The organism is Actinophytocola sp. (assembly GCF_036378875.1).
In the GTDB taxonomy this organism is placed as follows: domain Bacteria; phylum Actinomycetota; class Actinomycetes; order Mycobacteriales; family Pseudonocardiaceae; genus Actinophytocola.
In genome coordinates this window covers 112,902-207,149 of sequence record NZ_DASUVO010000002.1, presented here as the reverse complement: position 1 = coordinate 207,149, position 94,248 = coordinate 112,902, and the positions used below count along the sequence as shown (strand labels likewise).

At 69.4% G+C, this 94,248-nt stretch carries 88 protein-coding genes (1 of these 88 cut by a window edge); 44 read left to right on the top strand and 44 right to left on the bottom strand.

Going from position 1 to position 94,248, the window contains the following annotated elements; translation table 11 throughout:
* Positions 1-271 precede the first annotated feature (271 nt).
* Entirely contained in the window at positions 272-403 is a 132-nt protein-coding gene (locus VF106_RS01065; protein WP_330837607.1) for a hypothetical protein, read from the bottom strand.
* Between the two features lie 259 nt (positions 404-662).
* On the opposite strand from VF106_RS01065, the gene VF106_RS01060 reads away from it, so the two are divergent.
* Positions 663-3,479 carry a helix-turn-helix transcriptional regulator gene (locus VF106_RS01060; protein ID WP_330837606.1) on the top strand — a complete coding sequence of 939 codons (2,817 nt, stop codon included), beginning with the start codon at positions 663-665 and terminating at the stop codon, positions 3,477-3,479.
* Here the strand turns inward: VF106_RS01060 and VF106_RS01055 are convergent.
* Positions 3,426-4,325, bottom strand: coding sequence for an SDR family NAD(P)-dependent oxidoreductase (locus VF106_RS01055; protein WP_330837605.1), 900 nt, complete (start codon positions 4,323-4,325; stop codon positions 3,426-3,428). The genes VF106_RS01060 and VF106_RS01055 overlap by 54 nt on opposite strands.
* A gap of 71 nt (positions 4,326-4,396) precedes the next feature.
* Here VF106_RS01055 and VF106_RS01050 point away from each other — a divergent pair, with 71 nt between their 5' ends.
* Complete coding sequence (locus tag VF106_RS01050) at positions 4,397-5,296, top strand: LysR family transcriptional regulator (protein ID WP_330837604.1); 900 nt, start codon at positions 4,397-4,399, stop codon at positions 5,294-5,296.
* Here VF106_RS01050 and VF106_RS01045 read toward each other — a convergent pair.
* Complete coding sequence (locus VF106_RS01045; RefSeq protein WP_330837603.1) at positions 5,279-5,938, bottom strand: HAD family hydrolase; 660 nt, start codon at positions 5,936-5,938, stop codon at positions 5,279-5,281. The two genes, VF106_RS01050 and VF106_RS01045, sit on opposite strands and share 18 nt — an antisense overlap.
* Positions 5,939-6,026: 88 nt before the next feature.
* On the opposite strand from VF106_RS01045, the gene VF106_RS01040 reads away from it, so the two are divergent.
* Both VF106_RS01040 and VF106_RS01035 read left to right on the top strand, forming a co-directional pair.
* A complete protein-coding gene (locus VF106_RS01040) occupies positions 6,027-6,614 on the top strand; it encodes a class I SAM-dependent methyltransferase (protein WP_330837602.1) in 588 nt (195 codons plus the stop codon).
* Positions 6,615-6,743: 129 nt separating this feature from the next.
* On the top strand, positions 6,744-9,800 hold the full coding sequence (locus tag VF106_RS01035; RefSeq protein ID WP_330837601.1) for a glycosyl hydrolase 115 family protein: 3,057 nt from the start codon (positions 6,744-6,746) through the stop codon (positions 9,798-9,800).
* A 58-nt stretch (positions 9,801-9,858) separates the two neighbouring features.
* On the opposite strand, the gene VF106_RS01030 is transcribed toward VF106_RS01035, so the two are convergent.
* A complete protein-coding gene (locus tag VF106_RS01030) occupies positions 9,859-10,107 on the bottom strand; it encodes a WhiB family transcriptional regulator (RefSeq protein WP_330837600.1) in 249 nt (82 codons plus the stop codon).
* A 298-nt stretch (positions 10,108-10,405) separates the two neighbouring features.
* A complete protein-coding gene (locus VF106_RS01025; protein ID WP_330837599.1) occupies positions 10,406-11,974 on the bottom strand; it encodes a glycoside hydrolase family 76 protein in 1,569 nt (522 codons plus the stop codon).
* Positions 11,975-12,181: 207 nt separating this feature from the next.
* Between VF106_RS01025 and VF106_RS01020 the strand changes: the two genes are divergently transcribed.
* The 3 genes from VF106_RS01020 to VF106_RS01010 all read left to right on the top strand — a co-directional run bounded on the left by VF106_RS01020 (position 12,182) and on the right by VF106_RS01010 (position 13,707).
* Complete coding sequence (locus tag VF106_RS01020) at positions 12,182-12,499, top strand: ArsR/SmtB family transcription factor (protein ID WP_330837598.1); 318 nt, start codon at positions 12,182-12,184, stop codon at positions 12,497-12,499.
* Positions 12,496-12,756: a hypothetical protein gene (locus VF106_RS01015; protein ID WP_330837597.1), complete on the top strand. Its 261-nt coding sequence runs from the start codon at positions 12,496-12,498 to the stop codon at positions 12,754-12,756. Before VF106_RS01020 ends, VF106_RS01015 begins: the two co-directional genes overlap by 4 nt.
* A 93-nt stretch (positions 12,757-12,849) precedes the next feature.
* Complete coding sequence (locus tag VF106_RS01010) at positions 12,850-13,707, top strand: NAD(P)-dependent alcohol dehydrogenase (protein WP_330837596.1); 858 nt, start codon at positions 12,850-12,852, stop codon at positions 13,705-13,707.
* A 762-nt stretch (positions 13,708-14,469) separates the two neighbouring features.
* On the opposite strand, the gene VF106_RS01005 is transcribed toward VF106_RS01010, so the two are convergent.
* Entirely contained in the window at positions 14,470-15,096 is a 627-nt protein-coding gene (locus tag VF106_RS01005; RefSeq protein ID WP_330837595.1) for an NAD(P)-dependent oxidoreductase, read from the bottom strand.
* A 79-nt stretch (positions 15,097-15,175) separates the two neighbouring features.
* Between VF106_RS01005 and VF106_RS01000 the strand changes: the two genes are divergently transcribed.
* Positions 15,176-15,757 carry a TetR/AcrR family transcriptional regulator gene (locus VF106_RS01000; RefSeq protein WP_330837594.1) on the top strand — a complete coding sequence of 194 codons (582 nt, stop codon included), beginning with the start codon at positions 15,176-15,178 and terminating at the stop codon, positions 15,755-15,757.
* On the opposite strand, the gene VF106_RS00995 is transcribed toward VF106_RS01000, so the two are convergent.
* The 5 genes from VF106_RS00995 to VF106_RS00975 all read right to left on the bottom strand — a co-directional run bounded on the left by VF106_RS00995 (position 15,747) and on the right by VF106_RS00975 (position 21,303).
* Entirely contained in the window at positions 15,747-16,391 is a 645-nt protein-coding gene (locus tag VF106_RS00995; RefSeq protein ID WP_330837593.1) for a response regulator transcription factor, read from the bottom strand. The two genes, VF106_RS01000 and VF106_RS00995, sit on opposite strands and share 11 nt — an antisense overlap.
* Positions 16,379-17,602: a sensor histidine kinase gene (locus VF106_RS00990; protein WP_330837592.1), complete on the bottom strand. Its 1,224-nt coding sequence runs from the start codon at positions 17,600-17,602 to the stop codon at positions 16,379-16,381. Before VF106_RS00990 ends, VF106_RS00995 begins: the two co-directional genes overlap by 13 nt.
* A gap of 4 nt (positions 17,603-17,606) precedes the next feature.
* A complete protein-coding gene (locus VF106_RS00985) occupies positions 17,607-20,087 on the bottom strand; it encodes an FtsX-like permease family protein (protein WP_330837591.1) in 2,481 nt (826 codons plus the stop codon).
* Entirely contained in the window at positions 20,084-20,830 is a 747-nt protein-coding gene (locus VF106_RS00980) for an ABC transporter ATP-binding protein (RefSeq protein WP_330837590.1), read from the bottom strand. The genes VF106_RS00985 and VF106_RS00980 overlap by 4 nt, the downstream gene beginning before the upstream one ends.
* A 71-nt stretch (positions 20,831-20,901) precedes the next feature.
* Positions 20,902-21,303, bottom strand: a complete 402-nt coding sequence (locus tag VF106_RS00975) for a BlaI/MecI/CopY family transcriptional regulator (RefSeq protein WP_330837589.1) — start codon at positions 21,301-21,303, stop codon at positions 20,902-20,904.
* 49 nt (positions 21,304-21,352) lie between these two features.
* Between VF106_RS00975 and VF106_RS00970 the strand changes: the two genes are divergently transcribed.
* Positions 21,353-22,261 (top strand): M48 family metalloprotease, encoded by a 909-nt coding sequence (locus tag VF106_RS00970; RefSeq protein WP_330837588.1) that lies wholly within the window; start codon positions 21,353-21,355, stop codon positions 22,259-22,261.
* Here the strand turns inward: VF106_RS00970 and VF106_RS00965 are convergent.
* Positions 22,258-23,172, bottom strand: coding sequence for a dienelactone hydrolase family protein (locus tag VF106_RS00965; protein WP_330837587.1), 915 nt, complete (start codon positions 23,170-23,172; stop codon positions 22,258-22,260). The genes VF106_RS00970 and VF106_RS00965 overlap by 4 nt on opposite strands.
* A gap of 196 nt (positions 23,173-23,368) precedes the next feature.
* On the opposite strand from VF106_RS00965, the gene VF106_RS00960 reads away from it, so the two are divergent.
* Positions 23,369-24,562, top strand: coding sequence for an amidohydrolase (locus VF106_RS00960; protein ID WP_330837586.1), 1,194 nt, complete (start codon positions 23,369-23,371; stop codon positions 24,560-24,562).
* A gap of 24 nt (positions 24,563-24,586) precedes the next feature.
* Positions 24,587-25,639: an ArsR/SmtB family transcription factor gene (locus VF106_RS00955; protein WP_330837585.1), complete on the top strand. Its 1,053-nt coding sequence runs from the start codon at positions 24,587-24,589 to the stop codon at positions 25,637-25,639.
* A 27-nt stretch (positions 25,640-25,666) separates the two neighbouring features.
* Here VF106_RS00955 and VF106_RS00950 read toward each other — a convergent pair whose 3' ends face one another.
* Positions 25,667-27,043 (bottom strand): glycoside hydrolase family 28 protein, encoded by a 1,377-nt coding sequence (locus VF106_RS00950; RefSeq protein ID WP_330837584.1) that lies wholly within the window; start codon positions 27,041-27,043, stop codon positions 25,667-25,669.
* 147 nt (positions 27,044-27,190) lie between these two features.
* Here VF106_RS00950 and VF106_RS00945 point away from each other — a divergent pair, with 147 nt between their 5' ends.
* The 3 genes from VF106_RS00945 to VF106_RS00935 all read left to right on the top strand — a co-directional run bounded on the left by VF106_RS00945 (position 27,191) and on the right by VF106_RS00935 (position 30,283).
* Entirely contained in the window at positions 27,191-27,769 is a 579-nt protein-coding gene (locus VF106_RS00945; protein ID WP_330837583.1) for a DUF305 domain-containing protein, read from the top strand.
* A gap of 149 nt (positions 27,770-27,918) precedes the next feature.
* Positions 27,919-29,313: an APC family permease gene (locus VF106_RS00940; protein WP_330837582.1), complete on the top strand. Its 1,395-nt coding sequence runs from the start codon at positions 27,919-27,921 to the stop codon at positions 29,311-29,313.
* Entirely contained in the window at positions 29,279-30,283 is a 1,005-nt protein-coding gene (locus VF106_RS00935; RefSeq protein WP_330837581.1) for an acetamidase/formamidase family protein, read from the top strand. The genes VF106_RS00940 and VF106_RS00935 overlap by 35 nt, the downstream gene beginning before the upstream one ends.
* Here the strand turns inward: VF106_RS00935 and VF106_RS00930 are convergent.
* The 4 genes from VF106_RS00930 to VF106_RS00915 are packed head-to-tail and all read right to left on the bottom strand — an operon-like array spanning position 30,251 to position 34,296.
* Positions 30,251-31,012 carry a glutamine amidotransferase gene (locus VF106_RS00930; protein ID WP_330837580.1) on the bottom strand — a complete coding sequence of 254 codons (762 nt, stop codon included), beginning with the start codon at positions 31,010-31,012 and terminating at the stop codon, positions 30,251-30,253. The two genes, VF106_RS00935 and VF106_RS00930, sit on opposite strands and share 33 nt — an antisense overlap.
* A 10-nt stretch (positions 31,013-31,022) precedes the next feature.
* The gene (locus VF106_RS00925) at positions 31,023-32,003 is read right to left on the bottom strand and encodes a PDR/VanB family oxidoreductase (protein WP_330837579.1); all 981 of its coding nucleotides are present in this window, start codon (positions 32,001-32,003) and stop codon (positions 31,023-31,025) included.
* 11 nt (positions 32,004-32,014) lie between these two features.
* Complete coding sequence (locus VF106_RS00920; RefSeq protein WP_330837578.1) at positions 32,015-32,992, bottom strand: diiron oxygenase; 978 nt, start codon at positions 32,990-32,992, stop codon at positions 32,015-32,017.
* Between the two features lie 35 nt (positions 32,993-33,027).
* Entirely contained in the window at positions 33,028-34,296 is a 1,269-nt protein-coding gene (locus tag VF106_RS00915) for a lactonase family protein (protein ID WP_330837577.1), read from the bottom strand.
* A 460-nt stretch (positions 34,297-34,756) separates the two neighbouring features.
* Here VF106_RS00915 and VF106_RS00910 point away from each other — a divergent pair, with 460 nt between their 5' ends.
* Both VF106_RS00910 and VF106_RS00905 read left to right on the top strand, forming a co-directional pair.
* Positions 34,757-35,338, top strand: coding sequence for a MarR family winged helix-turn-helix transcriptional regulator (locus VF106_RS00910; RefSeq protein WP_330837576.1), 582 nt, complete (start codon positions 34,757-34,759; stop codon positions 35,336-35,338).
* A gap of 71 nt (positions 35,339-35,409) precedes the next feature.
* The gene (locus tag VF106_RS00905) at positions 35,410-36,333 is read left to right on the top strand and encodes an RNA polymerase sigma-70 factor (RefSeq protein ID WP_330837575.1); all 924 of its coding nucleotides are present in this window, start codon (positions 35,410-35,412) and stop codon (positions 36,331-36,333) included.
* Positions 36,334-36,345: 12 nt separating this feature from the next.
* Here the strand turns inward: VF106_RS00905 and VF106_RS00900 are convergent, their stop codons facing one another.
* Both VF106_RS00900 and VF106_RS50775 read right to left on the bottom strand, forming a co-directional pair.
* The gene (locus VF106_RS00900) at positions 36,346-37,011 is read right to left on the bottom strand and encodes a response regulator (RefSeq protein WP_330837574.1); all 666 of its coding nucleotides are present in this window, start codon (positions 37,009-37,011) and stop codon (positions 36,346-36,348) included.
* Complete coding sequence (locus tag VF106_RS50775; protein ID WP_414638823.1) at positions 37,008-37,748, bottom strand: sensor histidine kinase; 741 nt, start codon at positions 37,746-37,748, stop codon at positions 37,008-37,010. Before VF106_RS50775 ends, VF106_RS00900 begins: the two co-directional genes overlap by 4 nt.
* Positions 37,749-38,346: 598 nt before the next feature.
* Here VF106_RS50775 and VF106_RS00890 point away from each other — a divergent pair.
* The 5 genes from VF106_RS00890 to VF106_RS00870 all read left to right on the top strand — a co-directional run bounded on the left by VF106_RS00890 (position 38,347) and on the right by VF106_RS00870 (position 43,522).
* Complete coding sequence (locus VF106_RS00890; protein ID WP_330837572.1) at positions 38,347-39,267, top strand: ABC transporter ATP-binding protein; 921 nt, start codon at positions 38,347-38,349, stop codon at positions 39,265-39,267.
* On the top strand, positions 39,267-40,124 hold the full coding sequence (locus tag VF106_RS00885; RefSeq protein WP_330837571.1) for an ABC transporter permease: 858 nt from the start codon (positions 39,267-39,269) through the stop codon (positions 40,122-40,124). The genes VF106_RS00890 and VF106_RS00885 overlap by 1 nt, the downstream gene beginning before the upstream one ends.
* 42 nt (positions 40,125-40,166) lie before the next feature.
* Positions 40,167-40,772 carry a TetR/AcrR family transcriptional regulator gene (locus tag VF106_RS00880; protein ID WP_330837570.1) on the top strand — a complete coding sequence of 202 codons (606 nt, stop codon included), beginning with the start codon at positions 40,167-40,169 and terminating at the stop codon, positions 40,770-40,772.
* Positions 40,762-42,273, top strand: a complete 1,512-nt coding sequence (locus tag VF106_RS00875; protein WP_330837569.1) for a carboxylesterase/lipase family protein — start codon at positions 40,762-40,764, stop codon at positions 42,271-42,273. Before VF106_RS00880 ends, VF106_RS00875 begins: the two co-directional genes overlap by 11 nt.
* Before the next feature lie 121 nt (positions 42,274-42,394).
* Positions 42,395-43,522, top strand: a complete 1,128-nt coding sequence (locus VF106_RS00870) for an RCC1 domain-containing protein (protein WP_330837568.1) — start codon at positions 42,395-42,397, stop codon at positions 43,520-43,522.
* A gap of 52 nt (positions 43,523-43,574) precedes the next feature.
* Here the strand turns inward: VF106_RS00870 and VF106_RS00865 are convergent, their stop codons facing one another.
* The 4 genes from VF106_RS00865 to VF106_RS00850 all read right to left on the bottom strand — a co-directional run bounded on the left by VF106_RS00865 (position 43,575) and on the right by VF106_RS00850 (position 48,631).
* The gene (locus VF106_RS00865; protein WP_330837567.1) at positions 43,575-44,231 is read right to left on the bottom strand and encodes a hypothetical protein; all 657 of its coding nucleotides are present in this window, start codon (positions 44,229-44,231) and stop codon (positions 43,575-43,577) included.
* 15 nt (positions 44,232-44,246) lie between these two features.
* The gene (locus VF106_RS00860) at positions 44,247-45,773 is read right to left on the bottom strand and encodes an ATP-binding cassette domain-containing protein (protein WP_330837566.1); all 1,527 of its coding nucleotides are present in this window, start codon (positions 45,771-45,773) and stop codon (positions 44,247-44,249) included.
* Complete coding sequence (lanKC, locus tag VF106_RS00855; protein WP_330837565.1) at positions 45,770-48,442, bottom strand: class III lanthionine synthetase LanKC; 2,673 nt, start codon at positions 48,440-48,442, stop codon at positions 45,770-45,772. The genes VF106_RS00860 and lanKC overlap by 4 nt, the downstream gene beginning before the upstream one ends.
* 87 nt (positions 48,443-48,529) lie before the next feature.
* Positions 48,530-48,631: a class III lanthipeptide gene (locus tag VF106_RS00850; RefSeq protein WP_330837564.1), complete on the bottom strand. Its 102-nt coding sequence runs from the start codon at positions 48,629-48,631 to the stop codon at positions 48,530-48,532.
* 188 nt (positions 48,632-48,819) lie between these two features.
* Here VF106_RS00850 and VF106_RS00845 point away from each other — a divergent pair, with 188 nt between their 5' ends.
* Entirely contained in the window at positions 48,820-49,986 is a 1,167-nt protein-coding gene (locus VF106_RS00845; RefSeq protein WP_330837563.1) for an asparagine synthase-related protein, read from the top strand.
* An 85-nt stretch (positions 49,987-50,071) separates the two neighbouring features.
* Positions 50,072-50,209: a lasso RiPP family leader peptide-containing protein gene (locus tag VF106_RS00840; RefSeq protein ID WP_330837562.1), complete on the top strand. Its 138-nt coding sequence runs from the start codon at positions 50,072-50,074 to the stop codon at positions 50,207-50,209.
* 153 nt (positions 50,210-50,362) lie between these two features.
* Here the strand turns inward: VF106_RS00840 and VF106_RS00835 are convergent, their stop codons facing one another.
* Positions 50,363-51,904, bottom strand: coding sequence for a PucR family transcriptional regulator (locus tag VF106_RS00835; RefSeq protein WP_330837561.1), 1,542 nt, complete (start codon positions 51,902-51,904; stop codon positions 50,363-50,365).
* Positions 51,905-51,966: 62 nt separating this feature from the next.
* Between VF106_RS00835 and VF106_RS00830 the strand changes: the two genes are divergently transcribed.
* The 6 genes from VF106_RS00830 to VF106_RS00805 all read left to right on the top strand — a co-directional run bounded on the left by VF106_RS00830 (position 51,967) and on the right by VF106_RS00805 (position 59,545).
* On the top strand, positions 51,967-53,070 hold the full coding sequence (locus tag VF106_RS00830; RefSeq protein ID WP_330837560.1) for an S-methyl thiohydantoin desulfurase family protein: 1,104 nt from the start codon (positions 51,967-51,969) through the stop codon (positions 53,068-53,070).
* Positions 53,063-54,553, top strand: coding sequence for a hydantoinase/oxoprolinase N-terminal domain-containing protein (locus tag VF106_RS00825; RefSeq protein ID WP_330837559.1), 1,491 nt, complete (start codon positions 53,063-53,065; stop codon positions 54,551-54,553). The genes VF106_RS00830 and VF106_RS00825 overlap by 8 nt, the downstream gene beginning before the upstream one ends.
* A gap of 339 nt (positions 54,554-54,892) precedes the next feature.
* Positions 54,893-56,212: a purine-cytosine permease family protein gene (locus tag VF106_RS00820; RefSeq protein WP_330837558.1), complete on the top strand. Its 1,320-nt coding sequence runs from the start codon at positions 54,893-54,895 to the stop codon at positions 56,210-56,212.
* On the top strand, positions 56,209-57,825 hold the full coding sequence (locus tag VF106_RS00815) for a hydantoinase/oxoprolinase N-terminal domain-containing protein (protein ID WP_330837557.1): 1,617 nt from the start codon (positions 56,209-56,211) through the stop codon (positions 57,823-57,825). Before VF106_RS00820 ends, VF106_RS00815 begins: the two co-directional genes overlap by 4 nt.
* A complete protein-coding gene (locus VF106_RS00810) occupies positions 57,818-58,876 on the top strand; it encodes an S-methyl thiohydantoin desulfurase family protein (RefSeq protein WP_330837556.1) in 1,059 nt (352 codons plus the stop codon). The genes VF106_RS00815 and VF106_RS00810 overlap by 8 nt, the downstream gene beginning before the upstream one ends.
* A gap of 9 nt (positions 58,877-58,885) precedes the next feature.
* Positions 58,886-59,545 (top strand): class I SAM-dependent methyltransferase family protein, encoded by a 660-nt coding sequence (locus VF106_RS00805; RefSeq protein ID WP_330837555.1) that lies wholly within the window; start codon positions 58,886-58,888, stop codon positions 59,543-59,545.
* Here the strand turns inward: VF106_RS00805 and VF106_RS00800 are convergent.
* The 3 genes from VF106_RS00800 to VF106_RS00790 are packed head-to-tail and all read right to left on the bottom strand — an operon-like array spanning position 59,526 to position 62,948.
* Entirely contained in the window at positions 59,526-61,097 is a 1,572-nt protein-coding gene (locus tag VF106_RS00800) for an amidase (RefSeq protein WP_330837554.1), read from the bottom strand. The two genes, VF106_RS00805 and VF106_RS00800, sit on opposite strands and share 20 nt — an antisense overlap.
* Positions 61,098-61,149: 52 nt before the next feature.
* Complete coding sequence (locus VF106_RS00795) at positions 61,150-61,815, bottom strand: GntR family transcriptional regulator (protein ID WP_330837553.1); 666 nt, start codon at positions 61,813-61,815, stop codon at positions 61,150-61,152.
* Between the two features lie 26 nt (positions 61,816-61,841).
* Complete coding sequence (locus tag VF106_RS00790) at positions 61,842-62,948, bottom strand: cation diffusion facilitator family transporter (protein WP_330837552.1); 1,107 nt, start codon at positions 62,946-62,948, stop codon at positions 61,842-61,844.
* Between the two features lie 179 nt (positions 62,949-63,127).
* Between VF106_RS00790 and VF106_RS00785 the strand changes: the two genes are divergently transcribed.
* Entirely contained in the window at positions 63,128-64,426 is a 1,299-nt protein-coding gene (locus tag VF106_RS00785) for a M14 family metallopeptidase (RefSeq protein ID WP_330837551.1), read from the top strand.
* Between the two features lie 49 nt (positions 64,427-64,475).
* Here VF106_RS00785 and VF106_RS00780 read toward each other — a convergent pair whose 3' ends face one another.
* Both VF106_RS00780 and VF106_RS00775 read right to left on the bottom strand, forming a co-directional pair.
* Positions 64,476-66,200: an alpha-L-fucosidase gene (locus tag VF106_RS00780; protein WP_330837550.1), complete on the bottom strand. Its 1,725-nt coding sequence runs from the start codon at positions 66,198-66,200 to the stop codon at positions 64,476-64,478.
* 75 nt (positions 66,201-66,275) lie between these two features.
* On the bottom strand, positions 66,276-66,737 hold the full coding sequence (locus VF106_RS00775; protein WP_330837549.1) for a hypothetical protein: 462 nt from the start codon (positions 66,735-66,737) through the stop codon (positions 66,276-66,278).
* A gap of 63 nt (positions 66,738-66,800) precedes the next feature.
* On the opposite strand from VF106_RS00775, the gene VF106_RS00770 reads away from it, so the two are divergent.
* Both VF106_RS00770 and VF106_RS00765 read left to right on the top strand, forming a co-directional pair.
* On the top strand, positions 66,801-67,718 hold the full coding sequence (locus VF106_RS00770; protein WP_330837548.1) for a DUF5829 family protein: 918 nt from the start codon (positions 66,801-66,803) through the stop codon (positions 67,716-67,718).
* A 56-nt stretch (positions 67,719-67,774) separates the two neighbouring features.
* Positions 67,775-68,383 (top strand): NUDIX hydrolase, encoded by a 609-nt coding sequence (locus VF106_RS00765; protein WP_330837547.1) that lies wholly within the window; start codon positions 67,775-67,777, stop codon positions 68,381-68,383.
* On the opposite strand, the gene VF106_RS00760 is transcribed toward VF106_RS00765, so the two are convergent.
* Genes VF106_RS00760 through cmtR form a run of 3 tightly spaced genes read right to left on the bottom strand, consistent with a single transcriptional unit; the run spans position 68,384 to position 69,975 of the window.
* Positions 68,384-69,004, bottom strand: coding sequence for a class I SAM-dependent methyltransferase (locus tag VF106_RS00760; protein ID WP_330837546.1), 621 nt, complete (start codon positions 69,002-69,004; stop codon positions 68,384-68,386).
* A 15-nt stretch (positions 69,005-69,019) separates the two neighbouring features.
* A complete protein-coding gene (locus tag VF106_RS00755) occupies positions 69,020-69,658 on the bottom strand; it encodes a cation efflux transmembrane domain-containing protein (protein ID WP_330837545.1) in 639 nt (212 codons plus the stop codon).
* Positions 69,655-69,975: a Cd(II)/Pb(II)-sensing metalloregulatory transcriptional regulator CmtR gene (gene cmtR / locus VF106_RS00750; RefSeq protein ID WP_330837544.1), complete on the bottom strand. Its 321-nt coding sequence runs from the start codon at positions 69,973-69,975 to the stop codon at positions 69,655-69,657. The genes VF106_RS00755 and cmtR overlap by 4 nt, the downstream gene beginning before the upstream one ends.
* A 114-nt stretch (positions 69,976-70,089) precedes the next feature.
* On the opposite strand from cmtR, the gene VF106_RS00745 reads away from it, so the two are divergent.
* A complete protein-coding gene (locus tag VF106_RS00745) occupies positions 70,090-70,653 on the top strand; it encodes a methyltransferase family protein (RefSeq protein ID WP_330837543.1) in 564 nt (187 codons plus the stop codon).
* Positions 70,650-71,495: an alpha/beta fold hydrolase gene (locus VF106_RS00740; RefSeq protein ID WP_330837542.1), complete on the top strand. Its 846-nt coding sequence runs from the start codon at positions 70,650-70,652 to the stop codon at positions 71,493-71,495. Before VF106_RS00745 ends, VF106_RS00740 begins: the two co-directional genes overlap by 4 nt.
* 167 nt (positions 71,496-71,662) lie before the next feature.
* Here the strand turns inward: VF106_RS00740 and VF106_RS00735 are convergent, their stop codons facing one another.
* Positions 71,663-72,319 carry a response regulator transcription factor gene (locus VF106_RS00735; protein WP_330837541.1) on the bottom strand — a complete coding sequence of 219 codons (657 nt, stop codon included), beginning with the start codon at positions 72,317-72,319 and terminating at the stop codon, positions 71,663-71,665.
* Between the two features lie 314 nt (positions 72,320-72,633).
* Between VF106_RS00735 and VF106_RS00730 the strand changes: the two genes are divergently transcribed.
* The 8 genes from VF106_RS00730 to VF106_RS00695 all read left to right on the top strand — a co-directional run bounded on the left by VF106_RS00730 (position 72,634) and on the right by VF106_RS00695 (position 80,294).
* Complete coding sequence (locus VF106_RS00730) at positions 72,634-73,413, top strand: CpaE/TadZ family protein (protein ID WP_330837540.1); 780 nt, start codon at positions 72,634-72,636, stop codon at positions 73,411-73,413.
* A gap of 44 nt (positions 73,414-73,457) precedes the next feature.
* Positions 73,458-73,811, top strand: coding sequence for a competence type IV pilus major pilin ComGC (locus VF106_RS00725; RefSeq protein WP_330837539.1), 354 nt, complete (start codon positions 73,458-73,460; stop codon positions 73,809-73,811).
* A 71-nt stretch (positions 73,812-73,882) separates the two neighbouring features.
* On the top strand, positions 73,883-74,971 hold the full coding sequence (locus tag VF106_RS00720) for a type IV pilus twitching motility protein PilT (protein WP_330837538.1): 1,089 nt from the start codon (positions 73,883-73,885) through the stop codon (positions 74,969-74,971).
* Positions 74,968-76,602, top strand: a complete 1,635-nt coding sequence (locus VF106_RS00715; RefSeq protein ID WP_330837537.1) for a GspE/PulE family protein — start codon at positions 74,968-74,970, stop codon at positions 76,600-76,602. Before VF106_RS00720 ends, VF106_RS00715 begins: the two co-directional genes overlap by 4 nt.
* 1 nt (position 76,603) lies before the next feature.
* Entirely contained in the window at positions 76,604-77,701 is a 1,098-nt protein-coding gene (locus VF106_RS00710) for a type II secretion system F family protein (RefSeq protein WP_330837536.1), read from the top strand.
* Positions 77,698-78,087, top strand: coding sequence for a type IV pilus modification PilV family protein (locus tag VF106_RS00705; RefSeq protein ID WP_330837535.1), 390 nt, complete (start codon positions 77,698-77,700; stop codon positions 78,085-78,087). The genes VF106_RS00710 and VF106_RS00705 overlap by 4 nt, the downstream gene beginning before the upstream one ends.
* 6 nt (positions 78,088-78,093) lie before the next feature.
* Positions 78,094-78,726 (top strand): prepilin-type N-terminal cleavage/methylation domain-containing protein, encoded by a 633-nt coding sequence (locus tag VF106_RS00700; protein WP_330837534.1) that lies wholly within the window; start codon positions 78,094-78,096, stop codon positions 78,724-78,726.
* Positions 78,723-80,294, top strand: a complete 1,572-nt coding sequence (locus VF106_RS00695; protein WP_330837533.1) for a hypothetical protein — start codon at positions 78,723-78,725, stop codon at positions 80,292-80,294. The genes VF106_RS00700 and VF106_RS00695 overlap by 4 nt, the downstream gene beginning before the upstream one ends.
* On the opposite strand, the gene VF106_RS00690 is transcribed toward VF106_RS00695, so the two are convergent.
* The 5 genes from VF106_RS00690 to VF106_RS00670 form a co-directional block, all read right to left on the bottom strand.
* A complete protein-coding gene (locus VF106_RS00690; protein ID WP_330837532.1) occupies positions 80,291-81,079 on the bottom strand; it encodes a prepilin peptidase in 789 nt (262 codons plus the stop codon). The genes VF106_RS00695 and VF106_RS00690 overlap by 4 nt on opposite strands.
* A 22-nt stretch (positions 81,080-81,101) precedes the next feature.
* On the bottom strand, positions 81,102-81,740 hold the full coding sequence (locus VF106_RS00685; RefSeq protein ID WP_330837531.1) for a choice-of-anchor J domain-containing protein: 639 nt from the start codon (positions 81,738-81,740) through the stop codon (positions 81,102-81,104).
* Between the two features lies 1 nt (position 81,741).
* On the bottom strand, positions 81,742-82,296 hold the full coding sequence (locus tag VF106_RS00680) for a signal peptidase I (RefSeq protein ID WP_330837530.1): 555 nt from the start codon (positions 82,294-82,296) through the stop codon (positions 81,742-81,744).
* A gap of 46 nt (positions 82,297-82,342) precedes the next feature.
* Complete coding sequence (locus VF106_RS00675; protein ID WP_330837529.1) at positions 82,343-83,497, bottom strand: Vgb family protein; 1,155 nt, start codon at positions 83,495-83,497, stop codon at positions 82,343-82,345.
* Positions 83,498-83,566: 69 nt separating this feature from the next.
* A complete protein-coding gene (locus VF106_RS00670) occupies positions 83,567-84,151 on the bottom strand; it encodes a hypothetical protein (protein WP_330837528.1) in 585 nt (194 codons plus the stop codon).
* Between the two features lie 392 nt (positions 84,152-84,543).
* Here VF106_RS00670 and VF106_RS00665 point away from each other — a divergent pair, with 392 nt between their 5' ends.
* A complete protein-coding gene (locus VF106_RS00665) occupies positions 84,544-85,365 on the top strand; it encodes a sigma-70 family RNA polymerase sigma factor (protein ID WP_330837527.1) in 822 nt (273 codons plus the stop codon).
* 62 nt (positions 85,366-85,427) lie between these two features.
* Here VF106_RS00665 and VF106_RS00660 read toward each other — a convergent pair whose 3' ends face one another.
* A complete protein-coding gene (locus tag VF106_RS00660) occupies positions 85,428-86,588 on the bottom strand; it encodes a beta-ketoacyl synthase N-terminal-like domain-containing protein (RefSeq protein WP_330837526.1) in 1,161 nt (386 codons plus the stop codon).
* A 42-nt stretch (positions 86,589-86,630) separates the two neighbouring features.
* Positions 86,631-87,164 carry a DUF6431 domain-containing protein gene (locus tag VF106_RS00655; protein WP_330837525.1) on the bottom strand — a complete coding sequence of 178 codons (534 nt, stop codon included), beginning with the start codon at positions 87,162-87,164 and terminating at the stop codon, positions 86,631-86,633.
* Positions 87,165-87,272: 108 nt separating this feature from the next.
* On the opposite strand from VF106_RS00655, the gene VF106_RS00650 reads away from it, so the two are divergent.
* Positions 87,273-90,029 (top strand): sensor domain-containing protein, encoded by a 2,757-nt coding sequence (locus tag VF106_RS00650; RefSeq protein WP_330837524.1) that lies wholly within the window; start codon positions 87,273-87,275, stop codon positions 90,027-90,029.
* Between the two features lie 143 nt (positions 90,030-90,172).
* On the opposite strand, the gene VF106_RS00645 is transcribed toward VF106_RS00650, so the two are convergent.
* From VF106_RS00645 to VF106_RS00630, 4 genes are all read right to left on the bottom strand, one after another.
* Positions 90,173-90,979: a hypothetical protein gene (locus tag VF106_RS00645; RefSeq protein ID WP_330837523.1), complete on the bottom strand. Its 807-nt coding sequence runs from the start codon at positions 90,977-90,979 to the stop codon at positions 90,173-90,175.
* Positions 90,980-91,001: 22 nt separating this feature from the next.
* The gene (locus tag VF106_RS00640) at positions 91,002-92,675 is read right to left on the bottom strand and encodes a pyridoxal-dependent decarboxylase (protein ID WP_330837522.1); all 1,674 of its coding nucleotides are present in this window, start codon (positions 92,673-92,675) and stop codon (positions 91,002-91,004) included.
* Positions 92,672-94,048, bottom strand: coding sequence for a M20/M25/M40 family metallo-hydrolase (locus VF106_RS00635; RefSeq protein WP_330837610.1), 1,377 nt, complete (start codon positions 94,046-94,048; stop codon positions 92,672-92,674). Before VF106_RS00635 ends, VF106_RS00640 begins: the two co-directional genes overlap by 4 nt.
* Positions 94,049-94,207: 159 nt before the next feature.
* Positions 94,208-94,248: the 3' end of an ANTAR domain-containing protein gene (locus tag VF106_RS00630; RefSeq protein ID WP_330837521.1), read on the bottom strand. It continues 814 nt past the right edge of the window; 41 of the gene's 855 nt are visible here — the last part of the coding sequence; its start codon lies off the right edge, out of view; its stop codon occupies positions 94,208-94,210.

The following is a 94,248-nucleotide window of genomic DNA, read 5'->3' as shown; positions in this document are numbered from 1 at the left end:
GCTATCCAGCTTGAATAACCAGATCGCACGCTTCGTGCTACGCATGCTGGACACAGACGCCCGGCGGAGAGAACAGATAGCAGTAGCCGACGAATGCCGCCTCGGCGGCCGATTGGTGAATCTCGGCTACGCATTGCAGGACCGAGCAGTCCACCGCGCCGCAGGACGCCACCGGGATGGTGGGCCCATCACGGAAACGCCCTGCGACGGAGGACTTGCGAGGACGCAACTGACGAAGAAGTGCTGACAATTGCACCCGTTCAGGCACTTGTCAGTTGTGGGTCATGTCCGGCACGATGCCATTGTGCGTCATGCCAGGAGGATCAGCGCTCGCGGTAGCACCTACCGCGAGGGTCATGACCACGGACGCCACCAGGGCGACCACTATCCGCGCGACTCTCATCTTGCCTCCTATTTCCTCTTCCACTGGTTTGGGACAAAAGAAGGGATCGCGCGGATAGGCATGCACTATCGTTGCGGAGGGTAGGGTTCGGGCCCAAACTATACAACTAAAGAAAGGATGACATACCTTTAGGAAATACAGCAAGTAACGGCTAATAACCGAGAGTTAACGAACGAGCAACAGAATGAGTACGAACTCGGTTGGCGTAACATGGTCGCCAACCGTTGTTCCCTGCCTCGGCAAGCAATACTGTCGAGGTATGCCGAGTGATGCTAATGCACTCGTCGGCCGTGACGTCGAGTTGTCCCGACTCGTCGGATGGCTCGACGAGCTGGCCTCAGGCACCGGCCACGCAGTGTTGATCGAAGGCGAACCCGGCATCGGCAAGTCGTCTCTCGCACGGGCCACTGTGGCCGCGGCGGAGCAACGGAACTTCGCCACCTACTGGGCCGAATGTGACGAGCTCGGCCGCGCGCTCCCACTGCAGCCCCTCCTCGAGGCCCTGGTGGTCAAGGAGTCGACGGAACCACGTCTAGACACCATCCAGCGCCTGCTCCGTGGCGAGCTTGCGAGCACCGTAGATCCGGCCATGGCGGCTGCTGAACAGATGCTTGCCCTCATGGCAGAGCTGTGCAGTGCGACGCCAACAGTGTTGATCGTCGACGACCTGCAGTGGGGAGACCTCTCGACCATCAGCGTGTGGGAATGGCTGGCTCGTTCGGTGGACCGATCAGCTCTGTTACTGGTCGGCATCGTGCGCCCGGTTCCCCAACGCGACGAGCTTCTCGCCATCCGGCGTGTGGTGGGCGCTCACGGAACCCTTCGGCTCGAAGGCCTGCCGGAACAAGCCGTCACCGAGCTCGTTGGTGCGATCTCCGAAGGCAACCCGGGCACGAACCTGATGCGCCTGGCCAGCGAAGCGGGCGGCAACCCGTTGTACCTGACCGAGTTGATGGACGCGCTACTGCGTGCTCAGCGGCTGACAGTGACTGACTCCGGCGCGGTCGACGTGATCACTGGTCCGGTACCAGACTCACTTGTCGCGGCGATCACCGACCGGCTGGACTTCCTACCTACAGACGTCCGCAAAGTGTTGCAGGCGGCGGCTCTACTCGGAGTCGAGTTCCTGGTTACCGACCTGGCGATCGTCCTACACCGCAGGGTCGCCGAGCTCGTGCCGGCAATTGACGAGGCTCGAACGGCCGGTGTGTTGAAGGATCTCGGCGAGAAACTGGCGTTTCGACACCCTCTCATCCGCGGTGCACTCTACGACGACATCGCCGCCCCGCTTCGACCGGCGTGGCACGGCGACGCGGCCAAGGCACTCGCCGAGGCGGGTGTGCCGACGCCTCGGGTCGCGCGCCAACTGCTACACGCGATCAGCGTGCCGAACGCAGACCCGCTTGACGAGTCACTCTTGAACTGGACCGTCGATGCGGCTCCATCACTGATCGCCCAGGCACCCAAGGACGCCATCGCATTGCTACGACAAGCATCCGGGCGATCCCCCGCGAGCACACCCCGTGGCGCAAAGCTCGTGTGCCGGTTGGCAGAGGCGCTGTACCGCGCGGGCGAATCCGATGAAGCTGTCGAAGTCGCCACGCGGGCCATGGCCGTGGTGGCCGATCCCGACCTCCTTGTCGATCTACATTGGACTGTATCGCAATGCCGGGCAATGCTGGGTCGGTCCGACGAGTCGCTGGAAGCATTGGAGCGTGCACACTCCTTGGCGGACATCTCCGCACAACAGCGGGCCCGCCTTCTCGTGCTCACCGCACGCGCGCATCGTGACCTCGGCGAGGTGTCGGTCGCCGGCAACGTAGCCGCCAAGGCACTGGCCACCGCCGAGGAAGCCGGGGACACCTGGGCACTGGGCTGGTCCCTGCATGTGCTGACCGTGGTATCGATCATGCGGGGCGATGTCGCAATGGCATTGCCCCTCTTTGATCGGGCACTGGACGTCGTCGGGGACGACCCCGCACTCACGGACCTGCGACTGCTGTTGCAGATCAACAAAGCTGTCGCCCTGGGCGATCTGGACCGGTACGACGAGGCGTTGGGGACCGCTACCAAGGTACGACAACTCGCCGATCGAACGGGCAGTCTCGTGCGGTTGGCGCAGGCGCAGACCGCGTTGGGAGAGCTGCTGTTCGAGGTTGGACGATGGGACGACGCACAGGCCGAGATCGAAACCCTCCCCGATGCCTTCAAGGATCCAGGGGCCACCTGTTGTGATCGCGGTATCGCGGCGGTGATCGCGTTTCATCGGGGTGACGCGGCTACCGCTCGGCGGCATCTTGGTTTGGCGGCGCCGAGTGCTGAGCAGATCGGGAACCGGGTCGTTTCGTCGTTGACGTTGGCTCGTAGTCTTGATCATGAGGTGGCTGACCAGCCCGTTGAGGCGCTCGCCGTGCTCACGGATCGGGTGGCCGGGGACGCGGAGGAGCTCGACGAGGTAGAGGATCTGCTGCCCGAAGCCGCTCGGCTCGCCGCTCATACCGGGAGTGCGTCGGCGGCCGCGGATGTCGCTGAGCAGGCCGCGATTCTCGCTCGGCGGTCGCAGGTGCCGCATCGGCTGGGGACCGCCGCTTACTGTCGTGGGTTGTTGGAGCGGGATCCCTTTCTGTTGCAGCACGCGGCGGACCGGTACCGGGACGCCGGCCGGCCCTTGTTGCGGGCCAAGGCACTCGAAGCCGCCGCCATCGGGTTTGCTACTCGGGGGGATCGGGACGCCGCACGGTCTGCTTTCACCCGTGCCGACGAGCTCTATGACCGGCTCGGCGCCAACTGGGACCTCGCTCACCTGCGGGCCCAGCTGCGCCAGCACGGTATTCGGCGCGGGCCGCGGGCCAAGCACCGGCAGGCTCAGGCCGGCTGGAACAGCCTCACGCCCACCGAGACGAAGATCGCCGGGATGGTTGCCGAAGGCATGTCCAACCGGCAGATCGCCGAACAGCTCGTGCTGTCACCGCGGACCGTCGGCACGCACGTGTCGCACATTCTCGCCAAGCTCGGTGTTCGGTCACGCATCGACATCGCGCGGGAGGCCGCCGAGAACGACCGGATCGCGAACTAGTTCGTCCTGGTAGCGCGGTGGTTTGCCGCTGTGCCACGGCAACACCTTGCCGAACTGGACCAACTCGCCGTACTTCGCCGGATCCAGCGGGTCCAGTATCAGGTCCACGACCGGGCGGGCCGACCGCGCCGGGGTCAGCGCCTGGCTGAAGTCGCTGAACCACGGCCGCGACGCCCGCGTGTCGACGAGGCCAGGGCACACGGCCGCGACGAGGGTGCCGTCAGGCACGTCGCGGTCCCGCCGGGTCGCCGCGACCGCACGCACGGCCGCCACCTGGGCGACCTTCGACGGCACGTTGATCCACCCCGGCCAGCCCTTCTCCCCCGCGATGCCGTCGTGGATGGCCGCCCGCCAACCCTCGACGACAGCCTCCACCTCGTCGAGGGTCGCGCCGTCGAACACCGGGTGCAGCCGGGGATCCAGGCGGCCGAGCGTGCCGAGCGCGCTCGCCACCACGATCAACCTGCCGCCCGGCGGCAACGTCGGACCGAAGGACCGGAGCACCGCGTGTGTGCCGCCGTTCGCCACCGCGATGAACTCGTCCGCCTGCTCGGACTGCGGACGGTCCGGCACGAGCGGACCGATGGCATTCGAGATCACGATGTCCGTCCGGCCCAAGGACGCGGCCAACTCCGCGACCGCGCCGGCATCGGTCACGTCCAGCACCCGGCCCTCGACCCGGCTGCGGGCACCGGTTCGGACCCGATCCGCCGCGGCCGCCACCCGCGCGGCGTCGCGGCCGGTCAGCAGGACCAGATCCGTCGGGTCCAGTCGTGTCGCGAGCTCCTCGACCAGTGCGTAGCCGATGCCCTGGTTGGCCCCGGTGACGATGGCGATCCGTGTCATGGGCACGACGCTATGCGCTTCGCTAACATGCGGCCAACGACAGTTCGGCAATCGTGGTATGCGTTATCGTCATGGATCTGTCGATCACTGTACTGCGGGTGTTCCGTGAGGTCGCCGAGCGCGGCACGCTCACCGCGGCGGCCACCGCACTGGGTTACACACAGTCGGCGGTGTCCCGCCAGATCGCTGCCCTCGAGCACGCGACCGACGCCATCCTGCTGGAACGTCGCCGCGACGGGGTGCGCCTCACCGCGGCCGGGCATGTCGTGCTGCGCCGTGCGGTCACCGTGCTCGCCGAGCTCGACGCCGCGACCCGTGAGCTGGCCGGACTGCCCGCCGAGGGCGGCACGGTGCGACTCGGCTGGTTCGCGAGCGCCGGCGCCGTGCTGGTGCCCCGGGCCATCGCCGCACTGCACCGCAAGCACCCGGCGATCACCGTCACGACACGCGAAGGCGGCACGCCTGCGCTGGTCCGCGCCTTGCGCGCCGGCACCCTGGACATGGCCGTGCTCGCGGCGGCCCCGCCGTTCCGGCCGTTCGACACCGAGTCTCCACCGCTGAGGGTGATGACCTTGACCGAGCGAAGCCTGTGCGTCGCCGTGCCCGCCACGCACCCGCTCGCCGTCGCGCCGTCGGTGTCGGTCGAGGACCTGCGGGGCCAGCGCTGGGTGGCGAGCCCCGCCGCGGGCGAGATGGGCGTCTGGCCGGGCCTCGACGAACGCCCTGTTATCGCTCACACCGCACGGGACTGGCTCGCCAAGCTGAACCTGGTCGCGGCGGGCGGCGGGATCACCACGGTGCCGACGCTGCTGGCCGCGTCCGTGCCGGCGGGGGTGAAGGTCAGGCCGGTCGCCGGCGAGCCGCGGCGCATGGTCCTCGCGCGACTCCCCGATCCCCTCGCCGGTCCCGCAGCACACCTGGCGGACGCCCTCCGCCAGGTGGCGGCGGACCTGTCAGAGGAGGTCGGCTAGCGCCTCTCGCAACGCCGACGGCCGTGCCTCGGTCGCCAGCGGCTCGACGATCGCGGTCGCTGAGCCGATCGCGGCGGCGCCACCGTCGTTCTCCGGGCTGTCGCCGATCATCAGCGCGTTCCCCGGCGCGACACCGATTCGCTGGCACGCCAACGTGAAGATCTTCGGATCCGGCTTGACCACGCCTTCCTCGAAGGACAGCACGAACTCGGTCACCAGTTCCTCGACGCCGTGGCGGCGGAATATGTCCCGGATGTCCCACGAGATGTTGCTCACGACCGCCACCGGCACGTCCGCCGCGCGCAGCTCGCGCAGCACGTCGACCGTGTCCGGATACGGTCGCCAGGCCTCTGGTGCGGTGAGGCCCGTGTACACGGCCTCGGTCTCGGCGTCCGTCAGCCCGATGTCGTTGGCGGCGAGCAGGGCGAGGTAGACCGTGCGGTTCACGTCGGGGTCGAGGTCCCGACGTTCCCACGCGTCGACGAGGTCGGGCGGCAGCTGCTCGACGGGCATGGTCGGCGCGGTCAGCAACGCGGTCAGCCGATCGCGCGCGCCGTCGTCCGCCACCTCGGACGGCCAGCCGGGACCGGGCTCGAAATGGAACAGGGTACCGGAGAAGTCGAACAGGACGCCGTGGATCATGCCCCCACCCTACGGAACCCGAGCGACCAGTTGCTGAACCGGCAACGAACTTTGCTATCCGTGGCTGGCGCGAGACATCGTGTCCGGCATGGACCAACAGTTCTGGGACGACCGGTACGGCACGAAGGACCGACTCTGGAGCGGCGCGCCGAACGGGGTGCTCGTCGTGGAGGCCGCCGACCTGCCGCCCGGTCAGGCACTCGATCTCGGATGCGGCGAGGGCGCCGACGCGCTGTGGCTCGCCGGGCGTGGCTGGCTCGTGACGGCCGTCGACATCTCGCAGGTCGCGCTCGAGCGCGCGGCAGCCATGGCGGGCGACGCCAAGGTGAGCTGGACGCAGGCCGACCTCACCACGTTCACGCCGCCGGCCGGCTCGTTCGACCTCGTGTCGGCGCTCTACTTCCCACTCCCCCGCACGGCGGACAAGGCGCTCGACCGCCTGCTGGCCGCGGTCGCGCCCGGCGGAACGCTGCTCGTCGGCAGCCACGACCTCGCGGACGTGCCCCCGCACGGCGAGTTCGACCCGCACGACTTCTACCAGCCTGACGAGATCGCCGAACGCCTCGACGACACGTGGACGGTGCTGGTCAAGGAGACCCGGCCGAGGGTGTCGGCGGCTCCCCCGGGTACCGAGCACGTCAACGACGTCGTTCTCAAGGCACGCAAGAAAGTCTAGGACCGAAAGTTTCAGGATTCGTTGCGGTGTGAGCACTCTGGATTACCGGCGACACTCTGGTTATCGTGGGCAGGTTACGGAAGTAGTCCGAAACTTTCGGCTCCGCCCTGCGATAGTACGGAGATCGACATGCGAAGGTCTGCCGCCCTGGTCGTGGTTCCCCTTCTTGCCGCCGCTCTCACCCCCGCCACTCCCGTGGTCGCCGCGGTCGGCACGGGAACCGACGAGTCCTATGTGGTCACCTCCGCCCGGCCGGGCGCCTTTCCCTTGGTAGCGGGCGGTCGAGCCGCCCCCATCGTGGTGAGTGAGGCCGACCGGCCGGGCGTCGTCCGGGTGGTGGGTGACCTCCGGGACGACATCGAGCGGGTGACCGGAGTGCGACCGACGGTGTCCCTGAACGACGTGCCACCCGGCGCCGAGCCGGTGCTCGTCGGCACGATCGGGGAGAGCCCGCTCATCGATGGCTTGGTACAGCGCGGAAAGCTTGACGTCACCGGCATCGCCGGCAAGTGGGAGACGTCGCTGCAGCAGGTGGTTCGGGATCCGCTGCCCGGTGTCCGACGCGCGCTGGTCATCGCCGGCAGCGACCAACGCGGCACGATCTACGGCGCCTACGACGTCTCCCGGCGCATCGGCGTGTCGCCCTGGTACTGGTGGGACGACGTGCCGGCCCGCCAGGCCGCCGAGCTCCACGTCCTCCCGGGCCGGCACACCCAGGGCACGCCGGCCGTGAAGTACCGCGGGTTCTTCATCAACGACGAGAACCCGGCGCTGGGCACCTGGGCGCCGGCCACCTTTGGGCAAGGGCTTGCCCCAGGCCATCCCGGGGGGTTCAACAGTCGCTTCTACGCCCGCGTGTTCGAGACCATGTTGCGACTCAAGGCGAACTACCTCTGGCCGGCGGTCTGGGGCAGGGCGTTCGCCGAGGACGACCCCGCCAACCACGCGACCGCGAGCCTCTACGGCGTGGTCATGGGCACCTCCCACGAGGCACCCATGATGCGCGGCATCGAGGAGTGGAACCGGCACGCGGTGCCCGCGGTCCGCGATTCGAACGGCAACATCGTGACCCCTGGCCACGATCCGTACGGCGGCACGGGTGAGTGGAGCTTCCGCCGCAACGCGGACGCCATCAAGGCGTACTGGACCGACGGCGTCGAGCGCATGGCGAACGAGGACTTCGAGGGTGTGGTCACGCTCGGCATGCGCGGGAACGGCGACGTCGGTCTGCCCGACGGAGACGGCATCGAGCTGATGCAGGAGATCCTCGCCAGCGAGCGGCAGATCCTCGCCGACGCGGACATGCTCGACGCGCCGCAGGTGTGGACGCTGTACAAGGAGGTGCAACGGTACTGGGACAAGGGTTTGCGCGCCCCCGATGACGTGACCGTCGTGTTCACGGATGACAACTGGGGCAACATGCGCAAGCAGCCCGACCTGACCCTGCCGCCTCGCGCGGGCGGGTACGGGATGTACTACCACTTCGACTACGTCGGCGGCGGCCGCAACTACAAGTGGGTCGACACCATCAACATCGCGAACACGTGGGAGCAGCTGAACACGACCTACAGTCACGGCGTCGACCGGTTGTGGGTGGTGAACGTCGGTGACATGAAGAACGAGGAGCTGCCGCTGCAGTTCTTCCTCGACTACGCGTGGAAGCCGATCCCGCTGAAGGACGTGGCGAAGTGGGAGAAGCGCTACGCGGCCGAGAACTTCCCCGCCCGGCACGCCGACGAGATCGCTGACATCCTGCACACGTACGGCTATCTGCAGTCACGTCGCAAGCCGGAGCTGCTCAACCGGCGGATCACCAGCGGCCCGGGGAACGTGGTCACGTATGACGACCAGATGACCCCGTTCTTCCTGGAGAACTACCGCGAGATGGACCGGGTGACCGCGGACTGGCAACGGCTCGCGGCGAGATCGGCGCGGATCGAGCAGCTGCTGCCGGAGTCCTATCAGGACGCGTACTTCCAGCTCGTCGGCTACGCGACCAAGGCGACGGCGAACCTGTACGAGTTGCGTCGCGCCGAGTTCACGAACATTCTGTACGCCCGGCAGGGACGGTCCGCGACCAACGACCTCGCGGACGAGACGGACGCGCGGTTCGCCGAGGACCAGTCACTGAACAACTACTACAACACCGGGCTCGCCGACGGTAAGTGGCGCAACTTCCAGCTCCAACCGAAGATCGGCTACGGCGACATCGCGCGGTACGGCCCGAACGCGCCGTGGCAGCAGCCGGAGCTCAACAATGTGGCGCTGCCTGACGAGGTCTTCCCCGCAGTGCAACGAATCCAGGTGCCGGAGGCGGCTGAGATGGGCGTCGCGGTCGATGGTTCGGACCAGTGGTGGCCGGCGGCACCCGCTCCGGCGGTGCTGCCGACGTTCAGCCGGTTCCAGAGTCAGCCGAAGCAGTACGTCGAGGTGTTCAACCGCGGCGCGACACCGTTCGGCTACCGGATCTCGCCCGCCGAGCCGTGGGTGTCGGTGTCACCGTCGCGCGGCACAGTCGACAAGCAGGTCCGCGCAGAGGTCACAGTGGACTGGAAACGCGCGCCGCGCGGCACCACGCGGGTGCCGATCACCATCACGGGCGCGGGGCGGACCGTGGTGGTCGAGGCCATTGTGGACAACTCCACGACCACGCCGAGGCGGGGTTACGTCGAGGCCAACGGCTACGTGTCGGTGCCCGCGGACGGCACGAGCCGCGTGGTCGGGAACTGGTTGCGCATCCCCGACATCGGACGCGACGGCGCCGGCATGCAGCCAACGCCGGTGACCGCGCCTCGTCGCGAGCCGGACGGTCCGCGGTTGGAGTACACAGTGAACCTGAACACCACCGGGCCGGTCACCGTGTGGGTCTACCTGTCGCCGAGGAACAACGTGCACAGCAGGGACGGCCTCACCTACGCGGTGTCACTGGACGGTCAGGCCCCGCAACGGGTGAACGTGACCACGGCGACCGGGGCGGACGACACCGCGATGAACAGGCAGTGGGAACGCAACACCTCGGACAACGTGAACCGCACGGCCACGACGCATGTCGTCGAGGCACCGGGTGAGCACGTGCTCAAGGTCTGGGCGGTCGATCCGACGGTGGTGGTGCAGAAGATCGTCATCGACACCGGCGGACTGGCGCCGAGCTACCTCGGGCCGCCCTCCAGCAAGCACGTGCGGTGACATGACGTGAGTGCCTCGTTCGGAACGGATCCGAACGAGGCACTCATGGCTTTCGGGGTCAGGCCACGCGCTGCCGGCGGACGAGCTCGCGTCGTTCGCGCTCGTTGGTCCCGCCGAAGATGCCGTGGTCCAGACCAGCGTCGACGGCGTAGTCGAGGCACTGCATGCGCACGGGACACCGCGAGCACACCGCCTTCGCCTCAGCCGCCTGCCGTGCGCCGGGACCGATGTCGGACACCGGAAAGAAGAGTTCGGGGTCCGCGTCCCGGCAGGCGGCGCGGTCTCGCCAATCGTCCACAGTGTTCATGTCAGCCGCCTCCCAACGCAGCGTTGAACCGGTTGTTCGTTCAGTCGTGCGTGACGCCGTCTTCGCAGGTCACGCGCGCGCCCTGGTCCGCTTCGGCATCTACCTCGTGCTGGCTCGCTCGACCTCACCCGCGAGCGGGCACCCGCGCACGCGCGAGTGCCTCTGCTAACGAAATGTGTCGTTTTGTATGCCTTTCGGCACCGAGCCCGTCCCCTGTCGGCATGATCTCTCACGCCGTCCCTTGGACAGCGTACGTGTTAACGGCGAGAAACGCTCGACTTATTCCATGTTCGTGAGATCACGTCACGTTCAGCAGGTCCAGGATGCTGTGCTGGCGCGCGGCGTCGGCCTGGTCGAAGGGCCCCGCCCAGCGCAAACCGTAGTGGTCGAGGGTGGTGCGGTTGGCGGCGTAGGCGGCGTCGGCCTGTCCGCGCAGGTAGGACGTGTAGGGCTGGTTGGGTAGCGCCGCGTTCAGCGAGCCGAGTCCCCGCACGTACGCGCCCTTGAACGACGGCCCGTCCGCGGCGCAGTTCGACGGCTCGCACGGCTCACGCAGGATCCCGCCAGGGTTGAGGCCGGCGTTGGTCGACGAGGCGTCCGCGAGTTGGCGGGCGCGGGTCAGGAGCGCGGCGTCCCCCGTGGCGCGATGCAACTCGACGAGCGCGTCCAGGATCACTCCCTGGTTGTAGCTCCACGCCGGCTGGCCGTTGTTGGCACACGTGCTCGTGTTGAGGCCGTCGTTCACCAGGTTGCCACTGTTGATCATGCCGGAACCGGAGTACCACGCCCAGCCGGCGCGGGCACGCCCCAGGTACACGCCGTCCCCCGCGACGCGGTTGTGCAGCGCGGCGTTGACCTGGATGTAGAGCGCGTTGGTGATGGCGTTCTTGTACGACCTGGCGACCGACCACCACACGCCACCACCGCAGACGCCGTCCCAGTGCTCGTGCATGTAGTCCGCACCGGCCTGTGCGGTCGCGAGGTAGCGGCGGTCGCCGGTCAGGTCGTAGGCGGCGATCCACGCGAGCGCCCACCAGCCGGTGTCGTCGATGTAGTCGTTGCGGAACTGGCCGAGTCCGGCGTTCACGTTGCGCTCGTAGGTGTTGGCGACGACGTAGCCGTAGCTGCCCATGCCGGACACGCGGATGTTGTCGATGAGCGCGGTGAGCGCGTTCGCCGAGTTCCACCACCCCGTCGTGTCGAACAGGCCGGTGTCGTTGCGGTAGAACATCATCAGCGCGGTGGCCGCCGCGGTCCGCCGATCCCACGCGTTCCATGTGCTGCGGGCCCAGCCGGTGCAGACGATCTCGGGCCGGTCGACCGCCTTGCCGCAGGCCCGGAGTGCTCCGATGCCGCGGTTGGTCCAGTCGTCGACGTTGAACATGAGGGTGCGTTGACCGGTCGCGCCGGCCGGGATCCGAACGAGGCCGAGCCTGCTGCCGGACCCCCAGGTGCGCCCGCCGTCGAAGGACCGGTCGAGCCAGAGCTCGTCGCCGGTACTGCCCGCCGACACGGCGGCCCAGCCCATCGAGTCGGTGTCGTTGACGTGCAGGGAGAAGCGCCGGCCGAACAGCGTTGCCACCACTGGCTCGCGGTCACGTGGCGCGAGCGCGGGATCGCGGCCGTCGCAGTAGCGGTTGCACACCACGGCGAGAGGGTTCGGTCCGGCGACGACCGAAACCTGGCCGTTCGGATTCGCACCAGGCTTGGCCGGCGGCGAAGGAGGTTCCTGGCTTGGTTCGCTCGTCGCTGGACTTGGTACGGCGAGTACCTGACTTGATGCGGAATGTGCCGGACTTGGTGCGGCGAGGACCGTGGTCGTGAGGAAGATCGTGACGAGGGCAGCGGCCAGCACGGATCTCGGCATCGAGTCCTCCCGGGGAGCGCTGCTCCGGCGACCGCGCAGGGATGCGGCCACCAGCAGGGGTGAGAGCGCTCTCACGCCCTACCGACGGTATTGCAGCCGCACTCGGAGCGTCAACGCACTCCGCTCCTTGCGACAAGCCGTTGCCGAACCGGTCGTGACAGCGTACTGTTTCACCTGTCAGCAAAAATTGACAGGTGTAGGAGCGACATGACGGGCGACGCCCTGATCGAGTTGTTGGCCGCGCTGGCCAACCCGATCCGGTTGCGAATCGTCGCCCGGCTGGCCGAGGGACGGCAGTACGTGAGCCAGCTGGCTCGCGACATCGGGGTGAGCCGTCCCCTTCTCCACATGCACCTGCAGAAACTCGAAGCCGCCGGGCTCGTGGCCGGGAACCTCGAGCTGTCGGCGGACGGCAAGGCCATGAAGTACTTCGAGGTCACCGACTTCGAGGTGCGACTCACCGCGGCCGCACTGGCCGAGGCCGCCGTGACCCTCACCTCACCGGCACGCAAGGAGCAGACGTGACCTGGCCGAACGCGATCATCATCCTGGGCGTCTTCGTCGTCGTGATCATCCTCATCGGCGGCGGTTTCTCGACGTACCTCGACCTGCGCAAGGCGAAGCTCGTGGCCGAGCAGGAAGACAGCCTTCGCCAGCTCGTCCGCCGCTACGAGCAGCTCGCCGAGGGGACGCTCGACGCCCAGCAGCGGGCGGCCACGGAGCTCACCGACCTGCGGACGCGGACCGCGGCCATCGAACAGATTCTCAGAACGGTGGAATAACCCATGAAGGCAATGGCGCAAGACCGCTACGGAACTCCGGCGGATGTCCTCCAGTTACGCGAAATGGAGAAACCAACGCCGCGATCGAACGAAGTGCTGGTACGCGTGCGCGCGGCCGGCGTGGACCAGGGCACGTGGCATCAGGTCACCGGACTGCCCTACCTGGGACGTCTCGCGTTCGGCTTGCCGCGTCCCCGGATGCCGGTGCCAGGACTGGACATGGCCGGGATCGTCGAGGCTGTCGGCACGAAGGTGACCGGATTTCGCCCTGGCGACGAGGTGTTCGGCATCGGCCGCGGCACGTTCGCCGAGTACACGACCGCGAAGAGGATCGTGCCGAAACCGGCGAACCTGACCTTCGAACAGGCGGCGGCCGTGCCGGTGTCGGCGTGCACAGCTCTCGAGGTGCTGCGGGGTGTCGAGGCGGGGCAGCGCGTGCTGGTCATCGGCGCCGGCGGCGGCGTCGGCTCGTACGCGGTCCAACTGGCGACGGTCTTCGGCGCGTCGGTGACCGGCGTGTGCGGCCCGACGAAGGTGGAGTTCGTTCGCTCGCTGGGCGCGACCGAGGTGATCGACTACACGAGCACGGAGCTGTCCGGGCAGTACGACAGGGTGCTGGACATCGCGGGTAGTCGCCCGCTCCCGACACTGCTACGCCTGCTCACCCCGAGGGGGACGCTCGTACTCGTCGGCGCGGAGGAGGGTGGCCGCTGGATCGGCGGGCTGAGCCGGTCTTTCGGCGTCCTGGTGCGCCGACCGTTCACCCGCCAACACCTGCGGGCACCGCTCTCGATCGTGCGCACGTCGGACCTCACCCGCCTGAGCGAGCTCCTCACCGAAGGCAGGATCACGCCGGCGGTCGACCAGACACTCCCACTCATCGACGTGCCCACGGCGATCACCCACCTGCGGAACAGCCGCGTCCGCGGCAAGATCGTCATCACACCGTAGGAAGAGCACCGGAGCGGCCGGACAGTCAGCGGACACGACGGCCGCACCTCCCCAGGGCCCGCACGAAAGGTCCTTTCGTGCACCCGGTGGGCCCCCCGATTTCCACGCTACCCGGTGGCACCGACAGAAACGGCCTCCTGAGCCCCGGTGCCCGCGACACGATCGGGGTATCCCCGACGAAAGTCCCATTCGTTCCCCGGGGGTCCCCCGGTTTCCACGCTACCGGTGGGCACCGACAATTCGGGCCGCAGATACCGCTACTGGCAACGGGTTCACCTGTCCGAACCGAGCGAAAGTCCCATTGGTGCCTTGGGCGGGCGGCGGGCGGCAGGCAGCAGGCAGCAGGCAGCAGGCAGCAGGCAGCAGGCGGGACGATCGTCGAGGCACCGAGATAGGCGAAACAGCTGAGGCGGCCGGGACAAGCACGACCCCTGTTACGAGACAAGCGGTGTCTCGGGTCGCGACCGCCTGAGCCGGGCATGTCGGTGGCCACCGGGCAGCACCGGCGGCGACGTGATCTTTCCGCGGTAGTTGAGACCTTGGGAGGCAAAGGAAACGGGCCTCTTCGGGCCGCCCGGCTGGCCACCGCCCGTCGCGCCACCGACCGGATGGGACGGTTCTGCCAAATCGGGGTCCGCGCGAACGATCCTGATGGGCTGGTCCCACGCTGGAGCGGCCGCGACGAAGATCCGTTCGTCGACCTCACCAGCCTCGGAGCCGAAGGCCGGTCATCGCGGGCTCATGCCGGACAAGCTGGCTCCGTCAGTAGCCGAGCGAGATGGTGTGTCCCGCGGTCGTCGGGTCGGTGAGTGCGGTGAGGATCGCGTCGGCCAGGTCGGCGCGGCCGATCATGATGCCGCCGCGCACGTTGAGATCGAGCGCCGTGCGGTAGGGGCGGCGCTTGCCGTTGGTCAGGCGCGGCGGGCGCATGATCGTCCACTCCAGACCGCTGTTGCGGACCAACTCGTCGGTCTGCGCGAAGTCATCGAACCCGGTCCGCAGGAAACGGCGCAGCATCGGCTTGACCAGCGCGCGGGTGAACGGCCCGTCACCGGAGTCGACGACGTGGCCGCTGGCGGTGATGACGACCAGGCGGCTGGTGGCCGTGGCGTTCATGGCCGTGATGATCGAGCGGGCGGCCGTGGCGCAGACCGGCGTGTCGTCGCCCGGTCGCGGGCCGAGTGCCGAGATGACGGCGTCCTGTCCCTTCACGGCGACCTCGATCGCCGCCGGGTCCATCACGTCCGCGACCACGGGCGCCAACCGGGCGTGCGGTGCCACCCGAGCGGGGTCGCGGACCACCGCGGTGACGTGGTGACCGGCCTCGAGTGCCTGGCGCACGACGTGTTGGCCAGTGCCGCCGGTCGCGCCGAAAACGGTGAGACGCATGTGTGACCTCCAGTGGTTAGTGAACACTAGCCTCAGCGTAGGCTAGTGTTCACTAACCCGTCAAACGGCGAGGAGGGACATGAGCACCCGGGAGCGGATCCTCGACGCCGCCGCGGAGATCCTGCGCACGCGTGGGGTCGCGCAGGCCACGACCAAGGAGATCGCGCAGGCGTCGGCGGTTTCCGAACCCACGCTCTACAAGTACTTCGGCGACAAGGAGCGTCTGCTGCTCGCGGTGCTGCGGGAGCGGTTGCCTGGGCTGTCCCGCGTGTCGGTCCGACCGGGCACTGGTGACCTCGAGGACAACCTCACCGAGTTGGCACACGCCGCCCTGGACTTCTATCAGCGGGCCATTCCCATGCTGGCGGCACTGCTCTCGGATCCACAGAGGATGGCGACACACCGGGAGGCGATCGGCCGGCACGGCGGCGGTCCCGAGAAGGCGGTCGAGGCGTTCGCCGGGTACCTCAGGGCCGAGCAGTCGGCAGGGCGTGTGCGGGCGGACGCGGATCCGGACGCGGCGGCGGCACTGCTTGTCGGCGCGTGCTTCCAGGAGGCGTTTTTGCGTTACTACGCGAAAGGGCCCGGCGCCGCGGCCGCCACGCGTGCCCGCGCCGCTGCGCTCGCCCGAACAGTCGTCCAGCCGTTGCTCAGTGGTTGAGGTAGGCGAGCACCGCGCGTACTCGCCGGTGGCTGTCGTCGGCCGGTGGTAGGTCCAGCTTGTTGAGGATGTTGCTGATGTGCTTTTCCACCGAAGCCGGCGCGAGAACCAGTTCGGTGCAGATGGCAGAGTTGGACAGTCCCTGCGCGATGAGGCCGAGCACTTCGCGTTCCCTGGCGGTGAGAGCGGTGATGCCCCGGTCGCTGTTGTTGCGGGCGAACAACTGCCGCACGACCTCCGGGTCCATGGCCGTCCCGCCGGCGGCGACACGTTCGATGGCGTCGAGGAACTCGTCGAGTGCGGTCACGCGGTCCTTGAGCAGGTAGCCGACCGCGCCATGGCCGTCGGCGATCAGTTCGGCCGCGTAGGCGCGTTCGACGTACTGGGACAGGATGAGAATGGGGGTGCGGGGCTCGCGGCGGCGGATGGCGAGCGCGGCCCGCAGTCCCTCGTCGCGGAAGTTCGGTGGCATCCGGACATCCACTATGGACAATTCGGGCCGGTGGTCGGCCACCGCCGCTTCCAGTTCTGGCGCGGTGGACACGGCGGCGACGACCTCGTGCCCGGTGTCGGTGAGCATTCGCACCAGCCCCTCCCGCAGCAGCAGGAGGTCCTCGGCGATCACGATGCGCATGGCAGCTCCGTGTGAATGGCGGTCGGACCTCCGACCGGGCTGGTGACCGACAGAAACCCGTCGAGTGCTTCGACTCGGCGGCGCAGACCGTCCAAACCGGACCCGGACGCGTCCGCGCCGCCGCGGCCGTCGTCGCGGATCTCGACCGTGAGCACGTCCTCGGCCCTGGTCAGCGTCACCGTGCACGTGCCGGCGTCGGCGTGTTTCACGACGTTCGCGAGTGCCTCGGCGGTCACGAAGTACGCCGCCGACTCGACCGCCGGTGGCAGCTCCCCCAGCTCGCCTGCCTCGACCTGGACAGGGAGCGGCGCGTCGCCGGCCAGTGCGGCGAGCGCGGCGACAAGCCCGCGGTCGGTGAGGATCGGCGGATGGATGCCGCGGACGAGACGGCGTAGTTCGGCGAGTGCCTCGTCGAGCTGACGCCGTGCGATGTGGACGTCCTCACGGGCCGGTTGTCCCGAGGTGCGCATCTTCCGGTCGGCCAGCGCGAGGGTCATGCCGGCGGCGACGATCCTGGCCTGTGCCCCGTCGTGCAGGTCCCGTTCGATACGACGCAACTCAGCGGCCTGAGCGTCCACGACACGGCGGCGGGTTACGGCGAGTTCACGGGCCCGCCGCGCGAGGCGTTGCCGTGGGCCGGGTTCGAGCAGCGCCACGGCGAGGCGGGCCTGCAGCCGGGCCACCCGCGTGACGAGCCACCACGCCACCGGTGCGAGCGCCAGCCCGATGGCGGTGAGGACGAACCGGCCGGCACCGGTGTTGAACAGCCAGTCCACGACCGGCGGCAGGTACGGGTTGGGCACCGCCCACAGCCAGACCGGCGCGAGGATCGTGGCGAGGTCCACCACGCCGGCGATCACGCCGGCGAATCCCGCGACCCCGAGCGGCAGCAACAACAACAACCACTCGAGGTCCCGCCAGGTCGCTGCGTCACGGACCACCGCACGGCCGCGGACCCACGGGTTCGTGCCGGTCAGCGGGTCGTACGGGGACTCGATCGGCCGACGCAGCTGGACTCCCGCACGCAGCCGTTCGAGGGCGGCGATCCGGCGGGTCACCCAGGTCGCCGCGAGAAACGCCGGTGGGGCCAGGTAGGTGAACGACAGCACACCGCTGACCAGCGTGGTGACCAGGGCCCACACGAAGGTGGCGGGCCCCAGCACCAGGCTGGTCAGCAGGTGGGCGAGCGCGACGGCGCCGCGGCGGATCACGTGATCAACCTAGCTTCACCGCGGGAAGCGAGCGCCGCCTGACCACCAGGCGGGCGGGCACCGCGCCGGCGACCACCCCGAGCAGGCCGACGCCGCCGAGCAAAGCCAGGTACCGCAAGGGTTCTGCGAACAGCCGCCACTGGCCGTCCTGTGCCACGCTGAACGTGCCGACCACCGCGCCGCTGATCACGCAGCCCAGCACGAGCGCCACGGCGACGGTGATGAGCGTCTCCCGGCCGAGCATCCGGTGAAGCTGCCGGGCGGTCGCGCCGGCCAGCCGCAGGTCGGCGAACTCGCGGCGCCGCGCGCTCGTGGCGATGGCGAACGTGTTGACCACGGCGATCGCGGTGAAGCCGAGCGAGATCACGACCATCAGCTCCCACGCGGCCTGCTGGTTCTGGACGTCCACCGTGCCGGCCCTCGGGTCCCTGACGTCGGTGGCGGCAAGCGTGGGCCACCGCGTGAGATCCGGTGCGCCCCGCAGGTACAGCGCGGTGACGAGGCCGCGGGGATCGTGGGCGGCGACGAGCTCGGCGGGCAGGACGAGGTCGCCAAAGCCGCGCCAGTTCGCGTAGATCCCGACCACGGTCAGCTCGACGCGGGTGCCGTCGGCCAGCCAGAACACCGGCCGGTCCCCCACCCGCCAACCACGGGTCTCCGCGAGCGGGCGGCTGACCGCGACGGTGTCGTCCTTGATCGTCAGCTCGCCGTCGGTGACGCCGAGGTCGAGTGCGTGCTCGCCGTTGGTGCGCAGACCCTGGGCGGCGTAGTCCTCCGGCTTGCCGCCCTCGTCGACGACCACGCGAGTGCCCACCGTGGCAGCGGAACCGGTCACCCCGGGCAGCGAACCGATCTCGGCGGCGGTGGCGAGCGGCAGGCCCGGCGCGTTGGTGGCGGCGACCCGGACGGTCGCCGGCGCGGTGCGCGCGGCCTGCTGGTCGGCGGTGACCTCGGTGAGGATGTCGCCGTTGAGCAGCATCGTGGCGTTGATCGCGAACATCAGTGTCAGCGGGATCGCGACCCCGACGACCCGCCGGCTCTCGGCCCTGGTCATCGCGCCGGCGACGCGGCCGAGCACGCCGGTGACGGCGGCCAGCCGGGACAGCACCGCGGTCAGCGCGCCGACGACGATCGGGCCGAGCGCGGCGACCGCACACAGCAGCAGCGAGCAGGAGATGAAACCCATGCCCATGCCGAACGGACCACCGAGTGGCACCAGGCTCAGCACCGCGACCGCGCCGACAACCAGCACCGCCGCGACGAGCACGCGCGGCAGCCAGCCGACCCGGCCGGCGGTGACGGTCTCCCGCAGCGCCTGGGTCGGCGCGATCCGCACGGCGCGCCGGGCGGCGAGCCCGGTGGCGAAGACGGTCACCAGCAAGCCGAGGAGCACGGCGGCGATCAACACAACGGCGTTGTAGGACACGGTGAACTGCGGCGGCACCGCTCCCAGCTCCCGGAACCGGGTGGCCACCAGCTCCGCGACCACGATCCCGGCGGGCAGCGCCGGCAGAGCCGCGGTCAGGGTGACGAGCGTGATCTCCAGGCGCAGCACCCGACGCAGCTGACGCGGTGTCGCGCCAGCCGTGCGCAGCAGCGCCAGTTCGCGCAGTCGTTGGCGCACCGCGAGCGACACCGTGCCGGTGAGCACGAACACCGCCGCGAACCCGGTGATGCCGAGGACGAACCCGAAGATCGAGATCGCGCCGATGTAGTCCGGCACCGCGCCGGGCAGGTCGGCGCTCACCTTGTCCGCTCCAATGTGGATGGTCGCGGCGTCCCCCACTCTCTCACGCAGGGCGGTGATCCCGTCAGCACTGGCCTGGACGGCGACCGCGGTGGGCCCGGCCAGCCCGGACAGCTCGACCACCTGCGAGTCCGCGACGAACACCGCGGCCTGCCCAGGAACATCGCCGCCGACCACGCCGGCCACCCGCAGCTCACGGACGCCGGTCCGGCTGGTCAGCCGCACCGTCTGTCCCAGATGGACACCGAACTCGCCCTGGAGGGCGACCTCGCCATGCCCCGGCGCCGTGCCGGCCCTCAGCGGATACGGGGTCAGCGCGGCGGACGACCAGCCGTGGGCCACGGTCGCGGCGTCCGGCGCGCGAACCGGCTTTCCTTCGAGGTCGAGCGCGACCGGGAACGCGTAGTCCGCAACGGTTTCCGTCACGCCAGGTGTGCTGGCGACGGTGTCGACCGTCTCCCGTGGGAGCGGCTGGGCCCCGGTGAGCCGCTCCTCCTTCGTCTTGGTCTTGACCTTGTCGCCCTTGTTCGTCGAGGTGGTCAGCACGATGGACCGGTCACCCGCGACCATCGCGTCGGCCCGTGTGAACCGGTCGGCGCCCGGCCCGGCGGTCAGGACCGACCACAGCAGCAGGCCGCTGCCCGCGATCAACGCGACCGCGAGGAACGCGGTGAGGAAGGTGCCCACGAAGGACCCGAGGCGGTGCTTCACGCTGGCCGTGGCGAGTTTGGTGATCATCGGGTCAGCTCCATCATCCGCGCCGCGACCTGCTCGGCGGTCGGGGTGTGCAGTTCGCCCGCGATCCGCCCGTCGGCAAGGAAAACCACCCGGTCGGCCCACGCCGCGGCGGCGGGGTCGTGGGTCACCATCACGATCGTCGCGCCGAACTCGTCGACAAACCGGCGCAGCAGAGCCAACACCGCCCGTCCGGTGGACAGGTCCAGCGCACCCGTCGGCTCGTCGCCGAAGATCACCTCGGGGCGGGCGGCCAGCGCCCTGGCGAGCGCGACGCGCTGCTGCTGCCCACCGGACAGCTGCCCCGGCCGCGCCTTCTCACGGCCGGCAAGCCCGACACGCGTCAGCAGCTCCGCCGCCCATTTCCGGTCGGGCCGCGTGCCGGCCAGCTGCTGGGGCAGCAACACGTTGTCCCACAACGAGAGCGAGTCGACGAGGTTGAACGACTGGAACACGAAGCCGACATGCGCCCGCCGGACGGCGGTCAGCTTCGGCTCCCGCAACATGGCGATGTCCCGCCCGGCCAGGACGACCTGACCCGAAGTGGGCCGGTCCAGCCCGGCCGCGCAGTGCAGCAAGGTCGACTTGCCGGAGCCGGACGGCCCCATCACCGCGGTGAACGACCCCCGGCCGAAACCGACGGTCACCCCGTCGAGCGCCCGCACCCCACCCGGGTGCACCTTCGTCACCCCGGACAGCTCGACCACGTCCCGCGGCGGGGCACCCTGTGAATCCCTGAGAACCATGCCCAGAATGCTCGTCGCTCACGGGGACGGGACCCACCGGGCAGGCAATGATCTGAGGGGTAGGGCTACCCCTACCCCTCGTCCGTGTCTTCGCCGAACTCGCGGTGCAGCACGTCACGTAATACCGACGCGTCCGCGTCGGTCAGCTCACTCACGAAATGGGACAGCACCGAGGTGCGGTCGTCCTGGGCGTCGAGCAGCCGGCCCATCCGCCGGGCGACGAGCGTCGACGCGTCCGCGACCGCCACGTACCGGTAGGCCCGTCCGTCCTTCTTCCTGGTGACGGCCTTCTTGTCATAGAGCCGGGTCAGCGTGGTGACGACAGCGCTGTAGGACAGCGTGCCGCGAGGGTCGAGCCGGTCGCGGATCTCACCCGGCGAGAGCGCGCCACCCGCGGCACCGAGTATCGCGAGGATCTGCGCTTCCAACTCGCCGGGGCGTCGCCGGCCGCTGCGTTCGTCACCGGTCGTCACGCCGCACGAGCATACCCATATACTCGGGCGAAATGCCGGGAGGTTCGTGATGTTCGACCACTTTGTCTGGTCCGTCGTCGTGGTTCCGGTGCTGGTTCTCGCCGCCGGACATCTATTGGTCGACCGGCTTCGCCCTGATCTCGCCGCCCGTGCTTTCGCGTGGGCCACCGCAATCGCCGGTATCGCGGCGGGTGTGAACCTTTTCAGCTTCGCTCTCAAAGCACTGGCGGAAATACCTGCCGTCGCGAGAATGGGGGGCTGGTCGCACGAGACCGTGGCCGCCGACACCGCACACGTGCCCTGGGTGTCCTGGCTGTCGCTGCTGTGGTGCGTGGCGGCGGGTATTGCCGTGACCGTGGCATGGCGGGCCCGGCGCCGCGCCATTCGGACGAGCGAACAGCTGGCCGAGACGTTGCCGGACGGTCCGCGTGTCGTCGTCGTGCCCAGTGAGGCCGTCGACGCGTTCAGCCTGCCCGGCCCGTCCGGCCGCATCGTCGTCACCACCGCCATGCGCGACACGCTCCACACGGACCGCCTCGACGCGGTCATCGCCCACGAGCAGTGCCACCTCGACCAGCGCCACCACGACCTGCTGTGGCTCACCCGCCTGGGCAAGACCATTCATCCACTGCTCACGCCCATGCTCAGGCACGTCCAGTACCTCGTGGAGCGGGCCGCCGACGAGGCAGCCGCCGACGCCGTGGGCAACCGGCGCAACGTGGCCGCCGCCGTCGGCGAGGCCGCGCTCCGCGCCAACCGCGTCACCGCACCCGCTGGCACCCTCCACCTCGGGGCCCGCCCCGGCGAGATGCCCCGCCGCGTCAACGCTCTACTCGCAGATCAAGTGGGGCGCCGACTCCTGGTCTGGATTCCCGCGCTGGTCGCCGTGAGCACCGTCGTATGGACCGGCGAATGTGTCTACGACCTACAGGAACTCCTGGTTTTCGCTATGCGCTAGTTCCCTCGGTGGCCGGCGTTGTCAAACCAGTTCAGTGTTCGGCGCCAGACCTCCGTCGCGGCGTGAGGGTTGAAGCGGGCGCCCGTGTCGTTGAAGAAGGCGTGGTCGGCTTCGGCGAACGTGAGAAGTTCGTATTTCAGATCGGCCGTTTCCAGTGCCGCTTTGGCGGTCGGGCGGGTCGCGTTCACGCGCGCGTCGAGGCCACCGTAAACGCCCAGCACCGCGGCGCGGGAACCGGACAGGTCGCCACCTTCGGGGAAGGGGCCGTAGAAAGGTGCTGCCGCGGCCAGGCGAGGTTCGCCAGCGGCGAGTAGACGCCAGATCATGGCGCCGCCGAAGCAGAAGCCGATCGCGGCCAGTTTCTTGCCGCGGAGGCGCCGTTTGAGTTCGGTCACGGCGGCTTTCATGTCCTCGTCGAAACGCTCCGGTGGGATCTGTCCGAGTGCGGCCGCCACCTCGGCCTCACCCGGGAACGCCCCCGTGCCGCCCTCCTCTGACAGGAGGTCCAGCGCCAGTGCGGAGTAGCCGCTGGCGGCGAACCGGCCGGCGACCGTGCGGATGTGCTCGGTCAGCCCTCGGTTCTCGTGGATGACGAGCACGCCGCCGCGCGGTGCGGCGGCGGGTGCCCACGCGGCCATCAACGGCACCCGGGGTCCCGCGAACGTGATGGACTCGCGGGCGACCGGCGCCCACGTCGTTTCCGACGCGGTGGGCTTGTTGCCGTGTCCCGCCAGGTTTTCCGGGGCGGCCGCGGTCGCCTCGCCCGCCGCGAACGTCGTCAGAAGCCCGGTGGCTGCCGCACCGCTCACGCCGAGCAGGCCCAGGCGGCGTACCGCTTCTCTTCGGTTGATGATCCCGTCAGCAAGGTCCTCTGCTACCTCTTCGGCGAGGTACCGCTGAATTTCCGTCATGGCCCCTCCCAGATTCTCGAGAGTGGTACCGGTCCGTGACCGGCTGCCCACGGTGTGTGGACGAGCATAGTCCCGCTGGACGAGAGTTACCTGACACGCGGCAATTCAAGGTCTTCCTCGGCGGCGCCCTCGTAGTCTCGACGCAGTGACGGTCGTCACATTCGCCACGATTCGTCTTGTATACGAGGGAGTTCTCATGTCCGCCGCACCGTCGCTTGACGTTCTTTCCGCCGAGGTCACCGCGCTCCGGCCGCGCATGGAGGCCGTGAGCATGGCCATCCACGCGCTGCCGGAGCTGAAGTTCGCGGAGTATCACGCCCAGGAGGTCCTCACCACCTGGCTCACCGAGTCCGGCTTCGCGGTGCGGGCGCCGGTCGGTGGGGTGGAGACGGCCTTTGTTGCCGTACACGAAGGAAAGGCGGCTGGCCCGTACGTCGCGGTGCTCGCGGAGTACGACGCGTTGCCCGGTGTCGGCCACGGCTGCGGCCACAACCTCATCGCGGCCGGGGCCGCCGCGGCGGCGATCGCGGTCGTTCGTGCGCTGCCCGATCACCCGGGCACGATCGCGGTGATCGGCACGCCCGGTGAGGAAATGGGTGGTGCCGGCAAGATCCTGCTGGCCGATGCCGGGGTCTTCGGCGGCGTGGACGCTGCGGTGATGTTCCATCCTGGCGACCGGTCGTTGACCGCGCGGGCCGGGCTGGCCGCCGCGCATCTCCGCGTCGCCTTCACCGGGGTGAGCGCACACGCGTCGGTCTCTCCGTGGCTGGGACGCAGCGCGTTGGCCGGCGCGCAGCTGTTCCTCCAGGCACTCGACACGTTGCGGCAGTTCGTCCCGCCCACTGTTCGCCTGCACGGCATCGTCGCGGACGGCGGGCAGGCTCCGAACGTCGTGCCGGCCCATGCCGCCGTGGATCTGTATGTGCGTGACCGTACGGCGGTGTCGGTGGAGGCACTGCTCACGCGGGTCCGTGACGCGGCAGAAGGTGCCGCGCTGGCGACCGGAACGACGGCCTCGGTCAGTGAGACCGGCCCGCTCTACGCGGAACGCCGCAACAACATGGTGCTCGCCGAACGGTTCGGGGAGGCGGTGCGGGCGTTGGGCGTGGAGATCGCGGCCGGTGACCTGGACGGCCCGGCGGGATCCTCCGACATCGGCAACCTCTCGCTCCTGTTTCCGGTCATCCACCCGTATATGCAGATCGCCGCCGCCGGGACACCCGGCCACTCCGACGCGATGCGCGAGGCGGCGGCCACACCGTTCGCCCACGACCGCACGCAGGTCGCGGCGACCGCGCTGGCGCGCGTGGTCGCCGATCTCCTGACCGACCCCGAGCTGTTGGCGGACGCGCGGGCGGAGTTCACGGAACGAACCGGGGTTCTGGCGTGAGACACCGGCCATACACTCCCGCCCATGTCGGTCGTCATCGTCCTGGAAGGGGTGGGCGCGGACCGCTTCACGGTCACCGTGTCGCCCCTCGCGGAACTGGCCGCGACTCTGCACGTGCTGACCGAGCACACGCACCATCACGAGCACGCGTCCTGGGCCGCCGAGATCACGCGCACCGCCCCACCCGAGTTCATGGCGGGACTGCAGCGGTTCGCTCCACTGTGGACAGCACTGCGCTGGCGCGCCTTCTACCCGGCGGCCGACGTGGCGTCGGCGCCGCTGGCCAGGCTCAGCCTGGACCAGTTCGCGGAGCTCACCGCGTACACGTGCGCGAGCGGCTACAGCGGATACGTTTTCGGCAACGTGCTGCACGATCCGCGCCAGGCGGCGGCGCTCCGCCATGCCGCTGGCCGGTTGCCGGATCCGCACCTGCGCCTCGCCGAGGACCTGCTGCGCGACCCGGAGGCGCTGCGGGCGGACATCGTCGGGTTCATCGACCTGTGTCACGAGGTGTTCTTCCACGATCTGTGGACCGAGACCGCGCCCACCCTGACGCACGCCGCGCACCGGCTGCGGCAACAGTTGGCGCACGCGGGACCGGCGGCGACGCTCGCGTCACTCAGCCCGTCCACCCTTCTGCGGGGCCCCACGCGGGTCATCTTCGACAAGATCCACCACGTGGTGATCAGCCCGGCACGCACCCCGGTGCTGTTGATCCCCACCCGTTACGGAGCCCCGCACCTGCTGGTGAAGAACGAACCCGGTCTGCCGCCGGTCGTGCACTTCCCTGTCGAGGCACTGGGTGTGGGCATCACTCTGGCCCGCAGCCGCATGCTCGCGCTCACGAACCCGCACCGCGTACGGCTGTGCCGGCTCATCGCCCGGCAGGCGATGACCACCGCCGACCTGGCCGACCGGCTGTCGATGACCCGACCCCAGGTTGCCCGCCATCTACGCGTGCTGCGTGAACTCGGGCTGGTACGTGGGGAGCGCACCGGCCGCTACGTCCACTACTGGATCGACATCGGGGCCGTCGAACGCATCGGACAGGACGTCGCCACCGCTTTGCAGCGCTGACCCATTTCTCGCCGAGGAGGCCTGCCGCTACTGCCAGCTCAGCCTGCCGTCGACGCGGCTGTTCCCTATCACCACGTTCTGGAACCGTAGACCGTCCACATTGAGCAGTTCCAACGGCTTCTCCGCCTGCTTCACCGTGATGTCGGAGAACGTCACGTCGCGCAGCGGGACGGCTTCCGGGCCGTGTGCGTTGAGCACGGTGCCCGCCGAGTCCACCGTGAACCCGTCGAAGACGATGTCGCGGTACACCGGAGGGTAGTTGCCGCCCTGCTCACCCGGGTAGTCGAGCTGGAACCAGAACAGGGTCTCGAACGAGCCGACGGTCATGTCGCGCACCCGGATGTGCTCGACGGTGCCGCCGCGGTCCAGATTGCCCTTGAAGCGGATCGCGGAGGCGCCGTCGCGTAGCACGTTGTCGGTGAAGTACACGTGCCGGATGTCGCCGGACATCTCGCTGCCCAACGCGATGCCGTCCTCGCCGCCCATGTCGTTGTCGCGCACCACGACGTGTTCGCTCGGCCGGCCGACCGTGCGGCCGTCGAGGTCGCGACCGGACTTCACCACCACCGAGTCGTCGCCGGTGCGGAACGTGTTGTCCTCCACCAGCACGAAACGGCTGGAGTCGACGTCCACACCGTCGTTGTTGGACCGGTGACTGTCCACGTTGAGTCCGCGCACGGTCGCCTGGTCGGTGTAGACGAGATGGTTGATCCAGAACGGCGAGTTGTGCACGGTGTAGTCCGACAGCAGCACTCGTTTCGCGTGGAAGAACTGGATCGCGCTGGGCCGCAGGAACGTGCCCTCGCCGAACACGCGCTCGGTGGGCGGGACACCGGTGAAGCCCATCTGCCGCAGGCGCTGCTGGTCTGCGCTCTGTTTGTCATACCAGCCATGGAACTCGTGCCGCTCGTTGCCGTCGATCACCCCTTTACCGGTGATCGCCACGTCGTGCACGTTGTTCCCGTAGATCAGCGGCGAGTAGCCGTACAGTTCCGTGCCTTCCCAGCGGGTCGGCACCACCGGAAGGTAGTCCCTGGCGGCCGACCCGAACAACAACGTGGCGCCCTCGGCGAGATGCAGCTCGATCCTGCTCCTCAGGTGCACCGGCCCCTCGCTGAGCCAGGTGCCCGCAGGTAGGACCACCCGACCGCCGCCGCGCCCGGCGGCCTCCGCGATGGCCGCCATGATCCCCGGACGCGCGTCCGTGGCACCGTCGCCGACCGCGCCGAAGTCGGTAACCAGGAAGTCCCTGTCCGGAATGGAGGGTGCCTGGATCGCCCGCACGATACGGTTGATCGCCGCGTCGTCCGTCTGCCGGGATCCGCTCGTGTCGGCGTCCGCTCCTGCCGTCAGCGTGGTGGCGAGCCCGATGGCCAGCAGGGCGAGCGGGAATCCTCGTCGCATGCGGTGTCCCTTCCCGTGGTCGAACCAGCACACCATGTGACATTACACGTGGCGCGTTGAACCACCCGGCGTCCCGATTCGTTCCTTGCACGGAGCCGGCGTCCAGTGATGTTCCTTTGTAAACAGACACATGGAGGGGCAGGATTCATGAGGAAGTTCTTGTTGGGTGTCAGCGCGGTCGCGGCCGTCACGCTTACCGGCTGCGACGGCGACAACAACGCCGCGTCCACTGTGGACAGCACGCCGACGTCCACCAGCAGCGCTGACCAGTCCTCTCACAACGAGCAGGACGTCACGTTCGCACAAGGAATGGTCCCGCACCACCAGCACGGGGTCGACATGGCCAAGATGGCCGGCGAGAAGGCCACGAGCGCATCGGTGAAGGATCTCGCCAGTCGTATCGGAGGCGCGCAGGACGAGGAAATCCAGCAGATGACCGGCATGCTCGAACAATGGGGCGCGCCAACCACATCAGGCATGGAAGACGGCATGTCCGCCGACGAGATGGGCATGATGACGCCCGACGAGATGCAACAGCTCGAGCAGACCACCGGCGCCGCCTTCGACCGGCTGTGGGTAGAGCTGATGATCAAGCATCACCAGGGCGCGGTGAACATGGCCAGGACCGAACTGGCGCAAGGTGAGAACGCCGACGCCAAGGCGCTCGCACAGAAGATCCTCGACGTCCAGGAGGCGGAGATCACGGAGATGCGGGCACTGGCGTGATCCGTAGCAGCATGGCTGTCGTGGCGGTTCGGCGTTGTTCGCTGGCGTGGTTTTGGTTGCCTTCTACGATCGCCGAAGTGCCGGTGACGTCGCCGTCCTGACCGGCGCGGGGCTTTCGTCTCGGGGTGTCGGGTGCTGTAATTCGATTTATGCCGAACGGGAACGCCAGCCGGGACGTCGAGCGGTTCGGTTACCGGCAGGAGCTCAAGCGGTCGCTCTCGTTCTGGGATCTGCTCATATACGGGCTCATCTTCATGGTGCCGATCGCGCCGTTCGGGATCTTCGGGAGTGTGTTCGCCGCCGCTGGTGGCATGGTGGCGTTGGCGTATGCGATCGGCGCGGTCGGGATGGTGTTCACCGCGGTGTCCTATGCGCAGATGTCGAAGGCGTTTCCGCTGGCCGGCTCGGTGTACGCCTACGCGGGCCGGGGTATCGCGCCGCCGTTCGGGTTCATCGCCGGCTGGCAGATCCTGCTGGACTACATTCTCATCCCCGCTCTGCTGTACATCATCTCCGGCATCGCGATGAACGCCTTCGTGCCCGGCGTTCCCGTCGTGGTGTGGGTGATCGGGTTCATCGTCCTGAACACGGTCGTCAACTACTTCGGTATCGAGCTCACCGCACGGACCAACCGGGTGATGCTCGTCGTCGAGCTGGTCGTGTTGGCGATCTTCCTGGTGGTCGGTGTGGTCGCCCTCGTGAGCGGCAAGGCCACCGGGGACGCGTTCTCGCCGCTGTACGACTCCGGCACGTTCTCCGTCGGGCTGATCTTCGGTGCGGTTTCGTTGGCGGCGCTGAGTTTTCTCGGCTTCGACGCGATCTCCACGCTGTCGGAGGAGAACCGGGAGGCCGGCGGGCAGGTGGCGCGGGCGACCGTGCTGTCGCTGCTGCTCGTCGCCGTCCTGTTCGTCGTCCAGACCTGGGTCGCCGCGCTGCTCGTGCCCGACCGGGAGCGGCTGTTGGCCGAGGGCGACACGGCCGGCACCGCCTTCTACGACGCGGCCGAGTACGCCGGCGGGCACTGGCTGTACGTGCTGACGGCGGTGACGACCGCGGTCGCCTGGGGGTTCGCCGACGCGTTGGTCGCGCAGGCGGCGACCTCCCGCCTGCTGTACTCGATGGCGCGTGACCGCCAACTGCCGGGCTTCCTCGCGAAGGTCCATCCCGGGCACCGGGTTCCCGAGCGAGCGACGTTCCTGGTCGCGGCGATCTCGGTCGTGGTCGGCGCCGGCATGACCTTCCGGGACGACAACGGCGTCTCGCTGCTCACCACGCTGGTGAACTTCGGCGCGTTGACGGCGTTCCTGCTGCTACACGTGTCGGTGATCGTGCACTACCTGGTCCGTCAGCGCAGCCGGGACTACCTGCGGCACCTGGTGGTTCCCCTGTGCGGCATGGCCATTCTCGGCTACGTGGTGGTCGAGGCGAAGGTGGCCGCACAGGCGGTCGGGCTGGTGTGGCTTGGGATCGGGATCGTTGTGATGGCAGTGCTGCTGTTGAGGAGGCGACGTGGAGGTCATCGAGTACCGGCCCGACCCGAGTGAGTTCGCCTGGACCTTCGGCGGCGTGGCCCCGGTCCGCACGATCAGGCCCGGCGACGCGCTGTCGCTGTGGACCGAGGACTGCTTCGCCGGCAAGATCCGCACGGAACGGGACCTGGTGTCCCAGGTGTGTGAGTTCCCGTTCCTCAACCCGCAGACCGGACCGTTCTATGTGGACGGTGCGAAGCCGGGCGACACGCTCGCGCTGCACTTCGTGTCGATCGAACCGGCCCGCGACATCGGCGCGGCGACGACCGTGCCGTTCTTCGGAGCGCTCACCTCCGACGCTCACACGGCGACGCTGCAGGAGGCGCTGCCGGAGCTCGTGTGGCTCTACGAGCTGGACAACGCGCGGCGCACGGTCACCTATCACGCCAAAAGCGCGGAGTTGACCATCGAGTTCCCGATGGATCCCATGCACGGCACGGTCGGCGTGGCGCCCGCCGCTCTCGAGGCGCGCTCCGCGCTGGTGCCCGACTCGCACGGCGGCAACCTCGACACCCCGGAGATGCGTGCGGGGGTGACCGCCTACTTCGGGGTCAACGTCGAGGGCGCGCTGTTCTCTCTCGGTGACGGGCACGCCCGCCAGGGCGAGGGCGAGGCGTGCGGCACCGGTGTCGAAGTGGCCATGAACACGGTGGTCATCGTCGATCTGATCCCGGCAACGCCGACCCCGTGGCCACGGCTGGAGTCCGACACGCACCTGATGACCGTCGGCGCCGCCCGTCCGCTGGAGAACGCGTACCGGGTCGCGCAGGTGGACATGACCGGGTGGCTGTCCGACCTGTGCCACGTCGACCGCATGGACGCCTACCAGATCGTCGCCCAGGCCGCGCTCGCCCCGGTGGCCCAGGTGTGCAACCCGATCTACACCGTCACCAGCAAGATCCCCAAGTCGCTGGTGCCCGCCGACCCCGCGTACGGCGGGATACACGCCGACCTACGCGGCAGGGCTGCCCGACTGCACGGTTGAGCGGGCGCCGCCCCGGGGCGACAGCTCGGCACGGACGAGCGAGTCCAGCCAGCGGCCGAAGAACGCCCTGCCCTGCCGCACGGCGTCGACCTGCTGCCGGGCCGCTTCCCGCAGCCCCTGGACCGTCACGCCTGGCGTGTGCGCGATCTCGTGGGCATGCCCGACCAGCCAGGACTCCTGGGCGTCACCGGACACCTCGGGATGGAACTGCAGTCCCATCGTGTGCTCGCCGATCGAGAAGGCCTGGTTGTGGCAGGCCGGCGTCGACGCGAGGTGGACCGCTCCCTCGGGGAGGTCGAAGGTGTCGCCGTGCCAGTGCAGCACCGGCCCGGTCAGCTCCCCCAGCGGCGAGTCGGCACCGGCCGGCGAGAGTCGCACGGGAGCCCAGCCGATCTCCTTCGACTCCGCCGGATACACCCGGGCGCCCAGCGCGGCCGCGATCACCTGCGCGCCCAGGCAGATCCCCAGCAACGGCAGCCCCCGGGCCACCCGGTCCCGGACGAGCGTCTTCTCCGCCTCGATGAACGGATAGCTCTCGTCCTCGTAGGCGCCGACGGGGCCGCCGAGCAGCACCAGCAACGCCGGATCGGTCTCGTGGACCCGCCGCAGGACGTGTTCCCTGGCGGCGTCCACATAAGTGATCCGAAAGCCGCGTTCGGTCAGCACGTCCCCGAACACGCCCAGGTCCTCGAAGGCGACGTGCCGGACGGCGATGACCTCCCCTGTCATGGTTCCTCCGTCACAGATCCAGTACCAGCCGCGCGCTCGACGAGCGCGAGACACAGATCATCATGGATTCGCCGGACTTCCGCTCGTCCGCGCTGAGCACGGTGTCGCGGTGGTCGGGCACGCCGTCGAGGACGCGGGTCTCGCACGTCCCGCAGACGCCCTCCCGGCACGCCGACAGCCGCGAGATGCCCGCCGCCTCCACGGTTTCGAGGATGGACCGGCCCGGCTTGACCTCCAGGGTGCGCCCGGATCGGTGGCACACCACGTCGAAGGTCTTGTCCGCCCGCACGGCCGGCTCGCGTCGGGCCGCGAACCGTTCGGTGTGCAGGATGCCGTCCGGCCACCCGGCGCACCACTGCTCGACCGCCTCGATCAGCGGCTCGGGGCCGCAGCAGTAGACGAGGCAGTTCGGGCGCGGGTTCGCCAGGTAGGAGGCCAGTGGCAGCAGCCCAGCCTCGTCCTGCGGGTGCACCCGCACCCGGTCACCGTAGGCCGCGAGGTCGGCGACAAAGGCCATTGACTGGCGGCTGCGACCGCCGTACAGCAGCTCCCACTGCCGGCCGTCGGCCGTGGCCGCCTCGATCATCGGCAGGATCGGGGTGATGCCCACCCCGCCTGCGATGAACAGGTAACGCTGGGCGGGGAGCAACGGGAAGTTGTTCCTCGGCCCCCGGACCTCGACGCGAGTGCCGACCCGGAGCGCGTCGTGGACGTACTCCGAGCCGCCGCGACCGTCCGGCTGCCGGAGCACCCCGATCCGCCACTCGGACCGGTCGGCCGGGCTACCGCACAGCGAATACTGGCGGGTCAGGCCGAGGTCCGGGAGGTCGAGGTCGATGTGCGCGCCCGGCGACCAGGCGGGCAGGTCCTGCCCGGACGGGTCGGCGAGGGTCAGCGTCACGACGCCGTCCGCCGCCATGCGTCGCTGGCTGACCTCGAGAAGTGTGGTGCCCTCCTCGAGCACCGTCGTGAATGACGTGTCTGTCGTCATGGTGATCCCCCTCAGACGCCGACCAGACCGCGACGGTGGAAAGCCTCGCGGGCGGCATCGGTTTCCATCAGTCCCAGCTCCCGCGCCATCGACACCACACCGGAGTGGTCCAGGGCGTTCAGGTCGACGGCCCCCGCGCCTCGAACCTCCCGGATCATCTCCTCGGCGTGGGGGAACTCGATCTGCTCCAGCAGCGCGAGCCAGACGTCCAGTTCCCGGTCCGCGAACCAGGTGACCGGCTCGGGTAGCAGCTCGGCGAACAACGCCACCTCGGCCGGTGACAGCTCGCGCGTGAAAAGCTCGGTCAGCGACCGGAAGAGCGGGCCGTGCACCATCTCGTCGTGCCGGTGCGCGGCCACGGTCATCCGGTTGAACGGCTGGATCTCCTCGGCCTCGCTCAGCAGGTGCAGGTAGTCGCTGATGAAGATCTCCGAGACCGCCGCGGTGGCGAACTGCACCATCCGCTTCTGCCATGGCTCGCTGAACTCGGCCTGCCGCCGCCGCATGTGCGAGACCAGGTTGAACTCCGGAATGGCGAGTCCTTCCAGCCCTCGGCGGCGGCGGGTGAGCCGGCTTGATCGCTCGACCAGGTGAATGTGGTAGACCTCGTCCACCATGGTCTCGCCGACGGCGAGCTGTGAGCCCTCGTCGTTCAGGCCCGGCAGCTGTCCGGACATGATGTCGAGGCAGATCGGGTTCACGATCTCGTTCTCGATCTGCGTGGTCTTCGCGTTGTACATCAGCCAGCCGCAGCTCAGCACCCGCGACCTCAGTTCGGGTGAGCAGGACTGGAACTGGGGCATTTCCCGGAACGGGAGCAGGCTCTCCAGGAAGTCCTCCCGGCCGGGCACGAACAACGGCTCCAGCTCGGTCTTTTTCACCTGTGCCCGGCGCGACCAGTTCGTGGCGAGCCGGTCGATCAGTATCCGGGTCTGGGACGGTTCTTCGTGCCCGTTCTGCTCGGTTGCGTGGGCGGCGTTGTCCAGCATTACCTTTACTCCAGAATAATTTTCGAAGTGGCGCGTCAGCCGTTGCGACCGGCCGCGAACTCGCCGTGGAACATGTCCAGCCCGTCCTCGGCCGTGTACACCTTCGCGACCTTGTCGGTGGCGGTGTCGATCCGGACGAGGTGATTGCTCACGAAGCTGGACACGAACACGGATTCCTCGTCGAACATGGCGGTGGCCGTGTGCGCGTTCCGGAAGTCGTCGGGCAGTTCGTGCCCGGGACGCAGGCGCTTGAGGAAGCACGGCTTGGCGGGGTTGGCGATGTCCCAGACCGAGATGAAGCCGGTCGTCCCGTAGCCGCCGGGCAGATCCGTCGGCGTCCACGAGTCTTCCTCTGCCACGTACAGCTTCCCGGCCGCGACCGCCACGTCCGACGGCGGCCGGAACATCCCGGCGCCCGCCTCGGAGTCGGTGGGGCGGATGACGCATTCCGCGGTGTTCGTCTTGGTGTCGATCAGCCACACGCTCGGGCCGACGAGCTTGTCGCCCGACGGCGCGGGCGGATCCGGGTGCCGCACGGAGGTGGTCGCCGCCGGGCGCGTCCGGGAGGTCGGGCCCACCTGCATCGTCCCGAGGTAGGCGTACCGGTTGTCGAGCCAGACGGCACGGTGCACGAACGCGCCGTACTCCTCCGGTGTCCCCAGCGGAATGGTGCGCGTGACCTCGAGCTCGCCGGTGTAGTGGTTGACCTCGAGGACGCGGAGGTCGCTGATGTCGTAGTCGTAACCGACGCCGAGACCGATGGTGCCCTTGGGGTTGAAGCTGATCCCGTGCGTCTGGCGGGTCACCGGGCGGTCGGAGTAGAGCACGCGGGGGTCCAGCGTCCCGTCACGGTTGATCTTGAAGCCACGCAGGCGGTCGTCCGTGTAGTGCGCTGTGTAGAGGAACGAGGACCCGGGCAGCAGCGTCGGGGCGTGTGTCTGGGTGAACAGCGGCCGGGTCCAGGGCATGATCGGCTGCGCGTCGTCGGTCTGCTTGACGTTCGGCATGTCCGACGGCGTGCCCATGACGTCCAGCAGCAGGTTCTGCAGCAGCTCCACCTCCGCGGTGCCGGCGTCCCAGTCGATCTCCTTCAGTGACAGCGCGATGATCGACGCAGGGAAGGGCGGAAGAGCGTCCGTGGTGATGTAGACGGTCTTTTCGTCCGGCATGATCAGCGAGTGTTGTGGGCTCGCCGGCCGCAGGCCGGGAACACCGCTGATGGGCACACGCGCGATCTTGTCCTCTTCCGCGTGCACCAGGACGAGTTCCTGCGACATCATGTTCACACCACTGAGGATGTGCATCTCTTTCCTCCACGAATTGGCATTGGGCGCCGACCGGCAAAGCGAAAAGAGTCCGCGCTGACTACGTTAAATACTCCATGTGAGTCATATCACTGTCGCTAACGTTGTTAATTCAATGAATATGGACAGCACAAATCGGTGCGCCGGAAAAGTCGACAGCGCACTGTATTCACAGACAATCACCCGCGACGGGTGAGGCACCCCAGTAAGATCAACCCCCGGAAAAGCTAGTTGGCACTGCCAACAGTAGTATCGGTCGGCAGTGCCAACAACCACGGCGACGTGATGTGACGGCGAGAGGGCGGTGCGTGAGCGGAGCCTGCGGAGCGAACCATCAACGTTCAGGACGCCGCCGAGCCCGCGGAGGGCGACGGTGGAGCGGGGCCTGCGGAGCCATGAGCGGAGCTTGCGGAGCGAATCATCGAGCACTGCGTCGCCACGGAGCGGGAGCGGCGGCGGCGTGAGCACACCAGAAGAGCAGCTGTTGGTCGGGCTGAGTCGGCTCGGGCAGGCGATGCGGCTGGGTGCCTTCGACAATGCCGGCAGTGCCCGGATCTCCCCGTTGCAGGCCGACATCATCCGGCATCTCGCCGGCCACCCTCCGTCGTGCCGTCAGGGTGACCTCGTCACGGCGTTGGCCTCGACCGCCCCGACGATCAGCGACGCGGTACGCAGCCTGGTCGCCAAGGGTCTGCTGGAGCGGTCCCGGGACCTGGCCGACACCCGGGCGGTCAACCTCACGCTGACCGCCGCGGGACAGGCGGAAGCCACCCGGCTGGCCACGGTTCCCCCTCCCCTGCGCGCCGCGCTGGCCGCGCTCACGCCCGAGGACGTGGCCAGTATGCTCCGCGGGACCGTCACGATGATCCGCGTGCTGCAGCAGCACCGGGCGATCCCGGTCTCGCGCACCTGCGTGACGTGCCGCTTCTACCGCCCGGCCGAACCGGCCACCCCCGAGCTCCCCCACCACTGCCGGTTCGTCGGCGCCGACTTCCCGGACGCCCAGCTGCGTCTCGACTGTTCCGAACACGAACCCACCTGAGAATTCGTGTCACAACACGGTGGGGCGCGGTGTCCTGTGGGAGACATCGTCGAGAGCGAACAGGAGCCACCATGCGAGTTGCCGGCGGACCAGAGGCCCGTGGCGAGGACGACCGTCCGAACCCCGCCACCGAGGCGTTCGTCGCCCACCGCAACCTGCTCTTCACCGTCGCCTACGAGATGCTGGGCTCGGCGGCGGACGCGGAGGACATCCTGCAGGAGACGTGGCTGCGGTGGGTGGACGTCGATCTCGAGACCGTGCGCGACCAGCGTGCCTACCTGGTGCGGATCACCACCCGCCAGGCACTCAACCGGCTGCGCACACTGGGCCGCCGCAAGGAGTCCTACGTCGGCCAGTGGCTGCCCGAACCGCTGCTCACCTCACCCGACGTGGCCGACGACGTCGAACTGGCCGACAGCGTCTCGATGGCGATGCTGCTGGTGCTGGAGACACTCACCCCGACCGAACGCGCGGTGTTCGTGCTCCGCGACGTGTTCGACCTCGGCTACGGCGAGATCGCCGACGCCGTCGACAAGAGCCCCGCCGCGGTACGCCAGATCGCCCACCGGGCACGGGCACACGTCGCCGCGCGCCGGCCGCGCGACGTCGTCTCCCCTGCGGAGTCCCGGGCCGCGCTGACCGCGTTCCAACATGCCGTCGAGACGGGTGACCTGCAGGGACTGCTCGACGTTCTCGCGCCGGACGTCGTGCTGCTGGCCGACGGTGGCGGGGTCAAGCAGGCCGTGCCGCGGCCGCTCGTGGGTGCGGACAAGGCGGCTCGCCTGCTGAACGCCGGACTGAACAGGTTCCGGGGCCAGGTGGCGCTCGAACCGGTGCAGGTCAACGGCTACCCGGCGCTGATCATGCGGCTCAACGGGGAGATCGACGGCGTCCTGGCGATGCGGATCGACGACGGCCTGGTCACCGGGCTCTACTACGTGCGCAATCCCGAGAAGCTGTCGCGGGTGGAGCGGGAGACCGCGTTGAGCCGCTGAGCGTGTACCGCGTCATGGCGGGGTGTCGCCTGGCCGGACAAGACCGCATCGGTAGGCGATGACGACCAGTTGGGCGCGGTCGCGAGCGCCGAGTTTGGTCATGGCGCGGTTGACGTGGGTCTTGGCGGTCAGCGGGGACAGGGTGAGGCGTTCGGCGATGTCCTCGTTGGACAGACCGTGGGCGACGAGGACGAGGACCTCGCGTTCGCGGTCGGTGAGCCCCTCGAGCGCAGGCTGCGGCGTGGGGTCGGGTTGGTCGAGGACGTGTTGGACCAGGCCTCGGGTGGCTTTCGGGGAGAGTAGGGCGTCGCCGGCGGCGACGACGCGGACGGCGTGGATCAGTTCGTCCGGCCCGACGTTCTTGCCGAGGAAGCCGCTGGCGCCGGCGCGGACCGCGTGCAGGACGTTCTCGTCGTTCTCGAACGTGGTCAGCACGAGGATCCGGACGCCTGCCAGGTCGTCGTCGGCGGCGATGCGGCGGGTGGCCTCGATGCCGTCGACCTCGGGCATGCGGATGTCCATCAACACGACGTCGGCGCGGGTGGTGCGCGCCAGGAACACGGCCTCACGCCCGTTGACGGCCTCGCCGACGACCTCGAGATCGGGTTCGGCGTCGAGGATCATCTTGTAGCCGGCGCGAATGAGGGTCTGGTCGTCGGCGAGCAGCACCCGGATCATGTCATCGCTTTCAGTGCTGGGGCGGGCAGTTCGGCGTGCACAACGAAACGCCCGTCCGGCCGGGCCTGGGCGTCAAGACTGCCACCCGCGGTGGCAGCGCGTTCTCGCATGCCGAGGATCCCGTAGCCGGATCGGGTGGGGATGCGTTCGGTGGCAATGGGATTGACGACGTCGAGGGTGATGGCGTCGGTGGTGTAGGTGATGGTGAGGCTCGCGGTGCCGGTGCCGTACTTGTGGGCGTTGGTGAGCGCCTCCTGCAGGATCCGGTACGCGGCGAGGTCCACCACCGCGGGCAGTTCCCGTGCCTGGCCGATCTGCTTGCGCGCCACGGTCAGCCCGGCGGCGGCGAGCGCGTCGAGCATGTCGGTGAGGCGGGCGAGCCCTCGCACGGGTTCGGTGTCGGGGGCTGTGCTGTCCTCTGGCTCGCGCAGGACGCCGACGATCGAGGCGAGTTCGGCGAGCACCGTGTCGCAGGCGGCGCGGATGTGGGTGAGCGCCCGGTCGGCCTGCACGGGATGCCGGTGCAGGACGTGGCTGGCGGCGCCGGCCTGCACGTTGATGACCGCGATGTGATGGGCCACCACGTCATGCAGCTCGCGCGCGATCCGCACCCGCTCCTGGATGACGCGCCGCGCGGCCTCTTCCTCGCGGGTCTGCTCGGCGCGCCGGGCTCGTTCCTCGACCGCGGCGATGTAGGCGCGACGGCTGCGGATGGCGTCACCGACGGCGGCGGCCATCCCCATCCAGGCCACCAACCCAAGGCTCTGGGGAGACCACGCGGACCCCGTGCTGACGTAGGCGTCGACGAAGTACAGAACGACGGCGATCGGGCCGGCCAGCAGCGCACCGGAGCGGCGGTCGGTGCGCGAGGTCATGGTGAACGTGACGATGACGAGGGCGGCGAAGAGCACCGGCAGCTGGGTGCCGGTCGCCACCATGAGCACCGCCGCCGCGACGGCCGTGGCGACCAGGGTGTACTTCGGCCGCAGGCGGCGCGTGAGGATGGCGAGCAGCGCGATGGCCATCGCCGCCACGTCACGGGTGGTGATGACGCCGTCGGTCTGGCCCCGCATCCCGCTCAGTTCGCTGCCGACCCCCGCGGCCACCACGGCGCACGCCAGGACGGTGTCCTGGAGCAGGGGGTGGCCGGAGACCCACCGCCGGACCGCCGACCCGTTCATACCGATCAACCTAGACGTCCACAGTGGCCCCCGTCGTCTTCTGGCCGTGGTAGGCGGACACGGCGGACGTACCACGAACGCAGTACTTCCGACCGTCCCAAGTGTCCACAGTGGGACGACGCGGACGGCCCCGGTTTCCCGCATCGTTGTCGGCATGATCGAGCTACAGCGACTGACCAAGACCTACGGCGAGAAGACCGCCGTCGACGGCATCACCGCCACCATCCGGCCGGGCGTCATCACCGGCTTCCTCGGGCCCAACGGGGCCGGCAAGTCCACCACGATGCGCATGATCGTCGGCCTCGACCGGCCCACCTCCGGCACCGCGCTCGTCAACGGCCACCCCTACGCCGCGTCCCGCGCACCGCTGGCCGAGGTCGGCGCGCTGCTCGACGCCAAAGCGGTGGACGGCGGCCGCAGCGCCCGCAACCACCTCCTCGCCCTCGGCGCCACCGTCGGCATCGGCAAGCGACGGGTCGAGGAGGTCCTCGCCTCGGTAGGGCTGAGCGAGGTGGCACACAAGCCGGCGAAGTCGTTCTCCCTCGGCATGGGACAGCGCCTCGGCATCGCCGCCGCGCTGCTCGCCGATCCGGCCGTCCTGCTCCTCGACGAACCGGTCAACGGCCTCGACATCGACGGCATCCAGTGGATCCGCGAGCTGCTCGCCGAACTCGCCGCCGAGGGGCGCACCGTGCTCCTGTCCTCGCACCTGATGAGCGAGATGCAGCTCGTCGCCGACCACCTGATCGTCATCGGCCAGGGCCGCATCCTCGCCGACACCACCATCGACGACTTCATCGAGGAGTCCTCCAGCGGCGGCGCGGTCATCGTGGTCTCCCCGGACGCCGGCACGCTCGCGCCGCTGCTCGCCGGCGACGGCGTCACCCTGACCACCCGCGATCCCGGCCGGTTCGAGGTCCGCGGCCTCACCTCCGCCGCCATCGGCGACATCGCCACCGAACACCGGCTCCGCATCCACGAACTGACCCCGATCACGGCCTCGCTCGAGTCCGCCTACCTCGAACTCACCCGCGACAGCGTCGAGTACGCCGGCACCACCAGGAAGGCAGCCTGATGACCACCACGCTCGAACGGTCGACCCGCCCCGCGGAAAGGGCGGCGACCGCCACTCACCCCCAGACCTTCGGCCGGGCCGTCCGCGCGGAGTGGATCAAGATCCGCAGCCTGCGCAGCACCTGGATCGGCATGGCGTCGGTCGCCCTCGTCATGATCGCCTTCGGCGCGATCGCCGCGGCCGCGTCCACCGGCTCCATCTCCCCGGAGGGCGGACCGGGAGGCGGCGGTGACCCCTTCGGCGGCAGCGGCCCCCTCGCGACCGTCCTCACCGGCTCCACCTTCGCCGTGCTCCTCATCGGCGTCCTGGGCAGCCTGGCCGGCGCCCGCGAGTACAGCTCACGCATGATCACCGCCACCGTCGCGGCCGTGCCCCGCCGCTGGCAGGTCGTCATCGCCAAGACCGTCGCACTCACCAGCGTCGCGATCCCCACCGCGGCCATCGGCGTCCTCGGCGCCTACGGCGCGGGCATGAGCATCCTGTCCGCCAACGACTCCCCCACCGTCTCCCTGACCGACGACGGCGTGCTGACCTCGCTCGTGGGCATGGTCGGCTACATCACCGCGATCGCCCTGCTCGGCCTCGGACTCGGCATCCTGCTCCGCAACACCGCCGGCAGCATCGGCGCCCTGGTCGGCGGCATCCTCATCCTCCCCAACATCGCAGGCGCGCTCCTCCCCGACAGCTGGGACACCATCCTGCGCTTCCTCCCGAGCTCCGCCGCCGCCTCCTTCACCGAGGTCGGCGCGGCCGGCGGCAGCACGCTCAGCGCGGGCGCCGGGGTCACCGTCCTCTGCGCCTGGGTCGTGGTCGTGATCGGCGCGGCCGTCCTCACGATCCGCGGGAAGGACGTGTAGGTAACACTTGCGAGTTTTTTCTCAAGTGTGCATCATCTAAGGATGCTGGAGTCGCCGACGTTGCCACCGGCCCGGGACCGCCGAGTGCGGCGGTCCCGGGCCGCGCTGATGTCCGCGACGGTGCGGCTGGTGGCCGAGCGCGGGACCGCGGACGTGCCGATCTCCGACCTCGCCGAGGCCGCGGACGTCAGCCGGCGGCTGGTGTACCAGCAGTTCCGCGACCGCGACACGCTGCTGCTGGAGGCCGCGCTCGACCTGGCCCGCCGCGAGCTCCTGCCCCAGGTCACCGAAGGACCGGGCGACGGGCACGCGCGGGCGCTCGCGGTGGCCCGGCACATGGCCGCCCACCGGGCGTTCTACCGGGCGCTGCTGACCAGCTCGTGCGGGTTCGCCCTGAGCAGGGCGCTCAACAGCCTTTTCCTGCCGATCAACCGGCGACTCGTCCGCATGATGTACGGCGACCGCCTCGACGACCGCCTGCTCGAGGATCTCGCCATGTTGCTGACCGGCGGCTGGGGCGACGTCGTGCACACGTGGGTGGTCGACGGTCCGGCGCCACTGGACGCGGACGAGTTCACCGACCGGCTCATGCGAACGGCCTCCGCACTCCTCGCTCCCCATCAGAAAGGCGCAGCCGATGACGACTGAGGTGTCCGTCGAACCCGAGGTACGCACCGCCGCCGGAGCCGTGCGGGGCCGTTGGGAGGACGGGTTGGCCGTCTTCCGCGGCATCCCGTTCGCCGCGCCGCCCGTCGGCGCCGCCCGGTTCGCCGCACCCCAACCCGCGCCGCGCTGGGACGGTGTGCGGGAGGCGTTCTCCTTCGGCCCGACCGCACCCCAGGACCTCGGCACGTTCCGGCCGGCCGGCGTCAGCCTGCCGAAGCCGCCGACCGACGACTGGCTGACGGTCAACGTGTGGACACCCGCGCCCGACCCGGCCGCGCGCCGCCCGGTGATGGTGTGGATCCACGGCGGGGCCTACAAACTCGGCTCGTCGTCCCAGGGTGGCTACGACGCCAAGCGGATCGCCCGGCACGGCGACCTGGTGGTGGTCAGCTGCAACTACCGGCTGGGCATCGAGGGCTTCGCCGCCATCGAGGGCGCGCCGGCCAACCGCGCCCTGCTCGACCAGGTCGCCGCGCTGGAGTGGGTGCGCGACAACATCAGCGCGTTCGGCGGCGACCCCGACCAGGTCACGGTGTTCGGCGAGTCGGCAGGCGGCGGCACGATCGCCGCACTGCTGGCCATGCCGTCCGCGAACGGTCTGTTCGGCCGTGCCATCGCCCAGAGCGTCCCCGGCACGTTCCTGTCCCCCGAGCTGGCCGCCGGGGTGACCACCGCCATCGCCGCACACCGCGGCCTGCGCCCGACCGCCGCCGACCTGTCCACTGTGGACCCCTATGAGCTGGCGCTGTCCGGCGAGGCGGTGGCCGGCGCCGCGCGACCGGCGGGATGGGGCGTGTGGGCCGAGCACGGCGACACGCTGTTCGCGCCGGTCGTGGACGGCGAGGTGCTGCCGACCACGCCGTGGCAGGCCCTGGCCGGCGGCGCCGCTCGGGACGTCGCGCTCATCACCGGCCACAACCGCGAGGAATGCCGGCTGTTCATGGGCATGTTCGGCAAACTCGGCAAGATCACCGACGAGGACGCGGCCTGGGCACTGCGGGTCTTCGGCGCGGACCTGCCCTACCGGTCGGCCTTCCCGGACGCGTCGGCCGAGGAGCTGTACGAGCGTGTGCAGTCCGACTGGCTGTTCCGCATGCCCACGCTGCGCCTGGCCGAAGCCCAGGTCGCCGGCGGTGGCCGCGCCCACCTGTACGAGCTGACCTGGCCCGCCCCCGGAGCCGGCGGCCACCTCGGCGCGTGCCACGGCCTGGACCTCCCGCTGCTGTTCGGCACCACCGACGCCGACCTCGGCCCACTGCTCCTCGGACCAGAACCACCCGCCGAGACAGCGCGACTGTCCGACCAGTTCCGCACGGCGTGGACCGCGTTCGCCACCACCGGCGACCCCGGCTGGCCCGCGTTCGACAACGAACAGCGCCTGACCCAGATCTTCGACGCCACCCCCGCGGTCACCGCCTACCCCGAGGAGACGTCCCGGCGGCTCTGGCAACACCACGAGTTCCGGCCGCTGGCCCTGGGCTGACCAAACATGGGTAGCCCGGCCGGTTCGGATAGGCACCGGTTACCGATTCGCTGTCCGGTTTTCTGCTGTGGACTCCATGTCATACCGCGCGAACGTCGCGGGAGGGGATGGAAAGCAGAAGATGACCACGACGAGAACCGACGAGATGGCGGACCCGGGGGCTACCGCCGCCGTCACGCCCGGCACCTTGCTGGCCTGGGGACGCAACAACTCCGGGCAGCTCGGTGACGGCACGACGACCGGCCGGGCACTGCCGGCGCCGGTGCCGAACCTGACCGGTGTCATCGCCTTCGCGGAAGGGTCGGGCTTCGGCCTGGCGGTGCTGTCCAACGGCACCGTCCGGGCCTGGGGCAACAACAGCAACGGCCAGCTGGGTGACGGCACGAAGACCGACCGCGCGACGCCGGCGCCGGTCCCGGGCCTGAACAACGTGGTGGCGGTGGCCGCCGGCTCGGGCCACAGTCTGGCGCTGACGGCCGACGGCAAGCTGTTCGCCTGGGGCCGCAACCTCATCGGCCAGCTCGGTCTGGGCGTCGAGGGCACCGACCGGCTCACCCCGGTGCAGGTGAACCTCGGGCTGAGCCGGGTCAAGGCGCTGGCCGCTGGCGACAACTTCACCGTGTTGTTGCTGTCCGACGGCAAGGTGATGACCTGTGGCAGCAACGGCAACGGCGAGCTCGGCGACGGCACCAAGGAGCCGAGGGCCACGCTGGCCCCGGTGCAGAACCTGGTCACGGTCAAGGCGATCGCCACGGGACGGCGGCACGTCATGACGTTGACCTCCAACGGGGTGATCCGGGCGTGGGGCGACAACACCAACGGTCAGCTGGGCAACGGCAACACCACCGACAGTCCACTTCCGACAACGGTGAACACGGACAGCCTCAACGGCAAGGTCATCGCGATCGCCTGCGGCGGCCAGCACAGCCTCGCGCTGATGGCCGACAGCCGGGTCAAGGCCTGGGGCCTGAACGACGAAGGCCAGCTCGGGGACGGCACCACCACCAGCCCGCGAGTGTTCCCGGTGTCGACGGCCGTCGGCGGCGAGAACGCGATCGCGATCGACGCCGGGTTCGATCACAGCGTCATGTTGACGACCGGCGGTGTGGTCCGGGCCTGGGGAAGCAACAGCGAAGGCCAGATCGGCGACGGGACCACGACCAACCGCACACGACCGACAGAGGTGTCGGGTCTGGTGGGGATCACGGGCGTGATCGCGGGTGGTTACTCCACCTTCGCGTTGCAGTGAGGTGAGGGATCGGGCGGTCGGCGTGTCGCGCCGGCCGCCCGTTCTCGTGTGGTCATTCGCCGAAGACTTCCCATGGGACGTCGGTGGCTTTCAGGGGCGCGAACGCGGCGGGGGTGCGTGCCCCGGCCACGAGCTCGACGGTGTCGTCGAACGTGCCGGCGTACACCACCAGATCGGGTGCGACGAAGAACCGGGTCTGTTCGGCGGGCCAGCTCCACGGCGCCAGCGGCACCTCACGCAGCACGGACGTCACCTGGCGCGCCTGTTCCGGCGGTGTCATCGACGAGCCGGCCGTCAGCGTGCCCGAAAGCGCTTCGAACAGACAGAACTGAACGAGGAAGCCGCTCAGCGGCTCCCCCTCGGCCTCCGGGGTGCCACCCGACGGGACCCGCCACACCGTCGGGTCGTCCTCGTCCGGCTCGAACATCCACCAGAAGTTCCCCTGGTTCTCCCCCGCGAAGACCACCAACCCCTCGGCTGGATCGGTCCGCAGCTTGTCGGGCACCAGCACCTCGTTCTGCGTGCCCAACACCTCCGGCCGCCCGGCCGCGATGGCGTACAGCGCGGCCAATGCCGCCGGCACCCCGGTCACCACCGGCGCGACCGCACCGGGAACGGACTCGGGGTACCACGCCGTGAGAAACGCCCGCATCGCCCCGATCCGATCGACCGCGAGCAGGTCGAGCCACGCCAAGCCGTCCTCCGACACGCGACAAGGCTAAAGCTAGGCGAGGCCCTGCGCGCTGGTGCCCTGCAGGGTCACCACACGGTCGAACCGGCCGTCGAGCGCTTCGTCACCGTGGTGCACGACGACGAGACCGCGGCCGCTGGTCCGCTCCTCCAGCATCCGGAGCACCAGGTCCCTGCCGCCCGCGTCGAGGTTCGCGAACGGCTCGTCGACCAGGTAGACCTCCGCGTCCTCACACAGGAGCGCGGCGACGCCGACCTTCTGCCGTTGACCCGAGGACAGGTCCGCTGGCAGCTGGTCGGCCAGCTCGGTCAGCCCCATCGACGCGAGCAGGCGCTCGTCGGCGACCAGCTCACGGACCGGCAGGGGCGGCAGCCGCACCGGCGCGATCAACGACGCGACTCGCGATGGCAACGTGACCACGCCGGCGTCGGGGGCGAGTGTTCCGGCGACGACACGCAGCAACGTGGTCTTCCCACAACCGTTGGGGCCACGCAGCAGGACGTGCTCGCCGGGACGCAGCTCGAAGTCGTCGATCGTCACGTCGACCTCGTCGCCGTAGTGGACCCGGGCGCCTTCGACGAGCACCAGCGGTCCGGCGTCGTGGTAGGGCGCGGTCTGGGACTCTCGGAGGGCGTGGATTCGTTGGAGGACGGCGGAACTGCGGCGGAGCTCCGGGATCATGTTGATGATGGCGACGATCCCGGTGAGGGCACGCCACAGGCTGTTGACGAAGGCCAGGAAACCACCGAACGACAGTCTGCCGGCGAACACGAAGTACGCGCCGACGATCAGCGACGCCGTGTCGGACACGTTCATGACGAGGTCGCTGAGGGTGCGTTGTTTCTGGCCGAGCTGATAGTTGACGAAGGTGACGTCGAGGTACCGCCGAAGCTCCGCCCGGCAGGTCGCCCGCGTGCCGGGCATCAACAGCGACAAGCCGCGCAGGGCCTGGAAGGACGAGAGCGTTCCGGCGAGCGTGTCGACATACCGCGCCTCGGCTTCCCGCTCGGACCCGGTGTTGTCCTCGATCCTCCTGGCGATGCGCTTGCTCACCACCACGAGCGGCGGCAGGACGATCAACAGGATGAGGCCGGCCTGCCAGGACAGGTACAGCAGCACACCGACCAGCACGACGGACGCGGTCGCCTGCCGCGCGAGGCGGATCGACACGTCGACGGCCGGCACGAGACCCTCGCGCACGTCGTTGTGCACCCGGCTGACGTACGACGCGTGCCCGTCCCGCGATATCCGGCGGCCGTCCAGGCCGAGTGTGCGGTCCAGCAGCTCCATCTCCAGCGAGAGCGCGCACGTGTTCTCGAACCGCTTGCGCCACACGGAAACCCAGTACACGGCGAGGTTGAGGGTGACGCCGAAGAGCAGGTAGCAGGCACCGAGGACACCGAACCTGCCGAAGTCCTGGGACAGGACAGCCACGTCGAACAGCGCCTTGAGCAGCAGCGGGTGCAACAGAGCCTCGGTGCCGCTGGTGACCGCCTCCAGGACGAGGATCACCAGGAACTGTCGTCGGTGCCCCGCGAGCGTCCGCCACAACTCCTTCACCGCGCCACCTCGTCCAGCAGGAAGTCGGCCGGACCGCCGGTGCGCAGGCGGTGGAACACCCGGAGCGCACCGGCCGAGCCGGTCATCAGGTCGCAGGAGCAGCGCAACAAGCCGTCACCGGGGAGCGCCAGCGGCGCGATCCCGTCCCGGCGCGGAATCCCGAACCGCGCCGGTGGCTCGAACAGGAACACCTCGCGGACGTGCGCCAGCTGTCGCACCGCGGTGTCCCGGTAGGACGGATCGCCGAGGATCGTGGCCGCGTCCAGCATCGCGTCCGCGATCCCGCTCATGCCGAACCCGTAGCCGCCCAACGAGGTGTGGCCGACACGCACACCCCGCAGCACGGTCCGCGCGGCGTCCAGGTCGCCGTAGCGCAGCAGGACCTGCGCGACACCGGCGGCACCCACCTCGACGTACGGCATTCCGGTCCGCTCGTGGACGAACATGACCGAACCGTCGTCCTGGGGTTCCGCGTTCGCCATCTCCCAGGCCAGGGCACCCTCCCCCAGCCTCAGACAGGACGCGTCGCCGGTGATCTGGTGCATCCGCAACAGGAACATCGCGACGCCGGCCTGGCCGAACCCGAGGCCGGTCAGCGGGCCTTTGGAGGCGAAGTCGTTGAGCCAGTAGACCCACCGCCCGTCACGCAGGGCGGCGGCGGACAGTGCGTGCGCGCATTCCCGTGCCGCGGCGAGATCCCGTTCGTCGTGGCTTTGGAGGTAGAAACGCAGGTTGGTCATGCCGAGCCCGGCGAGTCCATAGTAGAACGTGTAGTCCTCGGCGCCGGCCTCGTTGGCCCGCGCCAGCAACTCCCTCGCCTGTGTGTGCAGCCCGAGACCGTCGGCCGCCCACGCGATCCCGGCCAGGCCACTCATGAGGCCGGCCGGATACTCGTCGACGTCGATGGCCGCCAGCCGGTCACGCAGCCATCGCCGCCATTCGGGCAGTACGGGACAGCCGGAGGCGTTGAGTGCCCACAGGACACCGCTCGCGCCGAAGCCGAGGCTCAGGGGGTTGGTGATGTGCGCGAAGGGGTCGACGGGGAACAGCGAGGCCCGGTCGGTGTCGGCCGAGGCGGCGACGAACGCGGCGATCCCGGCCGTCACGTCGGCGGGCCGAAGTGCTTCCTCGGCAACGGGTTCGGCCGCTGGGACGACGACCGCGCCGACCAGGTCCGCCTCGTCGTCGAGGAACCGCAGCACGTCGGCGAGCGAGATCCGTGCCTGCGCCAGATCGGTGAGCAGCTCGTGGATCCGCGCCGGCCAGCCGAGCGCGTCGGTGTAGGTCCGGTAGAGGTCGAGGACGTCCTCGCGCAGAAAGGACATGGCGGCGACCGGGAACACGAAGTAGGCCATCGTCATCGCCAGGCCGTACAGGTCGTCGTCCGTCGTGGCCGCGTTACGATGGCGCCGGGAATGGCTGAATCCTGGCGTGAACAACTCGACCGAGCCTTGCAGGTGCGCGTCGTCGGCGTCGGACTCGGCCAGGCGGCACGACTCCAGGTCGACGAGAACGACCTCGAAGGTGTAGGGATCGACGATCAGGTTGGCCGGGGTGAAGTCGCCGAGGATCACCTGGCGCTCGTGGGCGGCCTGTATCGCACGCGCCAGCCCGCGGAACACCCTGACGAACGTGCGCAGGTAGTGCCGCGACCGTTCGAGGTCGAACCCCGGCCGGATGAGCGGGTTGTCGTCGAGCAGGACCGAGCGGAAGTCGACGCCCTCGACGAACTCCTCGGCGATGAAATGGTGCTCCCAGTGGCGGAACGTGGCGATCGGCGCGGGAAAGCAGCCGGTGTCGGCCAGCCGGTTGAGGAACGTCCACTCGCGACCGAGGATGTCGACCGCGTCGTGGTCCTGGCGCGGGTTGACGCCTGTGTGGGGCCGTGCTTCCTTGAGCACCACGAGCCGGTCGCCGTCAGCGGTGTCCTGCGCCCGGTAGACCCCGCCGGTGTTGGAGAACTGGATGGCGTCGGTGACGCGGAAGCGTCCACCGAGGAGGTCACCGGACCCGGGGTCGTCGTCGGGTTTCCAGTCGCTGAAGGGCCATGGCAACCACCAGGGCTTCGTGAACACCGGTCGCCGGTCGTCGGCGATCCGCCCGTCGGGGCCGGTGATGTGCGGCTTCTTCCGGCCCATCGCGTCGACGCTGTGGGTGTCGAGGAGCTGCCCGTACCGGAAGTAGAGCGCCTTGCTGTCCTTGTAACGCATGTCGGAGAGCACGTAGGCGCCCGCCGCGTCACGCAGGAGATCGGCGAGCTCGGCCAGGCAGTCGCGGAACTCGTCGTCGTCGCGCGGGTAGATCGTGATGAGCTTGCCGCTGCTGCCCCGTCCCATCGGCTTCTGGTTGAGCATCTCGAAGATGTTGAGATCGAGCGCGATCTTGAAGTCGACGCCGCGGGTGGTGAGGTGCCCGATGACCGCGGCGGCCACCTCGCGCACGTTGCGCTGGGTCGCCGACACGTGGATCTTCCAGCCCTGCGTTGGCAGCGTGGGGTTGTGCCGGTAGCTCCACCAGATCCCCGCGCGGACGAACCGTGACCGAACGTCCTGCGGCAGCTCGGCCAGGAAGTGGTCGCGCCGCGGGGTGTAGTAGACGTCGAGCGGGTCGTAGAACAGCGTGTCGTTCCAGGCGTAGTTGAACCGGTTGACCCAACGTTCGTCGCGCATGACTACCTCTGTGCTTCGTGGGTGGCGGGGGTGAACGGAGCGGTCCATGTGGGCGGGGGAATCCCACATGGACCGCGGTCAACCGATCTAGTCGTTGCAGCACAGCACGAAGCTGCTCGAGGTGCTGAAGCCCAGCGCGCTGTTGTCCGCGACACGCGGCTCGAGCGTCTGAAGACCGAGGACGTTCATGACCGTTCACCTCCCCTACGGCTCACAGGTTTTCGTGCCTCAACACTGGCCGTGTGGGTGCGCGGGGACATCGGTGGCGGTTGCCCATCTGTCGGTGTTCGTTGCCCATGCCGGACACGCGGGTGCCCAGGTAACGGCGGGCAACGCGGCGGCGACCCCTCTAGCACCGTGTCGAAAGGAGTGTCCCGATGTCGGTTCGAGCCGTGACCGGGCTGCCTGTCCTGTCGGCACTGGAGGTCGCCCTCGGGCAGCCGGTGGGCACCGTCGCGCCGCGGGCCACGGCCGTCGATCCGGACCCGGTGCACGCGGTGCGGGCCGCGTTGCTGCCGGCGTTGGTCCGTTCACCGTGCGTCGTGGCGTTCTCGGGTGGTCGGGACTCGTCGTTGCTGCTGGCGCTGGCCGCGGACCTCGCGGCGCGGGAGGGCCTCGACCCGCCGGTCGCGGTGACCTTCCGGTATCCCGGTGACCCGGCGGCCGACGAGTCGGACTGGCAGGAGCTGGTCGTGGCTCACCTGAAGGAGCGAGGGCTGCCGGTCGACTGGGTGCGGCACGACGTCACCACCGAACTGGACCTCATCGGCCCGCTGACGGCGCCTGTGTTGCGTGCGCACGGCCATCCCACCTATCCGGCGGCGTTGGGCAACACGCTGCTGCTGTCCCGGTACGCCCGAGGCGGCGCTCTCGTCACCGGCAACGGCGGCGACGAGGTCCTCGGCGGTCACCGGATCGCGGTCCTGCGCGCGGTGGCGCGGCGACGGGGACGCGGGCTCACGGCAGCGGACAGGCGGCTGGTGGCGGTGTGCGTAGCGCCGGCGTTGGTACGTGGCGCGCTGGCGTTCCGCGAAGCAGGCGACGCCGCGTGGCTGCGCCCGGCCGCGCGGCGAGTGGCGCTCGCCGAGGCCGTGCGGACGGCCCGGACCCGGCCCCTGCGCTGGGATCGCAGCGTGTGGGGGGCGCTGGCGCCGCGGGCGGTGACGATCGGCGCTGCGACACGAACGCGTGTCGTCGACGCTGCCGGCGCGCTGCTCGTGGAACCGTTGAGCGACCCGGCTTTCGTCGCGTCCTACGCGAGCTTCCGAGGCCGCTGGGGCGCTCTGACCCGCACGGCGGGCATGCGCCTGCTCGCGGCGGGGCTGCTGCCGGAAAACGTGCTTGGCCGCCGGGACAAGGCGGCGTTCAACTCGTCACGGTTCGGTCCGCTCTCCCGTGCGTTCGCGCGTACCTGGGACGGGCAGGGGGTGGACGAGCGCCTTGTGGACCCCGTCGCGCTACGGGCGGCCTGGTTGTCGGAGCTGCCCCCGCCGGCCACCGCGATGCTGCTGCAACAGGCGTGGCTGAGTGGATTCGCTGCGTAGTCGGCGTTAACGGACCGTGCCAGGCGGGCGACTGACCATGGGCCGGCGTTCGCCGCCGGTCGATGGTTCACCGAAAGGAGTTGATATGAAGAAAGAATATGTCCCGCCCACGCTGGATGAGCTCGGCACAGTGCCGGAACTGACGCTCGGTCAGTCGAGCGGCAGACGGTTGGACGCGGACTTCCCTGCCGGTTCCCTCTTCGGGGAACTGACCTTCTCCTGATCCGGCGCCGTCAAGGCGAGCGGGACCTGTCGCCGAACAGGGCATAGTGGACACCAACAAATCCTCCTCCCGGTGCTGGCGCGGGACGCGTCCCCTGCCGAACGTCCAATGCCCACCACGTCGGCGACAGGTCCCCTTGCCCACGAGAGCTTGTCAGCGCATCAGCCAGGCGCGGCAGGCGAGTTGGAGAGCGAGTCGTTGCTCGGGGTCGCCCAGATCGACGCAGAGCAACGTGGTGATCTTGCGCAGACGGTAGGTGATCGTCTGCGGGTGGACGTTGAGGTCCTTCGCCGCCTTCGCCGGTGAGCTCTGGTGGTCGAGATAGGACTGCAGGGTGCGGACGGAGTCCTCGGCGGCCTGGGGGCCGAGTTCGGTGAGCGGGGCGAGCAGATCGTCGACCGAGGCGCGGGTCATGTCGGAGGCGTACCACTCGACCAGCATGGGGTTCAGGCCGAGCGCGTCGATCGCGACGATGTCCTGTGTGGGCACGGACTGGCGGGTGGCCGCGAGCGCCGCCCTGGCGTCGGCGGCGGACGTACGCAGTCCCTCGGCCCGCCGGTGCGCTCCGCCGATGCCGCACCGGACGACGAGGCCGGGGAACCGTTCTCTGGCGGCGGTGAGCGCGGCCGTCGCGGCCTGGTGGGCGGCGCGTGCCGCGGCCCGGCCGGGGTTGGTTTCCGTGGTGCGGACCAGCAGCACGTCGCCGCCGATTCGGGTGCCGTACCAGCCGGCACCGTCCGTTCCGTTGCCGGCGTGGACCGCGTCGAGCGTGGTGTTGCCGACGGCGTCGAGGTGGGTGGTGCCAGTCGACTCGCCCCGTGACGAGGACAGCTCGAACCGCAGCACCTGGTGCCAGCCGTCGACCGCGACCCCGAGCGTCCTGGCCCGCGCCACCAGCGGGGCACGTTCGGACTCGGGGGCGAGCAGCAGTTCGCCGAGCAACCGACCACGGTCCTGGATCGGGGCCAGGTCGGTCCGCCGACTCTCCGCGACGGCCCGCGCGTAGGCGTCCGCCGCGAGCCGCACGACGGTGCGTGCCGCGATCACCCAGGCCCCCGCCGCCCGGTCGGGCAAAGCGGCGGTGACGTACCCGTCGGCGCCGCCGTCCACCTCGACGAGGGCGGCTGGTTCGGTGTGGTCGGGATCGCGGATCGCGACGTTGGTGGCGAGCGCCTCGGCCGCGGCGGCCAGGATCGCGGCCGCCTTGTCCCCCTCGGTGCTCTCCGCCTGGGCGATCAGGTGCCGGGCGGTGTCGACGCGGGCCAGGGCGATGCTCACGTCACCGACGAGTACACGTCCGACGGCGATCACGAGCGAGGTCGGCTCGGTGCCGGGTGGGGCGGTGAGCAGGGCGAGCGCGTGGCGGTCGGCGATGCGTTTGGCGGTCGGCTCGACCGAACCCTCGTCGATCCCGGTCAGCACCACGGCGGCCGCGCCGGTGGCGGCGGTGTCGCGGAGCGCCACGTCGAACTGGTGGCCCTGGGCCTCGAGGAAAACCCTGGGTAGCACGATCGCCAGCTGGTCGGTGGTCAGCGCACGCAGTTCGCGTTGTTCGGCGACGATGCGCACCGAGCGCACGACCCGGTCCGCGTCCCCGGCCAGCAGCGTCAGCGACGACAGGTCCGGTGCGGACAGCAGTTCCCGGACGCTCGCGGCGCCCGTCTGGTCCGCGGATTGTCGTTGCGCGATAAACACGACCTATTTCCTGTTGTGCGAGGCTAACCACGCTGCGTGATCAGCCTACTAGCATGTGCCGCGTGCTGTTCGACAAGGCCAACCTCCCCGCGTACGCCCGAGGGTGTGACGTGCTGGGCGCGGGTGGAGGTGGACCGGCCGGGCAGGGGTTGCCCCTTGCGTTGCACGCGGTCGCCGAGCACGGCCCCGTGCCGGTGGTCGAGCTGTCCGAGCTGTCGCCGGACGACCTGGTGATGCCGTGCGCCTATCTCGGCGCGCCCGACGTGTACATCGAGCGCATCGGCACCGGACGCGAGTCGGTCGGCATCCGGCGCCAGGTCGAGGCGCACTTCGGGCGCCCGGTCGCGGCGCTGATGTCCACCGAGGTTGGCGGTTTCAACGGCCCCGGTTCGGTCGCGCTCGCCGCCAACGCCGGCCTGCCGATGCTGGACGCCGACGGGATGGGCCGCGCGTTTCCCGGCGTCGAGCAGGTCTCGATGCAGGCGGCCGGGATCACCGCCAGCCCCTCGGTGCTCGCGGACGAACACGAACGTGTGGTCATGGTGCAGGCCGAGTCCGGTGAGTGGCTGGAACGGCTCGCACGCAGCGTGACCACCGCGTTCGGCGACCGAGGGGTGAGCAGCGAGTACGTGATGACCGCGGCACAGGCCGCCGGCAGCGTGGTCGTCGGGTCGATCAGCATGGCGACGAACATCGGTCGTGTCCTCGAGGAATGTGCCGCGGCGGGGTCGTCCACGACGGCCGCGGTCGACCGGCTCGCCGAGGAGTTCGGCGGGGTCCGGCTGGCGGAGTGCAGGGTGACCGGGGTGCAACCGGTGAAGAACGCGGCGACCGCGACACTCGCCAGCAACTCCCGCCGCACGATGCTGCTGGAGGGCGTCAACGGCGACGAGGGGCGCTGGCTGCGGCTGGAGGCCGGGCACGAGTACCACGCGGTGCTCGAGGACGGCGAGCTGCGCGCGACGGTCCCGGACATCATCACGGTGTTCGACGTCCACAGCGGTGAGCCGGTGCCGGTGCAGGAGCTGCGGTACGGGCTGCGTGTCGTGGTGCTCGCGCTGCCGTGCGCGCCGCTGTGGCGGTCACCCGAGGCGCTCCGGCTCGTCGGTCCCCGGGCGTTCGGGCTCGCCCTCGACTACGTCCCTCTGGGGGTAAGCCTTGCGTGAGGCCCGCACCTACCGGCTCGGGGTCTCGATGGACCGCGGCCACGTCGCCGGCGCGCTGGCGGACGCCGAAGGTGACGTCGTCGCCGTCACGACACGGCAGCTGACGTGCCCGGTGACACCCGACGCCGCGCTGACCGCGGTGCTGTACGCCCTGCGGGCCGACGACCCCGCGATGCGGAACACGCTGCCGGACATCGACCGGGTCGCGTTCGCCATCAGCGAGGTGGACGACCTCGTGGCGTTCCCGAGCGTGAGCACCCGTGGCTGGAGCGCCGAGCTCGGGCAGGTCGCGGTGGTCCGGCTGGGCGCGGCGACCACCTCGGTGCCCCCGCTCGCGCTGTGGCCTTCCGCGCTGCGCGAGCAGGTCGTGCTGGCCAGCACGTGTGTCTCTGGCGGCGCGCGGCTGGACGGGACCGACCTCGAACCCCTCGATGAGGCCGGTCTGGTCGACTTCGCGCGGTCGGTCGCCGGCCGGGTCGTGGCCGTGGCGGTCACCGGCGTGTTCGCCACCCTCACTCCCGACCACGAACTGGCGGCGGCGGCGATCCTGGAGTCCGAACTCGGCAGGTCGGTGCCGGTCGTGCTGTCGCACGAGATCGGCGGCCCCGGCCTGCTGGAGCGTGAGAACGCCACCGTGCTCCAGGCCGCGATGACGCTGCCGGCGGGCCGCGACGCCACCAGGGTGCAGAACATCCTGGAGGACCACGACCTCGGGCACGCCGAGGTGTTCTTCGCCCGAAACGACGGCACGATCGCGGCCCTCGACCACGCCGCAACGCATCCGCTGACGCTGTACGGCGGTGCGGCCGCCGCCACGGTGCGCGGTGCCGCCCGGCTCGCCGGTGAGCCGGCCGCACTGGTGGCGCTGGCCCGCGCGGACGGCAGCGTCCCGTCGGTCTGCGCGGTCACGGCCGGCCAACCGAGGCTGACGGCCGGGCACACCGCGATCGCCGACGTGCCGACCAGCCTGCGGGTGATCGCGCAGGTACCGGTCCGCCCGTCAGGCGAACCGGGAACGGTCGACTCCCGCGCGATGGCCGAGGCGGTCGACCGAGCCAAGATCGCACCGGGCGACCTGCCGTTGCTGCTCGGCGGCCCGGGCGCGAACGAACTCGCCACCGCCCTCCCGCTCCGCCTGATCGGCACACTCGGCGTGCGCTGCCCACCGTGGGCGGCCGCCGCGGCCGCGGTCGGGGTCGCGACCGCCCCCGTCGGCGGCGAGGCCGAGCGCGTCGTACCCGTCCACGGCGGCGACAACGCCGCGATGCGAGAGGCCGTCAGCGAAGCGGCCCGCACCGCCGCGGTCCGCGCTGGCGCGGATCCCCGACGCGCCAGGACGAAGCAGATCGAGGAGACACCGCTGAGCTACCTCGCCGAACCGGCCGTGGTACTCAGGGCACGTGCCGAGGGCCCACCCCGGCCAGGCGTGATCTCCAGCTCGGTGGTCGGCGCCGGCAGCACCGGCGGAAAGACGGCGCGGTGAGCGGAGAGCCGCCCGGCGCCCCCAAGCAAGCCCGACGCGGGCATCGCCGATGTCTCGAAAGACGCGCTGATGACGTTCAACGACCCGAAAGCGTCTTTCGGGACAGCGCTGGTGGCACAAACACGCCGTTCGCAGCACCGGGCTTCCCGGGCGATGTGAAACCGCCCGCCATGCGGGCTTTGCCCCACGGAGCCACAGAACCTCGCGCGGGCAGCATGATCATCGGTGGATCCGGGCTGAGTGTCTCGAGGGTGCCCTCAGGACATCCGGGTGGAGTCAGGGCGGCGCCGGCCGCGGCGGGCGGTGGGTGCGGCAATTCATGTCACAGAAAGGGAACTGATGCTGGGGGCTGATGACTACGCGTTGGACCGGGTGCCGGACAACGCGCGTTATCCGTGGTGGACCGTCGCGGTGCAACGGTTTGGGCAGCTGTCCGATCTCACCGTGTTCCTGCTCGGCGCCACGTTGGGTGCCGGGATGTCGTTCTGGGGCGCGTTCTGGTCGTTGACGCTCGGGTCGGTGATCCTGGAGCTGGTCGCGATCTTCGCCGGGATCGCTGGTGTCCGGGAAGGACTGTCCACTTCGGTCCTCGCGCGGTGGACCGGGTTCGGGCGGCTCGGGTCCGCGTTGATCGGGTTGGTCGTCGCGACCAGCTTGATCGGGTGGTTCGGGATCCAGAACGCGATCTTCGCCGAAGGGCTGCACGCCCTGATGGACGGGGTGCCCGTGTGGGTGTGGTCCATCGTGACCGGGCTCGGGGTGACCGCGCTGGTGGTGTACGGGTTCCGGTGGATGGCGTGGATCGCCTACATCACCGTGCCCGCGTTCCTGTTGCTGGCCGGCTGGTCGGTGATCGGTGAGTTCACCAAGCACAGCATCGGTGACCTGATCGGCACCGAGCCGTTCGGCGAGCCGATGTCGATCGCCACCGGGGCGACGATCGTCGCCGGCTCCTACATCGCCGGTGCGGTGCTCACACCGGACATGACCCGGTTCAACCGTACGTCCGGTGACGTGGTGAAGCAGACGGTCGTGTCGATCACCCTCGGACAGTACGTGCTCGGCCTTGTCGGTGTGCTCCTCGCCTACGCGATCAAGGAGGCCGACGTGGTGTCGATCTTCGGGGCCACGTCGGGCGCCCTGGGGATCATCATCCTGGTCTCGGCCACCGTGAAGATCAACGACTGGAACCTGTACAGCTCCTCGCTCGGGTTCGTGAACACACTGTCCACAGTGTTCGGTGTGCGGCTGAACCGGGTGGTGGCGACGATCGCGATCGGCGTGGTCGGCACCGCGCTGTCGGCGGCGGGCATCCTCGACCGGTTCGCCGACTTCCTCACCGTGCTTGGCGTCGCGATGCCGCCGATCGCCGGCATCATGGTCGCCGAGTACTTCCTCGTGCGCCGCTGGCGACCCGCGCTCGACGAGGCCCGCGCGAACGGCCGGCTCCCCGAGACCGAGCCCGGCTGGGTGCCGGCCACGCTGGTGATCTGGGTCGCGTCGGCGGTGCTCGGCTGGTGGACCGAACAGGAGCAGTTCGGCATTCCCGCGCTCAACTCCCTCGCGGTGGCCGGAATTCTCTACGTGGCCGCGGGGAAGGCCGGACTGGTGCGTGGCACCAGGGAACTCCCGGTCGCCACCGGGGGGACCGGCGGATGAGGATCGGCATCGACGTCGGCGGCACCAACACCGACGCCGTACTGGTCGCCGGGCGGCAGGACGAGGACGTGCGGGTGCTGGCCGCGGTGAAGACGCCGACGACCACCGACGTCACCGCCGGTGTGGTCACCGCGATCGACGAGCTGCTGCGGGACGCGCCGGAGGGTTTCGAACCGGGGCAGATCACGGCGGTGATGATCGGCACCACGCACTTCACCAACGCGGTCGTGCAGGCCCGTGACCTGACCCCGACCGCGGTGATCCGCCTCGGGTTGCCGGCGACCGCCGCGCTTCCCCCGCTGACCGGCTGGCCAGAACGGTTGCGGGTCGCCGTCGGCGACCGCGCGTACCTCTGTCACGGCGGGTACGAGTACGACGGCACCGAGCTGTCTACTTTGGACGCCGACGAGCTGCGTCGGACGGCGGCCGACCTCGCCGCGGCAGGGGTGCGGTCGGTCGCGGTGTCGTCGGTGTTCGCGCCGGTGAACGGGACAATGGAACTCGAGGCGGCGGAGATCCTGCGGGCGGAGGTGCCCGAGCTGCGGGTGTCCTGCTCCCACGAGCTCGGCCGGATCGGGTTGCTGGAGCGGGAGAACGCCACGGTCCTCAACGCCGCGCTGATCGAGTTGGCCGGCCGGCTCGCGGACGCGTTGACCGACGCGCTCGCCGAGGCCGGCATCACCGCTCCCCTGCTGCTCAGCCAGAACGACGGCACGCTGATGGACGTGGAGTACTGCCGCCGGTTCCCCGCGGCCACGTTCGCGTCCGGGCCGACGAACTCGATGCGTGGCGCCGGTTTCCTGTCCGGTGTGGCCGACTGTGCGGTGATCGACGTCGGCGGCACCACCACCGACATCGGCATGCTCGTCGGCGGCTTTCCCCGTGAGGCGCCCGCGATCACCGACATCGCCGGCATTCGCACGAACTGGCGCATGCCCGACGTGCTCTCGCTCGGCATCGGCGGTGGGAGCCTCGTCCGCGACTTCTCGAACGGTGAACGCACCACCGTCGGGCCGGACAGCGTCGGCTTCGAGCTGACCAGCAAGGCACTGGTGTTCGGCGGCGACACCCTCACGCTGACCGACGTGGCGGTCGCCGCCGGGCAGAGCCGCGTCGGCACCATGACGGCACTGGTCCGCCGTTTCGACGCCGACCGGGCGCGTGCCGTGCTCGGCGAGGTCAGCGAACGGATCGCCGACGCGGTCGACCGGATGCGCACATCCCCGGAGCCGCTGCCGGTCGTGCTGGTCGGCGGTGGCAGCGTGGTGCTGCCGGACGAGATCCCCGGGCTGCCGGATGTGCGCCGCCCGGAGCATTCCGACGTCGCCAACGCGATCGGCGCGGCGATCGCGAAGGTGGGCGGCGAGCTGGACCGTGTCGTCCAGGTCGCTGACGGCGCAAGGGAAACCGTGCTCGCGGAGGCCAGGGCCGAAGCGGTCGCCCGCGCCGAGTCCGCCGGTGCCAGGCCGGGCACGGTCGAGATCGTCGAGATCGACGAGGTGCCCCTCGCCTACCTGCCCGGCGGCGCCACCCGGATCCGGGTGAAGGCCGTCGGTGACCTCGACCTCGACCGCGTCCAGACCCGTGAGCCGGTGGGAGTGCCCGGTGCGTGAGATCGTTCTCGACGACATCGACGACATCGCCCGTGGCGCGGGGATCCTCGGCTCCGGTGGGGGCGGCGACCCGTACCTTGGCAAGCTCCTGGCCGAGGTGGCCATCACCCGGCACGGCCCCATCACGGTGGTCGCGGTCGACGAGGTGCCGCCCGACGCGGTGGTCGTCCCCGTCGCGACACTCGGCGCGCCCACGGTCAGCCAGGAGAAACTGCCCAACGGCACCGAGGCGCTCGCCGCGCTGCGTGCGCTGGAACACGAGACCGGGCTGACGGCGACCCATCTGGTGCCGATCGAGATCGGCGGCATGAACTCGCTCATCCCGCTCGCCCTGGCCGCGGAGACGGGGCTGCCGATCGTCGACGGCGACGCCATGGGCCGCGCGTTCCCCGAGGCGCAGATGGTGCTGCCCACCCTGGCCGGCATCCCCACGAGCCCGATGGCCATCGCCGACGACAAGGGCAACACGCTCGTCCTGCACGCGGCGTCGAGCCTGTGGGCGGAACGCATCGCCCGCGCGGTCTGCGTGGCCACCGGGTGCTCGGTGTTCACCGCCGACACGTTGATGACCGGCGCACAGCTCTCCGACGGCCTGGTGGCCGACACGATCACGCTGGCGCAGCGACTCGGCGCCGCCGTACGTACCGCCCGCGCCGAACACCGAGACCCGGCCGCGGCGGTGGCGGACATGGTCGACGGAGTCCGACTGGCCACCGGCAAGGTGGTGGACGTGCAGCGAGCCACGACGGGTGGTTTCGCCAGAGGCACCGCCACCATCACCGGCACGGACTCTGAACTGCGCCTGTCGTTCCAGAACGAGTACCTCCTGGCCGAACGCGACGGCGAGGTGGTCGCCACGACCCCGGACCTGATCTGCGCACTGGAAACCGACACCGGCGAACCGGTCACCACCGAGTCGATGCGCTACGGCAACCGGGTCACCGTGCTCGGCATCCCCGGCGACCCCAGGTGGACCACCCCGGCCGGCCTCGAACTGGTCGGCCCACGCTACTTCGGTTACGACAGCGACTACCGGCCACTCGCGCCATAGGGTTCGCCCATGGACTGGCGAACGTGGCACGACGAGTACGACCTTCCTGGCTCGTGGATGGCGAGGCGGTTGCGGGCCGTTCAGCGGCAGATCAGGGCCGTCCTGGACGAAAGCCCGCCCGGTCCGCTGCGGGTGGTCAGCCTGTGCGCCGGCCAGGGACGTGACCTGCTCGGCGTGCTGGCCGACCATCCGCGCCGAGACGACGTCCGGGCGCGGCTGGTGGAACTGGACCCGCGGAACGCGAAGGCCGCCGAGGACACCGCCAGGGCGGCGGGCCTGACCGGGGTCGAGGTGCTCACGGCCGACGCGTCGCGCACCGATCACTACCACAGCCTGGTACCGGCGGATCTCGTGTTGGTGTGTGGTGTGTTCGGCAACCTCAGCGACGAGGACATCCACCGGACCGTCGGCTTCTGCGCCCAGTTGTGCGCCACGGGCGGCACGGTCATCTGGACCCGCCACCGCGGCGCGCCCGACCGGGTGCCGTTGATCTGCGAGTGGTTCGAAGGGCTTGGCTTCGAACGCCGATGGGTCTCGGAGCCGGACGCCGGATTCGGCGTCGGCGTGCACCGCTTCACCGGTCAGCCGCAGCCGTTGGCCGCCGGCGCGCACATGTTCACGTTCGTCGGGTACGACGTGCTCGACGACGTCAACCAGTCGTCGGGATGAACTCGGGCGGGCGGTAGGTGGGGTTGGCCCGCTCGAAGGCCGCGGCCAGTGCGAGGACCTTCGCGTCCGACCAGCGTTCGGCGAAGAACGAGACGCCGACCGGCAGCGGCCCGGCGAAACCCGCGGGCACCGAGACGTTCGGGTATCCGGCCACAGCCGCCGGACCGGACGAACCCAGCACGAACGCGTCGCCGGCGGTGTAGTCGGTTCGCCATGCCGGGCTGTTCGTCGGGGCCATGATCGCGTCCAGGTCGAACCGGTCCATGGTCTCGTCGATGGACCGGCGGGCGGCGTCGGTGGCCGTCCGGCGTCGGTTCAGGTAGGTGGGATCGGTCGGCGGTGGCGCGACTTCGGCCTGCTCGAACAGCTCCTGTCCGAACTTCGACAGCTCGACCGGATCCGTGCGGTTGAACGCGATCACCTCCGCCAACGTGTCCGGCGCCCCGGGACGAGCCCCGAGATAGGCGTTGAGGTCACGACGGAACTCGGTGAGCAGCGCGGGAAACTCGTTCTCGTTGACCAGGTCCTGGTAGGGCAGCTCGACGTCGATGACGGTGGCGCCACGCGACCGGAGCACGGCCACCGACTCGTTCACCACCCGGTCGACGTCAGCGTCCACACCGGACAGACGCCACACCCCGATCCTGGTGCCACGTAACGCGTTCGGGCGCAGCAGTGCGGCATAGTCCCGAGGTTGGCCGGTGGGAATGGCGTGGGTGGCGGCGTCGGCGGCGTCGCGTCCCTGCAGCACCGACAGCGTGATCGCCGCGTCGACCACGTGCCTGGCCATCGGGCCCGCGGTGTCCTGCTCGGCCGAGATCGGCACGACACCCGTCCTGCTGACCAGTCCCAGTGTCGGCTTGTGGCCGACGATGCCGTTGGCGCCGGCCGGGCACACGATCGAGCCGTCGGTTTCCGTGCCGATCGTCACCTGTGCCAGTGCGGCGGCGATCGCCGCCCCGGAGCCGGACGAGGACCCGCAGGGGTTGCGGTCGAGCACGTACGGGTTGTTGGTCTGACCGCCGACCCCCGACCAGCCCGAGGTCGAGTGCGTGGACCGGAAGTTCGCCCACTCCGACAGGTTCGCCTTCCCCAGGATCACCGCGCCGGCACGGTGAAGCCGGGCGACGAGATGAGCGTCGGCGGCCGGGCGCGTGCCGTCGAACACCCGGGATCCCGCGGTGGTCGGCTCGCCGCGGGTGTCGATGTTGTCCTTGAGCAGTACGGGAATGCCGTCGAGCGGGCCGCGCGTGCGCCCGTCCCGCCTGCGGACATCGCTCGCCGAGGCCTCCGCGAGTGCCCGCCCGTTGACCGCGATCACTGAGTGGATCTTCCCGTCGATCGCCGCGATCCGCCGCAGATAAGCGGATGTCAACCCGACCGAGGTGAGCTGTCCCCGGTCCATCCGCCGCTGCAGGTCGGGAATGGTGGCCGCACCAAGGTCGAAACTCGCTCGACTGTCGGTCCGCCCGTCATCCGCCACCGCCACCACAGGCAGCAGAACGAGCACGAACGTGGCGAGCAGGACTGCGGGCAGGCGCGTCCGAGGCATAGTACCTATGCCACTCCTCGAATCGAGATCATCGCTAGCCCCATTCGTAGGGTCATGCCAACACCACGGTGGGATGCGCGCCGGCCAACAGGCCCGCCATCACCCTGGCGCGGCTGGCCTCGATCTGGTCGATCACGACCTGCCGCGCCCTGGCGGCGTCGCGCGCGAGCAACGCGTCGTGCAGTTCGTGGTGCTCGTGCACGAGTTCCGATGCGGTGTCGCCGTCCCGGCCGGGGAGGCTGATGAAGAACAGCCGCTGCATCTCTTCCAGCAGCACCTGCAGTGTGCGGGCCAGCCGCTCGTTGCCGGCCGCGCGGGCGACGCGGACGTGGAACTCGCGGTTGTGCTGGAGGAACCGCTCATAGCTCTCCGGGTCGCCTGGCACGTACGACTCGTGCGCGAGCTCGTGCAGCGCGGCCAGTTCCTCCTGCGACGCACGGGTGGCGGCCAGCTCCGCCGCCGCGGGTTCGAGCAGCAGCCGCATCTCGAACAGGTCCCGCACGCTCGCCAGCGTCACCACCGACACCCGGTAGCCCTGGCGCGGACGCACCTCGACGAACCCCTCCTGCACGAGGCGGCGCAACGCCTCCCGTATCGGCGTGCGACCGTAGCCCGACGACTCGGCGAGCGCGCTTTCGCGCAGCTCCTCGCCCGGCGCGAGCGCACCGGTGAGGATCAGGTGTTTGAGGTGCCCGTAGGCGACTTCGGTCTGTGACATGTCATGGCAGATGGTACCCGGCGGCATCACCGGTGTTCGGCGAGCTTGGCCTGATACGCGGCGCGCGCCTCGGGGTTGGCGTGATGGCCGGACAGCTCGTGCAGGTCGTGGGGGCGGTGCCCGTCGACCACCGGGTGCAGGTGCACGACGACCGACTCCAGGTGCGGGGTGGCGTGCAGCAGCTCGTGCTCGACGCGGTCGGCGATCTCGTGGCCGTCCACGATAGACAGTCCACCCTGGACGGCCAGGTCCGCGTCCGCCTCCAGCCGGTGTCCGGTCCAGCGGACCCGGACCCGGTCCACGGCAAGCACTCCGTCCACCGTCGCGGCGGTCGCGGTCATCTGCTCCACCACACCCGGCTCCACGCCGTCCATCAACCGGCGGAACACGGTCCGCATCGTGCTGACGAGGATGCCGAACACCGCGATGCCGATGAGCAGGCCGATGATCGCGTCCGCTCGCTCGAACCCGAGCCACACGCCGATCACGCCGACCACGACGGCGATGGAGGTGAGCCCGTCCGCGCGGGCGTGCTGTCCCTCGGCGACCAACGCGGCCGAGCCGATCCGTCGGCCCGTCCGGATCCGGTAGACCGCGACGATCTCGTTGCCGGCGAACCCGACCAGACCGGCGGCGAACACCCACCACAGGTTGGTCAACGGGTGCGGGTTGATCAACGCGTCGATCGACTCCCAGACGATCAGCACGACCGAGGCGGCGATCACCAGCGCGATCAACACCCCGGCCAGGTCCTCCGCGCGCCGGTACCCGTAGGGGTAGCGGCTGGTGGCGGCCTTGCGCCCCAACCGGAACGCGATCACCAGCGGGATCGTGGTCACCGCGTGCCCGAGGTTGTGCACGGTGTCCGCCAACAACGCGATCGACCCCGACAGCGCCACGATCACCATCTGCAGGATCGCCGTGGCCATCATGCCGCCAAGGCCGATCCACGCCGCCCGGATGCCCTGCCCGCTCGACTCGGTCGCGGACTGGATCGCCTCGTTCGCGTCGTGCGAATGGGGCACGACCACGTGCTTCACCTTGGCCCAGAAGCCACCGCGGCGCCCGTGTCCGTGTCCGTGTCCGTGGCCGTGGGCATGCCCGTGACCGTGCGGCTCACGCTCGTCACTCATGGCGGCTCCCCCGACGCGTTCGGCTCGTGATGTATCACGGTACACATTACGACCGGCCGGCAAAACTGGCAACCGGTGTGCCTGTTTGCCGGTTGTGACGGTGACCGCGCGCCGGAAACATCGAGCGCGCAACAAGTTCCTCCAACACCGCCCTGTCGGTGTCCCTGCGGGAGGTAACCGTGAGAAGAACCCGTCTATCGCTCGTGGCCGGCGCCTTCATCGCCGTCGCCACGGCACTGTCAGTCACCAATGCGCCGGCCACCGTGGCGCAGCCCCCGGAGGCGCCGTCGGCCAGCGGCGAGTACCGGGTGGACAATGTCAAGACCGTCGAACAGCGCACCGAGATCGCCCGTACCGGCGCCGCGATCAACTCCGCGGAACACAGCGGGTTGAACATCACCGCGACGCCCGAGGAGATCAAGGAGATCGAGGCGCTGGGCTACCGGGTCCAGCGCCAGGAGCTCCCGGCCCCGCCAGGAGCCCTGAGACCGCTCGACTTCCCGTCCGCCGACTCGCGTTACCACAACTTCGCCGAGATGACCGCCGAGGTCAACCAGGCGCTAATCGACCACCCGACGCTGATCAGCAAGCGCGTGATCGGCACGTCGTACCAGGGCAGGGAGATCTCGGCGATCAAGATCTCCGACAACGTGGCGACCGACGAGGCCGAGCCCGAGGTCCTGTTCACGGCACACCAACACGCCCGTGAGCACCTGACCGTGGAGATGGCGCTGTACCTGGTGAGCCTGTTCACCGACCAGTACGCCACCGACACGCGCGTCCGGGACCTGGTCAACAGCCGGGAGATCTGGATCGTGCCGGACGTGAACCCGGACGGCGGCGAGTACGACATCGCCACCGGCTCCTACCGCAGCTGGCGCAAGAACCGGCAGCCCAACTCCGGGTCGTCGAGTGTCGGCACCGACCTCAACCGCAACTGGAACCACAACTGGGCCTGCTGCGGCGGCTCGTCGGGCAGCACCAGTAGCGACACCTATCACGGTCCCAGCGCGGAGTCGGCGCCCGAGGTGCGGGTGGTCGCCAACTTCGTGCGCAGCCGGGTGGTCGGTGGGCGCCAGCAGATCAGCACCCACATCGACTTCCACACCTACAGCCAGCTGATCCTGTGGCCGTACGGCTACACGTACAACGACCTCGGCCCGGGCCTCACCCAGGCGGAGCGCGACACCCACGCCCGGCTGGGCCAGATGATGGCGCAGACCAACGGCTACACCCCCGAGCAGTCGTCGGACCTGTACATCACCGACGGCACGATCGGTGACTGGATGTGGGGCGTGCAGCGGGTCTACACGTACACGTTCGAGATGTACCCGGGATCAAGCGGCTCCGGCGGCGGTTTCTACCCGCCCGACGAGGTGATCTCCCGCGAGACCACCCGTAACCGGGCGGCGGTCCTGCTGTTGCTGGACTACTCGGACTGCCCGAGGCGCGTCATCGGTCAGACCTGCGCGGCCTGACCCGAACACCGCGGTGCCCGCACGCGAAGGCGTGCGGGCACCGTTTGTGTCAGCTCTCCGGAGCGGTCGTGTGCAGGCCGATCGACGTGATCAGCGGGGCCGCCCTGGACTGCAGGACCCGCACGCGGATGCGGTCAGTGTCCACCGGTTCGGGCAGCACCAGGATGCGGCGGTTGCCGATCGTGCCGCCCTCGGTGAGCTGGCGCCATCCGGCCGGCGTCCAGGCGTCCACACTGAACGCCTCGATTCGTTGGCCCTGCTCGATTCCCTCCCCGAGCGCGATCTGGTCGAACCGCTGCCGGCCGTCGAGGCGCAGCACCAGGTCGCCGGTGGTCGCGCCGTGCGGCGGGCGCCAGCGCAGTTGGCGCACCTGTTCGGGGCGGTAGGTCCGCGCGATGGCCGTGCCGAACCCGGTCAGCTCGGTGACGTCGGCGTCGGCGAGGACGCCCTGACGGTTCGGTGGCACGTTGAGCAGCAGTATCGAGTTACGGCCGGCACTGCGCTGGTACAGGCTCACCAGCTGCGCCGCGGTCTTCGGGCGCTGGTTGGCGTGGTGGAACCAGCCGGGCCTGATCGACACGTCCGCCTCGGCCGGCATCCACGACAGGTACCGCACGGACGGGTCGGCGAGCCGGGCGCGGGAACCGAGGTCGGGCGCGGTCACGCCGTCCGGCCAGCCGCCGATGATCAGGCGTTGGCCGTAGCCGGTCTCGGGATCTCCCGTGTACGGCGTCGGGCTCCACTCGTTCTCCCGCGCGATACCCGCCTCGTTGCCGGCCCAGCGGAAGCCGCGCGGGCCCTCGTCGATCAGCGTGCGCGGGGACAGCGCGTGGATCAGCCGGAACCACGCGGCGAAGTCGTAGTCGGCGGACAGGCCCGCGTCCGCCCATGGGTTGGCACCGTCCAGCCAGAACTCGTCGATCGGCCCGTACTGGGTGAGCAGCTCGTAGATCTGGTTGAGGTAGTAGGCGTTGTAGTCGTCCACGGTGAACTGGAAGGTGGGCAGGTCGCGGCCGGTGCGGTCGTCGCCGGGGGCCGGCGTGGGGATGGTCGTCGGCGCGACCGGGCTGCCGTTGCCGTACCGGCCGAGTCCGCCGGGCGCCCGGTCGCCGTCCTCGAGCGTGACCCGTTCCTCCATGGACAGCGGCAACCCCGCCGCCTGCTTCTCCCGGATGCTCTCGACGTAGTCGGCGTGCCACGCGTGCGGGTGTTCGGCGCCGTCGGACGGCGAGAGGTAGATGCCGACCTTCAGCCCGGCGGCGCGGGCGGCCCGCACGTACTCGCCGAACACGTCGCCGGCCGGGTTGACCGTCCCGTCCGGCAGCCGCCACCACGGGCTCGCCGTGACCGAGTGGGGCGAGTAGCGGGTCGGGTAGAGCACGAACCCGTCGTGGTGCTTGACGGTCAGCATCACCAGCTTCGCGCCGGCCGCCTTGTACGCGCGCATCCACTGGTCCACATCGAGCGCGGCTGGCGCGAACCACGCCGGGTTCTCCGCACCGGAGCCCCATTCCCGGTCGGTGAACGTGTTCATGCCGAAGTGGGTGAAGGCCACGACGCCCTGGCGCTGCCAGGCGACCTGCGCCGGGGTGGGCACCACGTTGGCGGCCTTGGCCACGATCCGGTCCATGTCGTCGCAGGGCTCGAGGGCGATGATGGGCGCTGGCCGGATCGGCGACCGGCACGCGTCGGATGACTCCGCCGCGAAGGCGGGCAGCATCGGCATCAGGGCGACGGTCATCATGCTGGCCGACAGGGCGGCGCGAATGCGCATGGTCACTCCTCGGCTTCGGTGCGTCACAGCCACGTTAGCCGAGAGATCCGATGTGTGACCAGGCCTCGTCGATCTTCAGGGCACCCGGGCACGCAGCCGCTCGCTGAACTCCACCTCGTACGGCAGCTCCGGGAGCTGCTCGGGCGACACGTCGACACCCCGCGCGTGAAGCAGCTCGGAAAGCCACTCCCACGGGTGCTCCTCTCCCGTGTCCTCGTCCGGGAGCACGGTGGTGCGCACGTCCGCCTCGAGCGTCGCCAGCGTCAGCGACGCCCAGATGTCGACCGCCCCCGACAGGGAGAAACCTCGATCGGTGTGCAGCGTGAGGCGGCGGCCGTCGGCGAGGTCGGCGAACTCGTGCACCCGAAACGAGGCGCCACGCCGGAACTGCGCCACGGCCTCGTCGAGGAAGCGCGCGTCCATCAACCCCGGCACGGGTTCGGGCTGGTCGACGCGGGCCGACGAGTGGCCCAACTCGGCCCGGTACTCATCTTCGGTGACGTAGTCGCACCACGCGCCCAGGCGAACAATTTTCATGCTAGCAACCTCACATGGAAAAAAGGTGACGACGCGGCCGCCGCTCTCCATATCATGATCCACATGTCGATGAGACGGACGATCCTGGTTCTTGCCCTGGCTCTCCCCATCACCCTGGTCGGGGGCGTGGACGGCAGCGCGGGAACGGCACAGGCCGAGGAAAGCGCCAACCAGCTGTTGTACTACAACCACGCCTACGGGGTGCTCGACGCGGAGACCGCCGACGCCGTCGCGAACTCCGAGTACCTGCGGGAGTTCGCCAGCTTCGAGATCCGCACCACCAGCAGCGGGGACCTGACCTGGACCGGTCGCTACCTGTACGGCCGCGAGACCTACCTCGAGTTCTTCAAGGAGGGTGAGCTGCCCGCCCCGGACGACATCGCGGGTGCCGCCGGCCTTGCGGTGTCGGCCGACCGCGACGGCGACCTGGCGACGGCCATCGAGGGACTGCCGGCCGCAGGCCTCCCCGACCCGCTGCCCTTCCTCCAGACCCGCGACTTCGGTGACGGCGTCCGGGTGCCGTGGTTCGACGGCGTCAACACCGTCGCCACGTACGACGCGTTCATGGCCTGGGGCATGGAGTACCGCGAGGAGTACCTCGCCGACCCGCGCAGCAAGACAGAGCCGGCCAGCTTCCCCGGTGACGTGGGCCGCGAGCGCTACCTGCCGGACACCTACGCCGACCACCTGATGCGCAACGTGACCGGCGTCCGCATCGCGGTCACGGAGAACGACCTCGTGAACAACGTGCCGCTGCTGCGGGCCGGCGGGTTCTCGGTGCAGACCGTGTCGACCGGCGTCGTCGCGACGGGCGGCGGCGTCACGATCCGGCTCGACGCCGTGCCGTTCGACCAGGTCGGCCTGCGCCGCATCGACTTCGCGCTCAACCGGTCCATCACCTACCAGGACGAGGTGCGCCTCGGCAACTCGACACTGACCGTCGGCCCGAGGGACCGTGCCGTCTGGACGTTCGGCGCCTGACTCCCCCGCCCGGCCGGTGACGCCGTCGCCGGCCGGGCCTTGCCTAACATGCCGGTATGTCAACGCCAGCGGATGTCCGTGCGGTGGTCACGGACCGGCTCGACCGATTCACCGCGACCACCGTTCCACTCGACGGGCGGCGGCCGGCGGCGGTGGCCATCGCCCTGGTCACCGGCGGCGCCGAGACCGGCATCTGGCTCACCACGCGCGCGGCGCGGATGCGTGAGCACGCCGGACAGTTCGCCCTACCGGGTGGCCGCCTCGACGACGCGGAGGACGCCGTCGACGCCGCGCTCCGCGAACTGCGCGAGGAGCTTGGGGTCACCGTGCCCCGTCGGGACGTGCTCGGCGTGCTCGACGACTACCCCACCCGCTCCGGCTACGTGATCACGCCGGTGGTGGTCTGGGCAGGCGCCGCCAACACACCGGTGCCCAACCCGGCCGAAGTGGCTGAGCTGCACCGAATTTCCCTGCGTGACCTCGACGTGCCGCCGCGGTTCGTCCGGATTCCCGAGTCCGAGCGGCCGGTCATCCAGCTGCCGCTGATCGGCCACCTCGTGCACGCACCCACCGCGGCCGTGCTGTACCAGTTCCGCGAGGTCGTGCTCCACGACCGGCACACCCGCGTGGCCGACCTCGAACAGCCACCGTTCGCCTGGCGGTAGTCAGCCGGTCGGTTTACGCGCGACGAGCCGTTCCACCAGGCCGAGCTTGAAGCGTTGCCGCTGTTCGACGTCCAGACCGCGGGCACGGACCTGCTCGAGCGGCCGGCGCAGGAAGTGCTCACCGGCCAACGGGACCGTGACCGCCTCCAGCAGCCGTTGCACGCCGCGGACCAGGCGGGACGTGCTGGCGACGTGGTCGACGAGGATCAACCGCCCACCCGGGCGAAGCACGCGGACCATCTCGTCGACCGCGGTTTCGTGGTCCGGGATCGCGCACAGGCCGAGCGTGCACACCACCGTGTCGAAGGTCGCGTCGGCGAAGGGCAGCTCGTGCGCGCTGCCGCGCCGCAAGGTCACGTCGCGGGCGAGGCCCCGGGCACGGGATCGGGCGATGTCGAGCATCCGCTCGCTGAGGTCGAGGCCGGTGAGCGGGATCTCGGGCGGGTAGTACGGCAGGTTCAGCCCGGTCCCGACGGCGACCTCGAGCACCTCACCGGCGGCCTGCGAGCAGGCCCACTGCCGGGAGTCGCCGAAGAACCGGCGGTCCAGTGCGCCCATCTCCCGGTCATAGGTCCGTGACTTCCGGTCCCAGTACCGCTGCCAGCGGGCTCGACCGTCCATGATTCCCTCCTCCGGTCAGCAGCAGTGCTCGCCGCGCCAGGCCTCGCGGCCTTCCTTGACCGCGACGGCGGCGATGACCAGCGCGACGACCGGGTCGGCCCACGACCAGCCGAACAGGCTGTTGAGCAGCAGCCCGACCAGCAGGACGCCGGACAGGTAGGTGCACAGCAGGGTCTGTTTGGAGTCCGCGACCGCGCTGGCCGACCCGAGCTCGCGCCCGGCGCGTCGCTGGGCGTAGGACAGGAACGGCATGACCAGCAGCGACACCGCCGCCAGCACGATCCCGACCGTCGAGTGGTCGGCGGACTCCGCCTCCAGCAGGCCGCGGACGGACTCGACGGTGACGTAGAGCGCGAGCGCGAAGAACGACACCGCGATCACCTTCAGCGCGGCACGCTCCCGCGCCTCGGGGTCCTTGCCGGAGAACTGCCAGGCCACCGCGGTCGCGGAGGCGACCTCGATGACCGAGTCCAGCCCGAACCCGATCAGCGCGGTGGACGAGGCGATCGTCCCGGCCGTGAGCGCGACGACGGCCTCGACGACGTTGTAGGTGATCGTGGCAGCGACCAGCAGCCGCACCCGCCGTGACAACACCGCCCGACGTGGATCGACGCGAGTCGAGATCGCGGCTGGTGTGCAGCAGTCGTCACTCACTGGGCGTCCAGGCAGGGCTGTTCGATGTCCACGGCCAGCACGACCTGCACCAGCTCGCTCAACGCGCGGGCCAGGTGCGCGTCGGCCAGCGCGTAGCGGACCTGGCGACCCTCGTACGTGGCCACCACCAGGCCGCAGCCACGCAGGCAGGCCAGGTGGTTGGACACGTTCGAGCGGGTCAGGCCGAGCTGGGTGGCGAGCTGGCCGGGATAGCTCACCCCGTCGAGAAGGGCGACCAGGATCCGGCAGCGGGTCGGATCGGCCAGCGCTCGCCCCAGACGAGCCAGGGCCGACTCCCGCGTCTCACACGTCAGCATTCCCGGAACAGTACAGCCATGGCTGACGCATCAACAGGCGTGATATACATGCACGCATCGCAATGTATGAATGATTGGGGGTTTGTGATGGCGGTTGCGGCTTTGATCCTGTCCATGACGTGGCTGGCTGTCGTCTTCGGTCTGCGGATGCTGATGCAGGCCCGACGGACCGGTGACACAGGCCTGCGACACCGGCGCAACTCGCGGGTCGAGCTCGTCGCGCAGCTGCTTCTCGGGGTGTCGGTGCTGGCCGTCGGCATCCTCGCGCCCATCGCGGGCATGGCCGGTCTGGCTCCGGTGCTCGATGGCACGGGGTTCGTGGGGATCGTCCTGGTCGTGGCGGGGACCGCGGTGACGCTCGCCGGACAGCTGGGCATGGGCGAGTCATGGCGCATCGGCGTCGATCCGAACGAGCGGACGGCGCTGGTGACCGGCGGGCTGTTCGGGCTGGCCAGGAACCCGGTCTTCTCCGCGGCGGTGGTGACCTCCGTCGGCATAGCCCTCATGGTCGGCAACGTCGTCGCACTGGCGGGCGTCGTGTGCTTGCTGATCGCGCTGGAGCTGCAGGTCCGCCGGGTCGAGGAGCCGTATCTCCGCAGGGTTCACGGCGCCGAGTACGCCAGCTACGCCGCTCGGGTCGGCCGGTTCGTGCCGGGGATCGGCCGGGTGCGGGCATGACCACGCGAAACCAGGACGAGAAGCGGCGGATGCGCACGATCGAGCAGCGGGCGGCGGAGTTCGAGCGGACCTTCACCCGCACGGAACGGGCCGGTTGGCGGTACCACACGGCCGGCCACGGTGACGCGGTGCTGCTCCTGCCCGGCGGCGTGGGCATCGGCATCAGCTGGGTGGATCTCGCCCTCGCCCTGCACGGCGACTATCGAACGGTCACGGTCGACTACCCGCCCACCGCCACCACGCTGGACGAGTTGGCCGATGGGGTACTGGCCATCGTGGACGCCGAGGACATCGGCAGGGCCCACGTGGTGGGGCAGTCCGCGGGCGGGATGCTCGCCGAGGTGATCACGCAGCGAGCCCCCGACCGGGTCGCATCGCTGGTGTTCAGCGGCACCGGGCTGTACGGCCCGGAGGACGTCGACCGGCTCGCGGGCAAACTCGCCGCGTTCCGGAACACCCCGTGGGAACAGACCATCGACGCCGCACGGACCGCACTGCGCACCGCGTGGCGGGAATCGGCGGAGGCCGCCTTCTGGATCGCCCAGGCCGAGGCCGCCTACCGCCGCGCCGGCCGCGACGGCCTCGCGAACTCCTACGCGATGATGCTCGACCTCGCCCAGCGCTCCGGCGAGCTGCGCCCCGGCTGGGAAGGCCCCACCCTGATGCTCGCCGCGGCGGACGACCTACTGATCACACCGGTCCACCGGCAGCGCCTGCTCGACCTGCACCCTGACACGGAACTCCGCCTCTACCCCGACGGCGGCCACTCCCTGCTCCTCACCCGCCCCGCCGACTACCTGACCGAGGTCGCTGAACATCTGAGCAAGGCGAGCGCCAAGTAGGGCGCGGTCACCGCGCGACCGGGGTGTCCGCGTGCGGGCCGCAGACGCCCGAAGGGTGGTCACCGCGGTGACCGTCGCCCGACCCGGTCCGGCTCTCCCTTGTGCTACTGGACCGGACACCTGGTTCGTCGACCGTCCATCCGCGACCGTTACGTCTCGAATGGACACTACGCGACCGGTTTGACGTCCTCTGCCGCGAGCTCGATGAGGCCCTGGCGGAGCGCGGTCATCAGCGCCTGCGCGCGGCTGGAGGCGCCGAGCTTGTCGTACAGCCTGGCGACGTAGGTCTTGGCGGTCGACTGGCTGACGAACATCGCCCTGGCGATCTCGGGGACCGAAAGGCCGTCGCGCAGGCGGAGCAGTACCTCGTGCTCGCGTGGGCTGAGCGCGAAGCGGTTGTCCGTCTCGCGCCGGCGGGCCAGGGCGTCCATCAGGCCGGTGGCGGTGAACGAGGTGGCGGCGACCGCGCCGTGGCGGATCGCGCCCAGTACCTCGTCGGTCGGGGCGGTCTTGGCGACGAACGCGGACACGCCCGTGTCCAGCGCGCGGAACAGCACGTCGTCCTCGCCGAGCGAGGTCAGCACGACGATGCCCAGGTCGCGGTGGCGGTCGCGCAGGGCCCTCGCCAACTGGAGGCCGTCGCCGTCCGGTAGCGCGACGTCGATGGTCACCACGTCCGGCTTGGTCAGCGCGACCAGCTTGGCGACCTCCGCCGCCGAACCGGTCTCACCGACGATCTCCAGGTCGGGGTGCTGCTCGACCAGGCTGGCGAGCCCGTAGCGAGTGAGCGTGTGGCCATCTACGACCAGAATGCGGATCGTCATGGTCAACGTCCTTTCGGGGGCCTGCCGGGCGCGATGCTTGAACCGTCTACTGGTTACGCCTTGTCATCAGTAACGGGTCTCAGCGCCGGTTCTTGAACCAAAAGACGTACTTCGTCACCCATCTGGGGACCTTTGCAATCACGTCGGGTAATCGGCCGACAGGCGTGGTCGGGAGGCGGACAGCGGATGTCACCTGCTCGTCCGCACGTCGTCCCGAACTGACCGATCGCCCTCTCAAGCAGCGGCTCACCGGTCCGCAGTCTCGGTTGTCGCCGGCTCCACCCGAGCCGCCCAGCAAGACGAGGAGGTGCCAGATGAGCGTCGCTCGAAGGATCGGCCCACCCGGACGGGTCACCACCGTACTCGCCGCCAAGAGCGGCTGCGGCAAGACGACGCTCGCCACCAACCTCGCGGCCCTGCTCGGCGCGGGTGGAGTCCGGTCAGTCTGTCTGGTCGACCTGGACCTCGCGTTCGGCGACGTGGCCAACATGCTCGACATCGAGCCACAAAGGACACTCGCCGACGGGATCCCGCTGACCGGGAGCCTGCACCAGAGCAACGTCCACACAGTACTGACCACGACGTCCGCCGGGTTCGACTGTGTGCTGGCGCCCACGGAGCCGGGTGAGGCCGAGCAGGTGCCGGTCGCGCTGATCGGCAAGCTGCTCACCAAGCTCTCGTGGCTCTACGACCACGTCGTGGTGGACACGTCGGCGCACGTCACGGTCCACACACTGGCCGCGCTCGACCACGCGCACCAGCACGTCCTGCTGACCGCACCCGACCGACCGGCCCTGTCGAGCATGCGCCGCACGCTCGACATGCTCGACATGCTGCCCTACGACCGCATCCCCCGACACGTCGTGCTCAACCGGTGTGACTCACGCATCGGCCTGGAGACCAGCGACATCGAAGAGGTCCTCAAGCACCAGGTCGCCGCCGAGCTCCCGTTCGCGTGGGAGGTCACGGCCGCCGTCAACATCGGTGTCCCGCTCGCCGCCCTGCGGCCGGACCACCAGTACACCGAGGCGCTGCGGCGCTTCATCGCGGCGCACATCGCCGCCCCCAGATTCAGTCGCGACCCACAGGCGTGACTTGAAAAAGAAGAAAACCCTTATCAAGTAAAGGAAACTCACCCATGTACAAGACCATTCGTGACGCCCGCAAGAACGAGGGCGGCTTCACCCTGATCGAGCTCCTGATCGTCATCGTCATCCTCGGCGTGCTGGCCGGCATCGTGGTCTTCGCCGTGAACGGCATCAACGACAAGGGCGAGGTGTCGGCCTGCAGGGCGAACGTCAAGACCGTGAACGTCGCCGCCGAGTCCTTCTACGCCAAGTCGGCCAACAACCAGTACCCGGCGGACCTGGCCGCGATGGTGACCGGAGGCTTCCTGCACTCCGCGCCCACCGATGTCAACTACGTCGTCGCCGCGGGTGGCAAGTCGTACACCGCCACCGGTCTGGGCGTCTGCGCGGGCTACACCGGCTGATCCTCGGGAGGGCCGCCACTCCGGCGGCCCTCCCCCTTTCCCTTTCCTTCCACCCATTCCGGAGGTTTGTCATGCACGGTCCCGCTGCCGGCAGCCGTATCGACGCGCTGCTCGACGCGCTGTGGCAGGCCGGTGGCACCGACCTGCTGCTCTCCACCGGCATCCCACCCAGGATCCGCGTCCACGGCGAGCTGGCCTCGGTTCCCGGCCAGCCCGCACTCACCGGTGACGACACCGAGTCGTTGCTCGCCCAGATCCTCAACGAGGAGCAGCTCAGCCGGTGGCGCGCGGCTCGTGAGTACGACTTCTCCTTCTCCTGGCGGGACAACGCGCGGATTCGCGGCAACGCGTTCACCGTGCGCGGTGCGACCTCGGTCGCGCTGCGGATGATCCCCCGTGAGATTCCCACCATGGACCAGCTCGGGCTGCCGCCGATCATCAACGACTTCGCCCGGCAGCACCAGGGTCTGGTGCTCGTCACCGGCCCGACGGGTTCCGGCAAGTCCACCACGCTCGCCTCGGTCATCAACAAGATCAACGAGGAGCGGGCCTGTCACATCATCACCATCGAGGACCCGATCGAGTACATGCACGACCACAAGAAGGCCGCGGTGAACCAGCGCGAGGTCGGCACCGACACCGCCTCGTTCCACGACGCGCTGCGCAGCGTGCTCCGTGAGGACCCCGACGTCCTGCTGGTCGGTGAGATGCGTGACCTGGAGTCGATCCGCTTCGCGCTCACCATCGCCGAGACGGGCCACCTGGTCTTCGCGACCTTGCACACCAACGACACCGCGCAGTCCCTCGCTCGCATCATCGACGTCTTCCCCGGCGATCAGCAGAGCCAGGTGCGCGTTCAGCTGGCGGCCGCGCTGACCGGTGTGGTCTACCAGCGGCTGCTCCCGAGGACCACCGGCGGCATGATCGCCGCGCACGAGGTGCTGGTGGCGAACTCCGCCGTCCGTAACCTGATCAAGGAGGGCAAGACCCACCAGCTCCGCAACTCGCTGGTGACCGGCCAGCGCGAGGGCATGCTCACCCTGGAGCACTCTCTTTCCGCGCTCGTGCAGGCCGGGATCGTGTCCTATGAGGACGCCGTGGCCCGCAGCCTCTACCCCCGCGACGTCGAGGCGCGGCCGAGGATGGCGGTGACGGCATGAGGCGCAAATCCCGCACACCGGCATCGCCGGCCGCCGCGGCGCCGGTCGAGCTCGAGCCGGTCGAGCGGGTCGACCCGGTGGCCGAACGCGAGCAGGCACAGGAACTGGCCGCTCGCTACGGGCTGGAACTCGTCGATCTCGGCGAGGTCGACCCGGCACCGGCGGCCATCGAGCGCCTGCCGGAGGCGATCGCCCGCGAGCTCACCGCGATCCCCGTCGCGCTGTCGGACGACGGTGTCCTGGTGGCCGCCGCCGACCCGAGCCCCGAGGTCGTCGCCAAGCTACGCGAAGCACTCGGCCAGCCGGTGCACGCGAAGGTCGCGGTCCGGTCGAACATCCGCACCGCCATCGGGTTGCACTACCGGGCGCTGACCGGGGTGAGCACGCAGGTCGAGATGTTCGAGGCCCACGAGGCGCCCCGCCGCGGCGCCGCGCGGGTCGAGCAGAGCGACGCGAGCGAGGACGCTCCCGTCGTGCGGGTCGTCCACATGGTGATCACGCAGGCGCTGCGAGACCGGGCATCGGACATCCACCTCGAGCCACAGGAGGACCGGGTGCGCGTGCGCTACCGCATCGACGGCGCCCTGCACGACGTGCTCGACCTGCCCGGCTCGATGGGCCCGGCGATCACCAGCCGTATCAAGATCATGGGCGACATGAACATCGTCGAGCGGCGGCGGCCGCAGGACGGCCAGATCGGTATGTCCGTCGAGGGCCGCGAGGTCAACATCCGCGTGTCCACCACCGCGGTGGTGGGTGGCGAGAAGGTAGTCATGCGGCTGCTGGACAAGAGCCGCCCGCTGTTCCGCCTGGAGCAGCTCGGCATGCCGCCGGAGATGACCGAACGCTACAGCGAGCGGCTGCGCTCACCGTACGGCATGGTGATCTGCGCCGGCCCCACCGGTAGCGGCAAGACCACCACGCTCTACGGCTCGCTGGGTGAGCTCAACAGCCCGGAGCGCAACATCATGACCATCGAGGACCCGGTCGAGTACACGTTCCCGCTGATCAACCAGATCCAGATCAACGACCAGGCCGGGATCACGTTCGCCGGCGGTCTGAAGTCGATCCTGCGGCAGGACCCGGACGTCATCCTCGTCGGTGAGATCCGGGACGTGGAGACCGCGCGGATCGCCGTCCAGTCCGCGTTGACCGGACACTTCGTACTGTCCTCTCTGCACGCGACGGACGCGGCCTCGGCGCTACACCGCCTGCTGGACATGGGCATCGAGCCGTTCCTCGTGTCCTCGTCGGTCACGGCCGTGCTGTCCCAGCGGCTCGTGCGCCGAATCTGCACACACTGCCTCGAGAACTATCAGCCGAAGGCGGAGGAGCTGGCCTTCCTGGCGACGGTCGGCGAGCAGGGACCGCCCGATGGCTTCGTGCGCGGCGCCGGGTGCAACTTCTGCGCGCACACCGGTTTCCTCGAGCGCATCGGGGTCTACGAGATGATGACGGTTTCCGAGGGCGTTCGCGAACTGATCCTCGAACGCGCGTCGCACGACGAGATCCGCAAGCTCGCCCGCTACGAGGGCATGACGACCCTCCAGGAGGAGGGCGTCCGGCTGGCGCGGGCCGGCGTCACCACGGTTTCCGAAGTCCTGCGTTCCGTCTATGTGGTGGGAGCTTGAGATGACCACGAACGCCGTCGAGAAGACCGGCTTCCTGAAGAAGGAGCTGACCTCACCTCGGGTGAAGCGCGAGGAGGTCATGCACCTGTCCCGCCAACTCGGGGCCTTCATCCGGGCCGGCCTTCCGCTGATCGACGCGATCCACACGCTCGGTGAGGAGGCACGCAACTCCGCGGTGCGCAAGATGATGGTGCAGGTGGAGGAAGGTCTGCGGTCCGGAGAGAAGCTGTCCGACTGCCTCGACCGGCACCCGAAGATCTTCCCCGAGTTCTACCGGGGAATCCTGCGATCCGCGGAACTCACGGGCAAGCTCGACGAGGTGCTGGAGCAGCTCGCCGCCTACCTCGAGCGTGACCTCGAAGCGCGCAGGAAGATCAAGCAGGCGACCATCTACCCCGCGGTCATCGCGGTCATGTCGATGGTCACCGTGGCGGTGCTGGCGAGCTTCGTGCTGCCGCGGTTCAAGGTGTTCTTCGAGAGCCTGGACGCCGAGCTGCCACTGCCGACCCGTATGTTGCTGGCCGCCACCGACTTCCTCACCCAGTGGTGGTGGGCGCTGGCCGCGGGCGTGGTCGCTCTGGTGCTCGCCATCGTGGTGGCCCTGCGCACCCAGGGCGGACGGCTGGCGCGCGACAAGTTCGTCCTCAAGGTCCCGGTGCTTGGCAACACCATCCAGTACGCGCTCACCGAGCGGTTCAGCCGGATCCTGTCCTCTATGGTCAGTGCTGGTGTCGCGTTGCCGGAGGCGTTGCGCGTGGCGAGCGAGTCGTTGCGCAACCTCGTGTTCGTGCGAGCACTGGGGGGTGTCGGTGAGGCGCTCATGGAGGGTGAGGGGCTCGCCCGCCCGCTGGCGGCCACCGAGCTGTTCCCGTCGACCGCGGCCAGGATGATCCGCGTCGGCGAGGAGACCGGCACGCTCGACGACCAGCTGGCGGTCACCGCGCACTACTACGAGGGAGAGCTGGACTACAAGCTCAAGAAGCTGACCGCGTTGTTCGAGCCGATCGTGATCGTCGTGATGGGTCTGGTCGTCGGGTTCGTCGCGGTGGCGCTGGTGTCGGCGATGTACGGCATCTTCAGCCAGGTGAACATCTCATGAGGACACTGAAGGAGGCGAGGGGCGACCGAGGCGAGACCCTGCTGGAACTGCTCATCGCCGTCGTGATCATGGGCGTCGCCCTCGTGGCGATCGTCGGCGGTCTGGTGGTGAGCATCCACGTCTCGGACATGCACCGCAAGCAGGCGACGGCCGGCGCGGAGGCGCGCAACTACGCCGAGATCATCGAGAAGTGGGTCAGTGCTGGCGCGTTCCCCAAGTGCGATGGCTCTGATGTCTACCCGGCGGCGCCGGCACCGCCGGGCTACGACGGGCAGGTGACCGGCTGCGATCTGATGGGCGATCTGCGTCGGCTGAAGGTCACGGTGTCCAGTTCGGACGGTCGAGCCTCCGAGAGCGTCGCGCTCGTGGTGCGGAAGGTCGGGTGAACCGCCATGTTGGACCGGATTCGTCGTGACGACGGGTTCACGCTCGTCGAGCTGCTGATCTCGATCGTCATCCTCGCGGTGATCACCGTGCCGCTCTCCAACGCCGTGATCGGCATCCTGCACAACCAGCAGGAGACCGAGGACCGGCTCGCCCTGTCACAGGACGCCCAGATCGCCGGAAGCTACTTCGCTCAGGACGTGGCCGCGATCGGGGTGCGCGGCGACCTGGATGCCACCGATGGCATGCATTTCTCCTCTGTCTGGAGCGACGCGGCCTACGACGCGGGCGCGCAGACGTGTGGCCCCGCGGGGGTCACGCAGGAAGTGCGGCTGATGTCGGACAACTGGGACGCACCTGACGCGGTGAGCATCCACGTCGTCGCGTACGTCAGGACCAACACGACACAGTTGCACCGGATCAAGTGCGTCAACTCGGTCCAGGTGTCCGATGTGGTCGTCGCGCGCAACCTCGACCCGACCATCGAACCCACCGTCACGTGTACGTTCGACTACACGCCTGCGACGCCTACGTGCGAATCCGCGCCGCCTCCCCGGCAGGTGAAGCTCACGTTCACGCTCGACCTCGGGTCGGCCGATCCCTACCCCATCACCTTGATCGGTGAGCGGAGGCAATCATGAAGCGACTCGCGTTCCGCGACGACAGCGGCGCGACGATGGTCATCGTGCTGGTGCTGGTGACCGTGCTCGCGCTCGGCCTGTCTGCGCTGATGTCGATGTCCGACACCAGCGTGCGCACCACTGTCGGGCTCCGTGACCAGGCCACCGATGCCTACGCGGCCGACGCCGCGGCGAAGGTCGTCATCGACACTATCCGGAAGACGGACTCGTGCGCCGCGGTGACCAATCTCCCCAGCACGTTCTACCCCGCGGTCGGCAGCGCGCCGGCGGCGTCCGCGACCGTGGAATGCGAGGAGATCACGGGCGACACGGAGGGCGGTGGCGCGAACAGCTCTCCGGGCAGCGCCATCCTCACGCTGGGCAAGGGTGAGGGCGGCGAGCACGGCCTGGTCGTCGACAGCAGCAACAACCAGTCCGTCAAGGTCAGGGGCGGCGTATTCTCCAACTCCACGATCTTCCTGAACGGGAACAAGTCAGATCTGGAGAACACCGCGTCCAACAGCTACGTCTACGCCATGGGCGCCTGCACCAGCAGCGGCACGTCGAAGATCATCAGCACGCCGGCCGCCGTCTGCAACTACAAGAACTACCCGCAGTCCGTCTACGACCGGCGTGGCAAGGATCCCGGCACGGTCGCCGCGCACGGCGCCTCGTTCGACGCACCGCCGGCACCCACCGCCGTCGCGGTCCCGCCGGTCTGCACCGGCAAGACGGTCTACGAGCTCCAACCCGGGCTCTACACCAGTGCCGCACTCCTCAACGCGCTCACCAACAGCGCGTCCTGTTCGGACAGTGTGTTCCACTTCAACCCCGGCCGGTACTACTTCAACTTCCAGGACGTGGCACCGGGCACTCACAAGTGGACGGTCAGCGGTGGGTACCTGGTCGCCGGCACGGCGACGTCGACGCTCAAGACCACGCCGCCGCCGGCCATGCCCGGCTCCTGCGTCGCGCCGGGCACGGCGGCGGCGACCGAGACGAGCGGAGTCCAGTTCGTCTTCGGCGGCGACAGCCGGATGGACTACACCAAGAACGGCTCGAACTACTCCAACATCGAGATCTGCGCGTCGAACAGCCCGTCCGGCCCACCGATCGCGATCTACGGCCTGAAGACGGGAATCGGGGCCGGCGCGATGGCGGTGCCGGCGCAGACCGGCTGTGTCGTCACCACGCCATACCCCAGCACGGGTGCGTGCGCGGTGATCCAGTCCTACAGCGACCCCAACCCGAGGTTGACCATCCAGGGCACGACCTACACACCACGCTCGATGATCGACCTGTACCTGAACAACAACACCATCCAGGTGTTCCGTTGGGGTCTGGTGACCCGAGGGCTGCAGCTGCACTCCACCGGTAGCACGGGCTCGCTGATCAACCCGGTGATCGACGTGCCGGACAACGCGCCGGCACCGTTCCCCGAGCCGAACCTGATGTACCTGAAGGTGCGCGTGTGCCCCGGTGCGGCCACCTGCAGTACGTCGGCACCGGTACGGCTACGGGCCAAGGTGCGGGTGTTCCCGGACGAGCCGGACAACGTGACCGTGCTCAGCTGGAGCAGCGACCGCTAACCGGTGAGGTACTCCAGGTAGAAGGCGCCGATCGGGTCGCCGGCGAACAGTCCCAGCAGTGCGCCGGCGATCATGAAAGGGCCGAACGGCAGGGCGGTCTTGCGGCCGCCCTGCCGCGCGGCCATCACGGCGATGCCGACGGCGGCGCCGAGGACGAAGCCGGCGAACGCGCCGACGGCGAAGGTGGCCCATGAGATGTGGGCCAGCACGGCGCCGAGCAGGCCGGCGAGTTTCACGTCGCCCCAGCCCATGCCGGCCGGGTGGGCCAGCACGACCAGGAGGAAGAACGTGAACAGCGCCGCGGCGCCGAGGCCGGCGCGGGCGAGTGACCACCAGTCCTCACGCAGGGCGGCCGACACTCCCAGTAGGACCGCCAGCACCGGGTAGGACGGAAGGACGATCGCGTTCGGTAGGCGGCGGGTGTCGAGGTCGATGAGGGTCAGGGCGACACCGATCGCGGTGAAGTACAGGTACGCCGGTAGGGCGGCGGCCAGGTGCAGGTCGATGATCCGCCATGCCACCGCGGCGAACAGCAGGCCGGTGGCCAGCTCGACGAGTGGGTAGCGGGCGCTGATCGGTGTGTCGCAGTCCGCGCACCGGCCACGCAGCACGAGCCAGCCCGCGACGGGGACGTTGTGCCGGGTGCGGATGCGTGAACCGCAGGACGGGCAGGCCGACGGCGGGCTCACGACCGACTGACCCAGGGGCACCCGGTGGACGACCACGTTGAGGAACGAGCCGACGACCAGTCCCAACACTCCGGCACCGACGAGCAACGCGGCCATCGGCGAACACCTCCCGAAAAGCTCACGACGCGGTCAGGGTGAGCGATGTGTCGTCGATGATGTAGATGGTTCGCCGCGTTCCGGTGCCGATGGCCTCGAACCTCACCATGATCGTCTGGCCTCGGTAGGCGGTGAGGTTGTAGGTGTACTGCTGGTAGGTGGCCGTGGTCGTGTGCGGGAAGGTCTGGAGCGTCGCGAGCACCGTGGCGCCGGTGGAGTTGAGTACTCGGATGTGCATGTTGCTCACGCCCGGCGCGGGGGAGGTCTGTATGCGGAGCCAGAACGAGAACGTCGCCGTCGCGCAGAAGCTGGGAATGCTGACGGTCTGGGTGAGGCTCTTCCTCTTGTCGGTGTTGTTGTCGAGGTCGAGCACGGCGTTGAACGAGCCGGTGCGTGGGGGCGGTCCGGAGTTGGTGATCTCGTCGGCGTAGGTGGCCGCCCATGGCGCCGGAGTGCCGGTTTCGAAGCCGGGATTGCCGAGGATCTGGGCGGTGCAGTTGACGACCGTGATGCTGTTGCCGGTGTTCGTGGTGGTGTCGGAGAAGACCGCGTGTGTCTCCCGCCAGCCCAGGGTGGCGGTGGCCACGAGCGCGACCACGACGAGCAAGCGGCGGACGGCGAGCGGGACCCGGGTGCCCGGGTCGGTCACGGTTGGGCCCATGTCAGCTTCGGCTCATCGACGTCGGTTGTTCGACTTGCGCCGGTTGTTCGACCGTTCGTGTCTTCGGCACGGCCACGACGACGAGCAGAGCGGTGACGGAGACCGTGAACGCGATCGGGACGTACCGGTGCTCCTGCCACCACATCACCGGCAGACCCACCCACGGGATGCGCAGCCGTGCCGTGCCGAGGTAGTTCCGGGAGGGCACCGGGGTCGAGTCGGGGTGGTCGTTGGCGTCGCCCCGGGTGATCAGTGAGCCGTCGGCCAGTATGCCGCTCACGCGGTGGCTGAGCAGTCGTTCCGGCGCGGCCGGGTCCTTGGCCAGGATCACGTCGCCGACCCGCGCCTGGTCGGCCTTCGCGAAGCTGACCACGTCGCCCTGGCGGAGGGCGGGCGCCATCGACCCGCTGTGCACGACCGCGTTGGTCCACCCGAGAAGCGCCGGGACGATCGCCCACAGCAGCAGGCCGATCAGGCAGCTCACGACGGCACGTGCCCCCACGACCGCCGCCAGCGCGGACCACCGTTTCACAGTCCGCGCCGACGGCAGCTTCATTCTGATCACCTCTCTACGGAAGCGAGCTCGGCGACGGCGAGCGCCGTCACGGAATCAGGGTGCCGACCTTGCTCAGCAGGTTCTCGCTGAACCACGGGTCACCGTCGGCGTCGACGGCGATCCCGTGTGGACCGGAGAACTGGTTGGGCAGTGTGTAGAAGTTGGCCGACCCGCCGGTGGTGATGTGACCGATCGTGTCGTTCACCGGGTCCGTGTACCACAGGTCGTCGTTCGCGCCGGGGGTGATCGCCCACGGGTACGGCGTGTTGCCCGGCAACAGGTAGAGGGTCATGTCACCGTCGGCGGGATCGACCTTGCCGACGAAGCCGTAGTTGTCGGCGAACCAGATGTTGCCGTCCGGCCCGACGGTGATCCCGACCGGGCACGAGTTCTCCCACGGGACCTCGTACTCGATGACGTCACCGTCCGTGGTGATCATCCCGATGACGCCGGTGTACGCGGCGGTGTACCAGAGGTTGTCATCCGGTCCCGCGACGATGTTGATCGGGTAGGAGCCGTCCGTCGGCAGCGAGTACTCGGTGATACTGCCGATCGGGGAGATCTTCCCGATCTTGTTGGTCTCCGGCTCGGTGAACCACATGTTGCCGTCCGGTCCAGGGGTGATGCCCCACGGGTAGGCACCCGTGCTCGGGACCGCCCACTCGCTGAACACGCCGGCGAGAGTGAGCCGCCCGATCTGGTTGCCGAGTCCCTCGGTGAACCAGATGGCGTCGTCCGGGCCGACGGTCACCTTCGCCGGCTCAACGCCGGACGTGGGCACCGTGTACTCGGTGAAGTCACCCGATGAGGTGACCTTCGCGATGGTGTTCGCGTAGGCCATGGCGACCCAGATGTTGTCGTCCGGACCCAGGACCATCCCGGCCGGTCCCTCGTTCGTCGTCGGCGTGTCGTACTCGATGATCGAGGTACGCAGGCCCGAGGCGGTGCGCTCGTCCGATGCGGTCGTCGGCCGCTGCGGAGGCCGGTACTTGGGGCACTTCAGCTTCTTGCGGATCGCCTTCACCAGCTTGCAGAGCTTCTTCGGCGGCGACTCGACGGGCCCGTTGGCGACCACCCGGGACTCGACGCTCGCCAAGGCGTTTCCGGTCGCGACGACGGGGGCGCTCATCACGCCGGTCAGGAGCACGACCGCCAGTGATCTCGCGAGCGTTCTCGAACATCGGGAAAAGCGGTGCGACATGACACCTTCCTCATTCAGGAGAGGGTGACCGGAGGTCCGTCTGGTTCCGGTGCGTGAACAAATCTGGTGCTAGCTCTGGGCTTCCCACGTGAGCGTCACCGTTGGCGTCGACCCGCCCTGCGTGGTGTCCGGGGCGTTGGTCGCGAAGGTCCAGGTGACCCGGAAGGACATCGTCTCGGTCGTCGTCGTCCCGGACAGCGCCCACGGGCCGATCCCGTTGTCGTAGTTCGTGCGGGTGATGAGGTTGGCGAGCGTGTTGTCGAAGACCTCCGCCGCCGGCGTGAAGTTCGTGCAGCTGTCGTACGTGCCGCCGCTGCCCCGCTCGATCCTGATGCCGACGTACGCGCTGATGTTGTTGGCCGGAGCCGTGCCCGCGGCGGTGTACAGCTTGACCGCGCTGGCGACCGGGCTCGTCGAGCTGATCTGGATACAGCGGCTGCCGGTGGTACCCGGTACCGCGTTCGTGATCGCGAACAGCGGCCCGGTGCTGTCGTTGGTCAGGTTCAGCGTGGCGGCCCCGACGCTGTTACCCGTGTTTGACGTGGTGGCCGTGAACGCCGAGTGGGAAGCTTGCCAGACCAGTCCGCCGCTGAGCACGAAGCCGGCGACAACGGGCAGTACCTGTCCGGTGAGGACTATCCAGGATTTTCGCATGTGGTTCTCCAATCGAAAACGTGTGGCCACACCCGCCGACGTCTTCGCCTGGACCGTTCCGCGGCGGAATCGGTCACCGTGCACCGTGTGAATCTCCGCGGTCGGGCCCATTAGAGCGTCGGAGACCACCGGACCGGAAGGTGACCTACCGGATCGGGTCCACATCGGACGATCGGCCACCGGATGTCACCGGCAGGTCTACCCGCCGGGGTACTTGTTGGCAGCGAAGGAAGGAGATTCGCCCGTCGCGCACACCTTCGGTCATCCCACGATCGAGGGATCTGAGAACTCTTTGTCCACTTGCAACGGTTCTACACCCGTCCAGCCACCGAGGTGCACCCGTCGAGGTCCAACGTGGGTACCCGAAAAGAGGATCCGAACGGGAGAGTCCTATGAGCACAGTTGACGTGAAAGCACTGGTACTGGAGAACCTGCAGATCGTGGAGCAGGAAGTTCGGGCACTGCTACGCAGGACGCCGGCGCACGTCGAACGCGACGAACTGCTCTCGACCGGCTTCGTGGCCCTGGCCGCCTGCGCCAGGCGCTTCACGAACGTAGACGGCGTGCCGTTCGCCAGGGTCGCACGGCCGCGCGTACGCGGTGCGCTGCTGGATCACCTGCGCAGCCTCGACTGGGCCAGCCGCGGGGTGCGGCGCAGAGCCAGGGAGCTCGAGGCCGCCAAGGAGGAGCTGGTCACCAACCTCGGCCGGACGCCAACGACGGCGGAACTCGCCGACGCGCTCGGGTTGGCCGCCGAGGAGGTCAGCGCATCCGACGACGCGGTGCACCGGGCGACGGTGCTGAGCCTGCAGGCCGTCATGGACACGACCGCCGACCCCGCTGTCGCCGGGGCGGTGCAGAGCCCGGAGGAGGTGACGCTGCGCCGCGAGCTGGTCGGCTACCTGCACGACGCCGTCGCCGCGCTGCCGGACCGCCTGCGCAGGGTCATCACCGAGTGCTTCTTCGAGGAGCGGCCGGTGGCCGAGACCGCCGCGGAGCTCGGGGTCTCCGAGTCCCGCGTGTCCCAGATGCGAACCGAGGCACTGGGGTTGCTGCGCGACGGTCTCAACTCCCACCTGGCGCCCGAGCAGGTGTCCCGGCGTCGTCAGGGCTGTGCCGCCCGCCGCCGCCAGGACTACTTCGACGCCATTGTGGCCAGCAGTGACGTGCGGAGCCGGCTCGTGGTCGCCGGCCCGGCCCACTCCGCGGCCTGATGGAACCGCGAGGGCCTCGTGCCGGGCGGCTGGTCTCGTGGCTGGCCGCCCCGCACGGGCTCTCACGACGATGGGGCCAGCACGACCACCGAGTTGTGGCCGCCCATGCCCAGCGATGACTTGACCGTGATGCCGTCCTCGGCGCGGGTCGGGCCGTCGAGCAGCTGCGGGTGGGCCGCCGCGACGACCGGGGACGCCGGGATGACACCGGTGTCGTGACTCATCGCCGTCACCGCGGTCTCGATCGCCGAGGCCGCGCCCTGGCAGTGCGCGGTCAGCGGCTTGACCGAGTACATCTGCGTCTCGGGCCGGAACAACGTCTCCACGACCGCGGCCTCCGCGGTGTCGCACTGCCGGGTCCCTGGTCCGTGCGCGTTCAGGTACCGCACCGACGCGGCGTTCATGCCCGCGTTGTCGAGCGCGTCCCGGAAGCACCCCATGACCTGTGTCAGCGCCGGGTCGATCGACGTGACGTGGTGGGCGTCATGGGACATCGCCCCGCCGAGGACCGTCGTGTACGGGCGGGTCGCCTGTTGGGACAGTACGAACGCGACGGACGCCTCGCCGATGGTGAAGCCCCGGCTGCCTTCCTGGAACGGCCGGCACGCGTCCAACGGCTCCGAGTCCACGATCGCCACCCCCAATCGGGTGAAGTGCAGGACGTTCTCCGGCGTCGCCGACAGGTCCGTTGCCACGAACACCACGTCGTCGACCACCCCCGCGTCCAGCCAGGCCTTCGCGGTGATCAGCCCGGCGTTGCCGGACGCGCACATCGCCGAAACGTTCATCGCCGGCCCGTGGAAGTCGTACTCCTTCATGAACGTCGACATCGGCGTCGACGGCATCATCGCGAGGAAGTCCCGCACCGGCACATGCCCGTCACGCAGGGTGTAGAAGTCGCGCCACAGGTCGACCTCACCCAGCACGACCGCGTGCAGCAGGCCGACGCGCCGGCCGGGGCGCCAACCTCGCGCGCCGGCGTCCGTGATGGCCTCCCTGGCCGCCGCGCGCATCGCCCTGGCGAACCGGCTTGGTCCGTCCTTCGGATCACCGCCGTCCGGCACGAGCGACACCCACGCCAGCTCGTCCATGTTCGGCCCGTACCCGTCGACCAGCTCGGCCGCCGGCTTGCCACCGAGCACCCCGCGCCACAGCGCGTCGCGTCCCCAGCCGTAACCACTGACGACACCGATGCCACAGATATCGATTCCCTGAGCAGTCATTGACCGCTCCCTTCCCGGACGTCCCCGGCCGTTCACCAGGGCTCACTCGTCACTGCGGAGTCGCGGAATCGGACCTGAGGGCACAAGGTCGGCGAGGTGGGGTGGGTTCGTGTTGGCGAGGAGACGGCCGTCCGTGAAGTGGATCGCGAGCCGCCACGCCGGCGTGGCGGAGGCCTGCCGTTCCAGCGTGATGACGGCCGTACGGGTGAGTTCGGACGACGCGGCCCGAAAGTTACGGAGCCAGTCGCGGACGGTCGACTCCGGCAGGCCACGCCGTAACGCGATCACGCGGTAGCCCTGACCGTTGGCGTGCGCGACGAGCACATCCCAGATGACCGGGGCAGCATACGCCCGCCGGGCAACCATCCAGTCGGGCAGCAGCACGTGCGTCGTGCCGCAACCCGAGCACCGGGCCCGGCGTGGCTGCACGGTGGCATCCGATGCCCCCGGTATCCGCACCACCCGACGACGTGCCCGCCCCCATGGCCGTAACGCGTCCCGGCACCCGGGGCACCTGAGCCGCCCCGCAAGCAGAGCACGTTCCAGCTCCGGTCCCGTCCCACCCACCACCCGCATGGACGCTCCCTCCTGAGGGCGAATTGTCCTGAGATTTCCTCAGAACAACGGCCGAAACGCCGATGTTCGGGATGTAGACGCGAACAGACCTCGGGCAGGGAGCACGGTGTGAACGCTGTCGTACGCCGCATCGACGAGTCGGACACAGCCGCGAAGCCGGACTACGAGCTCGTGGTCGACCTCGCGCTGTCCGTCGGCTCGGCCGCCATGTGGTCGTTCGACGTGGTGGCGGACCGGCTGATCAGCCACTCCGGACTCGACAACCTGCTGGAGCTCACCGGGGAGAGCGAGGTCCACACCGTGATGGCGGAGCTCGTCCGCCCGCTGCTCGTCGCGGCGCACACGGGAGCGGGCTGGCAGGACTTCGAGCTGGAGCAGAACTACGAGACACCGGGCGGCGGCCAGAAGTGGCTCCAGCTGCGGGCCCGGCTGTCGGCCGACACGGTGCTGACCGGAGTCGCCATGGACGTCACGGCCCGCCAGGAGGACCGGCAGGCGCTGGCGGACCTCGCCGACCGGTACCGGCTGCTGGTGGAGCTGTCCCCCGACGCGATCTGCGTGCACGAGGCCGGGATGGTGAAGTACACCAACGCGGCAGGCGTCCGGTTCGTCGGCGCCCACGGCCCCGACGAGATCGTCGGGCGCCCGATCACGTCGCTCGTGCACCCCGAGTCGATTCCCGAGATGATGCGCCGCATCAAGGAGCTCTCCGACCACGGCGCCGCGTCCGAGCCGGCGGAGGCCAAGATCCTGCGCTTCGACGGCACCACCGTCGACGTCGAGGCCGTGTCCGTGCGCACGACGTGGGAGGGACGACCGGCCTTCCAGGTGATCATGCGGGACGTGACCGCCCAGAAGGCGGCGGAGGCGGCCCTGCACTACCAGGCGGCCCTGGTGTCCCACGTCAGCGACGCGATCATCGGCACCACCGAGGACGGCCTCGTCACGAGCTGGAACCCGGCGGCACAGACGGTGTACGGCCACGCCGCGGCCGACGCCGAGGGGCAGCCCGTCCAGGACCTCGTCGGCGCGCCGCTCGACCCGCGCGCCATCATCCGATCGGGTGGTGTGGCACAGGCCGTGCACCGCAAGGCGGACGGCTCGCCGCTGACGATCCGCGTGTCGGCGGCCGAGATGGACTCCGGGTACGTCCTCGTGTGCGCCGACGAGACCGCGCGGCGGCGGGCGGAACAGTACTTCTCCACGGTCGTCGCCTCCCTGGAGGAGGGCGTGGTCGTCGTGGGCCGCGACGGGCTGGTCGAGTCGGCCAACCCTGCGGCGCAACGCATCCTGGGCGTGCGCGAGGAGGACATGATCGGCTCGTTGAGCACGGCGGGCCAGCTGTACGACGAGAACAACGCGCGGATCCCCGAGGAGCACTACGCGTTCGTGAAGACCAGCAGGACCGGTGTGCCACGCAACGGCTGGGTCGTGCGGTTGCGCCGGTCCGACGGGCGCAGCGTCTGGCTGTCCATCTCCTGCCGCCCGCTCACCGTCGAGAGCAGCCTGCCCGCCGCGGTCGTCATCTCGTTCACCGACATCACCGAGAGCCGGGCGATCGCGGCCCGCCTCGAACACCAGGCGACGCACGACGGCCTGACCGGACTCGTCAACCGCACCCTCGTGGTGCAGCGGCTGAACGCCCCGGTGCGGCGCCGAGGGACGCGGTGCGTGCTGTTCCTCGACCTGGACAAGTTCAAGCTGATCAACGACTCACTCGGCCACGCGGTCGGCGACCAGGTCCTGGTCGTCATCGGCGAACGGCTCCGGCGGTGCGTTCGCGCCGAGGACCTCGTCGGCCGGCTCGGCGGGGACGAGTTCGTGGTCATCGCCGAGGACATGGACCAGCCGAGGAAAGCGGCCGCGCTCGCCGAGAAGATCCGCGATGTCGTGGCACAGCCGGTCGTGCTCAACGGCCGGCACCTGCACGTCGACGTCAGCATCGGCATCGTGCTGGCCGGCCCTGAGGACACGCGCAGCGGCGAGGACGCGCTGCGGGACGCCGACGTGGCCATGTACGAGGCGAAGACCCGAGGGCCGGGACGGTTCGCGTTCTTCGACGTCGACCTGCGGGAGCGGATGCAACGGCACCACCAGCTCGGCGAGGACCTGCGGGACGCGGTGCGCGACGACCTGCTCTCGGTCGTCTACCAGCCGATCATCGACCTGAAGACCGGTGCGGTCGCGTCCGCGGAGGCACTGTCGCGGTGGACCCACCCGGTGCACGGCCCGGTGTCACCCGTGGAGTTCATCCAGCTGGCGGAGGAGTCCGCGCTCATCAACGCGCTCGGGGCGCAGGTGCTGTCGGTGGCGGCGCTGGCCATCGCCGGGCTGCACGCCGACGGCATGCCGATCGAGCTCGCGGTGAACCTGTCGCCACGTCAGCTGGACGACCCCGAGCTCGTGCCGGCGGTGCGACAGGTGCTGATGCGCACCGGGCTGCCGTCGGACGCCCTGTGCCTGGAGATCACCGAGAACGCGCTCATGCACGACCCCACGCTCGCCGCGCAGACGTTGAGCCGCCTGCGCGATCTCGGTGTGCGGCTGGCGATCGACGACTTCGGCACCGGGTACTCCTCACTGGCACAGCTCCGCAAGCTCCCGCTGGACCAGCTCAAGATCGACCGCTCGTTCGTGACCGCTCTTGGCGAGTCCCGCGACGCGGAGACGATCGTCACCAGCATCATCGCCATGGCCCACGCCGTCGACCTCACCGTCGTCGCGGAAGGGGTCGAGACCGAAGGCCAGCTGTCCGTCCTGCGCCGTCTCGGCTGTGACCACGTGCAGGGTTACCTGCTGGGTCGGCCGGGTCCACTGGAAGCCCTGATTGAGGTCAACGCTCAGTTCCGACAGGAGGTGTCATGACCCGAGACCGGGATCTTCTCTAGGGCCGTCCGGCCGGGTTTCCCGGCACTGCCCCAGTCCGGGAAGCGCGGTGAAAGGGGACGGGGATGGGGCGGCCGCGACCAAGTGTGCGGGGTCGCGGCCGCCCTGCGGTCCTCTTGAGATCAGACCGCCGCCGATGCCAGGTACCCGGAGAACGAGTCGGCTTCGTTCTCGCCCGGCATGTTCAGGTACTTCACGTCGAACCACCGGGTGGCGCCGATCCGCAACGTCAGCCGACGGGCGTCCTGCGGTGGCATCCCGCTCTCGATGTCGACGATCTCGACCGCCGTGACGTCCCGCCCTCGGTAGGGCGCCAGCGGGTCACCGGTCGGGCAGTGATCGTCGCCGATCCTGCCGAGGTCGACCAGCAGACCGGCCGCCAACTCCTTGACCGGCAGACCGGTCGGCAACTCGGCGAGATCGGCGATGAGCTGGTAGTCGGGATCCTTCGTCATGCAGTGCACGAGATGCGCGGTTCCGCCCTGACCGAAGACCAGGTACCTCGGCCGGGCCGGGTACGGGTCGGCGGCCACGAACCGCCTTGCGTACACGACCTGGTCGATCGTCACGGTGAGCCCGGTGGCGAGGGTCCGCTTCCTGCTGAAGTCGTTGCCCGGCAACGTCCAGATCTCGGCCGGGAAGCGGCGCTCGCGGAGCAGCTCGGCCAGCACCATCCTCCTGTCCTCCGGGTTCACCACGATGAACGGCGTCGTGGGGTTGACCCGCCGTGCGTCGAGGAACTTCTGCCTGGCGTCGGCGCCCTTGGCGTCCGTGCCGAGCGTCATCCGGATGACGACCTGGTACTGGTGCGCGGGCACATGGAACATCGCCAGATGCGCGCCGAAGATGACCTGCTCGCCCAGCAGGACGAACCCGTGCTGGTCGGGTTCCTCGACGGCGCCGGGACGCCCGCCCGTGAAGTTACCCACTCCTCGCTCCTTTCCTCGAGCGCTAGAAGCCGTGCCCCCACGTGCGGACCAGCCCGAGCCGGGCCACGTCGTCGTGTGCGAACCCGTCGGCGTAGGCCAGCACGTCGGTGCCGTCCACGACGTGCTCGGCCTTCGCCGGCCGGACGTCCTTCAGGTCCGCCACCAGATGGTTGATCATCTCCTTGGTGACGTGCGGCATCACGTACAGGTGCGCGAAGAGGTCGACCTTCCCCTTCTCGTTCGGCATGGGCACCGTCGACAGCGAGTACTTCGCCACGATGTCGGCCGGAGGCTGCCGGAACCACACGCTCAGTGCCAGCGGTGAGCGGGCCGCCGCCCAGTTCGCCCCGAGCCTGCGCAGCTCGCGCACGGCGTAGTCCGCGAGGTCCGCCGCCTTCACGATCATGTCGATCTGGACCTGCTCGGAGTGCCTGGCGAGGAAGTCCCACATGATCAGCGGCGAGAACGCGTTACGCGAGCCACCGAAGGTGGTGTCGGGCGAGCCGATGTATGCGGGCTGTTCCGGTGGCAGCATCTGCAGCTTCGCCTTGGTCATGAAGACACCGCACGGCCATGACGCGCCGGGATACTTGTGGCCGCTCGTCACGATGGAGCAGACCTCCGGGATGCGGAAGTCGAACTTCGGCAGCCGGGCGTCGCCGTCGGAGATCCGCTTCGCCTCGATCGCCTTCTCCAGGAACGGCCCGTACGTGGCGCCGAGTGCGCCGTCGACGTGGATCCAGTAGCCGGTGCGCACGTCGACCAGCTCGTTGCCGTCGGCGTCGCGGCCGTAGCGGACCTCGCGGCGGTCCAGGCGGTACTTCCGGAAGATCTTGCGCAGCTCGGCGCAGATCGTCTCGACGTCGTCGTAGGCGCCCTTGAACGTGCTGCCGTAGTTGAGGTTCACCAGGATCGGGTGACCCATGCCGGCGAAGAACGCCACGAGCTTCTTCAGGGCGTCGACGTTGATGCGACCGTCCTCATCGGACGGTACCTCGTGGCTCCACGGCTTGCCCGGCGCGAGCGGGTTCGCGAGCGGGTAGCGCTTGGTGCCGAGCTCGTAGAAGCTCGGGATGTCCAGTACCCGTATCGCCTTGGCCACCGAGTAGTGCGTGTCCGCCGAGTAGAAGCACACCGGCGAGTACGCGTTCAGGTTCTCGGGCGGCGCGGTGTCCTGGACCCAGACGTACTGGGCGTGATGGTCGGTGCGCGGCTCACGCATGAGGGTCTTGCCCGACAGGTAGTCCCTGGCGTTCCACAGACCGTAGGTGTTGCCCTCGGAGGAACCCATGGTCAGCACGTACCCCCAGTAGGCGTCCCGCGCCAACGTGCCGGTCTTCCGGTCGATCGTCCTCGGGTGGGCGTGCCACAACTTCGCGTAGTAGTCCAACACCGCCCGTTCCGCCGGGCGGGTGTGCATCGTGAAGTGCGAGTCGGCGAACGGGTCGCCGACGTTGTTGACGTTGTAGTCGAGGAACCTCGACACGTCCTTGCGGTTGCCCAGCTCCTGGTTCGTCTGGTACCCGAGGAAGAATCGCTTCCGCTCGTCGAGGTAGGTCGCCAGCTTGTCCAGCGCGGCCTTGCGCCTGCCGTCGTCCAGGCCACCAGGGCTCAGCTCGAAGTCCTTGTCGGTTGGCGGGACCACCCTCTCGCCGTTGGTCGTGCCGAGCGGTTTGCGATAGTCGGCCAGTGTCACGGTGTCGTCTCCTTCCGAGCGACCGCGTGGAGGAGGTTGGCCTCCGCCAGCGTCATGTGCTCCAGTTCGGACCGGCTCACGCTCTCGTCGTTGCCGTGGATGTTCGACCTGGGCTCCTCGCAACCCCACAGGACGACGTCGGCCAGCGGGTTGGCCGCACGGAAGGCGTTGACCAGCGGGATGGACCCACCCTGCCCCAGCTGCTCCACAGTGGACATCTGGTACGCCGACCGGAGCGCCCACTCGATCACCTCGCGGTACCGCCCGGAGCCCGCCACGAAGCCCCCGCCCTCACCGACCCTGGTGATCTTCGGGGTCAGCCCCCACGGGACGGCCTCCGTCAGGTGGCGGCACAGCTCCTCGTAGGCCTCCGACGGCTTCTGGTCGGGCGCGAGGCGCACCGACAGCCGCGCGGTCACCGACGGGCACAGCACGTTGGTCGGCTTGTCCATGCCCGGTGGTCCGGACAGGCCAACGACGTTGATCGAAGGCTTGCCGTACAGGCGTCCCTCGATCGTGCCCGTGCCGACCAGCGGGACACCGGGCACGACACCCGCGTCGGTGCGGAACACGTGCTCGGAGATCGGCGGCCAGGTGTGGCTGTGTTCGGTGAGCCCCGACACCGCGACCGCACCGGTTTCCGGATCGTGCAAAGTGGACAGCATGTGGGCCAGCGCCATGAAGGCGTCCGGGGCCGGACCGCCGTACATCCCGCTGTGCACCTCGTGGTCGAGGGTGCGGAGCTCGACGTCCACCACGACGATCCCGCGCAGGGTGGTGGTCAGCGTCGGTGCGCCGAGCCGCACGTTCCCGGTGTCCGCGACCACGACAACGTCGGCGTGGAACCGGGCGTCACCCGGGTTGTCCGCGAGGTAGGCGTCCAGCACGCTGTCCCCGGTCTCCTCCTCGCCCTCGATCACGATCTTGATGGTGACGGGCAGCGGCTGCCGTGTGGCCAGCATCGCCCTGATCGCGCCGAGGTGCATGACGATGCCGGACTTGTCGTCGGCCGCGCCCCGGCCGTAGAGCCGGACGTCGTTTCCGTCCTGGACTTCCTTGGCGGCGAAGGGATGGCCGATCGTCCACTTCGACGCGTCCGCGGGCTGCACGTCGTAGTGCGCGTACAGCAGGACGGTCGGGGCGCCCTTGGGGCCGGAGGCGTGTGCGTAGACCAGCGGCGCGGACGTCCTCGACTCGTGCTGGATCCGCGTCACGCCGACGTCGGCGATCCCGGCGTGCCGGAACAGCCCGGCCACCTTCTCCGCGGTCTGCCGCATCGGTGAGCCGCTGTTGGCGCTGACCGACCAGAAACCAACCAGATCGGCGAGTGTCCGCCAGAGACCCGGCATCAGCCTATGGACTTCTTCGCGCATCCCATTGCCGGGGGCAGCCGTCATGGCTGAATCGTGACACCGCTACCGGGATACGGCAGTGCGTCCACCCGGGCTTGTGCGGCACTGCGCACGATCAGGTGACACTCAGCGGTATGACAAGCCCGAGAGGACCCCGAGGTGTCTCATCACCCGACCCGTTCAGGCGGGCGAGGTGGGCAGGGTCGAGGTCGCCGCGGCCG

What these genes read in the sequence shown, in the direction of transcription:
- VF106_RS00890 (WP_330837572.1), top strand. Translation starts at nt 38,347, where the DNA reads ATGATCGAGCTACAGCGACTGACCAAGACCTACGGCGAGAAGACCGCC.
- VF106_RS00695 (WP_330837533.1), top strand. Translation starts at nt 78,723, where the DNA reads ATGAAGCGACTCGCGTTCCGCGACGACAGCGGCGCGACGATGGTCATC.
- VF106_RS00715 (WP_330837537.1), top strand. Translation starts at nt 74,968, where the DNA reads ATGAGGCGCAAATCCCGCACACCGGCATCGCCGGCCGCCGCGGCGCCG.
- VF106_RS00635 (WP_330837610.1), bottom strand. Translation starts at nt 94,048, where the DNA reads ATGCGCGAAGAAGTCCATAGGCTGATGCCGGGTCTCTGGCGGACACTC.
- VF106_RS00980 (WP_330837590.1), bottom strand. Translation starts at nt 20,830, where the DNA reads ATGGTTCTCAGGGATTCACAGGGTGCCCCGCCGCGGGACGTGGTCGAG.
- VF106_RS00925 (WP_330837579.1), bottom strand. Translation starts at nt 32,003, where the DNA reads ATGACGACAGACACGTCATTCACGACGGTGCTCGAGGAGGGCACCACA.
- VF106_RS00805 (WP_330837555.1), top strand. Translation starts at nt 58,886, where the DNA reads ATGGACTGGCGAACGTGGCACGACGAGTACGACCTTCCTGGCTCGTGG.
- VF106_RS00760 (WP_330837546.1), bottom strand. Translation starts at nt 69,004, where the DNA reads ATGGACGGTCGAGCCCGCTGGCAGCGGTACTGGGACCGGAAGTCACGG.
- VF106_RS00740 (WP_330837542.1), top strand. Translation starts at nt 70,650, where the DNA reads ATGACCACGCGAAACCAGGACGAGAAGCGGCGGATGCGCACGATCGAG.
- VF106_RS00900 (WP_330837574.1), bottom strand. Translation starts at nt 37,011, where the DNA reads ATGATCCGGGTGCTGCTCGCCGACGACCAGACCCTCATTCGCGCCGGC.
- VF106_RS00815 (WP_330837557.1), top strand. Translation starts at nt 56,209, where the DNA reads ATGAGGATCGGCATCGACGTCGGCGGCACCAACACCGACGCCGTACTG.
- VF106_RS00730 (WP_330837540.1), top strand. Translation starts at nt 72,634, where the DNA reads ATGAGCGTCGCTCGAAGGATCGGCCCACCCGGACGGGTCACCACCGTA.
- VF106_RS00665 (WP_330837527.1), top strand. Translation starts at nt 84,544, where the DNA reads ATGAGCACAGTTGACGTGAAAGCACTGGTACTGGAGAACCTGCAGATC.
- VF106_RS01000 (WP_330837594.1), top strand. Translation starts at nt 15,176, where the DNA reads ATGAGCACCCGGGAGCGGATCCTCGACGCCGCCGCGGAGATCCTGCGC.
- VF106_RS01055 (WP_330837605.1), bottom strand. Translation starts at nt 4,325, where the DNA reads ATGACACGGATCGCCATCGTCACCGGGGCCAACCAGGGCATCGGCTAC.
- VF106_RS00905 (WP_330837575.1), top strand. Translation starts at nt 35,410, where the DNA reads ATGCGAGTTGCCGGCGGACCAGAGGCCCGTGGCGAGGACGACCGTCCG.
- VF106_RS00930 (WP_330837580.1), bottom strand. Translation starts at nt 31,012, where the DNA reads ATGACAGGGGAGGTCATCGCCGTCCGGCACGTCGCCTTCGAGGACCTG.
- VF106_RS00710 (WP_330837536.1), top strand. Translation starts at nt 76,604, where the DNA reads ATGACCACGAACGCCGTCGAGAAGACCGGCTTCCTGAAGAAGGAGCTG.
- VF106_RS01025 (WP_330837599.1), bottom strand. Translation starts at nt 11,974, where the DNA reads ATGCCGAGATCCGTGCTGGCCGCTGCCCTCGTCACGATCTTCCTCACG.
- cmtR (WP_330837544.1), bottom strand. Translation starts at nt 69,975, where the DNA reads ATGCTGACGTGTGAGACGCGGGAGTCGGCCCTGGCTCGTCTGGGGCGA.
- VF106_RS00795 (WP_330837553.1), bottom strand. Translation starts at nt 61,815, where the DNA reads ATGTCACAGACCGAAGTCGCCTACGGGCACCTCAAACACCTGATCCTC.
- VF106_RS00875 (WP_330837569.1), top strand. Translation starts at nt 40,762, where the DNA reads ATGACGACTGAGGTGTCCGTCGAACCCGAGGTACGCACCGCCGCCGGA.
- VF106_RS00720 (WP_330837538.1), top strand. Translation starts at nt 73,883, where the DNA reads ATGCACGGTCCCGCTGCCGGCAGCCGTATCGACGCGCTGCTCGACGCG.
- VF106_RS00885 (WP_330837571.1), top strand. Translation starts at nt 39,267, where the DNA reads ATGACCACCACGCTCGAACGGTCGACCCGCCCCGCGGAAAGGGCGGCG.
- VF106_RS00955 (WP_330837585.1), top strand. Translation starts at nt 24,587, where the DNA reads ATGTCGGTCGTCATCGTCCTGGAAGGGGTGGGCGCGGACCGCTTCACG.
- VF106_RS00765 (WP_330837547.1), top strand. Translation starts at nt 67,775, where the DNA reads ATGTCAACGCCAGCGGATGTCCGTGCGGTGGTCACGGACCGGCTCGAC.
- VF106_RS01020 (WP_330837598.1), top strand. Translation starts at nt 12,182, where the DNA reads ATGACGGGCGACGCCCTGATCGAGTTGTTGGCCGCGCTGGCCAACCCG.
- VF106_RS00680 (WP_330837530.1), bottom strand. Translation starts at nt 82,296, where the DNA reads ATGAAGCTGCCGTCGGCGCGGACTGTGAAACGGTGGTCCGCGCTGGCG.
- lanKC (WP_330837565.1), bottom strand. Translation starts at nt 48,442, where the DNA reads ATGCGCGACGAACGTTGGGTCAACCGGTTCAACTACGCCTGGAACGAC.
- VF106_RS00725 (WP_330837539.1), top strand. Translation starts at nt 73,458, where the DNA reads ATGTACAAGACCATTCGTGACGCCCGCAAGAACGAGGGCGGCTTCACC.
- VF106_RS01030 (WP_330837600.1), bottom strand. Translation starts at nt 10,107, where the DNA reads ATGAACACTGTGGACGATTGGCGAGACCGCGCCGCCTGCCGGGACGCG.
- VF106_RS00660 (WP_330837526.1), bottom strand. Translation starts at nt 86,588, where the DNA reads ATGACTGCTCAGGGAATCGATATCTGTGGCATCGGTGTCGTCAGTGGT.
- VF106_RS00945 (WP_330837583.1), top strand. Translation starts at nt 27,191, where the DNA reads ATGAGGAAGTTCTTGTTGGGTGTCAGCGCGGTCGCGGCCGTCACGCTT.
- VF106_RS00950 (WP_330837584.1), bottom strand. Translation starts at nt 27,043, where the DNA reads ATGCGACGAGGATTCCCGCTCGCCCTGCTGGCCATCGGGCTCGCCACC.
- VF106_RS50775 (WP_414638823.1), bottom strand. Translation starts at nt 37,748, where the DNA reads ATGGCCGCCGCCGTCGGTGACGCCATCCGCAGCCGTCGCGCCTACATC.
- VF106_RS00775 (WP_330837549.1), bottom strand. Translation starts at nt 66,737, where the DNA reads ATGAAAATTGTTCGCCTGGGCGCGTGGTGCGACTACGTCACCGAAGAT.
- VF106_RS00845 (WP_330837563.1), top strand. Translation starts at nt 48,820, where the DNA reads ATGTCGGTTCGAGCCGTGACCGGGCTGCCTGTCCTGTCGGCACTGGAG.
- VF106_RS00880 (WP_330837570.1), top strand. Translation starts at nt 40,167, where the DNA reads ATGCTGGAGTCGCCGACGTTGCCACCGGCCCGGGACCGCCGAGTGCGG.
- VF106_RS00840 (WP_330837562.1), top strand. Translation starts at nt 50,072, where the DNA reads ATGAAGAAAGAATATGTCCCGCCCACGCTGGATGAGCTCGGCACAGTG.
- VF106_RS00790 (WP_330837552.1), bottom strand. Translation starts at nt 62,948, where the DNA reads ATGAGTGACGAGCGTGAGCCGCACGGTCACGGGCATGCCCACGGCCAC.
- VF106_RS00820 (WP_330837558.1), top strand. Translation starts at nt 54,893, where the DNA reads ATGCTGGGGGCTGATGACTACGCGTTGGACCGGGTGCCGGACAACGCG.
- VF106_RS00735 (WP_330837541.1), bottom strand. Translation starts at nt 72,319, where the DNA reads ATGACGATCCGCATTCTGGTCGTAGATGGCCACACGCTCACTCGCTAC.
- VF106_RS00780 (WP_330837550.1), bottom strand. Translation starts at nt 66,200, where the DNA reads ATGCGCATTCGCGCCGCCCTGTCGGCCAGCATGATGACCGTCGCCCTG.
- VF106_RS00915 (WP_330837577.1), bottom strand. Translation starts at nt 34,296, where the DNA reads ATGCACATCCTCAGTGGTGTGAACATGATGTCGCAGGAACTCGTCCTG.
- VF106_RS00850 (WP_330837564.1), bottom strand. Translation starts at nt 48,631, where the DNA reads ATGAACGTCCTCGGTCTTCAGACGCTCGAGCCGCGTGTCGCGGACAAC.
- VF106_RS00770 (WP_330837548.1), top strand. Translation starts at nt 66,801, where the DNA reads ATGTCGATGAGACGGACGATCCTGGTTCTTGCCCTGGCTCTCCCCATC.
- VF106_RS00670 (WP_330837528.1), bottom strand. Translation starts at nt 84,151, where the DNA reads ATGCGAAAATCCTGGATAGTCCTCACCGGACAGGTACTGCCCGTTGTC.
- VF106_RS01050 (WP_330837604.1), top strand. Translation starts at nt 4,397, where the DNA reads ATGGATCTGTCGATCACTGTACTGCGGGTGTTCCGTGAGGTCGCCGAG.
- VF106_RS01035 (WP_330837601.1), top strand. Translation starts at nt 6,744, where the DNA reads ATGCGAAGGTCTGCCGCCCTGGTCGTGGTTCCCCTTCTTGCCGCCGCT.
- VF106_RS00705 (WP_330837535.1), top strand. Translation starts at nt 77,698, where the DNA reads ATGAGGACACTGAAGGAGGCGAGGGGCGACCGAGGCGAGACCCTGCTG.
- VF106_RS01045 (WP_330837603.1), bottom strand. Translation starts at nt 5,938, where the DNA reads ATGATCCACGGCGTCCTGTTCGACTTCTCCGGTACCCTGTTCCATTTC.
- VF106_RS00995 (WP_330837593.1), bottom strand. Translation starts at nt 16,391, where the DNA reads ATGCGCATCGTGATCGCCGAGGACCTCCTGCTGCTGCGGGAGGGGCTG.
- VF106_RS00870 (WP_330837568.1), top strand. Translation starts at nt 42,395, where the DNA reads ATGACCACGACGAGAACCGACGAGATGGCGGACCCGGGGGCTACCGCC.
- VF106_RS00965 (WP_330837587.1), bottom strand. Translation starts at nt 23,172, where the DNA reads ATGACGGAAATTCAGCGGTACCTCGCCGAAGAGGTAGCAGAGGACCTT.
- VF106_RS00675 (WP_330837529.1), bottom strand. Translation starts at nt 83,497, where the DNA reads ATGTCGCACCGCTTTTCCCGATGTTCGAGAACGCTCGCGAGATCACTG.
- VF106_RS00800 (WP_330837554.1), bottom strand. Translation starts at nt 61,097, where the DNA reads ATGCCTCGGACGCGCCTGCCCGCAGTCCTGCTCGCCACGTTCGTGCTC.
- VF106_RS00960 (WP_330837586.1), top strand. Translation starts at nt 23,369, where the DNA reads ATGTCCGCCGCACCGTCGCTTGACGTTCTTTCCGCCGAGGTCACCGCG.
- VF106_RS00985 (WP_330837591.1), bottom strand. Translation starts at nt 20,087, where the DNA reads ATGATCACCAAACTCGCCACGGCCAGCGTGAAGCACCGCCTCGGGTCC.
- VF106_RS01060 (WP_330837606.1), top strand. Translation starts at nt 663, where the DNA reads ATGCCGAGTGATGCTAATGCACTCGTCGGCCGTGACGTCGAGTTGTCC.
- VF106_RS01065 (WP_330837607.1), bottom strand. Translation starts at nt 403, where the DNA reads ATGAGAGTCGCGCGGATAGTGGTCGCCCTGGTGGCGTCCGTGGTCATG.
- VF106_RS00700 (WP_330837534.1), top strand. Translation starts at nt 78,094, where the DNA reads ATGTTGGACCGGATTCGTCGTGACGACGGGTTCACGCTCGTCGAGCTG.
- VF106_RS00940 (WP_330837582.1), top strand. Translation starts at nt 27,919, where the DNA reads ATGCCGAACGGGAACGCCAGCCGGGACGTCGAGCGGTTCGGTTACCGG.
- VF106_RS00970 (WP_330837588.1), top strand. Translation starts at nt 21,353, where the DNA reads ATGTTCGACCACTTTGTCTGGTCCGTCGTCGTGGTTCCGGTGCTGGTT.
- VF106_RS00690 (WP_330837532.1), bottom strand. Translation starts at nt 81,079, where the DNA reads ATGGCCGCGTTGCTCGTCGGTGCCGGAGTGTTGGGACTGGTCGTCGGC.
- VF106_RS01040 (WP_330837602.1), top strand. Translation starts at nt 6,027, where the DNA reads ATGGACCAACAGTTCTGGGACGACCGGTACGGCACGAAGGACCGACTC.
- VF106_RS01005 (WP_330837595.1), bottom strand. Translation starts at nt 15,096, where the DNA reads ATGCGTCTCACCGTTTTCGGCGCGACCGGCGGCACTGGCCAACACGTC.
- VF106_RS00655 (WP_330837525.1), bottom strand. Translation starts at nt 87,164, where the DNA reads ATGCGGGTGGTGGGTGGGACGGGACCGGAGCTGGAACGTGCTCTGCTT.
- VF106_RS00745 (WP_330837543.1), top strand. Translation starts at nt 70,090, where the DNA reads ATGACGTGGCTGGCTGTCGTCTTCGGTCTGCGGATGCTGATGCAGGCC.
- VF106_RS00920 (WP_330837578.1), bottom strand. Translation starts at nt 32,992, where the DNA reads ATGCTGGACAACGCCGCCCACGCAACCGAGCAGAACGGGCACGAAGAA.
- VF106_RS00685 (WP_330837531.1), bottom strand. Translation starts at nt 81,740, where the DNA reads ATGGGCCCAACCGTGACCGACCCGGGCACCCGGGTCCCGCTCGCCGTC.